Below are 115,343 nucleotides of genomic sequence, written 5' to 3'. Positions count from 1 at the left end.
TGGTATCCTTTAGAGAGAAAAAAGAAAAATCCATTTGCCTTTCTTTAGCGTATTGCAATAAATAAGCGTTCGCAAGCTCTTGAGAGGGCGTGTGGATGATAAAGGGCGGCCGGTAAGAAAAATCTTTAGGCAAGGGCAATTCCGCATGGATAAAGTCTAAGTAATTTTCATAAAATCCCAAGCGAGCGGTCATTTCTTGGTAGGCTTTGTGGTATTGGATCTTACGCAACAATTCATCCATTTTAAAAGGTTTTAGAATATAATCTCTTGCTCCCGCTTGAATGGGCTTATTCACGCCATCTTCATTGACATGCGAAGCCATCATGATAATGATTTGCTTGGAATTATAACGCACAAAGTGTTCGCAACGCCCTTGAGTGCAAACTTTAGAAGAAACCAAAATCACATCATAAGGCTCTTTATTTTCTTCTGAAATGCTAGAGATGATCTCGCAAAAATGCCCTAAATCATGCAAATTATGCGAAATACTCCTAGCTAGCGCTAAATCGTCTTCAATGATTAAGATTTTCATCAATTCTTCCTTACATTTAAAGTTTTTGTTTATAACGCACGCTCACATGCGCTTGGACTAACAGCCCTTCTTGTTTGCCAATGAACCCCATTTTTTCCATTGTGGTGGCTTTTAAGCTGATTTGAGATTTTTCTAAACCTAAAAGTTGGCTCAAATTCTCTAAAATCGCCGGTTTGTAAGGAGTGATTTTAGGGATTTCGCTAAAGATGGTCGCTCCCATTTCAAGCAATTCAAACCCAATGCTTTGTGAAAAATCCAACACGATTTTTAAAAGCTCTTTAGAAGAGGCGTTTTTGTATTTGGGGTCATTATCAGGGAACCATTCGCCAATATCCCCCCCTTTAATCGCCCCTAAAATCGCATCAATAATCGCATGCAACAAAGCATCGCCGTCGCTATGAGCCTTTAACCCAAACTCGCAATCCAAAACAACCCCCCCTAAAACCATAGGCTTATTTTTAATGAACGCATGCGTATCAAAGCCCATGCCTATAAAAGTGTCTTTTGCTGGGTTGAAAAAGAGAGCAAAATGTTTCAAATCATCGCTTGTGGTGAGTTTGTGCAAATTTTTACTGCCTTCAATATAACTCACACGATCAGGGAAAGCTTGTAAAATCGCGCTGCTTTCATCTTTAAAATCCCCTTGATTTAGGGCTGATTGGAGCGTTTTGGTGTGGCTTAATTGCGGGGTTTGAATGAGTTTGATCGCCTCTCTATCTAAAGCCTCGTTATAATAGATCGCTGTGTCATAGCAAGGCAAGTAAGGAGCGATGCAATAATGGCTCGTTTGTTGGAGGGTTAAAAACAAGCTTTTAAGCGCTTCCATATTCGCTAAACCCCTAGCCACATCGCTGGTGAGCGTGTAAGCGCTATCAATTACTTTCAAGGCGTTACGCACGGATTCTTGCCTTGATGCCCCGCCTTTTATAAGCTTGATTTTGGGGTAATGGCGTTGGATATAAATATAATCCAATCCGCTTACAACCAGAATGATTTCTTTAAAGTCTAGGGCTTCTTTAAAGCTCTCATAAACGCTGAGCCATAAGGGGGTATGATTAGAGCGCAACCATTGTTTTTTGATGGTTTGAGAAAAACGCCTAGACTCCCCAGCAGCTAATAAAACAACGCTCGTTTGTTTGATAAGCGTTTCTAGCGTTTCTTTAGTTTCAAAAGGATCTTCTTCTAAACTTTCTAAAGAGAGTTTAAAAGCTTCCCCATTCACTTTAATCAAGGACATGCGATTAACAACCCACCCCTATCATTTCACCAAAATGATCCTATAACCTTGGTTCAAGTCTAAAACTAAGAATCGTTTGGGTTTGCCTTTATACTTTTCTAAAGCATGGTTAAAATCCGCAACGCTTTTCACTTCAATCTCTTCAATTTTTGTGATGATGTTACCTTGCCTAAATCCGGCTTGCTCTGCTGGGGAATTTTCATTCACTTGAGAGACCAAAACCCCTTGAACGTCATCGCTCAAACGCATAGACCTTTTGGTTTTTTGGGTTAAATCTTCCACTTGAAGCCCGTTCAATTGGCCTTGCGTGCCGTTTTGAGCAGAAATGGTTTCTTTTTTGTTAGGGTTTTTCCTTTCGGCAAGAGTGAGGGTGAAGGTGCGTTCTTTTTTGTCTCTAATGACTTTTAAGGTTACTCTTTGATTGGGTAGCATAGAGCCGATTAGATTTCTCAATTCGTTCGTGTTTTTAACCTTTTTCCCATTGACTTCAGTGATCAAATCCCACACCAAAATCCCTGCTTTTTTAGCCGGAGAGTCTTTTTCTACGCTAATGACCACCGCCCCTTCTTTATTGTCATAAGAATTTTGCAAATCGCCACTCAAATCTTGCAAGCCCACGCCCAAGTAACCTCTTTCAATCTTACCGGTTTTGATGAGCTGGGTTACAATATCTTTAACCATGTTAGAAGGGATGGCAAAGCCAATGCCGTGGTTACCTCCGGTTTTAGAGATGATAGCGGTATTAATCCCCACTAACCCTCCACGGCTATCAATTAAAGCGCCGCCGGAATTTCCAGGATTGATAGAAGCGTCTGTTTGAATGAAATTTTCATAGCTGTTGATCCCAATCCCGCTTTTATTGAGCGCTGAAACAATGCCTTGAGTAACGCTTTCACCCACGCCAAAAGGGTTACCAATCGCAAAAACCAAATCGCCCACTAAAATATCATTAGAATCAGAGAATTTGATCGTGGGTAAATTGTCTTTAGTGATGCGAATCACCGCTAAATCGCTTTCAGAATCGGTGCCTACTAAAGTGGCGGAATATTCTTTATTGCTCCCTGGAATGGTCACTTTAATCTTATCCGCGCCATCAATCACATGGTTATTCGTAACGATATAACCATCTTTAGAAATGATGACACCGCTGCCTAAAGCCCTTTCCATTCTTTCTTTAGGGATCATGCCGCCCAAATCCCCAAAAAATTGTTGGAAAAAGGGGTCGTTAAACACACCGCCACCTATAAAATTGTTTTTAATCTTCTTTTCAGTGGAGATATTCACCACCGCTTTAATCGAATCCTTAATAGAATCGTGGTAAGAATAGATCGTATCCTCTTTAGAGGGGACGCTTATTCGCTCTTTAACTTTGGGCATGTTTTGGATTTGGATATTGCCCGCATTCAAGCTTAACGCTAAAGCCAAAGAGATAAAAAGGGTTTTTTTCATCATGGTTACTTCCTTAAAATTTGCTAAACTTCAAAATTAAAAAAAGATTATATCAAATCTTTTTTGTTATTTTCATTAGCTTTTTGTGTAAAATAGTATCCAATGTAACACACAACAGCAAAAACAATCGTTAAAATCATCCCAATGCGTTGATCCTTATCCATAGCCGAACCAATCACGCCGATAATACACCCAGTGATCCCTATGAGTTGCAAAAAGGGCAGGAAAGGGGCTTTATAAGGCAAATCCTCTAAAGAATGCCCGGCTTTTAAGTATTGCTTGCGGAAAGAATATTGCGAAATGGACACGCTAACCCACACAATAATCACCGTGAAACTGATCACATTAATCAAAGCTTCCACGACATTTTCTTTGGCATAAATTTGGACTAAAAGCCCTATGAGGGAAAAAGAAAGGGAAAAAAGCATCGCATAAGTGGGCGTGCCTTGTCGGTTGAGTTTGGAAAAAACCTTAAAAAACATCTTTTGTTTGGACAGCCCATAAATCATGCGGCTCGCTCCATAAAGCCCTGAATTAGCGGTAGAAAACATTGCTGTAATGATAACAGCGTTCATTATATCAGCCACATAAGGGATACCCATGCCAATAAAGGGCAAATTAATGCGTTCTAAAACGCTCACAAAAGGGCTTTGCGTGATAGAAGAATCATTCATGGGCAAAAAAACAGAAATGACAAACACAGAGCCTAAAAAGAAAAAGACAATCCGCCACAAAGTCGCTTTAATCGCTTTGGGCATCACTTCGCTAGCGTTTTTAGTCTCTCCTACAGCCACCCCAATCACCTCTGTGCCAGTGAATGCAAAAATAACAGCGAGCATCGCGCTAAAAACCGCCGCGCTCCCGTTAGGGAAAAACCCCTTATCGCCAAAATGGAAATTGTTAAAAATAGAACTAAACCCATGCGAATAGATTTGATAGAGGATCCCAATTACACCAATCCCTATAAAAGCGATCACCGCTAAAACTTTAATCAGGCTAAAGAAAAACTCGCCCTCGGCAAAAATTTTAACCGAAAAAAAGTTCAATAAAAAAACCAACGCAATGCATGAAATGACCCAATAATGGATAGGAATATTTACAAACCAGCGTTGCATGAGCATGCCTATAGCAATATATTCTAACGCAACCGTGATCACCCAGCCAAGCCAATACATCCAAAAAACCATATAGCCCGTGCCAGGGCCTATGAATTTAGCCGCATAATCCCCAAAACTGCCCGTAGTGGGATAAACGCTAGCCAACTCGCCTAAAGAGAGCATGATGCAATAGACCACAAGCCCTCCAAAACAATAAGCGATCAAGGTCCCTAAAGGGCCAGCGCTCGCAATATTACCCCCAGTGCCTACAAAAAGCCCTGTGCCGATCGCTCCCCCAAAGGCAATCATTAAGAGATGGCGCATTTTCATGTCTCTTTTAAGCTCGCCTTGTTTTTGCGTGGTATTTTGATGCGTTATCTTTTGATTGTCCATGCGACACCTCCTTAGATTGAAAATAAAAATAGCTTGAATTATAACAAAAATAAAATAAAATGATTTTTTTTAAATAAAAATAAGGATTTATTTTAATCAAATTGGATAAGCCTTATTAAATTTTAATATTTTTAATTTTTAAAAAATGGGATTTTGGTTACTTTATTAAACTCGTTTTCTTAAAAAGCTATCGCTTGACTGGCATCAATTCTTTTGTGTTTTATTATCAGTATTATAAAATCAATTTAAAACTTAAGATTTATAATATTTAATCGTGTAATCTATCCCCGAATAAAGGGTTAAAAAAACCGCTATGGCCACAAGCACATAGGAGTAAGTTAAATTGGCTAATAAAGCGCTAATCGCCACGACTTGAGACACGGTTTTATACTTGCCTAACGCATTGACAGGAATATCCTTTTTTTCATTAGCGGCTAAAACCCTAAGCCCTGAAATAAAAAATTCGCGCCCTAAAATCACAAACGGGATCCACGCATTCACACGATCCAAATAAACTAACCCTAAAAACGCGCTCAAAATAAGGATTTTATCCGCTAAAGGGTCAAAGATTTCCCCAAAGCGCGATTTGGCTTTATAGCTTCTAGCGATATAGCCGTCCAATAAATCCGTGAGCGCGGCAAACAAAAAAACCAATGAAGAAATCATGTTGATGTGAAAGGGGGTTAAAAAACTAAAATAAGTGCGTGTGTTTAACAATAAAAACAATAAAAATAAGGATAAGACAATGCGTAAAATCGTTAAAAAATTAGGCAGGAGTTTTAAAACTTTCATGCTTTCAAAAAGACTTGTGAAAAATTCAAAAACGCGCGCCCTAAAAAACTGAGCGCCACACACATTAAAATCACAGCGATCGTTAAAAAAATGATAACTAACGCTTGCACTAAAACCCCTAAAAGAGCGATCATGAAACTAAAAAGCAACAATCTAAAGCCGCTTAAAAAAAACCTTTCTTGCGTGTAAAGGCTCAATTCTCTATAGAGTTTATGCAGATAAAAAATAGAAACGCCATTACCGATTAATGAAAGGGCGTTATTGGCGTTAGGGATAAGATAGCCTAAAAGAGCGCATAAAATCACCGCCAAAAAACTGAAAGCAAAATTTTCAAAAAACCCTAAATGGCATGTGATTTTAGAAAGCCTATAAAAACCAACCGCCCCCACAATAAACCCAAGCGCGCATAAAAAAAGAGATAGTAAGACGATATAAGCCAATTGATTATTGAAGAGGTTAGAAATTTGAAACGATTTTGCCCCGCTTGAAACAAGGAAAAGCACCAACAAAATAGCCCCACACAAAGGGGCGAAAAAATAGCCCAACAAGCATTTTTTAATGAATTGCAACTCTTTATTTTGGTGGATATGGATAACGTTTTTCAAAAAAAAATCTTTATTTAAAAGTAGTCCCACCATCCACAACGATCGTTTGCCCCGTAAGCCAACCGCTTTGGGTCTCATCGCATAAAAAATAGGCCGCCCCGGCTAGATCGTTAGGATTGCCCATGCGTTTTAGGGGCGATTGCTCTTCTACTTTTTCTTTAATCTCCACATAATCAGGGAAGGCTTTCAAAGCGTCCGTATCAATAGGCCCGCCACTAACCGCATTCACTCTAATGTTAAACTCGCCTAAATCCACAGCAGCGTATTTGACCATGGTTTCTACGGCGTTTTTGGAATTGCCATGCCCGGCGTAATTAGGCATATAAACTAAATTCCCGGTAGAACTTAAGCTCACGATCGCCCCGCCGCCTATTTTTTGCATGCGTTTTGCCGCTTCTTGAGCCCCCACCACAAACGCTAACACGGTGGCTGTGTAAATGTTGTTTAACCCCTTAGGTTTTAATCGCATAAACGGCGCAAATCCCCCCACGACAGAGCGCCCATAAATAATGGCGTTAGAAATAAAAAAATCCACTCTGTCAAAATCAGCGTCAATTTGCTTAAAAAGCTCTGTGTATTGCTCAGGCTCTAAAACATTAAGGGGGTAGGCTTTGGCTTTAATGGAATATTTTTGCTCCACATCTTCTATAATTTTATTGGCTTCTTCAACATTTTTATTGTAAGTGAAAGCGATATTCACGCCGCTTTGAGCGAAGCGATACAATATCGCCTTGCCAATCCCTCTCGTCGCGCCGCTAATCACTAGGGTTTTATTTTTCATGTGATTGGAACCATTCATGCAATTACCTCATATTGTTGTAAAGTTTTTTCTAAAAGTTTGATCGTTTCTTTGCTTGGGGCTACTAAAGGCAGTCTGTAACTTGGGTTTTCAATCAAGCCGGCTAAATGCATGGCCATTTTAATAGGGATAGGGTTTGTTTCCACAAAAAGGGCTTGATGCAAATCAAAAAGCTTATTTTGGATTTCTAGGGCTTGTTGGTATTCAAATTTGAGCGCGCAATTGACCATTTGTGAAATCAAATTGGGCATTAAATTACCGGTCACTGAAATCACGCCGCACCCCCCTGAAAACATGATAGAGTGGTTGAGCGAATCTTCCCCACTAAAAATTTTAAAATCTTTTTCATAGTAATGCAATTCTGTTACTCTTTTCAAAGAGCCAGACGCTTCCTTAATGGCTTTAATGTTAGGGACTTCTCTAAAGAGTTTGAGAGCGGTTGGGACTTCAATAGACACGCCCGTTCGGCTTGGCACATCATAAAGCATGACAGGGATTTCCACCGATTGAGCGATAGTTTTATAATGTTCAAACAAGCCTTGTTGGGTGGGGCGGTTATAATAAGGGCTTACGCATAAAATCGCATCCGCACCGATTTTTTGAGCGAACTTTGCCAAAGAAAGGGACTCGCTCGTGGCATTACTGCCCACGCCGGCTAACACTTTCATGCGTGAATTGGAGGGCATTTTAGTGTTTTTGCAAGTCTCTATGGCGATTTCAATGCAACGCATATGCTCTTTGTGGGTGAGCGTGGCGGATTCTCCTGTCGTGCCAACAGGCACGCATGCGTCCATGCCCTGAAAAATTTGGCGCTTGATCAAGGTTTCATAAGCGGCCTCATCAACGCTCAAATCTTTTTTAAAAGGCGTAATTAACGCACTAGATGAATGAAATTGCATGCGATAAGGCTCTTTTAAGGTTTCAAAAACACGGTGGTTGATTGGGTGTCTTTAAAATATTCATTAGCCACACGCACCAAATCGCTCACTTTTAAATCCAAAAATTGTTGCTGATAATCCGTCAAGCCTTGAATATCGTTTTGCACTAAATAGTCCGCAAAAAGCCCCGCCACATCGCCAGAACTTTCTAAGTTAGAAATAAAGTCAGCTTTTTGATTGATTTTGAGCTTGTCTAACTCCGCTTGAGTGATTTCGCCTTTTTTCAGCTTTTCTAAAAGCACTACGATTTCTTTTTGCAAATCTTCGGCTTTGACATTAGGGTTACCCCCCGCAATGAATAAAAACACGCTTTCATCTTGCAATTGCATGTTGTGTGAGAAAGCTTGAGAAGCCAAGCGTTTTTTATCCACTAATTCGCTTTGCAACCACGAGCTTTTGCCTTCGCCTAAAAGCCTGCTTAGCGCGTCTAAGGCGACTTGATCTTTATGCTTGAAAGCAGGCACTTTATACCCTAACGCTACCCATTCTAAATGGACCCCATCTTTATGCACGACTGCCGTTCTCGCCCCATCTTGTTTAGGCTCTTTCATGTAAGGGGTGGGGATAGCTTTTTCATCAAGGTTTTTTAAGGATTCAAAATGCTTTTTACTCAATTCAAAAACCTTTTGGGAATTGACATCGCCCACCACTAAAATAATAGCGTTTTTAGGCTGATAATAGAGCGAATGGAATTTTTTAATGTCTTTTAAAGTCCAGTTTTGAATATCGTCCATAAAACCAATGGGCGTCCAATGGTAGGGGTGATAAACATAAGCGGTGTTAAAAAAGCGGAAATAAAGCATGCCGATAGGGGAATTATCGGTGCGCCATCGCCTTTCTTCAGCGACCACTTGACGCTCAGGCAAAAACTCATCTTCTTTTAAATTCAAAGAACCCATGGTTTCAGCGAACAATTCTAAAGACTTATCCAAATTAGCTTCACTGGTTTTAATGAAATAGCGCGTGATGTCAAAGCTCGTAGAAGCGTTACTCACGCCCCCAAAACGCTTAACGATCTTATCAAATTCGCCGGCTTTAAGGTTTTTGGTGCTTTTAAAATTCAAATGCTCCAACATGTGAGCGATCCCGCTCTTGCCCATGACTTCGTTTCTAGAGCCGACTTTATAAAGCACATCCACTTCTATAACCCCGGTTTTATTTTCTAGGGGGACGCTTACGACTTGCAACCCGTTTTTTAAGGTAACGCTCTCATGTTTGGGTAAGTAAGATTGTGCGTGCATGCTCGCTCCTAAAGTGACTAACAAGACAGAACTAAGCCCTAAAAGTCTTTTAACAGAAAAATGTTTCATCTTAAATCCGCTCCTATAGCCTCTTTAACGCTCAAAAATCCATCTTTTTGGAGTAATTTTACCAAATCTTTAAGAATATTTTGGCATAAATTTGGCCCTTTGTAAATAAAAGCGCTATAAATTTGTAACAGACTCGCTCCCATTTTAATCCTTTCATAAGCTTCTTTGGCATCGCTAATCCCTCCCACAGAAACAAGAATGCTTTGATTAAAAAAGGCTTTAGCCAATTCTTTAAAGATTTCACGGCTTTTTTTAGTCAAGCATTTCCCGCTCAAGCCCCCCATTTCTTTAGGAGCGAACACCAGGCTTTTATCAATGGTCGTGTTAGTCGCAATAATGCCATGCGCTCCGGCTCCAATAGCGCTATTGACGATTTCTAGCATGTCATCTGTTTCTAAATCCGGGGCGATCTTTAAAAATAAAGGTTTATGGGTCATTTCTTTAGCCATGCAAAAAAGCTCATTCACAAATACCTTATTTTGTAAATCCCTTAAATTAGGGGTGTTGGGCGAAGAAAGGTTGAAAGTGTAATAATCGCCAATGTTTAAACATTGACTTAAAACCGCCTTGTAATCTTCTAGGGCATGCGCTTGCTCTATGTGTTTGTTTTTGCCTAAATTGATGCCAATAGGGGTTTTATAAGGGGCGAAGCGCTTAAACGATCTCGCTCCTAAAATCGCCCCGTAATTATTAAACCCCATCGCATTTTGCAAGGACTCTTCTTCAATGTGCCTGAAAAGCCTTGGTCTTTCATTCCCGCTTTGAGCGGTATTAGTCAATGTGCCTGCTTCCAAATAGCCAAACCCAAAAGCGATTAACGCCCTGAGCATGGAAGCGTTTTTATCAAAGCCGGCGGCCAAGCCTAAGGGGTTAGGGAAATTTAAGCCTAAAATTTCGTTTTCAAGCTTTGGGTTTTTATAACCCCATTGAGAATGAATTAAACTACACAAAAAGGGCGATGAAGAAAGCGTTCTTAAAATTTGACAAACTTTTTCGTGCGCGTCTTCAGCGTCTAGGCTAAAAAGATATTTTTTTACTAATGAATAAAACATTTAAATCCTTGTCTTTTATGTCTTTTATGATTTGAATGATAACCCTTTAAAAGGTTTTAAGGGCTTGTTTTTCAAAATAATCCTGTGAATTTAAAGGATCGTTAGGGTTTGAAACTTTAGCGTAACGGCCTTTAGAATTTAACTCGTAGCGTTTCAAGGTGTCTTTTAATTGGATTTCTAAAATATGCAACAATTTATGAGCGATCTTTGGGTTTGTGGCGGGAATGAGCAATTCCACGCGCCTTTCTAAATTCCTAGGCATTAAATCCGCGCTAGAAAAATAAATATTTTCATGTTTAAAATAATAAATGCGTGCATGTTCTAAATATTTCCCCACGATAGAATACACCCTGATATTTTCGCTCAAGCCCTTGACTTGGGGTTTTAAACAGCAAATCCCCCTAATAATGAGATCGATTTTAACCCCTTTTTGGGAGGCTTGATAGAGCCATTCAATGATTTCGCTATCCACTAGGGCGTTGGCTTTTAAAATGATATAGCCTTCTTGTTTGTGATTCATTTCATTTTGAATGAGTTCAATGATTTTAGGCTTGATCTGTTTGGGCGCCATGAAAAGCGTTTCTAATGCGCTATTAGTCGCGCTGCTCGTAAGCAAGGAATGGAAAAGCTTGATAATGTCGTTAGCGATTTCATTTTTAGCGCTAAAAAAACTCACATCGGTATAGATTTTAGCGCTTAAAGGGTTGTAATTGCCCGTGCTTAAATGGGTGAAATGGCGTAACTGGTTGTCCGTTTTTTTAGTGATCACGAGCATTTTAGCATGCACTTTGAGTTTGAAAACGCCATAAACGACTAACGCGCCCGCCCTTTCTAAAGCTTTTGCCCAGTGCAGATTGCTTTCTTCATCAAAACGCGCTTTTAATTCCACTAAAACGCTCACTTGAATCTTGCTCGCCGCTTCAATCAAGGCTTTGACAATGGGGGAATGCTTGCCCACACGATAAAGCGTCATTTTGATAGAAAGGGTGGTCGGATCATTAGCGGCTTGCTCTATCAAGTCAATCACAGGCTCAAAACTTTCATAAGGGTGGAACAGCAACAGATCCTGTTTTTCTATGGATTTGAAAAGATCGTTTTCATTGAAATGAGGGTGGATCTTGGGCGTGAAATTGGGTGATTTGAGCACTTTAAAGTCGCTATGATTGACTAATTCCCACAAATCCCCTAAATTGAGCATGATCGCGCTTTTATAGACATGCATGCCGGTGAGTTTGTGCTTTTTGTAAGAGTGGGTTTGAAAGCTCCTTAAAGACGCTAAAAGGGTTTTTAAAAGCTCTTGACTCCCTTTTTGGGTTTGCAAGCGCACGATTTCGCCTTGATTCCGTTTCCTCAAACTCTTACTCATCAAATCCGCATAATCATGCGCTTCATCTTCAGTGATAGCAATATCCGCATCGCAAGTTACCCTAAACGCCATGCAATCTAAAATCTCATGCTCTAAAAACAATTCTTCTAAATGCGCTTCTACGATTTCTTCAGCCAGCGCAAACAAGCCTTTTTCTAGCTCTACAAAACGGAAGATAAAAGAGGGGAGTTTGATGAGCGCATAGGAGATGGTTTGGGTTTCTTTGTCTTTAATGCGGGCAAAAAGCGCGAAAGTCAAATTCGCTAAAGGAGGGAAAGTGTGCGAAGAATCCAACTTAAAAGGCAAAACTAACGCGTAAAGCTGCTCTTTAAAATAGGTTTTAGCCTTCGCTTTTTGCTCTAAATTCAATTCATTATAGGGGGTGATACAAAGCCCTTTTTTAAAGAGTAGAGCCTGGATTTTTTGAAATTCCAACTCCCTTTCTTCAATTTCATGCGCTAAATAATGCTTGATTTTTTCTAGTTGCTCTTCAGGGCTTGCGCCATCAATGCCTTTAGAGGCGATTTTATGCTCATAGAGTTGTTTAAGCCCTGCCACTCTTATCATGTAAAATTCGTCTAAATTCGTGTCATAAATGGCTAAAAATTTCAAGCGCTCTAATAAAGGCAAGCTCTCATCTTTGGCTTCGTTTAAAACCCTTGTGTTAAAAGCTAACCATGAAAGCTCTCGGTTAAAGAAACGATTCAATAGAAATCCTTTAAATCATCATGTTTAAAAATCAGTTTGTTTGGTATGATTATATAATGAAATGATAATAATTGAAGCTTTTTTAAAAAGTCATGGTCGGAGTAGCGGGATTCAAACCCACGACCTCACCCACCCCAAGGGTGCGCGCTAATCAGGCTGCGCCATACTCCGCAATCAAAAAGAGAGATTGTAGCGCGAGTTTGCTTAGTTGTTGTTTAAAAACTCTTTTTTGTAAAACTTCATTTTTTGAATAAAACTTCATTTAACCCTAAAAGATCGCTTAAAATTTTTTAGCGTTTTTTGGGTTGATTGTTTCTATAATAAACGAACGCAAGTAGTAATCTCTTGGTTTTCTCTTTGGTTGCGGTATTTGGAGTATGTTAGGGTTGGGGGTAACAGTGGGCGGTTACCTCAGAAAAGGAGATAACCTAACATGAGATTAGTAATCATAGTTTTAATGGTAGTCGCAACGCCATATTATACTAAAATTTTGGCTCTGGCGCAAGAGCGCTAGAGTCAAATCTTACTAGCGGATTTGACTCAAACTTTTAATTTTGTTTTAAAATTTTTCATTGGGGTTTAACTTGTTGTTTTAGGAGTAGGGGGAGTAGAAAATCTCTGAGCGCGGTTAGGGTTTGGGTTGCTTGCATGTTGGATACAAGTAATTTAATGATATTTTCGCATGTTTTTGAGTATTGCTTGATTATTTTATGGTTGAAAGGGATTTGAATTTTTAAGGTGTCAATAGGGCTTAAATTTTGTTGAGATGATCCTATAGCGTTTCTCTGCAGTATGGCTGAGAATAGGGGATTTCTTATCAAAGAATAATAAAAGGGGTTTAGCTCTTTTTCTTTTGGTAAAACTACGCCGACACGCTGATTTAAAATACAATTTTTTGAAAACACTAAGGCACAGCGTCCAATATGTCCTGTTAATGTGATTAAAATATTTGTTGGCTCTAATAGGCAATATTTGGGGAGTTTTTTCGGTAAAAATAAAAGATTAGTTGTAATACTTAAATCAACTAATGAATGTTGAACATTTTTATTTGTGATTAAAATATAATCATTTTTATTGTTGCTGTATGTATTTGATTGAAAAGAATAACCGCTGAAAATATCCACTAGTTCCCCTAGCGTTTTAACTTCAAAATCGTTGGGGATAAGGCGGTTTAATTCTTTAGAAAATTTCATTTTCCCACCGCTAGTTTGATAGGGTTTGTTGTTTTCATCTAAAAAATCAAAACGAACGAAGTATTGCTCATAAAGAAGTTCTAGGATTTTGTGTAAAAGCTCATTGATTTTGTGGTTGTTCTCTATTTTTTGATCCAGGATAGAAAGCGTGCGGGCAATTTTTTGTTGTTCGTAATAAGTAGGGGGTATCTTAACTTTAAACAGACCTAAAGTAGCCCCTGAAACTTCTTTAAAAGTAGTTCCGCCTCCTATGTTAGAGATATTATCCTTATGGTATTTGAGTAAGTAGTATAAAAATTCAAAATAAATTTTTTTGTTGGGGATAATGCTTTTAAAACCTTGATTGGTGCATAGCCTTTTTTTGGCAATAGCCACATAACCTATGGGAGCTCTTGAAGAAAATAAAATGGCATGTTTTGGTAATAAAAAAGTAGAGCATGATTTAAATCCTAAGCGTGAAATGCTGCGGCTGCCTTTTTTAATGTAACGCCCTTGTAAAGTGGATAAATCTTTAGGGGTAATCCAAGCAATTTTATTGCTATAGTTTTTGGGGTTATTGGTAGATGGGGTAGCGCCACCGACTATTTTTCCTAAATCTTTTAAACAAAATGTTTGCCACTCACTCAAACCTAACCCCTTTTAAAGTTTCTAAAATTTCTTGTTGCAAGCTCTGGCTTTCATCAAAAAGGCTTGTCAGTTCGCTTGAATATTGTTGCATCAAGTTTTCAAACTCTTCTTGGCTTATTTTCTCGCTTGTGTCTTCTATAGTGAAATACTGCCCGGGGTTTAGAGAATAATTTTTTTCTATGATTTCATCAAAAGAAACCAGAGCGCAAAAATCCGCTTTTTGGGTTTTATTTTGGAAAGTTTCTAAAATCAAATCCATATCGCTTGGTCTTAAGCGCGTTTTTTTGTTTTTGTTTTCGGTGTATTCTTCGCCGAGTTTGGAAGCGTCAATCAAAACCACTTCATTTGCGCTTGGCGTTTTTTTAAAAAAGATGATGCTCACGTTAGTGCCGGTGTTGGCAAAAACTTGACTGGGCATGCAAATCACCCCATAAACGAGCTTTTCATCCACTAAATGCCTGACAATCTTATTTTCTACCCCGCTTTTAGCGCTAATGAATCCGGTTGGCACGACTATAGCCCCCTTACCCTTATCGCTAAGCATGTTCAAGCAATGCTGGAAAAAGAGCGTGTAAATGGGCATTTTGCTTTTATCGTTTTTAGGGATATTAGGCACGCCTAAGAAAAAATCGTTTTTGTTTTGCGAAATTTCGGCATGCTCGTTGGAAAAATCCAGCTTGAAAGGGGGGTTACTCACGATGAAATCCATTTTCCCTTTAAGGTCTTTAGAATGGTAGGGGTTAGTCAAGGTGTTTCCCTCAATGGCGTATCTTAAAGAGTGGGTCAAGTCGTTTAAAATCAGGTTGAGTTTGAGCATTCTTAAGGATTTTTGCGAAATGTCTTGGGCATAAAGGGTGCAAGAATCGGTGCCTATTTGGTGGGCTAATGCCATTAAAAGCGTTCCTGTGCCAGTGCTTGGGTCATAGATTTTGACGCTTTGAGTGGGTTTAATCACTAAAAGCTTAGCGATGATGCTAGCGATGCTTAAAGGGGTGTAGTATTCGGCGTATTTCCCTCCGCCGGCGTTATTGTAATCTTTGAGCAAGTATTCAAAAATGGGGGCGAAAAAATCATAGCCTTGTTGGTTTTGTAAGTTTAAAAAAGCTTGTTTGAAATTAAAATTTTTGAGTTTGTCTAGTAAAACTCTGGTGAAATTAGCCCTTTTAGACTCTTCATTAATGTATTGTGAGATGCTTTCAAATAGGGCGATATTGGTTTCATCCGTGCTTTTGGTGTTGAAAAGCTCGGCATTATTGCTAGAAATACGATTAAAAATAGTGTCTAGCTTTAGGTGTAAATCGTTATCGTTAAAATGTTTTTCAAAAAGATAACTTAAAAGATCCTCATAGGCGAGTTTGGGGAGTCTTTTATCAATTAAGGTAATAAAAAAATCTTCTTTTTCTTCTTCGTTAAAATCTTTGTAATCTTGTATTGTTTGGTTAGGAAATTCTTGTTCAAAAAGGAATTCAAACTTATCGCATAAGAATTTATACAAAAAGCATTGCGTGATGATCTTGTATTCGTTGCCATCATTCCCTAAACCAAAACTCGCGCAAATGGCTTTTAAATCATCAATGAGGTTGAGGGTGTTTTGTTTGATTTGCAATAAAGCGTTATTAGGCATGTGAATTTCCTTGATGGTGGTTTTGTAGCTCGTTAAAAAGGGTTTGAATGATAAGTTCTTTTTCTTTTTCTAAATCTTTTAAGGAGGGGTTTTCTTTGAAAGCGTTCCTTAATTCTAGTTCTATGGCATTTTTTAGGTGATATTTGTCGTTTAAGAATTCTTGACGCTTAGAAATACGATCATCAATAGCGCTTTTTAAGGCGCTTAAAATCGTGAAAATTCCCACTTGGTCAGAAATGTTTTCTTCCATGAGGCGTTTGTGGAGGCGTTTGTGCGTGATCACATAAGCTAAAGCATTACCGTGTTTATTGTCGTATTTATTCAATAAGTGGGTGTTTTGTTGGTTGTGTTGTTTGAGTTGTGAAAGGATCGCGCTATAAGAATGAGAAATTTCCTCAAAATTCTGGCTTGTTGCGGGCGTTTGGAGCAGTTTTGAAAAGTCTTTATAGATCTTTTGGATTTCTTTATCTTTTTGATCCGGGATTTTTTCTAAAATCTCTTTAGCTTGCTTTTGTTTGGCACTAATTTCTTCGCTTTCTTTGAAGTGTAATTCTTTGCTTTCTTTATACGCTATTTTAAAGTCTAAAAGAGCGATGAGGTCTTCTAAAATGATTAAATCGTTTGGGTTTTTAGGCTCATTGATATTTTTTAACGCATGGAGTTGTTTGGCTTTTTTACCAAGCATTGAAGAGATTTTGCTGATCTTTTCAATATCCATTTTTTCTTTTAAGGAAAGGATTTTTTCATCGTTAGAAGTGCGGATTAAATTGTAGCACTCTTTAAGCGTGTTAATGGCGTGTGAGACTTTTAAAAGCTCACTCATTTCGCTGATACTAACAATGGCGCTAGTCATGGCCTCTATATCATCAATGGGGTAATTAAAAAGATCATCATAGGCGTTTTTAATGTCTTTTTCTAAAGTCTCACGATCCGCAAACATGTCTTTGAGATTATCTTTGATATTAGAATCGCCTTGATTGAATTGGTTTAACTCTTTCAAATAATCATCAGTCGTTTTGTCATAATTTTCTTTAATGCCTACAAAATCTATAAGGTAGCCAAAAGACATGTTTTTATAGGAGCGATTCACTCTGGCTAGGGCTTGGAGCAAATTGTGATCTTTTAATTCTCTGTGGATATAAAGGCGTTTGAGATTGGGTAAATCAAAGCCGGTTAAAAGCATGTTAAACACAAAAACTATATCCGTATTTTCATGTTTGAAAGAATAAATCTTTTCTTTGACTTCTTGTTCGTCATGCAAAATCAGGCTGGATTGGAGTTTGTTTAAAATCCTTAGGTTGGGGTTTTCTTGTAAGACTTTTTCTTGGGCTTCATTAAAAAGCCAATTGGCTAATCTGGCTTGCTTGCTTGAAAAACAAACCACCATAGCTTTTAAATGTTCGTTGTCATGCAGTTGTCTGAAATTCAATAAATCTCTAATGATATAAGAGAGCATGGCGTTAATGTATTTCTCATCATTAAAAATCGTTTCTTTTTTAACTTCTGTGCCTTCAATAATGATGCTTTCTTGTAAAAGGCGATAGATTTCTTGTAATTTTTCTTTGTAGCTCTTTTCAATGGTTTCTAACTGGAGTTTTAGGGTGTGTCTGTCTTTAATGGATTCTGCATAAGAATAGGTGTGCAAGTAGTTGCCAAAAGTTTTTTTAGTGGCTTTATCTTGCGCGTTGTCTTCTAATAGGGGCGTGCCTGTGAGGGCGATTTTGATTGCTGTCTTGTCGCATTCTATCAAATTAGCGTAAAAACAACCTTTAGGATCATAGCTCCTGTGGGCTTCATCTATGATAAACACCCTTTGTAAATCGTGGCTATCTTTTGCCGCTTCTTGTAATTCTGTTTTAGAAATAATTTCTTTAGGAGCGCTATCAGAGGGGTCTTCATTGGGGGCTTTGAATTTTTGGATATTCACAACGATAATTTCATCATTCCCTTGATAGCCTTCAAACACGCTAGAGTTTTTTAATTTTTGGCTCAAATCCTCTTTATTTTCTGCCTCATGCACACAAAGGCCTCTTTTTAAAAACTCGTTTTTGGCTTGCTCTAATAAATCCAACCTGTCCACAATAAAATAAAATTTAGTCTTTTTGTTTAGCGGGCTAAAAAAGTCTTTTATGAGTTTGGTTAAATGGTAGGTTAAGGCAGTTTTACCGCTGCCTTGCGTGTGCCAAATGATGCCTTTTAGAGGGTCTTTGGGGTTCGTTTCATAATGCTTTTGTAATTCTTTTAAAACATTCAAGCTCGCAAACATCTGCGCGTAACGCCAAAGGTGTTTTTTAAACTCTGATTTTTCTTTTAAGAAACTAATGCCGTATTTTAGGATAAAGCAAAGCCTTTTTTGAGAGCAAAACGAAGTTAAAAGGGAGTTTGTGGGGGTTTCTTTGGGGCTTTCTTGGTAGTCGGTATCTTTAAGGTTAAATTCGTTTAAGATGCGTTTTTGAATTTCTTCAAGCGATCGATGGTTTTGATGGTTTTGTTCATTTTGTTCATTTTGTTCATTTTCGGGGGGGGGGGGGGTAATATCTAGCTTATTGGCTTCAACAAAGCGCTGGAAAATGGGCGAATAAGAAGCGCTATAAAAGACGCCTTGATCGGGGTTTTCTTCATCATAGGGCAAGTTATCGCTAAAAAGCCAGATTTGCGCGAGGTTGTAAAAAACTTTGTTTTCGGGGTTTTTGTAGCGTTGGATGTGGCGATCTTTTTCTTCTTTAATGCCTTTTTTGGCAAAAGGCTGCTTAACTTCTATATTCACCAAAGGCAAGCCATTGATAAAAAGGGTGATGTCAGTTCTTAGGGATTTGTAGGGTAATTCAGCCATCATTTCATAAAGATTGTTGTTAGGGTTATCAAAGTCTATGATTTGATTCTCGCTTTTGAGCAAGTATTCATAAAAGCTTTTGCCTAAATCATCGTCATTCAAGCGTTTTTTCATTTCAGCAAGAACATCTTTTGCGTTTTTATTGGGGTTAGGGTTTAATCGCTCAAACGCTTGAGTGAAACTATCTATTAAAATATTGGTGGCGGTGTCTAATTTAGGCTTATTTTTAGCAGGGATAAAATCATAGCCCAACTCGGCTAAATGCATTAAGGCAGGGATTTGAACCCTTGTGATTTCGTTGTATGGCATGCACACCCCTTTGATTTAAGGTTGTTATTATAGTGTAAAAATAAAAATCATGGTTGTTTGAGCTGCCTTTGCAATAACAAACAAGCTTTTTTAAGGAATTGTTTTAAGGTGTTTTGAGAGTGGTTGATAAAATTTGTCAGCTCATTTTCTTTAAGATGCAATGAAACGATTAAGACGCTTTGTAAGATATGAGCCACACTCCCTTCAAATAAAATGCCTATAGTAGGGGTTTTAGCGCTGGCTGTTTGGCAAAACCCACTCAAGCTATCCACCCATTCAAATATTTCTTGCTTGGTTTTACAAGGCGTGTTTAAATATTTTAAAAAATCCTCTTTAAAACTCATCAGATTTTTTTGTAGATTTTTTAAATCCTTAGCATGGTTATTGGGAGGATTAAACATGCTTTTAATGCGAGCGGTAGCGTCTTGTTTGTTGATTGGTTTCAATTCCACTTGAGAGTAATTGAGGCTAACAGCGTGCTTGATTTTCGCCCCATAGCTTAAATTATAGACTTTTTTAGGCTGGTAATAATGAAGGGCTTCTTCAATCCTTTCTTTAGAGAGCAAAAAAAGCGAGTCGCTAAAAGTTTCATAACCTTTAAAATTGCCCTCTACGCTGATTAAAGATGAGGTGTCAATCTCTTTTTCATCTCCATAATAGGAATTTTGAGCGTGCTTTTTAAACCCTTTGATATAAGCGCAATCTAAAGCACACAAATAGATTTCATCGCTCATCAAACCCGCTAAAGCCACCCCGGCGTTGCCCACAAAAGGCGCTGCGTATTCTATACTTAAAGGGCTTATATACGCGCAAGCGCTCCCCCCACGCATAAACATCAACGCTTCTTTAGCTAAATTAAAAGCGTTAGGATTGAGCATGTTAGCCCCCATTAAGGGGGTGTCTTCTAGGGGGGCGTTTTTTAAAACCTCCTTAAGATAATCTATGCGCTCCACTTCTATTTGAAAATCCACTTTAACGCCATGCGCTTTTAAAGGCTTTAAAGCGGTTCCGCATGAAAAAATGATGAATTTTTCTTCATTTTCTTTTAAAAAATCTAGCAACAAATCCAGGCTTGGCCCATTACCCACTACGCAAATGGGGGCGTTAATCTTTTTGGGTTTGGTTTTTAGGGTTTGGTATAGGGGTAAGTTTTTAATCGTGTTCTTTAACCCTAGCAATTCATCTTCAAAACTCCCCCAACCCCTTAAGGCTTGTTTGTAATAGCTTTGAATGTTTTCTCGCATGCGCATATTGAAAGCGCTTTTATAGGGCATGATTTCTAGCTTTAAAAAAGAATGCGTGATAGGGCGTTTCAAAAAATCCATTTTCAATTCATTAGGGTTAAAAAACCCTTGAATAAAGAGTTTAGCCCCTTTTTTAATCAAATCTTCATAACGCGCAAAATAGCAACTGATTTTAAACAAATCTAAATTTTCTTCAAACAAATAGAGCGAATGGAAGCGGTAATTTTGAGCCTGTAAAATCGCTAAAAACAAGCCGTCTAAGACGCCATAAATCATGGTAGGGGGTAAGAATTTCTTTAAAGAGCAAGGCGTTTGATGATTGTCTAAAAAGTTTGAGATCGCATGCGTGGCCTTAAGGGTTAGGGGGAGTTTGGGGTTGTTTTGAGATTTTAAATAATGTAAAGAGAGATGGTTATTGTCTAATGACCATCTGGGGTTATTCAAGGGGTTAGAAGCCATGTTGAAAGCGGTTTCTATCATTTGATGTTTAGGGTAGCTTAAAGCGTTTGTAGGCGTGTGTAAGAGATTGAAATGGTTTGTTTCAAAAAGCAATTGGTAATTTTTAAAAGGCGTATTGAGAGCGTTAAACAGATTGGGGTGATAGGATTTGAAAAAAACTAAATTGTCCCTAAAGCGCTTTGAAATTTCTTTTTCTAAATAGGGCACATCAAAAGATTCTAGGGCTTTTAAAAAGGGCATGTAATAGCCTTTTTCATCACACCCCTATGAGTCTTTTAAATCTTTTTCTAAAAGTTGGGAAGCGAGGGCGATTTTTTTCAAAGAGATAAAATCTTGTTCGCTGTAGCGTTTGTTGTCATTCATTTTATGGTAATAGGGGACGCTTAAATCCAAAGCTTTTTTTTCTAAATCTTGCTTGGTGGTGTGAGTTTGGATTTCAAAAAGATTTTTTGCTTCTTCTAAAGACATAGGGATTTCTATTGAATTGAAGCGTTCAAAATTATCATAAAGCTCGTTAAAATCCTGATTGTCTATCTGCAAAAACGCCCCCACATCTAAAAACAATTCTTTTTCTTTGCTGTCTAAAATCCCATCAGCATAGGCCAATAACATAAGGAATTCCACTAATTTCAGGCGTTTGGCGTATTCCCCATGCGTGTGATCAGCGATTTCTTGGCATAAGGATTCAAAATTTTCTTTTTGATCCACAGGCTCATTGAGAAGCTCTTTGGCTAAATCTTGTTGCTCGCTGTTTAAGGGCTGCTCTAATTCATGGATAAAAAGCGCCCTTAAGGCGTTATCCAAAGCGTTTTTTTGAATGTCTAAACATTTTAAAAGACGCATATACGCGCCCGTTTGGGTTTGCTTGAATTTGTCTAGGGGGCTAGATTGCGCTAACAAATAGGGGTCATTTTTCAAGTCGTATTCTTCGGTTTTGGTTTTAGGGTTTAGGGGGTTTTTCAAATATTCTTTGAGGGTGTTGTAAAAATAAAACAACACAACCGCCGCAACAATTAATAAAATGATTTCCATTTTTTTCCTTTATGAGTATTTTTTCATCTGTTCTTTGAGGTCTTGTTTTTGCCTGCTCTCTCGCTCTTTTTTGGCTTGATAAAGGCGCATTTGCTCTTCTTTTTGCTTGTCTTGTAAGATCATTTTCCTCTCATGGTTTTTTTTAAGCCGTTCTATGTATTCTTCTCGTTTTTCTGGGTCTTGGAAACTCACAGGGCGGATGAAAAAGACAAACAAAATCAATAAAAAAATCCCTATGGCGACAACCTCAGAGCCTTCGCCATTGAAAGCATACCAAAGCCCTCCCATGAAAGAAGCAAAAGCGAGTTTTAAAAAAGCGTTCATTTTAAATGAAAGTAACTTTATGATAATGCGTATCAAGCCCTAGAGCTTGCTTATCTTTTTCCCCCATAGCCATTAGCGCGATTTGAGGTAAAAATAAAGTGGGGGTGTTGTCATTATCTCTTTTATAAACTTTTGAAGCCTTTAAGCTTAAATTTTCAAAAGCGTGAAAAAGCCCTAAAGAATGCGCGATTAAAAAATCCGCCCCTAAATCAATCCCCAAATAGCGTAAATGCGCGCACTGGAGTAAGCCATTTGTTTCATTGACTTCTAAAAGGGGGGCGTAATTTTGAAAAGACTCTAAAAAATTAGGGGCTTTTAAATGGATTTTATTGAAAAAATGATCGCTTGGTTTGATGCGAGAAAATTCAGCCCCTAAAAATTGATCAAACGGGCTTTTCAATTCCCATGCCAAAAACTCATTAACCCACTCATTGAGGTAGGCCATCTCAATATCTTTTTCATAAACGAGTTGGTATTTTTTCAATTTTTCATTGACAGAGTCGATGATTTCAGGGTTGTTGTCTAAAACTTCTTTAGCATGCAAGATATTCAAATACGAATCTTCTTCGCAAAAAATGAGCGAAACGCCATTGGCTTTAGCCAAAGCCAGATTATACGCGCAAGCCGTGAGAAAATCATGCGTGCTGATGATCTTCCCATAATAGCCTCCATCATAACAAAAAGGCAGATCAATGACTTTTTGCCCCATTTTTTCTAAATAGAGCTTAGCGCTTTTGAGAAGCGATTGCGCATCTAAATGCTTCGCATAAGCGTTAAAGAGCGCGCAAGTTTTAGGGGGGTTAGGCGTTTTAGGGGGGTTAGAATTGTATTGAAAAAGGCTTAAAAGGTTTTTAGAAAAATCTTTCCATGGCTTGATTTTGGAATTGGTTAGGATTTCTTGCAACTCATAGATTTCATGGTCAATATTGTCATCGTTTTTATAGAGGTAATGCGCCACGCTTAAAAAATTCATCACGCCGCTTTCAGGTTGAGAGATCATCTCTAATAACCGGTTGCGCTCTGTGGGGTAGCGCTTCATCAGCCATTTAACATACAAGAAAAAGCCATCGCCCAGATATTTAGGGTTGGTTTGGGGGTTGATAAAATTGATTTGGATAAACTTTTCTAATTCTTCTTTTTCGCCTTTAGTGATATAGGGGACTTGTTTGAAAAAATCTTCATAGTTTTTTAAAACCGCCTTTTCATCAATCATCAAGTCTTTTAAAGCGTATCGTTTGGATAGGGGATCTAGCACCCATTCTTTAGAAAAAAACGCCACTAAATCGCTCACTTTAGCGTCTTCAAACACCGCAATTTGGTTGATTTTAAGCGCGATATTTTCATTATAACTCACGCCTTTGAGTTGTTTTAAAAGATCCAAAAGGTATTGATCTTCTTGGTATTCTAAAAAATAAGACTCATAAGCAGGGTTATAGTCCTTGTTGGTTTCAAAACGAAAGACTTTTACATGCAATTTCAAAACGCTCATCAATTAGTCCTTTAGCTTTTGTGTAAATTTTCTAAAATCGCACGGTTTTTGGAATTGGAAAAAAGAGCCTCTTTAGAATCTAACCATTCTTTAGACTCTCGCTCGTCTTTTTTTGGCTCTTGAAGGGGTGGTTCTTCTTTGTGGAACACTTCAAGCGAATCGCAACGATTGAATAAAACGGCATTTTCATTTTTTTCTTTGATAAGGATTTGAATGATTCCAGGAAGTTTTACTTGAACCACGCTGCCAATATTGTTAGGGCCAAACCCGGCTTCAAACTGCACGCTTTGTGCGTCAATCATCAAGCTTTCTAAGGTGTATCCGGCTAAAACAAACAGCACTAACGCGCCGAATTTTTCATGGATTTCTTTAGGGAGCTTGGGGGAAAAATCAATCGCATCTCTTTCGCACAAAAGGTTAAAACTCAAATGGTTTTTGGACAGAAATTGCAAGTATTCAATGCAATGCTTATTGTTTAAAAGCCTTAATTCTCTTTGCATGCGAGCAACCTTTCAAATTCTTCTAACAAATGACGCACCTCTTGCATGCCAATTTCCCAAAATTCTTTGCTATCAATGTCAAAGCCAAACATGGACACTAATTCTTTAGGGCTTTTTGACCCTCCTAAACTCAAAAATTCCGTGTAAGTTTTAACAAACTCTTTAGCGTCGCTTTTTTTATAAAGCCCATAAAGCGCTAAAGTCAAAAGCTGCCCGTAACTATAAGCGTAGCAATAAAAAGGCGAATGGATAAAATGGGGGATATAGCTCCACCACAAATGGTAGTTTTTAGTGAGTTTCACGCTCTTTTCAAACATTCTTTGGTTTTCTTCAAACCAGATTCGATCAAAATCTTTGGTGTCTAATTCTTCATCTATTTCATGGATTCTTCTTTCAAAATTCGTCATCACCACTTGCCTAAAAAGCGTAGAAAAAATATCCTCTAATTTGCCTGCTAGCATGAAAAGGAGTTCATCTTGTTTTAACCCTTTTTTTAAATGCTCAAAAAACAGCATTTCAGAAAAGACAGAAGCGGTTTCTGCGGTGGTTAAGGGTGTATCCATGTTCAATACGCCTTGTTTTTTGGACAATTCTTGGTGGATCATATGCCCAAATTCATGAGCGATAGTGAAAGCGTCTCGGCGGTTTCCTGTGTAGTTTAATAACACATAAGGGTGAGCACTAGGCACCCCGCCATGGCTAAAAGCCCCACCTTGCTTAAAGTCTTTAGGGTGTGAATCCACCCAACCTTCTTTGATCGCTTTAGAAGCGATTTTATGAAATTCTGGGCTAAAGGCTTTGAGGGTTTTAAGCACTTCTTCTAAAGCTTGAGAGTAAGTCATGGTGGTGTTTTCATCGCTTAAAGGGGCGTAGCGATCGTAATCTTTGAGTTTATGCCCTAAAATTTGCGCTTTTTGATGGTAGTAACGATGCACTAAAGAAAAATTAGCGTTCACAATCTCTATCATGCTATCCACGCTCTCTTGGGAGATCTGATTGTCAATGTGGCGGAAACTCTCTTTTTTATCGTATTTTCTCAGCCTAGTTTCAATGAGCAAATCTTTACGCACCATGTTTAAAATATAAGTGAGTAAAGGGCGGGATTTTTCTAACGCTTTGCTGAAAGCTTTTTGAGATTTTTTACGGATCTTGCGTTTGGGGTTGTGCAAGAGGGCTAAAATTTCTTCTTCGCTTAAAGTTTTTTCTTCAAAAGGGATTTTCAAAGAAGAAAAATGCTCATCAAAAAGACGGCTAAACGCGCCCACTCCCACAGGCGAAAGGGCTAGGGCGATCTTTTCTTCATCTAAATTCAAAGTGTGCTTTTTCTTTTCTATGAGATTGTTTAGATAAAAAGCATGGTCTTTGCATTTTTTAATGAAAGCGAGTTGTTTTTTGGCGTCCAAATTCTTAAATTCAATTTCAAAGAATAAAAGGTGTTGTTGGATATTTGCGCAAGCCATTTCGCATTGCGAATAAAACTTCGATTCTTTAGTGTTCTTAGCAAAGAGTAATTGAGCGTAAGTCATCGCTCTAGAAATTTTTTCTAACAAATTTTCGTAATGTTTAAGAGCGTCGGCAAATTTTGCAGCGTCTAAATCCTTAAGGTTATTTTGATAAGCGCTCTCAAATTCTTGTGCTTCTGTTTGTAAGGTTTTTAAAAATTCTTCTGCGCTTTCTTTATTTTCAAATAAAGCACTTAAATCCCATTCTTGCTCTTTCATGAAATCCCCTTTTTATACCAATTTGAAGTTAAAATATGCTCGTATTTTAACATAACACTGACAATACAAGCAAACTTATCATTTGGTTTTTGCGCCATTATTTTTTAGCCGGCTTATTTTCTTGGCTCTTTTGGTGCAAAATAAATTGAGCGATAGATTCTAGGTATTTTAAAATAAAAGGGGTTGCCAACATAGAAAAGACCACCATGAGAATAAGGAGCTGGTGGATGTCATTTTGAGCGATACTTAAGATATTTTTTTGGTGTAAAAAACCAAGAATCCCTTTTTTTTCTTGCAAATTAAAGAGCTGGTGCGAGCCTGAATTTAAAAAGATAACAAAAGAAAACTCCCCGATTTGCGCTAAAGAAAGGGCGGTTTTTATGGCAGTTTTAGCGTCTCTAAAAAAACGCAAAAGCGCATAAATGATAGCAGTCTTAAACCCCATCACTAAAATGAGTAAGAAGATGACAACAAAGAACTTCTCCATGAAGAAACTCACATTAATTTGCATCCCTATCGTAATGAAAAAAAGGGCTAAGAATAGGTTTTTTAATTGCACGAATTCTTCTTGGACATTGATTTTATAGCGCGATTTAGAGATCGCCATACCCACAATGAACGCCCCTAAAGACATAGAAAACCCAAAAAAATGGCTCAACCCTGCTGCGCTGCAAACAATCACTAAAATCGTGCCTATAAAAATTTCAGGCAAGCGCGTGTCTTTTGCTTGCTCTAAGATGAGATTAGCCCCTTTTTTTCCAGGCAATAATAAAAGAACTAAAATAATCCCTGCTGAAATAAAGGTTTTAAGAATGAGTAAATTAACATTAGAATCTTTACTGCCTAGAATAGTGAGAATTAAAAGCATGGGAATGGCGGCAATATCTTGGAAAATCAAAATCCCCACTGCGCTCTTTCCCATGGGCGTGCTAAGCTGTTTGGAATCTTCAAAGAATTTCAGCACAATAGCGGTTGAAGAGAGCGAAAGCCCCATGCCTAAAACAAGGGAAAAAATGGGTGAAAGACCCAAAATAAAATACCCCACTAAAAAAGCGATTAAAGCACATAAAACCACTTGTAAAAGCCCAAAAACCAGCACTTCTTGTTTGATGGATTTGAGTTTGTCAAAATTAAACTCAATGCCTATCATAAACATTAAAAAGACGATACCAAATTCACCAATATCAGACAACAAATTAAAATCATTAATTTTAAAAAAAGCCGCTAAGACCGTTCCCGTGCAAATGTAACCAATGATAACCGGCATGTCTAATTTCTTTAAAAAGATTCCAAAGCCTACAGCAAGCCATAAGCCAGCAATAACAATATAAAGTGTGCTGTTTTCCATAAAAACCTTTCCCCGGTAGAATCGATTTGTTTTAAAGAAATAAAAGCGAAACTATCCTATTAAATTGAGCCATTAAATAACACTATTGAATAAAATAATATCTATCAAATATATATAAGTAATTTATTATTTAAATCTTACTAAACCCATATTCAAACGCAAACACTCTATTGAGTAAAATAAAAATTCAAACGCTAGGATTATACTGCGTTGAGACAAACTTTCTATTTATGAAAAAGATTTTTGAACCCCAACCTTTTAAGAGTCGGCTAGGGTTTGATTTGATGAAGAAGAGCGGATGAAAGAACGGATTAGAAAGTAAAGACATAATCCACATACCAAGAATAGTAGCGGATAAGCCCTACATCTTTACTGCCCTGATTAACCATAGGGAATTTCACGCCCGCTTCAAACGCACTGCGATCCCCAACGCGCATTCTTCCGCCTAAATTCCATAAGAACTGGAATCTCGTTTGATTGACATCATAAGGGAACATCCAAGTGTTTCCGGCTAATTGAACGCCACCGATGAGACCTAGAGCGAATTTATCCAAAGGAATGAGATTGACAATCAAATCGCCACCGCCACCATAGGTGAGCAAATTGGTTTTGGTGTGTTCAGTCCCTGAAGTGTTAAACCAATCTAAAAAGCCATACACCCTAGCCCCAAACCATTTATTGGCAAAGCCTACAAAACCTAATTTGAAATTCAAACCATAAAGATCATTGCCATGGCGCCAATCAGAGTAATTGCTGTTATAAGGGCCATAACGACCTTGCTGATAACCCGCACCCATAAAAAAGCCATTCACTTCGCCAGCAAGCGCTAAACTCGCACTCAAGCTTAAAATACAAGCAATTCTTTTAATCATAATAAATCCTTCTTGTTGAATTAAAGTTACACCCTAAAATCGGTTATTTTTCTAAAAGATTTAATTTTTTATCAAAGATTGAGGGTTTTAGAGTGAAAATATTGATTAAATCATGGATAAGCGGGATACACCTACAAAACCACCTCAAATGTTTAAAATGCAAATTTTTAAGATACAAATTAGGTATAATCACCAACTCCAATCATTTAATAAAAGGGAGTTCTATGAAAAATACTTTCAAAGCGTTTGCCTTTTTAATCGTATTTTTTTCAAGCGCTCTGTTGGCACAGGATTTAAAAATCGCTGCTGCTGCTAATCTCACGCACGCTTTAAAAGCCCTTATTAAAGAATTTCAAAAAGAACACCCCAAAGACGCTATTAATATTAGCTTTAATTCTTCAGGCAAACTCTACACTCAAATCGCTCAAAACGCCCCTTTTGATCTATTCATTTCAGCGGATATTACTAGACCTAAAAAGCTTTATGATGAAAAAATAACCCCTTTTAAAGAAGAAGTCTATGCTAAAGGCGTGTTGGTTTTGTGGAGCGAAAATCTAAAAATGGATTCTTTAGAAATTCTTAAAGACCCTAAAATTAAACATATCGCTATGGCTAATCCTAAACTAGCCCCCTATGGAAAAGCCAGTATGGAAGTCTTAGATCATTTAAAACTCACTTCTAGTCTTAAACCTAAAATCATTTATGGCGCTTCTATTTCTCAAGCCCATCAATTTGTCGCTACTAAAAACGCTCAAATAGGCTTTGGAGCGTTATCCTTGATGGATAAAAAAGATAAAAACCTCTCTTATTTCATCATTGATAAAGCCCTTTATAACCCTATTGAACAAGCCTTGATTATCACTAAAAATGGGGCTAATAACCCTTTAGCCAAAGTTTTTAAAGATTTTTTATTCAGCCCTAAAGCTAGAGCTGTCTTTAAAGAATACGGCTATATTGTGGATTGAAACGCATAAAAAAGGCGAACAATGGATCATGAGTTTTTGATTACCATGCGTTTGAGCTTTTCTTTAGCTTTGATTACCACCCTTATTTTACTCCCTATAGGGATCTTTTTAGGCTATTTTTTAAGCCTTAAACGCAATCTTTTAACGAGCTTAACAGAAACGCTTGTGTATATGCCTTTAGTTTTACCCCCAAGCGTGCTAGGGTTTTATCTCCTTTTAATCTTTTCGCCGTCTTCTTTTTTGGGAGCGTTTTTACAAGATGTGTTCAATGTGAAACTCGTTTTTAGTTTCCAAGGGCTTATTTTAGGGAGCGTGATTTTTTCCTTACCCTTTATGGTAAGCCCTATTAAAAGCGCGTTAATTTCCTTGCCCACTTCTTTAAAAGAAGCCAGTTATAGCTTGGGTAAGGGGGAATATTACACCCTTTTTTTTGTCCTGCTCCCTAACATCAAACCCAGTGTGTTGATGGCCATCATTACAACTTTTACGCACACTATAGGCGAATTTGGCGTGGTGATGATGCTTGGGGGTGATATATTAGGGGAAACAAGAGTGGCTAGCATTGCGATTTTTAACGAAGCTGAAGCGCTCAATTATTCTAAAGCCCACCAATACGCCTTAACGCTCACGATTATCAGTTTTAGCCTCTTATTTGTTACCCTATTTTTGAATAAAAAACAAAGCTCGTTTTTATGATAAAAGCGCGGTTTAAAAAACGCCTTTTAGGATCTAGGGGTGCGTTTGATTTGAATATAGACTTAGAAATTAAAGAAGCAGAAGTTGTCGCTTTATTAGGAGAATCGGGAGCGGGTAAAAGCACGATTTTACGCATTTTAGCGGGGCTTGAAGCGGTGAGTAGCGGCTATATTGAAGTCAATCGTTCAGTGTGGCTAGACACTCAAAAAAAGATTTTTTTAAAACCACAACAACGAAAAATCGGCTTTGTGTTTCAAGATTACGCTCTATTCCCTCATTTAAATGTGTATCAAAACATCGCCTTTGCTCACCCTAAAGATAAAAATAAAATCCACGAAGTGTTACGCTTAATGCGTTTAGAAAACCTAAGCCAGCAAAAAATTCTTCAACTCTCTGGCGGGCAAGCCCAACGAGTCGCTTTAGCAAGAGCTTTAATCGCAGCCAAGAATTTATTGCTTTTAGATGAGCCTTTAAACGCCCTAGATAACGCCTTAAAAAACGAAGTGCAACAAGGTTTGCTTGATTTTATCAAGCGTGAAAATTTAAGCGTGTTATTGGTGAGTCATGATCCAAACGAAATAATCAAACTCGCGCGAACTTTCCTCTTTTTAAACAATGGCGTTATCAATCCTAATCAAGAAAATCGGCTTTTTTCAAACCGCTTATTGGTAAAACCTCTCTTTGAAGATGAAAATTATTGCCATTATGAGGTCATTCCTCAAACGATTAGTTTGCCCAAAGATTGTCTGAACCCAACTTTTAAGCTTGATTTCAATCAAGGCAAAAAATTTTAGAAATATTTTTTTTATTTTCCTCTTAAAACCCTCTTATTTTTAAACTTTATACACCCGTTTTAGTGTTAGGAATAACGCTAAAGTTTTAGGGAGTCGCTCTCATAACAACCGCTAAAATCAAGCTCTTTTATTATCAGCGTTCCATGAAAACAGAGCCAATTTTTTAGCTTTTCAAAAATGCCTCTATCCTTTTGACGCTCTCTGTTTTGCCTAAAATAAAAAGCGCTTCTTTAAGGCCTATCCCGCCTCCCTTACCCAAAAGGGCTAATCTTAAAGGCTGCATAAAACTACCCGCTTTAATCTTTTCTTCTTCAATGATTTTGTGCATGGCGTTTTCTAGCGCGCTTTCATCGTTGAAATCAGTTTTATCTAACGCCAATTTAAATTTTTCTAACAAGGGCATGACGAGCGCTTGATTGAGTTTTTTAAAAACCTTTTCTTCATACTCTATAGGAGCGGTTAAAACCTCATCTATTTTAAGGGCTAATTCTTTTAAGGTTTGAGATCTTTCTTTGAGAGCGTCCAACAAGCGATCCAATTGAGCGGGGTTTAAATGAGAAAGATCGCTAAAACTAAAAGGCTTTAAAAGTTCTAACAATTCCTGCGCGCTTTGGTTTTTTAAATAATGAGCGTTGAGCCAATTAAGTTTGTGCCAGCTGAAGCAACTGGGCGAAGAATTTAAATCTTTAGGGTCAAAACATTCCAACAATTCTTGCATGCTAAAAACCTCTTTATCTTGATAGCTCCACCCCAAACGCGCTAAAAAATTCACTAAAGCTTCCTTAAGATAGCCCCTTTCTTGATAGTCCATCACATTAGTGGCCCCATGGCGTTTGCTTAATTTTTGCCCTTCTTCGTTCAAAATCATCGGCACATGGAAAAAATTAGGGATTTTAAAATTCAAAGCCTTATAGAGAACGATCTGTTTAGGGGCGTTAGAAAGGTGATCATCGCCTCTAATCACATCAGTAATCCCCATTAAAGCGTCATCAATGGTAACCACAAAGTTATAAGTGGGCGTCCCATCGCTCCTGGCGATAATAAAATCGTCTATTTCGTTAGTGTTCACTCTCACTTCGCCTTTAACCCCGTCATTAAAACTAATGATCTCATTTTGGGGGACTTTAATCCTTACCACAGGCTCTATGCCTTTAGGGGGTGTGCCTTTAAAATCACGATAGCGATTGTCATAGCGTGGGGTTTCTTTCCTAGCTTTTTGTTCTTCTCTCAAAGCGTCCAACTCTTCTTTACTCATGTAGCAATAATAGGCTTTGCCTTCATCTAAGAGTTTTTGGATGTATTCTTTATAAATTTCAAAGCGTTTGGATTGGTAGAGGATTTCTCCATCGTATTCTAGCCCCACCCATTTGAAAGCCTCTATAATGGCGTTAGCCGCTTCTATGGAGTTACGGCTCAAATCCGTGTCTTCAATGCGTAAAAAAAACTTTCCTTGATTGGCTCGTGCAAAAAGATAATTAAAAATGGCTGTCCTTAAGCCTCCTATGTGGAGATAGCCAGTGGGCGATGGAGCGAAGCGCGTAACGATCAAACTCATTATTCTAACCTTAAAAATAAAATGCTCTTATTGTATTCAAAAATGGCTTAAAAATGGTTTCACTTTTTTCTATTATAATTAGTGTATGATTGAGATTATTTTTGATTAGGATTACCCATGCAATTTCAAAAAACCTTATTTCCTTTACCTTTATTATTTTTATCTTGTTGTATCGCTGAAGAAAATGGGGCGTATGCGAGCGTGGGTTTTGAATATTCCATTAGTCATGCAATCCAGCACAATGACCCTTTTTTGAATCAAGAACGCATCCAAACGATCTCTAACGCTCAAAACAAAATCTATAAACTCAATCAAGTCAAAAATGAAATCACAAACATGCCCAACACCTTTGAATATATTAACAACGCTTTAAAAAACCATGCTGAATTAACCCCTACTGAAATGCAAGCCGAGCAATACTACCTCCAATCCACCCTTCAAAACATTGAAAAAATAGTCACACTTAGCGGTGGCGTTGCATCTCAACCTAAATTAGCCCAAGCGTTAGAAACAATGCAAGAACCCATTACTAACCCTTTAGAGTTTGAAGAAAACTTAAAAAATTTAGAATTACAATTCAATCAATCTCAAAACCGCATGCTTTCTTCTTTATCTTCTCAAATCGCTGCAATTTCAAATTCTTTGAACGCGCTTGATCCTAGCTCTTATTCTAAAAACATTTCAAGCATGTATGGGGTGAGTTTGAATGTGGGTTATAAGCATTTCTTTACCAAGAAAAAAAATCAAGGGTTTCGCTACTACTTGTTCTATGACTATGGTTACACCAACTTTGGTTTTGTGGGCAATGGCTTTGATGGTTTAGGCAAAATGAATAACCACCTCTATGGGCTTGGCATAGACTACCTTTTTAATTTCATTGATAATGCAAAAAAACATTCGAGCGTGGGGTTTTATCTGGGCTTTGCTTTAGCGGGGAGTTCGTGGGTAGGGAGTGGTTTAGGCATGTGGGTGAGTCAAATGGATTTTATCAACAATTATTTGATTAATTATCAAGCTAAAATGCACACGAGTTTTTTCCAAATCCCTTTGAATTTTGGGGTTCGTGTGAATGTCAATAGGCACAATGGCTTTGAAATGGGCTTGAAAATCCCTTTAGCGGTCAATTCCTTTTATGAAACGCATGGCAAAGGGCTAAACACCTCGCTCTTTTTCAAACGCCTTGTGGCGTTTAATGTGAGTTATGTTTATAGTTTTTAGGGGGGTAAATGCCTTCAAACGCTCTTTCTGTTGAAGAAATCGCTCATTTAATCAACGTTTCTCATAGCAGCGTGCGTAATTGGATCAAAACCAATCTTTTAGAAAAATTAGAGATTGATCATAAAATTTATGTGAAAACAAGCTCTTTTTTAGATTTTTGCCGCAACCATTTAGGGAAAAACAAGCTTAACAAATACGCTAACAAATCCTTAAAAAGCGTGCATAACCATCAAGAATTGATTTTAAAATACCTAGAAATGTTAGAAAATAGCTCTGATTTAGAAAATCTAGGCTCTTATTATGAAAAAGAGCTTTCCAATACCACCAGAAATTTAGAAGGCATTTACTACACCCCTAATAGGATAGTAGAACAACTTTTCACTCTCCCTAAAGATTTTGATACCTCCCAAGCGATTTTTTGCGATCCGGCTGTGGGGAGTGGGAATTTTGTCATGCATGCTTTAAAACTGGGGTTTAAGGTTGAAAATATCTATGGCTATGATACAGACGCCTTTGCTGTCGCTTTGACTAAAAAGCGTATTAAAGAGCGTTATCGTTTAGATTGCCCTAATATTGCGCAAAAAGATTTTTTAAATTTAAAACACACCCCGCAATTTGATTGCATTTTCACCAACCCGCCATGGGGTAAGAAATACAACCAAAACCAAAAAGAAAATTTCAAACAGCAATTCAACCTCTCTCAAAGCCTAGATAGTGCATCGCTCTTTTTTATAGCGAGTTTGAATTGTTTAAAAGAAAACGCTCATTTGGGGCTATTATTGCCCGAAAGTTGTTTGAATATTGATGCGTTTAGCAAAATGCGAGAAATGGCTTTAAAGTTTCAAATGAGAAGCCTGATTGATTTTGACAAACCCTTTAAAAATCTAATGACTAAGGCTGTGGGTTTGGCGCTTAAAAAAACCCCTAATAAGGATCAAAAAATCTCATGCTTTTATCAAAATAGTGAGTTCAAACGCTCGCCTTCTTCTTTTTTCAACAACCCTAAAAAGATTTTTAATATCCATTGCTCTCACCAAAAAAATAAAATTTTAGACCACCTTTTTTCCATTCCCCACACCACTTTAAAAAATAACGCTCATTTTGCTTTAGGGATTGTTACAGGTAACAATAAAGAAAAATTACACCCCAAACAAGAAAAAAATACCATTCCTATTTTTAGAGGTTCAGATATTTTAAAAGACGGATTAAAAGCCCCTAGCCAATTCATTAACGCTGATTTAAAAGACTGCCAGCAAGTCGCTCCCTTAAGCCTTTATCAGGCTAGAGAAAAAATCGTGTATAAATTCATTTCTTCAAAACTGGTCTTTTTTTATGACAATAAGCAACGCCTTTTTTTAAACAGCGCGAACATGTTTGTTTTAAAAGAAAATTTCCCTATCAACGCTCATGCGCTAAAAGAACTATTAAACAGCGATTTAATGCAATTCATTTTTGAATCGCTTTTTAAAACGCATAAAATTTTAAGAAAAGATTTGGAATGCTTGCCCCTATTTGCGCAATTTATTAACAATGGTTTTGATGAAAAATTTTATTTAAAAAATTTAGGGATAGAAAGAATAGAAAATGGAACTTTCAGAATTAGAAAATGAAATTTTAAAACGCTTGAAAAATACAATCTTAAAGAACTGGTATCCAATAAGAGGAATAGAGCCTTACAAAACAAACATAATAGCCAAAAAAGAAAAAGAATTCTTACAAGAAACAAAAGAAGAAAAAGAAGAATGGAATGCTTTTCCTTTTAATAAATATGAACATATGTTGGTTTTTTTGATAGCAAAAGGCTATCTAAATTATAAAGAATATAAAGAGATACGGAACAATTATTTAAAATCTAATCCTTATTTATATCTTTTTGAAAAGTCATCCTCTCAATTTGGCAAATTTGCCGAAAATTTCATTATAGAAAAGTGTCCTAAATTAAAAAAAGCTTCTAAAGAGTTAGACAATAATTATAGTAAACAATATGATTTATTTTTGGAAGGCATCACTATTGAAGTTAAAGCTTCTAAGGTCGCAAATAATGATAGTAATAAAACACCCTTATTCATGAGAGCACTACCCTATAATACTAATAAAAATTTTGAAATGAATTTCCAACAGTTAAAACCACAATGCGCAGAAATTTTTATTTTTCTAGCAGTCTTTCTTGATGAAATTATTTTATGGGTTTTAAATTCAAAAGAAGTTTTAAGTCATAAGGATTATTCTATAGGTCAGCATCGTGGCAATAAGGGAGAAGGGCAATTGCATATTACTCAAAAAAATATCCACACGCTAGACAAATACCAATTAAAAAATGATAATTTGGAACAAATGATTAGTGAAGCTAAAGAAAGATTGGAACTTAAACATTTATAATTCACAATTAGGAAAAACCATGCATGTTGCTTGTCTTTTGGCTTTAGGGGATAATCTCATCACGCTTAGCCTTTTAAAAGAAATCGCTTTCAAACAGCAACAGCCCCTTAAAATCCTAGGCACTCGTTTGACTTTAAAAATCGCCAAGCTTTTAGAATGCGAAAAACATTTTGAAATCATTCCTGTTTTTGAAAATGTCCCCGCTTTTTATGACCTTAAAAAACAAGGCGTTTTTGGGGCGATGAAGGATTTTTTATGGTTGTTGAAAACGCTTAAAAAGCACAAAATCAAACATTTGATTTTAGAAAAACAAGATTTTAGAAGCGCTCTTTTATCCAAATTCATTCCCATAACCACTCCAAATAAAGAAATTAAAAACGTTTATCAAAACCGCCAGGAGTTGTTTTCTCAAATTTATGGGCATGTTTTTGATAATAGTCAATATTCCATGAGTTTAAAAAACCCCAAGAAGATTTTGATCAACCCTTTCACAAGAGAAAATTATAGGAATATTTCTTTAGAACATTTAAAAATCGTTTTAAAACTCTTAAAACCCTTTTGTGTTACGCTTTTAGATTTTGAAGAACGATACGCTTTTTTAAAAGATGAAGTCGCTCACTATCGCGCTAAAACCAGTTTAGAAGAAGTTAAAAACCTGATTTTAGAAAGCGATTTGTATATAGGGGGGGATTCGTTTTTGATCCATTTGGCTTACTATTTAAAGAAAAATTATTTTATCTTTTTTTATAGGGATAATGACGATTTCATGCCGCCTAATGGCAAGAATGAAAATTTTCTAAAAGCCCACAAAAGCCATTCTATAGAACAGGATTTAGCCAAAAAATTCCGCCATTTGGGGCTATTATAATATTGTGTTATACTTCTAATTTCAATTTTGCTTGTTAGGACATTCATGAAAAATATTAGAAATATCGCTGTAATCGCGCATGTTGATCATGGGAAAACCACTTTAGTGGATGGCTTACTTTCTCAATCTGGCACATTTAGTGAGAGGGAAAAAGTGGATGAAAGGGTGATGGATAGCAATGATTTAGAAAGAGAAAGAGGGATCACTATCCTGTCTAAAAACACCGCTATTTATTACAAAGACACTAAAATCAATATCATTGACACTCCCGGGCATGCTGATTTTGGGGGCGAAGTGGAGCGCGTTTTAAAAATGGTGGATGGGGTGTTGCTTTTAGTGGACGCTCAAGAAGGGGTCATGCCTCAAACTAAATTCGTGGTTAAAAAGGCTTTGAGTTTTGGGATTTGCCCTATTGTGGTGGTGAATAAAATTGATAAGCCTGCCGCTGAACCGGACAGAGTGGTGGATGAAGTTTTTGACTTGTTCGTAGCGATGGGGGCTAGCGATAAACAATTGGATTTCCCTGTGGTGTATGCCGCCGCACGAGATGGCTATGCGATGAAAAGTTTAGACGATGAAAAGAAAAATTTAGAGCCTTTGTTTGAAACGATTTTAGAGCATGTGCCAAGCCCTAGCGGGAGCGTTGATGAGCCTTTGCAAATGCAAATTTTCACGCTTGATTATGACAATTATGTGGGCAAAATCGGTATCGCTAGGGTGTTTAATGGCTCGGTTAAAAAGAATGAAAGCGTGCTGTTGATGAAAAGCGATGGGAGTAAAGAAAATGGCCGTATCACTAAGCTTATAGGTTTTTTAGGGCTGGCTAGAACTGAGATTGAAAACGCTTATGCGGGCGATATTGTAGCGATTGCCGGGTTTAATGCGATGGATGTGGGCGATAGCGTCGTTGATCCTGCTAACCCCATGCCTTTAGACCCCATGCATTTAGAAGAGCCTACGATGAGCGTGTATTTCGCTGTCAATGATTCACCCTTAGCCGGATTAGAAGGAAAGCATGTTACTGCTAATAAATTGAAAGACAGGCTCTTAAAAGAAATGCAAACCAATATCGCTATGAAATGCGAAGAAATGGGCGAAGGCAAGTTTAAAGTGAGCGGGCGTGGGGAATTGCAGATCACTATTTTAGCTGAAAATTTACGCCGTGAAGGGTTTGAGTTTAGCATTTCACGCCCTGAAGTCATCATTAAAGAAGAAAATGGCGTTAAATGCGAGCCTTTTGAGCATTTAGTGATTGACACGCCCCAAGATTTTAGCGGGGCTATCATTGAGAGATTAGGCAAAAGAAAAGCCGAGATGAAAGCGATGAATCCCATGAGCGATGGCTATACAAGATTAGAATTTGAAATTCCTGCAAGGGGGCTTATCGGTTATAGGAGCGAGTTTTTAACCGACACTAAAGGCGAAGGCGTGATGAATCATAGCTTTTTGGAATTCCGCCCTTTTAGCGGGAGCGTGGAATCGCGCAAAAATGGGGCGCTCATTAGCATGGAAAATGGCGAAGCGACCGCTTTTTCCCTTTTCAATATCCAAGAAAGAGGCGCGCTTTTTATCAACCCCCAAACGAAGGTTTATGTGGGCATGGTCATTGGCGAACACAGCAGGGATAATGATTTAGATGTCAATCCTATCAAATCCAAGCATTTAACCAACATGAGAGCGAGCGGGAGCGATGATGCGATCAAACTCACCCCGCCTAGGACTATGGTGTTAGAAAGGGCGTTAGAATGGATTGAAGAAGATGAGATTTTAGAAGTTACCCCCTTGAATTTAAGGATCAGGAAAAAGATTTTAGACCCTAACATGAGGAAAAGGGCGAAAAAATAAATAGAATTTTTTGGAATGCATGCCAATTTATTCAACCAAAACGCTAGTAAAAAGATATTTTTTTGCACAATTTACGCTCCAATAATGGGCGTTACAAACGCTACATAAAAGCCCCTTTAAGATATGGTGGGGGCAAGTCTTTAGCTGTAGGGTTAATAGTGGAGTGTATACCTAATGGTGTGCGTAGGATGATTAGCCCTTTTATAGGTGGGGGGAGCGTAGAAATTGCATGCGCGACAGAGTTGGGTTTAGAAGTGCTAGGCTTTGATATTTTTGACATTTTAGTGAATTTTTATCAAGTGCTACTCAAAGACAAACAAGCTCTTTATAATAATTTGCTCTCTTTAGAACCTAATCAAGAAACTTACAACATTATCAAACAAGAGTTAAAAGCCCATTACAAAAAAGAATGCGTTTTAGACCCTTTGATTTTGGCTAGAGATTATTACTTTAACTTTAATTTAAGCTATGGGCCAGGATTTTTAGGGTGGATGAGTAAAATTTACACTGACAAACAACGCTATCTAAACGCTCTTTTAAAAATTAAAGGTTTTAACGCCCCTAGTTTAAAGGTGGAATGCTCTAGCTTTGAAGAAGTGTTGCTCGCTTATCCTAATGATTTTTTCTATCTTGACCCCCCTTATGTGTTAGAAAATTCTAAAATGTTTAAGGGGATTTATCCTATGCGTAATTTCCCTATCCACCATAATGGTTTTAAACATGAAGTATTGGCTCACATGCTAAAAAGGCATAAAGGACCATTTATTTTAAGCTATAATGACTGCGAATTGGTAAGGAATGCTTATAAGGATTTTAAAATTTTAGAACCATCTTGGCAATACACTATGGGACAAGGCGAAACCAGAATGGGTAAAAACCGCTTAGAAAGAGGCGATAATAATCATGTCAAACAATCTCATGAGCTATTGATTATCAAGGAGTAAAAATGCATATTAGCGGAGTCAAAACTGCCTTTAAAATCGCTGATGTAGAATATGTGAAAGACAGCACAAAGTTGAATTTCAACTATCTTAAGGATTTAAAAGATGAAAACAATCAATCTTTATCTCAAAATATTTTGACTCAAAATGTGGCTAGAGTGTATTTAATTGTGGTGAATGGCGAGATTAAAAAAATCGGTGGCTCTCAAGCAGATGGTGGGATTAAAAGCACGCTCAATATTTATAAAGATGGGGGAGTCAAAGGGAGGCCTAGTGTTAGAAGTTTTGGTGTGTGGTATTTTCTTTATCACACAATACTCACAGGGGCTAAAATAGAATTTTACATGATTTATCAGCCTAATTTTGAAACTCAAGTCAAAGGCTTGTTTGGTTTTCATGCAATCAAAGACGCAAGCATCAGCTATAAACTTTTAGAGCAAGCTTGCCTAACAGATTATAGAAACAATAACAATGACGCATTACCCGAATGGAATGAGCAAGAGCAAGGTAAAGATGAGCATGCCAATACCACTCAAAAAGCTCAAAACAGAGAAAAGGCCGTCCATAGAAAAGCGATTGACAAACCTAGCAAAACTTAAAAGATTGAATAAATGGTTTTAACCCAATTTCAAAAAAGGGCTTTAAGTTTTACTCCATTTAAAAAGTGTGGGTTTAGATGAAAGGAAAAAAGTAAACTTGTATAAAGTAGCAGATATTTTTTGTGGTGCTGGAGGATTGAGCTATGGCTTTTCTGTGCATCCTCATTTTGAATTAATATGGGCTAACGATATAGACAAGGACGCCATTTTAAGCTATCAAGCCAATCATAAAGAGACGCAAACCATTTTATGCGATATTATGCAACTTCATTGCCACAACTTGCCATGCGTTCCAATTGACATTCTACTAGGCGGACCACCATGCCAGAGCTACTCCACGCTTGGCAAAAGAAAAATGGATGAAAAAGCGAATCTGTTTAAAGAATATTTACGGATTTTAGATTTAGTGAAACCAAAAATATTTGTTTTTGAAAATGTGGTGGGTTTGATGTCTATGCAAAAAGGGCAATTGTTCCAACGAATTTGTAACGCTTTTAAAGAGAGAGGTTATATTTTAGAGCATGCCATTTTAAACGCTCTAGATTATGGTGTGCCTCAAGTAAGAGAGCGAGTGATTTTAGTGGGCGCGCTTAAAAGTTTTAAACAAAAATTTTACTTCCCTAAACCCATAAAAACGCATTTTTCTTTAAAAGACGCTTTAGGGGATCTACCGCCCATTCAAAGCGGTGAAAATGGCGATGCTTTAGGTTATCTTAAAAATGCGGATAACGTTTTTTTGGAATTTGTGCGAAATTCTAAAGAATTAAGCGAGCATAGCAGTCCTAAAAATAATGAAAAACTGATAAAAATCATGCAAACGCTAAAAGACGGACAGAGTAAAGACGATTTGCCAGAAAGTTTACGCCCCAAAAGCGGTTATATTAATACCTATGCCAAAATGTGGTGGGAAAAACCAGCCCCCACCATTACGAGAAATTTTTCTACCCCAAGCAGTTCCAGGTGCATCCATCCAAGAGACTCTAGAGCGTTAAGCATTAGAGAGGGGGCAAGATTGCAAAGCTTTCCTGATAATTATAAATTTTATGGGAGTGCTAGCGCTAAAAGATTGCAAATTGGCAATGCCGTGCCGCCCTTATTGAGTGCAGCGCTCGCTCATGCTGTCTTTGATTTTTTAAGGGGTAAAAATGTTTGATAATAACGATTTTAAAGGTTATAGAAATTTATTAGGCTTTAATTCTCAAAATGCGTTTAAGGAATTTTTAGGCGCTAAAGACATATAGCCTTGCGTTGATTTTAATTATTTAAATGCGCTCAAAAAAAGGCTTATTGAAATTTTTAGCGCTATCAATAGTATTTATTGTTTTAAATATAATGAGTATGAATTGGAATGCTTTTTTAAAAATTCCATAGAGCAAGTGTTTTCAAAGATAGCGGACACTCATATTATTTATAAACTGAATAATCAAGGCAGAAGAGTTGAAGAAGTTTGTTTTTCGTGGATGCGCGGGTTTTTGGTAGCGGAGTTTTTTAAGGATTTTATCGCTTGTCTTTTTAGCACGCAAAAAGAAACCATTAAATTTTTTGGTGGTGATAATTTTGAGAGCATAGAAAGCTTTAAAAGAAGTCCTAAAGCCGATTTTTTGTTAGACAATCATTTATTGCTAGAAGTTCAAAGCGGGTTTCAAGGGATCAATGATATTAAAGAACATAAAGTTTTAGAAGCTCAAAGGCGTTTGATAACGGATAAAATTCCTACTATTGTGGTGCATTTTGACCTGTTTAACGGGCAAGTGGCGTGCGTAGAAATTTCTAAAATCAAAGACAATGATCTGAATTGGATAACCCGCCAACAAATGGAAGGGCAGAGCGTTTTTAATATTTCGCAAAACTTTTTTGATTACAAAATTACAGAAATACCTAATAAGCCGCTTTCATAAAAACCAATAGCATAATACGGCCTAAATAAAATACAAGATAAGAGTATTAAAAATGTGGTAGGTGGATTGAATGTTTGTCATTTTTTGCCCAACATCCAGCATGAGTGTGTGTGCCTCAAATAAGAGAGCGAGTGATTTGAGTAGGCGCGCTTAAAAGTTTTAAACAAAAATTTTACTTCCCTAAACCCATAAAAACGCATTTTTCTCAACCAATTTATATTGATCCACCCTATCTTTTTTATTGCCTTCTGCCAAAAGTGATCCCATAAACTTCATTCCTGATTTGAAACAAGGGATCAGTAGGGGCTTCTACGCCTTTAGGGAGATCAGCTGGGAAATACACGTCTTTATTGCAACCCATTCCTTCGTATTTTTCAACTTTCAAGGTCCCCACCAATAATTCCTTATGCTTGCCTTTCCAAAGCGCGGTCGTGTCGTTGGTGGCATCATTTTTATTCGCAAACACCAGATACATTTGGTATTCTATGGGTTTATTTTTAAGGTGTTGTTGGAATGAAGAGAGCAAATAATTTGAATCTTTTTGCTTTAATTCTTGGGGGTTAAGATACTTAACGCCGTCTTTAGGCACAAATTTCCATCTCGCAGATAATAATTCCTCTTTCTTATCTTTAAACCTGAACGCATGCACGCTATAATAGGGCGTGTTAGCCACGCTTGAGCTGATCCCTATCGTTTTCATATAGGTGGCAAAATTCCTATAAGAGGGGACTTCTTCATAAAGCTTTTTGATTCTTGCTTCATCCACCTTGCCATTTTTAGGGATTCTCATCTCAAAAAATTGAGCGAATTCGTTAGGGTTTTTGGCAAAATTGATTTCTGTATTGAGCATCACCATTGTCCAGCTAGCGTTTTGGTTTTCTAATTTTAACGCCATGCCTCTAACTTTGCTTTTATCGTCCATCATCGCGCCTCCTAAAGAATACCTTACAGACGCAGGGATTTCTTTTTCACTGAGTAATGGCACCTCTAAATCCTCTCTTGCTTGCAAGTTAGGCAGGAACACGCCTTTAGCGCAAAACCCCTTCGTGTGGTTGATTTTCATTTTAGGCTCTTTGGCGTTGAGTTTGTAGAAAATATCCGCAATCTCTTCAGCGCTCACTTCATGGGCTTTTAAAAAACCCAAACTCAAAACCAAACACAAGCTCAAACCAATTTTTTTCATTTTTGCTCCTTATTGTCATTTTTTTAATCTATGTATTGGTGTGAAAACCATTTTTAGCTTTAAAATATTATCATATTATTATATACTATCAATGCAGATAGTTTTTAAAGCGACTGTGTAAAACTATGTAAAATAGAAGCTTTTTCACTAGCAAACTGGCGTTTGAAAATTTAGATTTTGTAAATTTTGAGAAAAACTAGCTTGATTTTAAACTAAATCTATATTCTTTTATGCTAGAATTATTTTTACAGAGTAATTTATCTATTCTCAGGTAAAGTAAGGAAGAGGAATGAAATTAAAGAAACGAAAAGTTGCGGCTGCATTGCTAAAGCGTTTGACCTTGCCACTATTGTTCACTACGGGTTCATTAGGGGCGGTTACTTATGAGGTGCATGGGGATTTTATCAACTTCTCCAAAGTGGGTTTTAACCGTTCGCCCATTAACCCTGTTAAAGGTATCTATCCTACAGAGACTTTTGTTAATCTTACGGGTAAGCTAGAGGGGTCTGTGCATTTAGGTAGGGGATGGACCGTGAATGTAGGCGGTGTTTTGGGCGGACAGGTTTATGATAACACTAGGTATGATAGGTGGGCAAAGGATTTTACTCCCCCAAGCTATTGGGATAAAACTTCTTGCGGCACGGATTCTTTGAGTCTTTGTATGAATGCGACTAAAATGTGGCAACAGCAAGGGCCAGGTGGTATTATTGACCCTAGGGGTATTGGCTATATGTATATGGGTGAGTGGAACGGTTTGTTCCCTAACTACTACCCGGCTAACGCCTACTTGCCCGGGCATTCAAGGCGCTATGAAGTTTATAAAGCGAATCTCACCTATGACAGCGACAGAGTCCATATGGTAATGGGGCGCTTTGATGTTACTGAGCAGGAGCAAATGGATTGGGTTTACCAATTGTTCCAAGGTTTTTATGGGACTTTCAAGCTCACGAATAAGATGAAGTTCTTGCTCTTTAGCTCTTGGGGTCGTGGTATCGCTGATGGTCAGTGGTTGTTCCCTATCTATCGTGAAAAGCCTTGGGGTATTCATAAAGCCGGTATTATTTATCGCCCTACAAAGAATTTAATGATCCACCCTTATGTGTATCTTATCCCGCAAGTAGAAACAAATCCCGGTGTTAAAATAGAGTATGATACCAATCCGGGGTTTAGTGGTAGGGGCATTAGGAATAGAACGACTTTCTATGCGTTATACAGCTATCGTTGGAATAACGCTGAATACGGTCGTTACGCGCCCGCTCGTTATAACACTTGGGATCCGTTCTTGGATAATGGTAAGTGGCGTGGCTTGCAAGGTCCTGGTGGTGCGACGCTCTATCTGCACCACCACATAGACATTAACAACTACTTTGTGGTTGGTGGTGCTTACCTCAACATCGGTAACCCTAACATGAACTTAGGTACTTGGGGTAACCCTGTGGCTCTTGATGGTATCGAACAATGGGTCGGTGGCATCTACAGCTTAGGGTTTGCGGGGATTGACAACATTACCGATGCTGACGCGTTCACCGAGTATGTTAAAAGTGGAGGCAAGCATGGTAAGTTCAGTTGGAGCGTTTATCAACGCTTCACTACTGCTCCAAGGGCTTTGGAATATGGTATCGGTATGTATCTAGACTATCAGTTCAGCAAGCATGTTAAAGCGGGTCTCAAACTCGTATGGTTAGAGTTCCAAATCCGTGCGGGTTACAACCCTGGAACCGGTTTCCTTGGGCCAAACGGTCAGCCACTCAACTTGAATAATGGTTTGTTTGAATCTTCGGCGTTTGCGCAAGGCCCTCAAAACATAGGTGGTATCGCAAAAAGCATTACTCAAGACAGAAGCCATTTGATGACACACATCAGTTATAGTTTCTAAGGGAGTTTCCCTATCTCTCAGATATGCCTTTTTTGTATTTTTATTTTAATATCTTTGGGAGTTAGGGTTTTGGAAATTAAGAAATATTTTTCTTACTCTCTATTTTTTTTGCTTTTTTCTAGTCTCTTTTTGTCCAAACTTCAAGCTTATAAATTCAACATGAGCATTGTTGGAAAGGTGAGCAGCTATACCAAGTTTGGCTTTAACAACCAAAGATACCAGCCTTCTAAAGACATTTATCCTACAGGTAGCTACACTTCTTTACTCGGCGAATTGAATTTGAGCATGGGGTTATACAAGGGCTTGAGGGCAGAAGTGGGGGCTATGATGGCAGCACTCCCCTATGACTCTACCGCCTATCAAGGCAACAATATCCCTAATGGCCAGCCCGGCTCTAGGACCGATCCTTTTGGGGCGGGTATCTTTTGGCAATACATTGGCTGGTATGCAGGGCATAGCGGTTTAAACGTGCAAAAACCTCGTTTGGCTATGGTGCATAACGCTTTTTTGAGCTACAACTACAAAAAAGACAAATTCAGTTTTGGCGTGAAAGGGGGGCGCTATGATGCTGAAGAGTATGATTGGTTCACTTCTTACACTCAAGGGGTTGAAGGCTTTGTCAAATACAAAGACACCAGGTTAAGGGTGATGTATTCAGACGCTAGGGCTTCAGCGTCAAGCGACTGGTTTTGGTATTTTGGGCGTTACTATACAAGCGGTAAGGCTTTAATGGTGGCTGATTTGAAATACGAAAAAGACAACCTAAAAATCAACCCTTATTTTTATGCGATCTTTCAAAGAATGTATGCGCCAGGCATTAATATCACTTACGACACCAACCCTAATTTTAACAATAAAGGTTTTCGTTTTGTAGGCACTTTCGTGGGGTTTTTCCCCATTTTTGCCACTCCAGCTAATCAAAACGATATTATTCTCTTCCAACAAGTGCCGTTAGGAAAGAGCGGGCAAACTTATTTTTTCCGCACTCGTTTTTATTATAACAAGTGGCAATTTGGGGGCAGTGTCTATAAAAATATCGGTAATGCTAATGGTGATATAGGTATTTATGGCGACCCTCTAGGGTATAACATTTGGACGAATAGTATTTATGATGCAGAAATTAACAATATTGTTGGCGCTGATGTTATTAACGGGTTTTTGTATGTAGGCTCGCAATATAGAGGGTTTAGTTGGAAAATTTTAGGCCGTTGGACGGATAGCCCAAGGGCTGATGAAAGGAGTCTCGCGCTCTTTTTGAGCTATTTTTCTAATAAGTATAATATTAGAATGGATTTGAAACTAGAATATTATGGCAATATCACCAAAAAAGGCTATTGTATTGGGTATTGTGGCATGTATGTTCCAGTCGATCCTAATGGGCCTGGGACACAGCCCTTAACGCACAATGTGTATTCTGACAGGAGCCATATCATGTTTAACATCACTTATGGTTTTAGGATTTACTAGCCTTTTATCCTTATATTTTTGATTGGCCTTTTTAAAATATTGAAAGGCTTCGCTCCAATCAAATACTAATACTCAAAAAGTTTTATTTAACTTTATTATTAAATATTTAATATACTAGAACACCACAGCACACCCTACGCAGTTTTTCAACAAACTAAACGAGTTTAAAAGCGATGTTTTTACGACCCCAAAGGCTAAAGAATACATTGACATAGCGAGCGGTTTTCATAAGCTTTTTAAAAACGACGCTAAGATTGCCGAGAGTCTAAAGCCAGCCACCACCAAGAACTTAAGCCAAGGTTTAGCCACCACTCTAAGCGGAGCGTTAAAATATCAATGGACTAAATTCACGCTAGGGACACTATACCGAAACGCACCCGATCGCATTTTAGGGATTAAACTACCGAAAGCCTTGAACGAAGCCACCGCAGGAGCCGCTCTAAAGTATCACATTAAACGAGCGCTAGAAAGAAGCCACACGATAAGCGATTTTAGTAAGAATTTAGACTTGAGCGCTAAAAACGCTAAATTTAGCAACAACACGCTTAAAATCATTGAAGAGCTTAATAACGGCGTTAAACAAGCAAGTGAAGAACTCAGCAAGAAAGCGAGCGATTTAGAACACGCTATAACACCCCTTAAAGAATTTGGCAAGAATTACCCCGAGTTTGCCCTAAAGCCTAAGGAAGCGTTAGAGAAACTATTACAAGAGGAAAACGGACAAGTCGCAGGCGCAGCGTATAGGGACGATTTAGGAGGGATTGATTTTGTTTGGGGAACGCCAAAGACTAAAGATAGCAACGGCTATGGGTTAGCGCATGTATTAGAACGAAGAGAACAGCAAGCGCTTGCCGATGGCTTAAATGAAGCAGAAGCTAAAGAATACGCCTTAAATATAGCTAAATCAATCCCTGAGATTATAGAAAAAGGCATTAAAGGAACGGATCATTTGGCGTGTGTTTGTAGATTATGGAAATAAGAGAGTAGGTTTAAATAACACATGGAATAACAAAGATTTAGAAAACCATTGGGTGATAAGCAGTTATGAATTACGAGATACAACAGAGAAGCCCGCGCATTTTCCGACCTCGCAAGCAATCACTAAAGAAAAGGACATTCATTCTTTAAACTCCGTGGAACCTAATTCTACTAAAAACCCGCTAAAAAATCAAGATTTAAGCCCATTAGAACAAGCCAGAGCCGAAAAGCTTGCCAAATTAGAAAGCGAGCAATTAGAGAGCGAAAAAGAATTTTTGAAAGCTAAAGAGCAAACAAGCGCGCGCAAAGCCGCTTTAAAAAAGAAATTAGAACACGAGCGAGGCAATGCAGGCAATATTGAAAGCCAGACTAAAATAGAAGTAGGAGAGGATATCCCCACGCAAGCACAAACGCAAATCCCAAAAAGCCGAGTAAGGCTAAATGAAAGAGAGATCTATGATCTAGATTATGCGATAGTGAAAGCAAAAGATTTAAGGCCAAGCTTTACCACAGGCGGAACGCAAAAACGCACCGACATGAACGAAGAACAGATTAAAAGCATTTCAGAGAATTTTGATCCTAAAAAGATATTTGGGAGCGGAGGCTTTGAAGATTTACCGATCATTTTAAACGACGGACAAGTGATCGCAGGAAACCACCGAGTCCAAGGCATGCTAAACTTCACGCCAAAAAGCCGTTACATCTACAATAAAGCGATCAAGGAATACTATCACATAGATCTAAAACCGGACGAGTTGTTAGTGAGAGTGCCACACAACCGACTAAACAACACCGAGATCAACAATTTAGCGGCTTCAAGCAATCAAGGACGCTTTAATAGCGAGAGCGATCACGCGATAGCGGTGTTAAGCCATTACGAAGCGAAATTGAAAGAATTAGAGAAAAAATTAGACGCTGATAGCATTTACTCCTTAAAAAACATTGTGGCTAAAAACCTTAATTTTGATAAAGCCACGCACCCTAATGTAACCGATAGCAACTTAGCCCTTTTGATGTTCAACATGCCAAGGACTAAAACGCAAGGGATAGAATTACTCAACCGCTGGCAGAAAGAATTTTCTAACGACATTAAAAGCTATGAAAAAGTAAAAAAAATGTTTGTAGATAACGCCGGAAGCTTTCACAATCTAATCCATGACATGAGCTTTCCTAATGTGAGTTTAAACGCTTATTTAAGCGATATTATGGATCGCAGTTTTGCTAACTTAAAGAACTATCAAAGCACGAGCGAGAGCCTTAAAAGTTTGAGCGAAAAATTCTATAAAACGAATAGTTTAGAAATGTTTGAAAAGAGCGATCAAAATACAAGCGATATAAGCGAGATTTTAGGAGCAAGCGTAGCCAGGTTTGCGAGGTTTGATGATCCTTCTAAAGCGTTATTTGAAGCCCTAAAGAGCGATAATATTAAAAAAGGTTTGAAAGAATTTAAGATCGCAGACGTTACTAAGGACATGTTTGATCCTAATAGTAAGGAATTTAAGGATATTGATATTTACGATTTCACGCATTACCTTTTAATGGTCAATAGAGAGCCAAACGAAAACAATCCCGTATTAAACCGCTTGATACAAGCCGTTAAGGACATGCAAAAAGAGAGCGAGAAAGGGATAAAACAAAAACTTGAAAAAGTCAAGGAGTAAAAAATGAATTACCCTAATTTGCCTAACAGCGTTTTAGAAATTACCGAGCAGCCAGAAGTGAAAGAAATCACTAACGAGCTATTAAAACAACTACAGAACGCTTTAAATTCTAATAGTCTTTTTACTGAGCAAGTGGAATTAAGCCTTAAAGGGATCGTTAGGATTTTAGAGGTGCTTTTGAGTTTGGATTTTTTTAAGAATGCGAACGAAATTGATAGCAGTTTAAGAAATTCCATTGAATGGCTGAGTAACGCCGGCGAGAGCTTAAAAAATAAAATGAAAGAATACGAGGGCTTTTTTAGCGAGTTTAATACGAGCATGCATGCTAATGAGCAAGAAGTAACGAACACCTTAAACGCTAACACGCAAAACATCAAAAGCGAGATTAAAAAGCTAGAAAATCAAATTATAGAAGAGGCGAGAATGCTTTTAAAACAAGAAACTCAAAAAAGCGTTAAGGCTTACAATGCAATGATTAGGAAACCAACCACAGGACAAATTAAAACATGGTTTAAAAATCCTTTTAACAAAGAGAGCTTTAAAAGGGTTGTAACATTAACTCTCATTGAGCGTATGGGTGTGAGAAAAATAAGCCTCAAATCCGTTTAAATCTTGGATCGGTTCTCATCAAACATGAATAGCTAAAACTTTTTGACTAACGCCAAGCTCTTTGCTATGGATTGTAAAAAATGTTTTTAGCATTTTAGATTTTATTATCCATATTTGATGAGAGCTAAGCCTTTTCTATTTAAAAAGGGCTGTATCAATCACAAGGAAATGTAATCCACTTCTTTTGGTTTTTGGTGGCTAGTAATGAGTTGCTTACAGGTTGCAACGCCTTCTGAAGTGCCAACCATTAATAGTTTGGATTCGCTCGCAATAATCGTTTCCCCGTCAGGCATGGGGATGTATTTGCCATCTTTTTGAGTGATACCAATCACAAACGCTTTAGCGATCTCTCTAAAATGGGCTTCTTTTAATTTCCTTAACACAAGCCAGCTGGTTTTGGGGACAATCACTTCTTCTAAGTCTAAAAGCGTGTCTTTTTTATTGATAAAACGCTCTAAGATATTTTCCATATCCGGACGCACCGCCATCGCGCTCACCCTTTGAGCCATGAGCTTTGTGGGGGAAACCACCATATCAGCCCCTAATTTTTTTAATTTTTCTAAGCCTTCATCGCTGTGCGCGCTCGCAATGATGTAGTAAGGTTTGCGTTTTAATTCCTTTTCAAACAAGCGCACGCTCACCATTAACGCCACATTCACCGGTAAAATCTTAGACAACGCCACAACGCCCCTAGCGCTGCTTAAGTGGGTTTTTAGCATGGCTAAATTGGTGTGCGGATCGCCTATGATGTAGTAGGGGTATTTGTGCTTAATGGCTTCTTCTTCAAAACTAGGGTCATTATCCACAACCACAAAAGGGATTTGAGCGGAGCGGAACTGCTTGCTCAATTCAATGGTGTATTCGTTGTGGTAACAAATCACATAATGATCCTTAAGGCGCGCGATTTTATAAATCATACCTTTCTCCTTAATCAATCTGGTAAGCGTGCCTTTATTGACCACGCTAACTAAAATAGCCACGCTAAAGGCAATAATTCCTGCCCCAAAAAACATTAAAATGGAAGTTAAAAAAATACTTATAGGCCCAAACTGGCTTTCATTTAAAGCGCCAAACCCTGTAGCTGTCATGGTGTAAGTCGTTTGAAAGAAAGCTTGCATAAGGCTATAATTTTCTAGGGCGAAGTATCCCAGAGTGCCTAAAAGCACAAGCAATTGGATTAAAATAAGCGGGAGTCTAAAGACCTTAAATTGCTCATAGATTTCAGAATTTAAATTGACTTGTGGCTGATTTTCATCGTCTTTTTTGATTTTAAAAAATTTCAACTTTTCAAACAAAACCAATTCCTAGATCAAAATAAATTCTTTTGAAAGCGTTTACTTCTAAATTTAATCAAAACGCTAAACCTAAGCTGTGTTTTAATCTCAAAAAGAAGTTTAGTTTTAAGGGGAGTTTTAAAAAGGTTATCAAAAACATCAAAACCACCCCTACAATCAAAAATGGACAGAAATTCTAAAAACTAAGCCCCTTTACGCATGGTTCTTAAAGTGGAAGCAGCCACCTTAATGCGTTTAGTCGTGCCATCGTCTAATTGGATCTTAATGGATCGCAAGTTAGGGAGTAAGCGGCGTTTGTTTTTGTTGTTTGCATGACTGACATGATTGCCTATCATAGGCCCTTTGAAAGTTAAAGCGCATCTTCTTGCCATTGTGTATCCTTAATTATTGAAATAAACTTTGCATTATACTTAAAATAGCCTTTAAAAAGACTAATTTTAAGGCTAATTTTTAAATGGTTCGTTTAAGAACTACTTTTTTTGAGGCATAGAACTTTTAAAACCTTTCATTCTATCAATAGCGTCTCTGTATTTGGCGATATTTTCTTCTGTAAGTTCTGTTACAGCTTTTCTCATGACAACCGCATACATTCTGTTTAAGATCTTATGTATCGCGTCTTCTTTATTCTTTTCTAAATCTTCATGGATAATGCTGTTTGAAGAATTAAGCCCTCCAGAATTACTGTGTTTGTAAGTATAGGTCATTGCCTGAAAAGTTCCTACTTCCACAGCAAAATCATGGACTACACGATTGCTTTCCGGCTCATAAAAATTAAACCATACAGAGCCTGAGCTTTGATCCACTAGCGTGTCTAAATTAGGATTATTGGGGTCTTTTAAGTTCATTTTCAAATCTTCTAAGATTCCTACCCACCCTTTCAAATCCAAAACGGAAAAAATCTTTCTCTTATCTTGCGCATTCAAAGCTTTTTCATCTTGAAAACGCAACACTTGATAGCCTCTTTTTTCAAAAATAGTTTGGATTTGATTGGCTAAAGCGTCTTGAAACTTATCAATATAGGGTTTTAGATTATCGCTCACTTGAATGCGTGGCGCTAAAATACCTACAATATGGTGGTTTTGTGGGGCTTGAGCAATATGTATCGGATAATTAAAATCTAGCGGCGTAACATGTTCAGAGCTTGTTTGTATTCTTTCATGAGTTTGAACTTGATTTTTGGCGTTATTTGGTGTTTTTGTCTCAGCGCTTGGATTCATCGCACAACCGATCAACACGCCTGAAAGCCCTAAAGCCACTAACATTTTAGAATAAACTCTAACTTTTTTAAAAATAAGCGAACGCTCCACAAAAGACTCCTAAAAAATTAAAACAGACTTCTATTCTACCCTATTCATGCTATTTTTAAGTAAACCAATTTGCGCTACAATTTTCTTTTTCTAATTTCAAGCATGGCGATTTTAGGGGATTTTATGCTCTATTCTTTATTATATGGCTATTTCAATATCAATCTTTTCCAGTATTTGACCTTTAGAGCAGGGTTAGGGTTTTTCATAGCTTTTTTTCTCACGCTTTTTTTAATGCCTAGATTCATTCTATGGGCCAAGGCTAAAAAGGCTAACCAGCCCATTTCTAGCTTCGTGCCAAGCCACCAGAATAAAAAAGATACCCCTACAATGGGGGGGATTGTGTTTGTTTTTGCAACTATTGTTGCGAGCGTGTTGTGCGCGTCTTTGGGTAATCTTTATGTGTTGTTAGGGATAATCGTGTTAGTGGGCTTTAGTTTTGTGGGTTTTAGAGACGATTACACTAAAATCAACCAACAAAGTAATGCCGGTATGAGCGCGAAAATGAAATTTGGCATGCTTTTTATCCTTTCGCTTGTGGTGTCTGTTTTATTGAGTCTTAAGGGGTTGGACACTTTTTTATACGCGCCGTTTTTGAAAAACCCCTTGTTTAAAATGCCCACGATGTTAGCGGTTGGTTTTTGGGTGTTGGTTTTTTTATCCACGAGCAATGCAGTGAATTTAACCGACGGCTTAGACGGCTTAGCGAGCGTGCCTAGCATTTTCACCCTCTTAAGCCTTTCTATCTTTGTGTATGTGGCAGGGAATGCGGAATTTTCTAAATACTTGCTTTATCCTAAAGTCATAGATGTGGGGGAATTGTTTGTGATTTCGTTAGCGTTAGTGGGATCGCTCTTTGGCTTTTTGTGGTATAACTGCAACCCGGCAAGCGTGTTTATGGGTGATAGCGGGAGTTTGGCAATAGGGGGGTTTATCGCTTATAACGCTATTGTTTCGCACAATGAAATCTTACTCGTTTTAATGGGGTCTATTTTTGTAATAGAAACTTTGTCTGTGATCTTGCAAGTAGGGAGCTATAAAACCCGTAAAAAACGCCTTTTTTTAATGGCGCCAATCCATCATCATTTTGAGCAAAAGGGTTGGGCAGAAAATAAGGTGATCGTGCGTTTTTGGATCATTTCTATGCTGAGTAATTTAGTCGCTCTTTTAAGCTTGAAGGTGCGTTAAAATGAAAATCTCTTTATTGGGGCATGGCAAAACCACTCTAGCTTTGGGGCGTTTTTTTAAAAAAAACCATAATGAAGTCAAATTTTTTGATGATAAATTCACTGCATTTTTTAAGGATAGCGAGGGTTTTCTTTGCTATCCCAGTAAGGATTTTAACCCTAATGATTCCCAACTAGAAGTAGTCAGCCCTGGCATTAGTTTCACGCACCCTTTAGTCATGAAAGCCAAGCATTTAGTGAGCGAATACGATTATATTGACAGCTTGTTTGATCATTCTTTCACGCCTACGATGATAAGTATTAGCGGCACTAACGGGAAAACCACCACGACAGAAATGCTCACTATGCTTTTAGAAGATTTTAAGGCTGTGAGTGGGGGGAATATCGGCACGCCCTTGATTGAATTGTTTGAAAAGCAATCGCCCTTGTGGGTGTTAGAAACAAGCTCTTTTTCTTTGCATTACACGAACAAGGCTTACCCTTTAATCTACTTGCTCATCAATGTGGAAGCTGATCACTTGACTTGGCATTGCAATTTTGAAAATTATTTGAACGCTAAACTCAAGGTTTTATCGTTGATGCCTAAAACTTCGCTCGCTATCCTCCCTTTAAAATTCAAAGAACATTCAAGCGTTCAAAACTCGCAAGCGCAAAAAATCTTTTTTGACACAAGCGAAGAGGTTTTAGAGCGTTTAGAAATCCCTTCTAACGCCCTTTTTTTTAAGGGAGCGTTTTTATTAGACGCTGCCTTAGCCCTTTTAGTTTATGAGCAATTTTTAAAAATGAAGAATTTAAAATGGCAAGACTATAGAGAAAACGCCCTTAAAAGACTGAACGCTTTTAAAATTGGCTCGCATAAAATGGAAGAATTTAAGGATAAAGAAGGGCGTTTGTGGGTAGATGACAGCAAGGCCACGAACATTGATGCCACCTTGCAAGCCTTAAAAACCTTTAAGAACCAAAAAATCCATTTGATTGTAGGGGGCGATATTAAAGGGGTCAATTTAACCCCCCTTTTTGAAGAATTTAAACATTATGAAATAAGCCTTTATGCCATAGGTTCAAGTGCTTTTATCATCCAAGCTTTAGCGTTAGAATTTAATGTTTCTTGTCAGGTTTGTTTAAAGTTAGAAAAAGCGGTTCAAGAAATTAAAAGCGTTTTATTACAAAATGAAGTTGCTTTGCTTTCACCCAGCGCGGCCAGTTTGGATCAATTTTCTTCGTATAAAGAAAGGGGTGAAAAATTCAAGGCGTTTGTTTTAAAGGATTAAAGCGTTTGAACCACTCCGTCCAATTGTGAAATTTTTTGAAAAATCTCGTTCCGTTCTGATTCGTTTGAAACTTCCATAGAAACATTGAAGCTATAAAATTTAGCGTTTTTAGAAGTGTTTTTAAATTCCAATTTAAAGGGGCGTTGGTAGGTTTCTAAAAGCTCTTTTAACGCACTCGTATCTTTAGTGGTCATAATCACCCTATAATCCCAAAGGCAAGGGTAAATAATAGTGGGTTTTTCTAAATCAGACGGCATTGAACAGCTCCTTAAATAATTTAGGAATGGCAATAGGGCTGTATGTAGAGCGGTTGACAAAGCCAAACTTGATTTCTGAAGCAAAGACTTTGAAAGGCTTCATAGGCTCTAAAGAAGCGTTTTGGATGCAATAAATTTCTTGAAAAAGCACCACAAAAACCTTTCTTAATTCTTTAATTTGCGTTCTTATCTCTAAGACTTGTCCAAGGCTTGCGGGGGTGAAAAAATCCGCTTTGATAGAGCGGATGACAAACACGCCTTCTTCATTTTCTGGCAAGACATTTTGTTTAAAAAAAAACTCGCTCCTAGCCCTTTCGCAATATTTCAAATAATTCGCATGATAGACCACGCCTTCAGAGTCGGTATCTTCGTAATATACCCTACAGCGCATTAATTCCCCTTACTTAAATAATGAAATTTTCTTAAAATTATACAATATGTAACTTAACTATAGTATAATCTAGGGGCGTTGCTTTATATTTTTTAGGTATTTGTGAAGTGGGTTTTTTCCTTAAATTTTAGGGTTTTTAAAGCTTTCAAAAAAATACAGCAATAGTTGGACGATTAAGGACATCGCTCTTTAATTTTAATCATTTACAAGGAGTTTGGTAGTTAAGATATGGGTAATCATTTTTCTAAATTAGGATTTGTTTTAGCGGCCTTAGGGAGTGCGATTGGTTTAGGGCATATTTGGCGTTTCCCCTATATGACTGGGGTGAGTGGTGGGGGTGCTTTTGTCTTATTGTTTTTATTTTTATCTTTAAGCGTTGGCGCGGCGATGTTTATCGCTGAAATGTTATTAGGACAAAGCACGCAAAAAAATGTAATAGAAGCTTTTAAAGAGCTTGACATTAACCCTAAAAAACGCTGGAAATACGCAGGGCTTTTGCTTGTTTCTGGGCCATTAATACTGACTTTTTATGGCACCATTTTAGGCTGGGTGCTTTATTATTTGGTGAGTGTTAGTTTTAATTTGCCTAACAATATCCAAGAATCTGAACAAATTTTTACTCAAACTTTGCAGTCTATAGGGTTACAATCCATAGGGCTTTTTAGCGTTTTATTCATAACCGGATGGATTGTTTCTAGGGGGATTAAAGAAGGGATTGAAAAACTCAATTTGGTTTTAATGCCCTTACTCTTTGCCACTTTTTTTGGTTTGCTTTTCTATGCGATGAGCATGGATTCTTTTTCTAAAGCTTTTCATTTCATGTTTGATTTCAAGCCAAAAGATTTGACCTCTCAAGTGTTCACTTATTCCTTGGGGCAGGTTTTCTTTTCTTTAAGCATCGGTTTAGGGATTAATATCACTTATGCTGCGGTTACGGATAAAACGCAGAATTTGCTTAAAAGCACTATTTGGGTGGTTTTATCAGGGATTTTAATTTCTCTTGTGGCAGGGCTTATGATTTTCACTTTTGTGTTTGAATATGGGGCTAATGTCTCACAAGGCACAGGGTTAATCTTCACTTCTTTACCGGTGGTTTTTGGTCAAATGGGAGCGATAGGCATTCTTGTTTCAATTCTTTTCTTGCTCGCGCTCGCTTTTGCTGGCATCACTTCTACGGTGGCTTTATTAGAACCAAGCGTGATGTATCTTACCGAAAAGTATCAATACTCTCGTTTTAAGGTTACCTGGGGTCTTGTAGCGCTAATTTTTGTGGTAGGCGTGGTGTTGATTTTCTCGCTCCATAAGGATTATAAAGATTATCTCACTTTCTTTGAAAAAAGTCTTTTTGATTGGTTGGATTTTGCCTCAAGCACCATTATCATGCCTTTAGGCGGGATGGCAACCTTTATTTTTATGGGCTGGGTTTTGAAAAAAGAAAAATTGCGTCTTTTAAGCACGCACTTTTTAGGCCCTAAATTGTTTGCAACTTGGTATTTCTTGCTTAAATATATCACCCCTTTAATTGTGTTTTCTATTTGGTTGAGCAAGATTTATTAAAATATTTAGCATGGGAAAATTTTCTAAATTAGGCTTTATTTTAGCCACTTTGGGTAGCTCTATCGGTTTAGGGCATATTTGGCGCTTTCCTTACATGGTAGGCCATAATGGGGGGAGTGCGTTTGTGCTTTTATATCTGGTGCTAACCTTGAGTTTAGGCATTGCTATGCTTTTAGTAGAAATGCTGATTGGGAATTTGGGTAAAAAAGATGTTGTTTCTAATTATCAAATCTTAGATCCTAAAAGGAAAAAATACTACCCTTTCACTTCTTTTTTTATTTTAGGCGGCCCTCTCATTTTATCTTTTTATGCGGTGGTGTTAGGCTGGGTGCTTTATTATCTTTTTGTAGTAACTTTTGATTTGCCTAAAGATTTAGAGCAAGCCAAAATGCAATTTAGCATGCTCCAAAATGGCAGTTTAATCTGGCCTGTTATTGGCTTTAGCGCATGCTTATTGCCGACAATATGGTTTGTTTCTAGGGGGATTGAAGAAGGGATTGAAAAATTAAATGTCGTGCTGATGCCGTTATTGTTTGTGATTTTCATAGGGCTTTTAATCTATGCGATGACTTTAGAAAGCATGCCTAAGGCTTTGCACTTTTTATTTAATTTTGAGATTCAAAAGATTGATTTTAAGGTTGTTATGGACGCTTTAGGGCAGATGTTCTTTTCTTTGAGTTTGGGGGTAGGCACGATTATTACTTATTCAGCTTTCACGCCCAAAAGAGAAAACCTATTCAAAAGCTCTCTATTTATTGTATTACCGGGTATTTTAATCTCTCTCATTGCCGGGGTGATGATTTTTACCTTTGTGTTTGAATACCATGCAGATGTGTCTCAAGGGCCAGGGCTTGTTTTTATTTCCTTGCCTTTGACTTTCGCTAAAATGGGCATGAGCGGGCAGATTGTCTCGCTTTTTTTCTTTATGGCGCTTATTTTTGCTGGGATCACTTCCACGGTTTCTTTGATAGAGCCTTTAGCGCTTTATCTCATCAATCGTTTTAATTTCTCGCGCACTCAAGCGTCGCTATGGATAGGGATCGTTGTGTATGTTTTAGGCGTTTTAGTCATTCTTTCCATGAATGAACGATACGCTAAGTTTTTGAGCTTCGCTCATAAGAGCGTGTTTGGATGGCTAGATTTCATCACTTCTTCGTTTTTAATGCCCTTGGGAGGCTTGTTTTCAGTCTTATTTGTGGGGTGGGTTTTAAATAAAAAGCGCTCTTTTTTAGCCACGAAGCATTTCTTTAATACAAACGCTTTTAAAGCGTGGCATTTTAGCGTTCGTTTTATCGCACCTGTAGTGATTTTAGCGATTTTCATCTTGCAATTTAAGTGAAATAAGGATGCTTGATGAAAAGCATTTTGCTCTTTATGATTTTTGCAGTTTGTCAGTTAGAAAGCAAAAAATTTTCACAAGATAATTTTAAGGTGGATTATAATTACTATTTGCGCAAACAGGATTTGCACATCGTTAAAACGCAAAACGATTTATCTAATGCCTGGTATCTCCCTCCACAAAAAGCCCCCAAAGAACATTCTTGGGTGGATTTTGCTAAAAAATATTTAAACATGATGGATTATCTAGGCACTTATTTTTTGCCTTTTTATCATAGTTTCACCCCCATTTTTCAATGGTACCACCCCAATATCAACCCCTATCAACGCAATGAGTTTAAGTTCCAAATTAGTTTTAGAGTGCCTGTATTTAGGCATATTCTTTGGACTAAAGGCACGCTTTATTTAGCTTATACCCAAACTGACTGGTTTCAAATTTACAATAATCCCCAATCCGCTCCCATGCGAATGATCAATTTCATGCCTGAACTCATTTATGTTTATCCTATTAATTTTAAACCTTTTGGGGGTAAAATAGGGAATTTTTCTGAAATTTGGATAGGTTGGCAGCACATTTCTAATGGCGTGGGAGGCGCACAATGTTACCAGCCTTTTAATAAAGAAGGCAATCCTGAAAACCAGTTTCCAGGACAACCTGTAATCGTTAAAGATTATAACGGGCAAAAAGACGTGCGCTGGGGGGGGTGTCGCTCGGTGAGCGCGGGGCAACGCCCTGTGTTTCGTTTGGTGTGGGAAAAGGGAGGCTTGAAAATCATGGTCGCTTATTGGCCCTATGTCCCTTATGATCAATCCAACCCTAATTTGATTGATTACATGGGGTATGGTAACGCTAAAATTGATTACAGGAGAGGGCGCCATCATTTTGAATTGCAACTTTATGATATTTTCACGCAATACTGGCGTTATGATCGCTGGCATGGAGCTTTCCGCTTAGGCTATACCTACCGCATTAACCCTTTTGTGGGGATTTATGCACAGTGGTTTAACGGCTATGGCGATGGCTTGTATGAATACGATGTTTTTTCCAATCGTATAGGGGTAGGAATACGCTTAAACCCTTAAAAAAGCGTTCTTTTATGCTATAATTAAGACCAAAAATTCAAGGGGATTATTCAGCTATGAAAATCAGTGTTAGTAAAAACGATTTAGAAAATGCTTTGCGCTACTTGCAAGCTTTTTTGGATAAAAAGGACGCTTCTTCTATCGCTTCACACATCCATTTAGAAGTCATTAAAGAAAAGCTTTTTTTAAAGGCTAGCGATTCCGATATTGGGCTAAAAAGCTATATTTCTACGCAATCCACCGATAAAGAGGGCGTAGGCACGATCAACGGGAAAAAGTTTTTGGATATTATCTCATGTTTAAAAGACTCTAATATTATTTTAGAGACTAAAGATGATAGCTTGGTGATCAAACAAAATAAAAGCTCTTTCAAACTCCCCATGTTTGACGCTGATGAGTTCCCTGAATTCCCTGTTATTGAGCCAAAAGTGAGTTTAGAAATCAATGCCCCCTTTTTAGTAGATGCGTTTAAAAAGATCGCTCCTGTGATTGAGCAAACCAGCCATAAAAGGGAATTAGCCGGTATTTTAATGCAATTTGATCAAAAACATCAAACCCTTTCGGTGGTAGGCACGGATACCAAACGGCTTTCTTACACGCAGTTAGAAAAAATCTCTATCCATTCCACTGAAGAAGATATTTCTTGCATTTTACCTAAAAGGGCTTTATTAGAAATCCTTAAGCTTTTTTATGAAAATTTCAGTTTTAAAAGCGATGGCATGCTAGCGGTGGTTGAAAACGAAACGCACGCTTTTTTCACCAAGCTCATTGATGGGAATTACCCTGATTATCAAAAAATCCTCCCTAAAGAATACACTTCTTCTTTCACTTTAGGCAAGGAAGAATTTAAAGAGAGCATTAAGTTATGCAGTTCTTTAAGCTCCACCATTAAACTCACTTTAGAAAAAAACAACGCTTTGTTTGAATCTTTGGATTCTGAGCATAGCGAAACGGCTAAAACCTCTGTTGAGATTGAAAAAGGTTTGGATATTGAAAAAGCCTTTCATTTGGGCGTGAACGCTAAATTTTTCCTTGAAGCCTTAAACGCTTTAGGGACAACGCAATTCGTTTTAAAATGCAATGAGCCTTCTTCGCCTTTTTTGATCCAAGAGTCTCTTGATGAAAAGCAAAGCCACTTGAGTGCTAAAATTTCCACTTTGATGATGCCAATCACATTATAAAGGCTTGATTGAATGCAAAATTACCAGAGCCATAGTATTAAGGTTTTAAAAGGCTTAGAGGGGGTCAGGAAACGCCCTGGAATGTATATTGGCGATACCAATATAGGCGGGTTGCACCACATGGTGTATGAAGTCGTGGATAACGCTGTAGATGAGAGCATGGCGGGCTTTTGTGATACGATTAACATCACTTTGACTGAGGAGGGGTCATGCATTGTAGAAGATAACGGGCGAGGCATTCCTGTAGATATTCACCCCACGGAAAAAATCCCCGCTTGCACCGTGGTTTTAACGATTTTGCATGCGGGGGGCAAGTTTGATAATGATACTTATAAAGTTTCAGGCGGTTTGCATGGCGTGGGCGTTTCGGTTGTGAACGCTTTGAGCAAACGCTTGATCATGACCATTAAAAAAGAGGGTCAAATCTATCGCCAAGAGTTTGAAAAGGGTATCCCCATTAGCGAGCTTGAAGTCATTGGCAAAACCAAAAGCGCTAAAGAAAGCGGCACGACTATTGAATTTTTCCCTGATGAAAGCGTGATGGAAGTCGTTGAATTTCAAGCGGGTATTTTGCAAAAACGCTTCAAAGAAATGGCGTATCTTAACGACGGCTTAAAAATTTCTTTCAAAGAAGAAAAAACCCAACTGCAAGAGACTTATTTCTATAAAGATGGCTTGAAACAATTCGTGAAAGACAGTGCCAAAAAAGAATTGCTCACCCCCGTTATTTCGTTTAAAAGCATGGATGAAGAAACGCGCACTTCTATAGAGGTCGCTTTAGCGTATGCTGACGATTACAATGAAAACACTTTAAGCTTTGTGAATAACATTAAAACTTCTGAGGGCGGCACGCATGAGGCGGGCTTTAAAATGGGCTTGTCTAAGGCGATTTTACAATACATTGACAATAACATTAAAACCAAAGAGTCGCGCCCCATTTCTGAAGACATTAAAGAGGGCTTGATCGCTGTTGTGAGCTTGAAAATGAGCGAGCCTTTGTTTGAAGGGCAGACTAAATCCAAACTCGGCAGTTCGTATGCGCGCACATTGGTTTCAAAATTAGTCTATGATAAAATCCATCAGTTTTTAGAAGAAAACCCTAACGAAGCCAAAATCATTGCCAATAAAGCCCTACTAGCCGCAAAAGCCAGAGAAGCCAGCAAGAAAGCCAGAGAGCTTACAAGGAAAAAAGATAATTTGAGTGTCGGCACTTTGCCTGGAAAATTAGCCGATTGCCAGAGCAAAGACCCTTTAGAGAGTGAAATCTTTTTAGTGGAGGGCGATAGCGCGGGAGGGAGCGCTAAACAAGGGCGCGATAGGGTTTTTCAAGCGATTTTGCCCTTAAAGGGTAAGATTTTAAATGTGGAAAAAAGCCATTTGTCAAAAATCCTAAAATCAGAAGAAATTAAAAACATGATCACGGCTTTTGGGTGTGGCATTCAAGAGAGTTTTGATATAGAAAGATTGCGCTATCATAAAATCATTATCATGACCGATGCTGATGTGGATGGGAGCCATATCCAAACCTTGCTGATGACTTTTTTCTATCGTTATTTACGCCCATTGATTGAACAAGGGCATGTTTATATCGCTCAAGCCCCTCTTTATAAATACAAGAAAGGCAAGACAGAAATTTATCTTAAAGACAGCGTCGCTTTGGATCATTTTTTAATTGAGCATGGCATCAATTCGGTGGATATTGAAGGGATTGGCAAGAACGATTTGATGAATTTGTTAAAAGTGGCGCACCATTACCGCTACGCGCTTTTGGAATTAGAAAAACGCTACAATTTGCTAGAAATTTTACGCTTTCTCATTGAAACTAAGGACGCTTTAAGCCTTGATATGAAAGTTTTAGAAAAAAGCATTTTAGAAAAATTAGAGGGCTTGAATTATCAGATCTTACGCTCTTTTGCCACTGAAGAAAGCTTGCATTTGCATGTGCAAACCCCTAAGGGCTTGGTGGAATTTAATTTAGATGACAACCTCTTTAAAGAAGTGTTGTTTGAAGAAGCGCATTACACTTATCAAAAGCTTATGGAATACAATTTGGATTTCCTAGAAAATAAGGATATTTTGGCGTTTTTAGAAGAAGTGGAAAATTACGCTAAAAAGGGAGCGAATATCCAGCGCTATAAGGGGCTAGGCGAGATGAACCCTAATGATTTGTGGGAAACGACCATGCATAAAGAAAACCGCAGTCTCATCAAACTCAAAATTGAAGATTTGGAAAAAACCGATGCGATCTTTTCGCTTTGCATGGGCGATGAAGTAGAGCCTAGAAGAGCCTTTATCCAAGCGCATGCTAAAGATGTGAAACAACTGGATGTGTAAGGGGTTTTGATTAGAACCCCCAAACATTTAACCAAGCAAGAGAGCGTGAATTTAGGGGCTTATTACACGCCCCCTTATTTAGTGGATTGCGCTTACAGGCTTTTAAAAAAGCATGTTGGTATTGAAGACTACACGCTTTTAGACACCGCATGTGGCAATAAAGAGTTTTTAAAACTCCAACACCCTAAAAAAATAGGAGCGGATATTGACCCTAAGTGTGGTGCTTTAATAATAAACGCTCTAGTTAATCCTAAAAGAGAAAATTATGGCATTAGCCAAGATGAACCTTTAATCATCGTGGGCAATCCCCCCTATAACGATAGAACTTCCTTTATCAAACAAGATATTAAAAATAAAGATTTTATTTTTGAGATAGACAACGATTTGAAATCCAGGGATTTAGGGATAAGTTTTTTAAAATCTTTTGCAATTTTAAAGCCGGCGTTTATTTGCGTGTTACACCCTTTATCTTACCTCATCAAAGAAGCTAATTTTAAGCAATTAAAGCTATTTAAGGATCATTACAGGCTTTTAGACGCTTTTGTTGTTTCTTCTAAATCTTTCACCAAAAGTAACGAATTTCCTATTGTGATAGCTTTATATGAGCGAGGACGAATGGACTATGCAGATATTAGGCGTTTTGTTTTTCCAACTGATTGCGATACAACGCTATGCTTAAACGATTTTGACTATATAGCCAACTATGTGGATAAATACCCTAACGCTAAAAAGGTTGGGGCATGCGTGGGCTATTTTTTCCCTATGCGAGACATCAACGCTCTTAAACGCAACAAAACTTTTTTAAACGCACCAAGCGAAAATGCGGTGCGTATCAGTCAAGACAAATTGATTTATTACCAATATATCCATTATTTTAAGGAAATCGCCCCTAAAATCCCTTATTATTTTGGTAATTTGGATATTATCATTGATCATTTCGCTTTTTTAGAAATTAAAGACGCTTTTTTAAAAGATAAACGAGCGCGTTTAGAATATTTTAAAAAATTGTTTCAAGGACACCCTTGTGAATTTGATTAAGATTGATAATAATAAAAAAGTGATTGAGGTTTCTATTCCTTTAACTTCAATTTCAGGCAAAGTGCGTGTGAAAATCAGGCATGCCTTTAGCGATTATGGCATTTCAACAGCGACCAGAAAAATCCCTTTTAGTTTAAAACATTATGTAGAGTGGCAAATCGGTTATGATGTCCCCATTAAAGATAAAGAAAAATTTAAACTCACTACTTTAAAAGATGAAAAATATCATTTTTTAGGGGCTAATAATAAAGTAAAGACTCTTTATGGATTGAGTGAGATAATCTATTACGCTAAGCAATTAAATTTAATCAGTTTAGAAAATTTAGAAAATACTTTAAAATATTTAGAAAAACAAAAACAATTTATAGAAGATAATTTTATGATTACAAGAGAAAGATTTAGATTACATCAATTTAGTGGCATGGATTTTGAACTTTCACGCATTTCTTACCCTTTACTCATTCATTCTTTCAACGATAATCAGTTGAGCGAAATTGTTATTAGGGAACAACAATATGGCTCTAAAACCCAAGCCATGCTGTATTTTTGCTTTTCTATTTTGGAATTAAAAACCGCTACTCCCTTATTAAATAGAACGGCTGCACTCAAAGAACATGCTCTTTTAACCATCCATAAAACCAACGCTCTCATGTTTTTAGAAATGCTTAAAATTTTTGGACTTTTAAGCCAAGCGCACCATAGCGATGTGTTAAAGATTTTAGAAAAAATACTTCAAAATTAACTAACGATACAAATTGTTAAAAAGAGAATGAATATCTAACGCTACAAGATCTAGGCGAGATAAACCCGTTTATGGGGAATAACCATGCATCAATAAAACGCGCTTCATAAAGCTATAAAAACAGGGCTAGGCTTTAAACTTGTATCGTTTTTCTTTAATGGCTTATGTTATACTAATAAAATACAGATTTGATTGAAGGCATTAAACGACTGCATGGTATTTTTTCATAAGAAAATTATTTTAAATTTTATCTATTCTTTAATGGTTGCTTTTTTATTCCCTTTATCCTATGGGGTTCTTTTAAAAGCCGATGAAATGGCTAAAGAGCAAACTTTATTGGTGGGTGAAAGGCTTGTGTGGGATAAGCTCACGCTGTTAGGGTTTTTAGAAAAAAACCATATCCCTCAAAAACTCTACTACAACCTAAGCTCTCAAGATAAAGAATTGAGCGCTGAAATCCAAAGCAATGTTACCTACTACACCTTAAGAGATGCTAACAACACGCTCATTCAAGCCCTTATCCCTATAAGCCAGGATTTGCAAATCCATATTTACAAAAAAGGGGAGGATTATTTTTTAGACTTTATCCCCATTGTTCTCACTCGTAAAGAAAGAACCCTCCTTCTTTCCTTACAAACTTCGCCCTATCAAGATATTGTCAAAGCCACCAATGACCCCCTTTTGGCCAACCAATTGATGAACGCGTATAAAAAAAGCGTGCCTTTTAAACGCCTGGCAAAAAACGATAAAATCGCTATCGTTTATACAAGAGATTATCGTGTGGGGCAAGCGTTTGGCCAACCGACCATTAAAATAGCCATGATTAGCTCTCGCTCTAACCAATACTATCTCTTTTCCCATTCAAACGGGCGTTATTACGATTCAAAAGCGCAAGAAGTGGCAGGGTTTTTACTAGAAACCCCGGTGAAATACACCCGCATTTCTTCGCCTTTTTCTTATGGGAGATTCCATCCTGTCTTAAAAGTCAGACGGCCTCATTACGGCGTGGATTATGCGGCTAAACATGGCAGTTTGATCCATTCTGCTTCAGATGGCCGTGTGGGTTTTATAGGGGTTAAGGTGGGGTATGGGAATGTGGTTGAAATCCATTTGAATGAATTGCGTTTGGTGTATGCTCACATGAGCATGTTTGCTAAGGGGTTGAAAAAAGGCTCGTTTGTTAGAAAAGGGCAAATTATAGGAAGAGTGGGGAGCACCGGTTTAAGCACCGGGCCGCATTTGCATTTTGGCGTGTATAAAAACTCCCGCCCGATTAATCCTTTAGGCTATATCCGCACCGCTAAAAGCAAATTACACGGCAAGCAAAGAGAGGTTTTTTTAGAAAAAGCTCAGCATTCTAAGCAAAAATTAGAAGAACTTCTTAAAACCCATTCTTTTGAAAAAAATTCATTTTATCTTTTAGAGGGTTTTTAATGTCTTATTTTAAGAATGCTTTCAATCAAAAATCTTTAATAGATGATTCTAGTGTGTATTTAGAGCCTTGTTCTAGCTCTAATTTCATAGAATTAAAACGCATGCATTATAATGAAGAGAATACTAAGAAAACATGGGATATTATTAAGTCTTTAGACAGCGTGGCGGTTTTACTCTATGAAAAAGAATCCGATTGTTTTGTGATTGTGAAACAATTCCGTCCAGCCATTTATGCGCGCCATTTTCATTTTAAGCGCGATCAAGATCAAAATATTGACGGATACACTTATGAATTGTGTGCAGGGCTTGTGGATAAAACTAATAAGAGTTTAGAAGAAATCGCTTGCGAAGAAGCGCTAGAAGAATGCGGTTATCAGATCAGCCCTAAAAATTTAGAAACCATAGGCCAATTTTATAGCGCGACCGGGTTGAGCGGGAGTTTGCAAACGCTCTATTACGCTGAAGTGCATAAGAATTTGAGGGTTTCAAAGGGTGGGGGGATTGATGCCGAAAAGATTGAAGTGCTGTTTTTAGAGCGATCAAAAGCTCTTGATTTTATAATGGATTTTCAATACGCTAAAACCACCGGATTGTCTTTAGCCATTTTATGGCATTTAAAAAAGTTTAAAAATGTTTAAAAGGAATTTTATGTTAAGGCTTTTGATAGGACTTCTTCTAATGAGTTTTATAAGCTTGCAATCAGCCTCTTGGCAAGAACCCTTAAGAGTGAGTATAGAATTTGTGGATTTGCCTAAAAAAATCATCCGTTTTCCGGCTCATGATTTGCAAGTGGGGGAGTTTGGTTTTGTGGTTACTAAACTTTCAGATTATGAAATCGTTAATTCTGAAGTGGTCATTATTGCCGTTGAAAATGGAGTCGCAACGGCTAAATTCAGAGCGTTTGAGTCGATGAAACAAATCCATTTACCCACTCCAAGAATGGTCGCTAGAAAGGGGGATTTAGTCTATTTTAGGCAATTCAACAACCAAGCGTTTTTAATCGCTCCTAATGATGAACTCTATGAGCAAATCAGAGCGACTAACACTGATATTAATTTTATTAGTTCTGATTTGTTGGTTACTTTTTTGAACGGGTTTGACCCAAAAATCGCTAATTTAAGAAAAGCGTGCAACGTTTATAGCGTGGGGGTGATTTATATTGTAACCACGAACACGCTCAATATTTTAAGCTGTGAGAGTTTTGAAATTTTAGAAAAAAGAGAGTTGGATACAAGCGGCGTTACTAAAACTTCTACGCCGTTTTTTTCTAGGGTTGAGGGCATTGATGCAGGCACGCTAGGGAAACTTTTTTCAGGCAGTCAATCTAAAAATTACTTCGCTTACTATGACGCTTTAGTCAAAAAAGAAAAACGAAAAGAAGTAAGGATTGAAAAGAAAGAAGAAAGGATTGATGCTAGAGAAAATAAACGAGAAATCAAGCAAGAAGCCATTAAAGAGCCTAAAAAAGCCAATCAAGGCACAGAAAACGCTCCCACTTTAGAAGAGAAAAACTACCAAAAAGCAGAGCGAAAACTTGACACTAAAGAAGAAAGGCGTCGTTCAAGAGATGAAAGGAAAAAAACTAAAGCCACCAAAAAGGCTATGGAATTTGAAGAAAGAGAAAAAGAGCATGATGAAAGAGATGAAAAAGAGACTGAAGAAAGAAGAAAAGCTTTAGAAATGGATAAAGGCAATAAAAAAGTCAATGCCAAAGAAAACGAGCGAGAAATCAAGCAAGAAGCCATTAAAGAGCCTAAAAAAGCCAATCAAGGTGCAGAAAACGCTCCTAAAGAGAACAACGCTTCTAAAGAAGAGAAAAAACCAAATTCTAAAGAAGAAAAACGCCGCTTGAAAGAAGAAAAGAAAAAAGCCAAAGCCGAACAAAGAGCGAGAGAATTTGAACAAAGAGCGAGAGAGCATCAAGAAAGAGATGAAAAAGAGCTTGAAGAGCGAAGAAAGGCGCTAGAAGCGGGTAAAAAATAACATGTTAGACCAACAACACATTAAATATTTTAAAAACCTAGTAGGGGGAGAGGATTTTTTCACTGATTTAGCGCATTTGAACGCTTATTGCTATGACGCTACCAAAGAAAGGCATTTGCCTAGTGGTGTGATTTTCCCTAAAAATGAGCAAGAAATCAGCCAGATTTTAAAATATTGCAACGAGCACCGCCTTATCGTTGTGCCTAGGGGGGCTGGGAGCGGTTTTACAGGGGGGGCGTTGAGCGTGAGTGGGGGGCTAGTTTTAAGCGTAGAAAAGCATTTGGATAAGATTTTAGAGATTGACACTAAAAATTTGATCGCTAGAGTAGAACCGGGCGTGATTAACAAGCATTTCCAAAACGAAGTGGAAAAATTGGATTTATTCTACCCTCCAGACCCAGCGAGTGAGAGTCAAAGCACTTTAGGGGGGAATGTCGCCGAAAATGCCGGTGGCATGCGCGCGGCTAAATACGGGATCACTAAAGATTATGTCATGGCTTTAAGGGTGGTTTTAGCGAATGGCGAAATCATAAGGGCGGGCAAAAAAACGATCAAAGATGTCGCCGGCTTTAATATCGCAGGGCTGATGATCGCTAGTGAGGGGTGTTTGGGTGTGATTTCTGAAATCACTTTAAAGCTTTTAGCCAAACCGCCCCTAAAACAGAGCGCGATGGGGGTTTTTAACCATATTGAAGACGCCATGAACGCCGTTTATAAGACGATGAGCAGTGGCGTTACGCCTGTAGCGATGGAATTTTTGGATAATTTGAGTATAAGGGCTGTGGAAGAACGATTTTCTAAAGGCTTACCCAAAGACGCTGGAGCGATACTCATCACTCAAGTGGATGGCGTGGTGAAAGAGCAGATTGCATGGCAACTCAATGAAATAGAAAAGCATTTTAAAGCCAATGGTTGCGTGGGTTTTAAGATCGCTCAAAACGAACAAGAAGAGCAGGATTTATGGTTTTCAAGGCGTAACGCTTCTCAAAGTATTAGCGTTTATGGTAAAAAGAAATTGAATGAAGACGTGACCGTTCCTAGGGCGAGTTTGCCGAGTTTGTTGCAAGAAGTCGCCAAAATCAGCCAGAAATACGGCTTTAAAATCCCTTGCTTTGGGCATACGGGCGATGGCAATGTGCATGTGAATATCATGCTAGAAGATCCTAAAAGGGATTTAGAAAAAGGCCATAAGGCTATGGAAGAGATTTTTCAGGCCGCTATTAGTTTGGAGGGGACTTTAAGCGGGGAGCATGGCATAGGCTTGTCTAAAGCCAAATTCATGCCTTTAGCGTTTAATCATGGTGAAATGGAGCTTTTTAGGAATATTAAAAAAGCTCTTGATCCTAATAATATTTTAAACCCTTTTAAAATGGGATTGTAAGATTTAAAGCAAGGAAAGCACATGAAAATTGGTGTTTATGGAGCGAGCGGTCGTATAGGGAAATTACTTTTAGAAGAATTAAAAGGGGGGTATAAGGGATTAGTGCTATCTAGCGTGTTTGTCAGGCAAAAATGCGAAACGGATTTTAGCCATTTTTCGCACCCCCCTTTAGTAACCAACGATTTAAAAGCGTTTGTGAGGGCATGCGAATGCGTGATTGATTTTTCTTTACCTAAAGGCCTGGATCATTTGCTAGAGGCTCTTTTAGAATGCCCTAAAATTTTAGTTTCTGGCACAACCGGTTTAGAAAAAGAAACGCTAGAAAAAATGCAACAATTAGCCTTAAAAGCGCCGCTTTTGCACGCGCATAACATGTCTATAGGGATTATGATGCTCAACCAATTAGCCTTTTTAGCTTCTTTGAAATTAAAAGATGCGGATATTGAAATTATAGAAACGCACCACAATCTCAAAAAAGATGCCCCGAGCGGCACGGCGTTGAGTTTGTATGAAACTTGCGCTAAGGCTAGGGGGTATGATGAAAAAAACGCCCTCACCACTCACAGAGAAGGTTTGCGCTCTAAAGAAAGCATTGGCATAGCCGCTTTAAGGGGGGGCGATGTCGCTGGGAAGCACACGATAGGGTTTTATTTAGAGGGCGAATACATAGAGCTTAGCCATACGGCGACTAACCGATCTATTTTTGCTAAAGGGGCTTTAGAAGTGGCTCTGTGGCTTAAGGATAAAGACGCTAAAAAATATGAAATCAACGAGATGTTTGGTTGAATGTTTTAATTCTTTTTGTATAAATAATTCACGCTTTTACGATGAAATATTTCCCCTTGTTAGCCTTACTAAAGGGCTTTTACTGCTATAAGGGATATTGCTGACAATCAAGCTGTATTGGAAGGGTTTGTTTTTTTTAAGAATTGATCTTGTCTTGTGCGGTTAATAACACAAGGTGGGTGCAACAAGACCTACTATAATTTTAATTCAAGGAGCCTAACCAAAATAAAAGGAGAAATTTTAGTTAGGGCTTTATTATAGCAAAAATTATTAAGGATTTACAAAGGGTAGCGTTTCTGGTTGGGATTTAGAGCGTTATTTTGATTGTTTTGAGTTCCATTTACTTTTTGTTTCATAATAAATCTTAACTATCATAGACGCATGATTAAAGTATTTGAGTTATTAAAAATTTTAAAACAAAAGGATATAAAATGAAAACCATTAGAAATAGCGTATTCATTGGATCTTCTTTACTCGGCGGTTGTGCGAGCGTTGAGACTCGCTTTGACGCTCTGCGTGTCGCTTGCATTAAAGATGCTTTTATAGAAAAAGAATTATGCTACACGCCTAAGGACTTTGGAAACCCTTATTTTAACTAATCAAACCGATACCAGGCTCTAAGGGTTTCTTCTTAAAAAATATTTTGGCTCTTTTGGCTCATGTTGGTTGAGCCAAGCGTTTCAAAAATTTCAAAACTTCAAAAATTTCAAAACACAGAAAACACAGGATTAAAACAAATTTTTTGCTTTTTCAAGAATAGTGAAGTGCCCAAACGCTAAAGACATGGGTTTTTTAGGCTGATGTTGGGGGAGAGTTTGGCTTTCACTCTGTGTCCCTATGATTAGGGATTTTACAGAGCTTGAGCGTCCCAAGCGCGTTCGATTTCCCACGCATCACATCTTTAAAGGCGTAACTCCCAACACTTCTTGCCGTAGATACGAATGCATGGGGATATTATAAATGAGTAGCATTCATTCCAAACGCTAAAAATGTTGGGGGATTTCTGCTAAGTTGTTTTAAAACTTTATTTTATGGTTTTAGGTTTTATTTTATTGTAAAATTCTTAAGGAGATAGGGGGTATTTTGAAGTCATTCTCCACCCTTTTAACCCCCAAAAACTAAACCCCCTAACCCCAAAAGACCGCATCATAAGAAATCATCGCTCGCTTTTCGCAAGCTCTTTTAACATTTATCTTAAAAAATGCCTTTAAGCTATTTTTTAAATTTCACGATCAATACCCTATTAGAACAAAACTAAAAAGCAAAGAAAATCAATTTTTCCAACCACTCTTTTTAAAAATAAGGTATTTTTTCCTTATTCTAAACTTTTAGAGTGGGATTATTAACCCACTCATTGTTTTAGCATGAATAAGTGGTGATAAATTCAAAAGGATGGGGTTTGCTCTCCCATGGGAACACTTCAGCGTTGAATTTAAGAGACTGATAAGCTTGAATAAATTCTTCGCTAAAGACATGACCTTCTTTTAAATACTGCTTATCGGCTAGCATTTCTTCTAACGATCGCCTTAAAGTGTGGGGCATTTGTTTGATACCCTTTTCTCTGATTTCGTCCAAAGTTAGCTTGAAAAGGTTAATGTCCATCGCTTCGCCGGGATCCATTTTATTTTTAATGCCATCAATGCCCGCCATTAAAATAGCCCCAAAAGCCAAGTAGGGGTTTGATGAGCTGTCAGGAAACCTGAATTCAAACCTCGCGCTGTTTTTAGAAATCCCATAAGGGATACGCACGCTAGCGCTCCTATTGCTGGCTGAATAAGTTAAAATGGATGGGGCTTCATATCCCGGAATCAGGCGTTTGTAAGAATTAGTGGAAGCGTTAGTGAAAGCGGCTAACCCTCTAGCGTGGCGCAACACGCCCCCTAAAAAATGCAACGCAAACTCGCTCAAGCCCTTGTAAGTTTCGCCACCAAAAAGGTTTTCGTTATTTTTCCAAACGCTCACATGGGTGTGCATCCCGCTCCCATTATCCCCATATAGGGGTTTTGGCATGAAAGTAGCCGTTTTCCCGTTTAAATGAGCGACCATTTTAACCACATATTTGAGTTTTTGGACATTGTCAGCGGCTTCCACTAAATCCCCAAATTTCACGCCCACCTCGCCTTGCGCTTGCGCGACTTCATGATGGACGACAAAAGTTTCTAGCCCCACTTGGTTTAAGACTTTCACGATTTCTGTGCGAATATCCATCATCGTATCCGTTGGAGGCACAGGCATATAACCTCCTTGCTTGCCCGGTCTATGCCCAAAATTGACGCCATTTTCAAAGCTTTTATCCCTATTCCATTCGCCCTCTTCGCTATCCACTTCGTAGTATTGGGAATTGGAAGCGTCTTTAATCTTAATGGAATCAAAGATAAAAAATTCATTCTCCGCGCCAAAATAAGCCACATCGCCTAAGCCCAAATCTCTTAAATGTTTTAGGGCTTTTTTAGCGATACTTCTAGGGCATTTTTCATAAGGCTGGTTTTTATACACATCATACACATCGCAAAACACGACCGCGCTCACATCCGCGCTAAAAGGGTCAATGAAGTAACGCACTAAATCGGGGGTTAAAATCATATCCGAGTGTTCAATGCCTTGCCAGCCTTTAAAAGAGCTCGCATCAAAAGGAATCCCTTCTTTAAACATGCCATGCGTTAAAGCCCCAAAAGAATAAGCGATATGATTCCAAGTGCCTTTAATATCGCTGAATCTAAAATCCACAAATTCCACTTCATTTTCTTTGCAAAATTCAAAAAATTCTTTGATCTTGCTTTCGCTATTTTGAGTTCTTACTACCATTAACCACCTTTAATTGTTATGAATTGAGTTTGATTGATAGGGGTGATTATAGCATTTATGGGGTAAAAAAGTAGAATCTGTATCAAGTTTTATTAAGATGCATGCGGTAAAATCCGCTAAATCAAGGAGTGTATTATGGACGCAAAAGCCACCACACTATTAAATTTTTTTGAAGAAAATCAAAACAATCAATTTGTCATCCCCATCTATCAGAGGTTGTATAGTTGGAAAAAGGAACAATGCGAACAATTATGGGATGATATTATCAAAACGGGTGGAAACGATCAAATAAAAGGGCATTTTATCGGTTCTATTTTGTATGTGCGAGATGATGATACGCACTCTAGCCCATTACTCATCATTGACGGCCAACAAAGGCTCACCACTATCACGCTTTTATTTATCGCTTTGAGGGATCATTTAAACGATGAAGATGAATTTTTAGAAAAATTTTCGCGTGAAAAAATAGAGAGCTATCTTATCAACAGTGATAAGGACGGCGATAAGAAATTCAGACTCATCTTATCAGAGTCTGATAAAGACACCTTGCTGTCTTTGATTGATGAAAACAAAAGAAAACCGAGCGAGCTTTCGTTAAAAATAATGGAAAATTTTAAATTATTTGAAGAATGGATCCGTAAAAACACCGACAAACTAGAAACGATTTGTAAAGGATTAGAAAAACTCATGATAGTTTGGATTGCTTTAGAAAAAGGGAAAGATGATCCTCAACTTATCTTTGAGAGCATGAACTCAAAAGGTATGGAACTTGCGCAAACGGATTTGATTAGAAACTATATCGTAATGGAAACAGAGATTAAAAAGCAAGAAGGCTTTTATAATAAATACTGGAGGGCTATGGAGGAGGAATTTAAACAAAATGAAAAATTGTTTAATCAGTTTGTCCGGCATTACCTTACGATTAAAATAGGAAAAACTCCCAATGAGAAAAGAATTTATGAAGCTTTCAAGGATTACCGGCAAAAAAAGGGGATAGAAATAGAGGATTTATTAAAAGATTTACAAAAATATTGCGGATTCTTTTGTCAGATCGTATTCAAAAAAGAAGCCGATAAAGATTTAAACAAGGCTTTAAGTTTTTTGGTAGATTTAGAGATGGATGTGATCTATCCGCTATTACTAGAGCTTTATAGTGATTATAAGGATGGTGTTTTATCCAAGCAGGATTTTATCCCTATTATCGCTTTAACAGAGAGTTATCTTTGCAGAAGGGCAGTGTATAGGCCTGGATCAGGTGGTCTCAATAAAGTCTTTGCCTCTTTTACAAAAAAGATCAATAAAGATCAATATCGTGAAAGTATAAAAGCGCATTTTTTATCATTGGAAAAGACGACAGGAAAATTTCCTAAAGATTCTGAATTTAAAGATTCTTTTATTACGATAGATTTTTATCATTTTAAAAAAACTAAATACTTTCTTGAAAGGCTAGAAAATTTTGAAACAAATGAGCCGGTCAATACTCAAGAATGCAGCATAGAACATATAATGCCTCAAACCCTTACTCCAGAATGGCAAAGGGATTTGGGTGAAAATTTTCAAGCAATACACGATAAATACCTCCACACAATAGACAATCTCACTCTAACCGGTTATAACAAGGAGTATAGTAACAATTCTTTCCAAAAAAAAAAGAGATATGGAGAAGGGCTTCAAACAAAGCCCGTTGAGACTCAATCAAAGTTTAAAAGATTTGGAACCTTTTGGCGAAAAAGAGATTGAAGAAAGAGCTAATGATTTGGCGGATTGGGCTTTAGAGATTTGGACTTACCCCAAGCTAGACCTTGAAACATTAGAGGAATATAAATCTAAGAAAGCAAAAAAGGTTTATGATTTAAGCTCTTATAAGTTTAGCCCCCATTCAAGGGAATTATTTGATATTTTAAGAAAAGAGATTAAAGCCCTTGATGAAAGGGTAACTGAAAAATTTAATCAAAAATATATAGCTTATAAGTTTTGTAAAATAAGTTTTGTGGATATTGTTGTGCAAGAAAAAGGCTTAAAATTGTATTTAAAAATGAACTTGAATGAATTGCAAGATGAAATAAAGGAAAAACTAAAAAGTAGAGATGTTTCTAATATCGGTCGTCCATGCGTTGGAAACATGGAAGTAGAGCTAGAAACAAAAGAAAATATCCCTTATTGTTTGGGATTGATCAAACAGGCTTTAGAAAAACAGATGGGTGGTAGGAATAAGCAATAAAAACCCAACTTATTAAAATAAAGAGTATAATTACAAATTACTTACAACTTAAAGGGGATATGATGAAAGTTCTGTTATTAGAAGACGTGAAAAATTTAGGCAAAGCGGGTGAAGTGTGCGAAGTTAAAGATGGCTATGGGAATAACTTTTTAATCGCTAACCAAAAAGCCAAACTCGCCACTAACGAAGTGATCAACAAATACAAAGCCGAAGTCAAAAAGAAAGCGGAAAAAGAAGCCCTAGAAAAGGCGCAAAAATTGCAAATGGTAGAAACCTTACAAACCATCACGCTGACTATCCATAAAAAAGTCGGCACGAACGGCTCTTTATTTGGAGCGATCACTAAAGAAGAGATCACGGAGCGCTTGAAAGAACAGCATGCGAGTTTAAATTTAGATAAAAAAGACATTGATCTCAAACACCCGATTAAAAGCACAGGGATTTATGAGATTGAAGTCAAGCTTGGATCGGGGATTGTGGGTGCGTTTAAAATTGATGTGGTGGCTGAGTAGAAAATGTTTGAAGCGACAACGATTTTGGGCTATAGAGGGGAATTTGATAACAAAAAGTTCGCACTCATTGGAGGCGATGGGCAGGTAACTTTGGGCAATTGCGTAGTCAAAGCCAATGCAACAAAAATCAGGAGCTTGTATCACAACCAGGTTTTAAGCGGGTTTGCCGGAAGCACTGCGGACGCTTTTAGTTTGTTTGATATGTTTGAACGCATTTTAGAGAGCAAAAAAGGGGATTTGTTTAAAAGCGTGGTGGATTTCAGCAAAGAATGGCGCAAGGATAAGTATTTACGCCGATTGGAAGCGATGATGATCGTTTTAAACTTCGATCATGTTTTTATCTTGAGCGGCACGGGCGATGTTTTAGAAGCTGAAGACAATAAGATCGCCGCTATTGGGAGTGGGGGGAATTTTGCTTTGAGCGCAGCTAGGGCTTTGGATCATTTCGCTCATTTAGAGCCTAGAAAACTCGTAGAAGAGTCCTTAAAAATCGCAGGGGATCTTTGCATTTACACCAACACGAATATTAAAATTTTGGAGCTTTAATGTCTAAATTGAATATGACCCCAAGAGAAATTGTCGCTTATTTAGATGAATACATCATTGAGCAAAAGGAGGCTAAAAAGTTTATCGCTATCGCTTTAAGGAATCGTTACAGGCGTTTGCAACTGGAAAAATCCTTACAAGAAGAAATCACGCCTAAAAACATTTTAATGATTGGCTCTACTGGCGTGGGTAAAACTGAAATCGCAAGAAGAATGGCAAAAATCATGAAACTCCCCTTTGTGAAAGTGGAAGCGAGCAAATACACAGAAGTGGGTTTTGTGGGGCGCGATGTGGAGTCTATGGTAAGGGATTTAGTCAATAACAGCGTGCTTTTAGTGGAAAATGAGCATAAGGAAAAATTAAAAGACAAGATTGAAGAGGCGGTTATAGAAAAAATCGCTAAAAAACTCTTACCCCCCTTGCCTAGTGGCGTGAGCGAAGAAAAAAAACAAGAATACGCTAACAGCCTTTTAAAGATGCAACAAAGAATCGCGCAAGGCGAGTTGGATAGTAGAGAAATTGAAATTGAAGTGCGTAAAAAAAGCATAGAGATTGATTCCAATGTGCCGCCTGAAATTTTAAGGGTTCAAGAAAATTTGATTAAGGTTTTCCATAAAGAACAGGATAAAGTCAAAAAAACTTTAAGCGTTAAAGAGGCTAAAGAAGCCCTAAAAGCAGAAATCAGCGACACGCTTTTAGATGGCGAAGCCATTAAAATGGAGGGTTTGAAGCGCGCGGAAAGTTCAGGGGTGATTTTTATTGATGAAATTGATAAGATCGCTGTCAGCTCTAAAGAAGGAAGCCGTCAAGATCCCAGTAAAGAGGGGGTTCAAAGGGATTTGTTGCCGATTGTAGAGGGGAGTGTGGTGAATACGAAGTATGGTTCTATTAAAACAGAGCATATTTTATTCATTGCAGCAGGGGCGTTTCATCTTTCTAAACCAAGCGATCTCATCCCTGAATTGCAGGGGCGTTTCCCTTTAAGGGTGGAGTTAGAAAATTTAACCGAAGAAATCATGTATATGATTTTAACCCAAACTAAAACCTCTATCATCAAGCAATACCAAGCCCTTTTAAAAGTGGAGGGCGTAGAAATTGCGTTTGAAGACGATGCGATCAAAGAGTTAGCCAAACTTTCTTATAACGCCAATCAAAAAAGCGAAGATATAGGCGCTAGAAGGTTACACACCACCATTGAAAAAGTGCTAGAAGACATTAGTTTTGAAGCGGAGGATTATTCTGGGCAAAGCGTTACTATCACTAAAGAATTGGTTCAATCAAAGCTAGAGGATTTAGTGGCTGATGAAAATTTAGTGAAGTATATTTTATAATGAAAACTAAGGCGGGCTTTGTAGCTCTTATAGGCAAACCAAACGCTGGAAAAAGCACTCTTTTAAACACTCTCTTAAACGCTCATTTAGCCCTTGTCTCGCATAAGGCTAACGCGACCAGAAAATTGATGAAATGCATCGTGCCTTTTAAAGACAAAGAAGGGTATGAGAGCCAAATCATTTTTTTAGACACACCAGGGCTCCATCATCAAGAAAAATTACTCAACCAGTGCATGCTCTCACAGGCTTTAAAAGCGATGGGCGATGCTGAATTGCGCGTTTTTTTAGCTTCTGTGCATGATGATTTGAAAGGGTATGAAGAGTTTTTGAGTTTGTGCCAAAAACCCCATATCTTGGCTTTGAGTAAGATTGACACAGCCACGCACAAGCAGGTTTTACAAAAATTACAAGAGTATCAAAAATATTCATCGCAATTTTTAGCTCTAGTGCCTTTGAGCGCGAAAAAATCTCAAAACTTAAACGCGCTTTTAGAATGCATCAGTAAGCATTTAAGCCCTAGCGCATGGCTTTTTGAAAAGGATTTAATGAGCGATGAAAAAATGTGCGATATTTATAAGGAAATCATTAGGGAGAGTTTGTTTGATTTTTTGAGCGATGAAATCCCTTATGAAAGCGATGTGATGATTGATAAATTTATAGAAGAAGAACGCATAGATAAGGTGTATGCACGCATTATCGTAGAAAAAGAAAGCCAAAAAAAAATCGTGATAGGCAAAAACGGGGTGAATATCAAACGCATCGGGACTAACGCGCGATTAAAAATGCAAGAAGTGGGCGAAAAAAAGGTTTTTTTAAACTTGCAAGTCATCGCTCAAAAATCATGGAGTAAGGAAGAAAAGAGCTTGCAAAAACTGGGCTATATCTATCAAAGGAATAGGGATTGAAAAAAATATTACCGGCTCTGTTAATGGGGTTTGTGGGATTGAACGCTGATGAGCGTTTGTTAGAAATCATGCGCCTTTATCAAAAACAAGGCTTAGAAGTGGTGGGTCAAAAAATGGATTCTTATTTAGCAGATAAGTCTTTTTGGGCAGAAGAGCTTCAAAACAAGGACACGGATTTTGGCTATTATCAAAACAAGCAGTTTTTATTTGTGGCGGATAAATCCAAGCCCAGTTTGGAGTTTTATGAAATAGAAAATAACATGCTTAAAAAAATCAACAGCTCTAAAGCCCTTGTAGGCTCTAAAAAGGGCGATAAAACTTTAGAGGGCGATTTAGCCACGCCTATTGGAGTGTATCGTATCACGCAGAAATTAGAGCGCTTAGATCAATATTATGGCGTTTTGGCTTTTGTAACGAATTACCCTAATTTGTATGACACCTTGAAAAAACGCACCGGGCATGGCATTTGGGTGCATGGAATGCCTTTAAATGGCGATCGGAATGAATTGAACACTAAGGGCTGTATTGCGATTGAAAACCCGCTTTTAAGCTCTTATGATAAAATATTAAAAGGCGAAAAAGCGTTCCTCATCACCTATGAAGACAAGTTTTCCCCCAGCACTAAAGAGGAATTGAGCATGATTTTAAGTTCCCTTTTCCAATGGAAAGAAGCCTGGGCTAGGGGCGATTTTGAACGCTACATGCGTTTTTATAACCCCGATTTCACTCGCTATGACGGCATGAAATTCAACGCTTTTAAAGAGTATAAAAAAAGGGTGTTTGCAAAAAACGAAAAAAAGAATATCGCTTTTTCTTCTATCAATGTGATCCCTTACCCCAACTCTCAAAACAAACGCTTGTTTTATGTGGTGTTTGACCAAGATTACAAAGCCTACCAGCAAAACAAGCTCTCTTATAGCTCCAATTCTCAAAAAGAACTCTATATAGAGATTGAAAACAATCAAGTGTCTATTATAATGGAAAAATAAGAAAAATAAGGCTCTGTTTTAATTAGGGTAATCTAAGCGGATTTTTCTAACCCATTCAAAGTCAAGCCTAATACAAGTTTGATTAAAACTACAGAGCTTCCATGGCTTTTTCATAGCCAAATTCTGCGGATTTTTGCAAGAATTTTTTAGCCCTGTTCTTTTTCTTTCTAGTGCCAAGCCCTTCTTTATAAGCGATCCCAATCCTATAAAGGATCTCCCCCATTTGTTGTTTGAGTAAAATAATATTGCTTGAAATTTCAGCAATGTCTTCCCAAAGAAGTGTCTTATCTTTGATTTGAGTGGATTTCTTAACAAGTATTCCAAACTTCTTTCCAAATTTTATAGGATTCGCGCTCAAACCTGAAAGATCAATGAATCGCGATCCAATAAGCATACTAGTGAATGCAAGGTTTGGTAATCTAAAATTGTTAGCAAAATAATTTGTGCTTTTATTAGAAAATATGCGAACCACATGCCTGTAAGTCTTAAGCGCTTGTTTCAAATCCTTTTTCATCCCTAAGCCTTGCGCTTGCATGCGTCCTAAAATTAAAGCGCCCCCTAACAACCCGCTCCCATACCCTTTGATAGCGTTTTGTGCATAGAATTGCGCTTTTTTGTAATCCACTTTCACGCCCTTTCCCTCCAAATACATTTTGGCTAAATAAACGCTGCCAAGCCCAATGCTGTATTCTTGCGCCAATTTAAAATCTTTAAAGGCTTGTTTGTATTGGCCTTGATTAAAATGGTCTAAACCATTTTCAAAATAATATGTCTTATGATTTCGCGCAATTTCATCCCACTGATTTCGTGCCCTTTCATCCCAATCATCACTGATGCTAATATATTCATCAGCTATACAAAGTGAAAACGGCAACAATAAAACTAGTAAAAGCAATAAAGGCTTTAAAAAAGAGAGGGTGGTGCGATAAAAATCTTTAAACATGTCAAGTCCTTTTACAATTTGAGCCATTCTTTAGCCTGTTTTTCTAGCCAGATCACAAGCGAACTTTCAAAGCAATTTGAATGGATAGCAGTTGAAGACTTGCAAACAAAGAACATGACTAAAAGAGCTAAACTCAAAGCTAAACTTAAAAATGTCAAACAAAAGAGTGGGCTTAACCGATCTAACTTAAACGCTTCATTCTATCAAATCATCTCTTTTTAGACTACAAACAACAGCATAATGGCGACAAGCAATAGGGAGATGGTTTCATATTTTTTGCTATAATAACATGAATTTGTTTCATAGTAACAAATTGAGAATATATCTTATGGAGGTAACACTATGGCTGACACAATCAATACAACTGAAACAACCCATGAAACAAAGAAGCCAAACGCTTTTGTAAATTTTTTCAAAAACAATTTGACTGATAAGCGTTATGATTCATTAGGTCTCATTGGAGCGGGGGTTTTATGTTGTGTCTTGAGCGGTGCTATGGGGATTGTTGGGATAATCTTTGTCGCAATAGGAATCTTTTTGTCTTTTTCTAATATCAACTTAGTGAAATTGGTTGAAAAATTGTCCAAAAAACAACCTAAAGCGGTCGCAACTGTCAATAACGAAACCCAAAAATCTCGAGCAACAAGCGTTACCAACGAACCAACTGAAGCTAAAGAGACTAAAGATTGAGGTAAAACAACGATTTTGACTGAAGAAAGAATAAGGGAAAATTTCACAAGTTTAGGTGTTTTGGTGGTTTGTTACTCACTGCATGACTTACACAAGCAACCTATAAATTCTTTTTTTAGATTTAAGAGTAGTTGTTTGCGATATGAGTCTAGCTACGAGTTACAATGTGAGTAATAATTTTTCTAAGTTTAATATTAAGAGAGTCAGAGGATATTTGATTTGTCTTGTTTGTAACACACCTAAAATGATACAAAGAGGATTGAATGGTGTCTCATTTTATGGTTGCTCTGATTATGTAAATAAAGGCGACTGTAAGGGCGTTTTACGAGAAATAAATGGCTCAATGAAAATGGTCTGCTTGCATTGTGAAAACACGCCCATAATGGAAAAAGTAGAAAGTGGTAGGGGAGGAGCTTACGCTTGTAAGAATTGCAATAGGAAGTTTTACTTTATCGATCTTGCAAAACAAAACGAACGAAAAAAAGATTTAGAAAAAGAAAAAAAAGAATTGCTTAATAAGACTGAAAAGCAAAAAATCAAACGCCTTGAGCGTTTCATTTTGGTTGGTGTAAAAGCTAATATTAAAGAAAATTCTTTTTTCTTAGGATGTAAAAATTATCCTAAGTGCGAATGGACTGCTAGTATGGATTCACAAGATCTTAAATGTCTCAAATGCAACAGATTAATGAAAAGAAAAAAGAATTTCAAAAACAATGAGTTTTTTACAGCTACATCGCTTACCTTAAATGCAATAGAATTTTGTCTCCATATTAATCTGAAAAAAAAGGAAACCAATGTTTAGAAAACTAGCAACCTCTGTATCGCTCATGGGCTTACTAATCTCCAACGCTCTTTATGCTAAAGAAATAAGTGAAGCCGATAAGGTCATTAAGGCCACTAAAGAAACTAAAGAGACCAAGAAAGAGGCTAAACGCCTCAAAAAAGAAGCTAAACAGCGCCAACAGATCCCTGATCATAAGAAACCTCAATATGCCTCTGTTGATGACACAAAAACTCAAGCGCTTTTTGATATATACGACACCTTGAACGTGAATGACAAAAGCTTTGGGGATTGGTTTGGTAATAGCGCTTTGAAAGACAAAACCTATCTCTACGCTATGGATCTATTGGATTATAACAACTACTTATCCATAGAAAACCCTATTATCAAAACAAGAGCGATGGGGACTTATGCGGATCTCATTATCATCACAGGTTCGTTAGAACAAGTCAATGGGTATTACAATATTCTAAAAGCGCTCAACAAACGCAACGCCAAGTTTGTCCTAAAAATCAATGAGAACATGCCTTATGCCCAAGCGACTTTTTTAAGAGTGCCAAAAAGAAGCGATCCCAATGCCCACACGCTTGATAAGGGAGCGTCAATTGATGAGAATAAGCTTTTTGAACAACAAAAGAAAATGTATTTTAACTACGCCAACGATGTGATCTGCAGACCTAATGATGAAGTGTGTTCGCCCCTAAGAGATGAGATGGTAGCTATGCCTAGTAACGATAGCGTTATTCAAAAACCCAATATCGTTGCTCCTTATAGCTTGTATAGACTAAAAGAGGCAAATAACGCCAATGAAGCCCAACCATCACCTTATGCCACTCAAACCGCTCCTGAAAACAGCAAAGAGAAGCTCATAGAAGAGCTAATCGCCAACTCCCAACTCATAGCCAATGAAGAAGAGAGGGAAAAGAAACTCTTAGCAGAAAAAGAAAAACAAGAGACTGAATTGGCTAAATACAAGCTCAAAGACTTAGAAAATCAAAAGAAACTAAAAGCTTTAGAAGCAGAGTTGAAAAAGAAAAACGCTAAGAAACCTAGAGTAGTGGAAGTGCCTATTCCTCCTAAAACAAGTGATTCTGATGAAACAATGAGAGTTATCAAAGAAAAAGAAAACTATAATGGGTTATTAGTGGATAAAGAGACCACGATCAAAAGAAGCTATGAGGGGACTTTGATCAGTGAAAATTCTTACAGCAAAAAAACACCCATCAACCTTGAGGACTTGAGAAACTTAGAAGAAGAAATTAAGAGCTACTATATCAAGTCTAATGGCTTGTGTTACGCTAATGGCATTAGCCTCTATGCAAAAATCAAAAATGATCCCTATAAAGAGGGAATGCTGTGTGGTTATGAGAGCGTTCAAAATCTGCTCTCACCTCTAAAGGACAAGCTCAAATACGACAAGCAGAAGTTACAAAAAGCGTTACTGAAAGATTCAAAGTAAGTTAAAGTTTTGTTTGAGAAATGGATTGGTCTGACTTTGCTTCTTAATTCCTTAGCCTATCCATGCCAAAAGGTAACCATTAGTTTCAAGCAGTACGAAAATCTTATCCATATCCATCAAAAAGGTTGCAACAATGAAGTGGTGTGCAGAACGCTTATTTCTATCGCTTTGTTAGAAAGCTCTCTAGGGTTGAACAACAAGCGCGAAATTTCCACAAAAGACACTTCTTATTCCATGTTTCATATCACTTTAAACACCGCTAAAAAATTCTACCCTACCTACTCTAAAACGCTCCTCAAAACCAAATTGTTAAACGATGTGGATTTTGCGATCCAATTAGCCAAACAAATTTTAAAAGAAAATTTTGATTATTACCGCCAAAAACACCCCAACAAAAGCGTGTACCAATTAGTAGAAATGGCCATAGGCGCTTACAATGGGGGAATGAAACACAACCCTAATGGCGCTTATGTGAAGAAGTTTCGTTGCATTTATTCTCAAGTGCGTTACAACGAGTAGAGCATACTAACTATTTTTGAATCTTTGTAATTTTTACAAGCAATCTTGGTGGTATACTCCTACTATCTTATGAATTTATAATAATATCATTTACATCATTATCTTTTAATTTTTCTAAAATATATTTTGCTTCTTTTTGTTAAGATATTTTGTCTTTTTATTTTTTGGAATAGGCTTTTGCTTTCCTTATAAAGACATATAGCGTAAGAATTCTTCCAATTCGCACCATTTTCTTTGAGCATGGGTGCTGTAAGAATGGCTTGATGAATTTTAACCTAGCGCATGCAACAATCACTAGAGCGATGGTTGGCAAAACAAAGAACACACAAGCTTTTGGTGAGTGAAAATTCCATTAAAGATATAGGAAAACCCAAACGCTTCATGCAAGACAAAGATCATATTTTTTAGCAAAGATTAGCAAAGAAGCGCCTGATCTGATCTTGAAAGATTTCCAAAACGAAACTAATGATTAGAAATTAAAATCACAGTTCGCTTGAGCCCACAGGCACTAAAGATTTATCATAGCTCAATTCGCCTTTGGTTTTAGCGGCTTGCAAATCATCATAAAATGTTGCTTGATTAGGCACTTTCCCCAATTTGTATTTTTTGCTCAAACTCGGACTCACCTTAATGAGCTCATCGGTGAAGAAGGGATCATCATAGTAAAGCGCCTTGTGGCATTTGATGGGTTTGAGCGTATTTTCTAAAATGATAAGCTCATCGCCCATAGTCATCAATTCATCAGGGGTCATCAAAAACCGCTCCTTGTTGCTGATAGAAGTGTTGGTCTTACCCGTATTATCATCAATGCTTCGGCTCACATCTTGCCTTGTGTATTTCCCTAACACTTTAGAAAGCTTTTCAAAATGTTCATAGTAATTATCGTTGTTGATCCCATAATACATATTCAAAGAAAGGTTGTCTAAAATAGTCTTAGCGCCATTCCTACCATAACCAAGTGGGGGATCATTTTCTAATTGTGCCTTACTTTGAAACACAAAAGCAGGGCGCATGTTGTATTCTGCCATAATCCCTACCGCTTTAACAAAGGTCTCTAAATAGCCACACAAAGTGAATTCGTCCATGAGCATCAAGCAACTTCTTTTGCATTGTGGATCATGGATTGGCAGAATCAAATTGCTATAAATCATCACGTTGAAAAACAGCTCTAATATCGGTCCAACAATAGTGCTTTCTTTAGGATTAGCGATCACACCAATACTCACTGCATCGATCCTTAAACGCCTGAAATCAAAATCATTAGCGCTCGTGAAATTCCTGATCATGGCGTTATTATAAGGTGCAAAGGCTGAAGTATATACCCCTTGAACCGAGCTATAAGTTTCTCTAGCACCGCCCATTGTCTTGAAGCTATTCCACATGTTTCTAGTAGCAGGACTAAGCGCTCTTAGATTATCGCCACTCTTATCTTCTTCACCTCCAAAAAATTCCATTAAAGACACGACTTTTTCCATGTTTGTGTCTTCATCAATCAAGTTGATACCGCTTGCCATAGAACCTATGAAAAACATCGTAGGGGTTTCAGGCATGATGATTTTTTTTCTTTTGACAAACTCAAGCCCCTTTTTAGTCCACATGAGATCCCTATAAATATTGCAATTGATGACAAAAAGATTTCGCGCCTGATTGCTAAAAAAAGGATCTTTTTCATTAGGTCTTTCAGGGAACACGAGCTTTGCCAATCCAAAGATTTGAGTGGAAAAATCCCCTCCACTAGCCACCATGCCATGCCCTTTTAGGCGTGTGTCAATTTGAGAGAGTATGTCTTCGGTCAAAACCACATCATTACCAAAATCCACATAAGCGAAAGGATTAAATCGGTGTGTTTTTAAGGAGAAAGGTTCATAGATGAACACTTTTTGGTTGAAGCGTTTCTCTCTGATTTTCCCGCAAGTTTCCATAGTGTCAGCTTTAGGATCAAACACAACGATATTTTGAGGATAATTGATCATATTGGGCATGATGAAACCCACACCTTTACCGCTTCTAGTAGGGGCAATCAAGCCAATGAACGCCTGTCCTGCATAAGCGATAAAATCCCCCAAGCCACGCCTGCCTACAATAACCTCTCGTTTGTCAAAGGCGCGTTTTTTGTTGTTGGGCGTGATGAGCTTAGCTTTGATCATTTTCTCTTCAGTTTCCCAACTCGCGCTACCAAAGAGATCATCAACTTTTTTATTCGCTCCTATATCTCTAGTCCGAGTTAAGTATTTTAAGAACCACACAAAAAAGGTAATGAAGATATAAGAGCATAAAATAGAACTATATACGACTAAGGATATATTGAACCCATAAATCTTGAGTGAGCTAAAAGTGAGCGCCTTAAAATAGTAATTAGGAAAATCTTGTATCGCATAGACCCATATATCAAAAAGATCATCATCGCTCTCAGGCGATCGATTATCATCATAAAAATTACCTAAGAGAATCAAGAAAAATAACCCTGATGTGATAAAAGAATAGGATAGTAAGAGTATCGCTTGCAACCAAAAGCCAAAGGTTTTAACCCTTTCTTTCAGCCCATCTATAATGATTTCTTTAAAGCTTTTTTTCTTTTGAGGTTGGTTAGCTTTATCTTTAAAAGCCTTTTTTTGAGCTTTTATGAATTTGTAAAGAAAAAATAACGCTATTAACCCTATGAAACTGAAAATAACAACCAACTTATAATCCTCTATGAAGTATAAGGCGTTATACAAAAAGTCTTCCATTGTGCCTACTACCTATGTTTGATATAAAACTCATCACACTGTTTGTGGTGGTTGATATGAACGATTATATCAATCAAATCTTTAAAGCCTTCAATGAGACTTTCAAACTTGATATTCCTTGCTGCGCTATTAGATGAACTCATGTTAGCTAAACGAATAAACGCTTCTTCACTGCTCCCTGCATGCAGAGTGGTTAGCGTGCCTTTATGGCCGCTACAAAGCACATTATAAAAATCGTATGCCTCACTGCTTCTGAGTTCCCCTAAAATGATTCTATCAGGCCGCATTCTCAAACATGACTTTAAGCAATCAGCAGAGGTGATATTCCCACCAAAAAAAAGCTGTGTGTAGTTCTTGTGGTGTTTGAATACGATCTCTTCGGTGTCTTCAATGGATATGATCCTTTCTTCTTTGGGGATAAACTCCATGATGCTTTTGATATAAGTCGTTTTACCGCTTCCTGTGCCACCACAAACAATCACATTCTTACCAACAGCAATACCATCTTTAATCGCGCTGATCGCTTGTTCTTTGTTGTCTAGTAGATTATAAAAACCTTGTTCTTCAAAAAAGCTATGAGGATAGGTTGTTTTGCTAGGTATCCTTATGGATATGGAAATGGTTTCATCATTAACTGTAACAGGGGAAAGGACAATCTGCACCCTTTCACCATTCGCTAAATTGCTACTCAAAATAGGATTTTCATAGTTGTCTATTGTTTTTTTCTTGAAACTTGCACAACATCGAGCGAAGTGCATTAAACGAGATAAGCTAAAGGCTTTCTTGTTTCTCACATCAAACGGTTGCCATTCGCCATTATTTTTTAAAACCCATACAACCTTGTCCCCATTGTAACAAATCTCAGTGATATTTTCCATTTTTAAAAAATCACCAAAAAGTTCTTCAGTAGCATGCCTTAGAGGATTTAATGCCGCTTCTTTTAAAGCTCTTTCTACTTCTAAAAATTTTTTATCTTCTGCACTCAATCTGTCTTCAGTCATGTTCTTATTCCAAATTTAATTTTAACTGGGTTATCAATTTAGCCCTTTCTAAAGAAGTGAGATAAGTCTTATTTTTGCTCAAAATAATATATTTAGTCCCTATATCTTGGACAATCTCATTGAGCTTTCTCCCAAAATCATCTATCCCTAGAATCTGAAACGCCACGCCCATCATATTGCCATCTATGAATGGCGGTAAATACTCTCTTGGCAGATAAGAAGCCACTAGGTCTGAAATTCTTGCCACTTCATCACACATGAAATTATTGAAGTTGTCAGAAATTTCTGCAACAAACTCTCCAAGCGTTAGTTCATTTTTGATCGTGCTTTCTGCAAAAGTCTTTTCTTGTTTGCAACGATTGTAACTGGCTAACACAAGGTTGTTTAAATAGTTGTAATAAGTATCAAAACTAATAAAATTCTTTTGCATATTGATTCTTAACTCTTGAACTCTTCTCAAAAAATCTTGTGGATCGTTGCTATCTTTTAAAGAAATGGCGTAATTTTGAATAAACTTATCCCTTACTTCATTCGCATTTCTCATAAGAGAGCTGTTGCTGTCTAAGATCTTTTGTCTTTCTGCTTCATTGAAACCTAGTTCCATTGCTGTTTCCTTTCATTGTTTTTGCTTGGTTTTTTCCACCACTATATCCTCTAGAAGAGCCTAGTTGGTTTTGTCTTTTATTTTGTAAAGAACCGAGTTTAATAACATGAATACATTTTATCCTTTCTCTTGAATCAATTGCCACCTTTGGGGCTTGTGGTGATTTCTTCATGTTCTCTAGACAAAGTTTTGGTGCTTTGTTTGATGATTTCATCTACCACAGATTTGTTGGTAATTTTAACATCATACACGCCACTAAAATCAATATCGTCCATTGTGAGAATCTTAATACTATCGCCCTCATTTTTGTAAAAACTTGGGGGGATATTCATCAGTTGCCCTAGAATTTGATTAGACATCTGAGCTGAACTTTGCATACTGCCATTGATAGCTTGACCCAAAGCGTAATTAAATTCAGGTGTCCTTTCACTTCTGCCTTTGCCAAGGCCTATGAGTTTATCTAGGGCTATGATAGGCGCGGTTTGCAAGAAGCTATTAACCACGCTTGCTATCACAGCAAAGCCTATGCGCTTCATGAAGTGATTATTCACATAGCCATCTACCCCTGCTTCACCCAGCATGCCTGCTGCTTGAGCGTTTGCTAGAGGTATAATCACCCCATCAGGCGTAATGGCTTTAGTAAAGACTATCATTAAGCGTGTCATAATGGGTGTGCCACCTTTCACGCTTTGATAATTCCCATACACCTTAGTGCCTTTGTCTAATAAGATCATAGTGCCGTTCATGTTCCATACATCTTTGGCTACAACCCCACTCACTATACCCGTGAGGGTGGCATCTACTTTAGAAGTCAGAGTGATTTCAATGGGGGTGTATTGCGCTAAAACAAATGTGGGATCACTCTTGCCTATAAAGGCCTGTTTGACAGGGCTTGTTTCATCTTGTTTTTCTTCTTTCTTTTTATCGTCAATGGGATTACCATTTTCATCTACAAAATCCCCACTCTTTTCTTTTTTGTTCTTAAGAGCGATTTCGCTGATATTTTTAGCGGTTTCTGCGACATCTTTGTCTATCTTATTGCTTTCTGCTTTAGTTTCTGCTGTGGGTTTTTTACTTTTTTCTTTATCGTCATCTTTCTTATCGCCACCTAAAGCCTTAGCTAATTTAGCTTCTAAACTCTTATCCTTAATGGTTTTTTCTGTTTCGTATTGCTTGGTAATATCAGGCTCTATGGAAGCATAAATAGGATTATCGCTAGCTATTTTGTCCGCATCAACATTAGTGGCGTTAATAGTGGCAATATCGCCGCCATTTTTGAAATCCATTGGTAACAATGGATAACCTTTAGCCGCCATGTTATCAAAGGTTTTGCGGTTTCTTAGTTCGCTATAAATCCGATCCACTTCATCAGCTTGTCGTTTGATTCCTAGAATTAGTGCCCTTTCACTATCGCTCAAGCCTTCTAAACATTGCTCTATGGCCTCTTGATCAGTAGGGTCATCTAAGTTATCCAAGCACTCGCTTGCTTGATGCAACCTTTCTGTTTTACTCAATTGATTTTGTTTGTTCTGTGTCCTTTTATTTTGGATTTCTTGGATCAAATCGCTATAAAGGTTTTGGCATTTCCTTTTTTCTTCATCGGTCCTAGCCGTTTTCAAACAATCCAAGACAGCCTTTTCTCTGGCTTCTTGCAGGTATTTGAGCTTCTCTTCATCGCTCAAACCATCCAAACACTTCATGATAGCCGCTCTGTCGTTAGGATTGGCGTTTTTCAAGCAATCTTTTATCGCTTTATCTTTTTGTTGATGCTGTTTCTCTAAAAATTTTCTCGCTTCAGGGGTGAGTAATTTCTCGCATTCTTGTTTCTCTTTTTCATTCCTAGCTCTTGAAACGCAATCCAAATAAGCCTTAACGCTCTTTTTAACTTCTTGCTCTAATAGTTTTCTCGCTTCAGGCGTGAGCAATTTCTCGCAGGCTCTCCTTTCAGTTTCATTTCTAGCTTGAGAGAGGCAATCTTTATAAGCTTTAAGGCTCTCTTTAGCTTCTTCTAATAGCTTTCTCGCTTCAGGGGTGAGTAATTTCTCACATTCTTGTTTCTCTTTTTCATTCCTAGCTCTTGAAACGCAATCCAAATAAGCCTTAACGCTTTTTTTAGCTTCTTCTAATAGTTTCCTCGCTTCAGGGGTGAGTAATTTCTCGCATTCTTTTCTTTCAGCTTCGTTTTTGGCTTTTGATACGCAATCCAAATAAACCCTAACACTCTCTTTGGCTAAAACCTTTTTCTGCAAGTCTTTAGGGAGATCTTTGACACACCTTTTTTTCTCAGCTTCGGTTTTAGCGTTTTTCAAACAATCTAGCGCTTGATTCTCTAAAAATTTCCTCGCTTCAGGGGTGAGTAATTTCTCGCATTCTTGTTTCTCTTTTTCATTCCTAGCTCTTGATACACAGTCTAAATAAGCCTTAACACTCTTTTTAACTTCTTGCTCTAAAAGTTTTCTCGCTTCGGGCGTGAGCAATTTCTCGCATTCTTGTTTCTCTTTTTCATTCCTAGCTCTTGATACGCAGTCTTTGTAAGCCTTAACACTCTCTTTAGCTTCTTCTAATAGTTTTCTCGCTTCAGGCGTGAGTAATTTCTCACACTCTTTTTTCTCAGCTTCAGTTTTGGCTTTTGAAACGCAATCCAAATAAACCCTAACACTCTCTTTGGCTAAAACCTTTTTCTGCAAGTCTTTAGGGAGATCTTTGACACACCTTTTTTTCTCAGCTTCGGTTTTAGCGTTTTTCAAACAATCTAGCGCTTGATTCTCTAAAAGTTTCCTCGCTTCAGGGGTGAGTAATTTCTCGCATTCTTTTTTCTCATCTTCAGTTTTGGCTTGAGATACGCAATCCAAATAAGCCTTAACGCTTTTTTTAGCTTCTTCTAACTTTTTTTTCGCTTCAGGGGTGAGTAATTTCTCGCATTCTTTTCTTTCAGCTTCGTTTTTGGCTTTTGATACGCAATCCAAATAAGCCTTAACGCTTTTTTTAGATTCTTCTAAAAGTTTTCTCGCTTCAGGCGTGAGCAATTTCTCGCATTCTTGTTTCTCTTTTTCATTCCTAGCTCTTGAAACGCAGTCTTTGTAAGCCTTAACGCTCTCTTTAGCTTCTTCTAATAGTTTTCTCGCTTCGGGCGTGAGTAATTTCTCGCATTCTTTTCTTTCAGCTTCGTTTTTGGCTTTTGATACGCAATCCAAATAAGCTTTAACGCTTTTTTTAGCTTCTTCTAATAGTTTTCTCGCTTCAGGGGTGAGTAATTTCTCGCATTCTTTTTTCTCTTTTTCATTCCTGGCTCTTGATACGCAGTCTTTATAAGCTTTAACGCTTTTTTTAGCTTCTTCTAATAGCTTTCTCGCTTCAGGCGTGAGTAATTTCTCGCATTCTTTTCTTTCAGCTTCGTTTTTAGCTTGAGATACACAATCCAAGTAAGCCTTAACGCTTTCTTTAGCTAAAACCTTTTTCTGCAAGTCTTTAGGGAGATCTTTGATACACCTTTTTTTCTCAGCTTCGGTTTTAGCGTTTTTCAAACAATCTAGTGCTTGATTCTCTAAAAGTTTCCTCGCTTCAGGGGTGAGTAATTTCTCGCAAGCTCTCCTTTCTTCTTCATTTCTAGCTTGAGAGAGGCAGTCTTTATAAGCCTTAACGCTCTCTTTGGCTTCTTCTAAGAGTTTCCTCGCTTCAGGCGTGAGTAATTTCTCGCATTCTTTTCTTTCAGCTTCAGTTTTGGCTTGAGATACGCAATCCAAATAAGCCTTAACGCTCTCTTTGGCTTCTTCTTCTAAAAGTTTTTTCGCTTCAGGGGTGAGTAATTTCTCACACTCTTTTTTCTCAGCTTCAGTTTTAGCTTGAGATGCGCAGTCTTTATAAGCTTTCAGGCTCTCTTTAGCTAAAATATCGCTTTGTAAGTCTTTAGGGAGATCTTTCAAACACTTTTTTCGTTCTTCATCGGTTTTAGCGTTTTTCAAACAATCTAGAACCTGTTGTTCTAACTTTTTTTTCGCTTCAGGCGTGAGTAATTTCTCGCATTCTTTTTTCTCTTTTTCATTCCTAGCTCTTGAAACGCAGTCCTTGTAAGCCTTGACGCTCATATCAGCTAGTAGTTCTTTTTGCAAGTCTTGGGAAATATTTTTCAAGCACTCGTTTCGTTCTTCATCGGTTTTAGCGTTTTTCAAACAATCTAGCGCTTGTTGTTTCAATCTTTCTATAGCTTCTTTAGACAAGCCTTTCAAGCATTCGTTTTTCTCAGCCTCTGTTTTGGCGTTTTTGATACAATCCTTATACTCTTGAAGCTCTTTTTGAAGCTCTAATTCCTTACGGAATTTCTCTCTAATCTCAGGGTCATTTATGAGTTTTAGGCACTCTTTCCGTTCTTCATCGGTTTTAGCGTTTTTCAAACAATCTAGAGCCACTTGAACTTTTTGTTGGTTCAGTAAGCTTTTTTTCAGGTTTTCATCTTTGATTAAATCTAAACACTTGATTCTTTCTTCTTCAGTTTTGGCATTTTTGATGCAGTCGTTATAAGCCTCTAGAGTCTTTTTCATTTGATCTTGAAGTTTTTTGTCTTTGATAAGCTTCAAACATTCTTCATAGTTGCCACCATTACTAATACACTCATAAAAGGCTCTCAATGGGTTTTTGTCCTCAATTTCTGCAATATTCAAATAGTTGTATAAGGTTCTATTGGGATCGTCATTGAAGAAAAGATTCTTATCGATCATATTGCCTTTTTCATTCCGTTCTTTCAGCAATCGGTTATACTCTTGCCTTATTTGGATTTCATCATTGACATAAAGATTCCTGTCTTTGCTAAAACGAGAGCTTTTATCTTCCAAAGGTACAAAGTAGTGAAAAATGCTTCTAGAAAATAAAATAATCACGATAAGAACAGCGACTACAATGCCGCCAATAATGTATTTCTTTTTGCTTCCTTTGATAATCTCTTGATCGTTAGAGTCGTCAGTTATTTCTTCTAGCTTGTCTTCATCAAAATGGGTTTTAGTTTCTTGGGTTTTAGTTTCTGTGGGGTTGTTAAGATGATTGTCTGAGTTTTCTGTGGGGTTGTCAAGATGATTGTCTGAGCTTTCTGTGGGGTTGTCAAGATGATTGTCTGAGCTTTCTGTGGGGTTGTCAAGATGATTGTCTGAGCTTTCTGTGGGGTTGTCAAGATGATTGTCTGAGCTTTCTTTGGATTCTTTTAAAAGATCTTCAAAATGATTGGCTTCTGTTGCTTCTTCATTAGATAGATCTTGGGGTGAATCTTGTTGGGTTTTTTCAGAAGTTTCATCATCAATCAAGTCCGTTTGAGTTTCTTCTTGATGCTCATTATTTTCTTGATCGTCTTCTTCGTTCAGTTTTTGGGCTTCTTCATCTAAACTCTTTTGCTGAGTGAAAGGTCTTTTATCATCAACTAATTTTCTGGCTTTCTTGAATAACTTGTCTGCCAGACTGCCATTGCTAGATTCTGAAGTTTCATTACCTCCAGAATCCATTTGAGTTTGGGTTTCTTCTGGCTTGTCTTCATCAAAATGGGTTTTAGTTTCTGTGGAATTGTCAAGATGATTGTCTGAGCTTTCTTCTTTTAAAAGATCTTCAAAATGATTGGCTTCTGTTGCTTCTTCATTAGATAGATCTTGGGGTGAATCTTGTTGGGTTTTTTTAGAAGTTTCAAGTTTATCGTTTTCTTCATTCATGTCTTAACGCCTTTTTATTTATCTCTGACAAGAGGGAGCTTTTTGATCACACGCTCCAATTCACCATAATTTTTGATATTGTAATTTTTTGTCAATGGATTTTTCCCGTATCCTTTATTTATTACTGTTACAAGGGCTTTGTCTTTAATGAGCTTAAACTTTTCTGCAATTTCATTAACTCTATACCATCTCAATCCTGAATTGGTCATGTTAGGATCAATGGCAGCATCAGTCATGCTTAATTTCCCATCAGGTTGAACCACAAAAATAGCAGGTTGGAGAGTGATGTTTTTGAAACCAAAATAAGTGAATGTGCCATCATCAAAAATTTCAGAGGGCATAATATGTTTAGAGCGTTTTTCAGGCGCTTGGTAGTAATTGTAGTTTCTAGGCACAGGGTTTCTTTTTAACGCATTATGCACATATTGGGTCTCTAGCGCCTTTGCTTGATCTAAGATAATTTTTTGTTTTTCTTCTCTTATTTTTTCTTTGTTGATAATCTGTTCATTGCTCGCCATCATTACTCTATTGATGTAGGCTGTGGTGTTAAGATTTTCTTGCTTAATCAATTCTCTCTGCCTCTTTGCTTCTTCTCTCTTTTTTAATTCCTCTTCAATAACGCTAGAAACTTCGTGTCTTTGTGGGTATTCCAATTTGACTGTTAGATACGCTGAAGCAAAATTATCTTTTTGAGCTATTCTCAAAATGAATTGATACAAGGCTTTATTGGTCCGCACAACAAGATTAGTCCTCCAAGCGCTATCGCTAGGAGATAATTCTATGGAGTTATCCTCAGGGCTTTTTTGAGATTTATCTGTCTTAATACTGATTTTATCTTTGGCTCTTTGCTTGATTGTCTCTTCAGCTTGTTTCTTGTTGAGTTCTTCAATTTGTTTGAGCGCATTAGCTTGAGCCTGCTCTTGCATGTCCTCTAGTCGTTCCATTTGGTCTAATTCATTTTCTCTCTGTTGCTTGATCAATTCGCTAAGATTTTTGTTATTGCTCAAATTTTGTGGGTTACTCATAGCGTTAGTGAGATTTTCTAAATTGGCTCTATTTTTTGCACGCTCTTCTTTTCTTTTTTCTCTTTTATCTTTTTGCGCTTTTTGCGCCTGTTCTTTAGCTTCTTTTTCTTTTTCTAGAGCTTTTTTTTGTTCTTCTAATTCTTTAGGGTCAGGCGTATCTACGATAAGTTTTTTTGTTTTTAAAAATTCTTGGTAATCTCTTGTCATTAGGGCAAAATTCACTGCTTCTTTTTCAAACATGAGATTACTTTTTACCGATTTAGGTTGAATGAATATATGATTAGAATTAGGCACAATATTCCAACCTTTATTGAAACCTGTTGTGATGTAAGAAATAGTTTCATCTTTTTCAAGTTGGATCACAGTAACATTGTCTAATGAAGTCCAAATCGTGATGGGTTTTTCATCTCCCAAATAAGCAATCTTCTTATTCACCACTTTCACCCTGCCACGATTAAAATTTTTAATGTCAGGTGCTGCTGCTTCTATTGTGCTAGATAAAAATAAATAACCAAGACAGAAACAGCCAACAATTTTTTTAAAAAATGCCTGCCCCATCAACAATTCCTCTTAAAAAATATTTGTAATTTTAACACAAGAATATAGCGGCTAGCCTTTAAACATAGATCCACCAACTCTTCCCACTATTAAGGCATCTCTTTCTCTATCCATCCTGCTACCATCCATAGAAACAGAGCTGAAAATGGTATTAACGATCGCATTGACACTCTCAATAATCGTCTCTATGAAACCTTTTAAAATAAATAAAGTGATAAGACTCGCAATAGTTGAATCGATACCTAGTCCCCCTTGATTGATGTTCTGTATAGCAACAGAGGGCGTTATGGTCAAATTGAAAGCCAATAATGCCAAAACACCAAAGAGCAAAATAGGAATAGCTAGAACTAGGATAAACAAATTATTAATAAACCATATCAATATGTTTTTCATAGAATCTTTGAACCAATCTAGCACGATCAAACATACCGCAATAGGGAACACAATACCGCTAAAAGCCCCAGCTATCAAAGGTTTCACAACCACGGTGCTTATTCTCATAATGATAGTTACTTGCATAAAAATAGCAAATAAAGAAATACCTGCCACTTGCAAGCCTTGTAACAAACTAGGAGCGTTGTTGCCAACATTAGAAAAAACAGCTCTTACCGCAGGTAAAATTGAATTAACAGTGTAATTCAGCACTAAATCTAAAGCCCAAAAAAGAACTTGATTCAGCCCAAAAGCGCCTGCTAAACCAAAATAAATAGAATAAGAGATTTTATAAAGATAACCAAAACCTGCATAGGCGATAAAAGAGACCATCGCCATTTTGAATAATGTCCCCCCAACAAATCGCATGTATTCAAAACCTATGTTAATCTGAATGTTACTTGAAATATCTCTCAATTTCATAAAAGAAATAAAAACAAAAATCCCAAAAACAATATAAATCAGGTAAGAAACAAAATCAAGATATGACCCTTGCCCTATGATAATATCAGGCAGATTGACTACACCATATGCAGGAAGAACAGCAGCGTCCGCTCCTTTGACAACAGATTCTAATGCGGCAAAAGCAAGCATGGCTGTAGTGTTGTTTTGCAGTTTATTTGCAGTGAATTCTTTACCAATCAGCCAAATTAAACCATCAGCTGTAATATTCGTAGAAGCTTGAGCGGTTATTGAGCCAATTATTTGCAAAAGAATATTGCCTTTCACATTGTCCTCAACACCGCCTTTGGTAAAATTCTGAATCTTGTTGCTCAAATTGTCTAGCACGCTATCCATGGATACATCTATGTTTTTATTTATCAATGCGTTCCAACCAAAATTACAGCCACTTGATGGCGTTAGAGCAAAGCCTTGTATAGCTGTAGCAACACTTGCCCACGCCGATCCCCATAAAGGACCTAAAGTGTTCAAATATTTCACCAGATTGCTAGCGGCTAAACTTGTGGCTAATGGTGTGCTAAGCGCTTCGATCACACCCTGTCCTGAACTCTTTCCACTCCCTGATTGGCCAATAGATGTATAGCCTGTTAAAATATCTGCAAAACTCTTGTTGGTTAAAACATAACTCGGTATCAGCATGCAATAAACTGTTTGGTAAATTTTGAGATTTGAAACAATGGGCAAATCAATAGCTTTCAACCAATTGGGAACAATGAGAAAAAAACTCATGATCGTTATTAAAAAAGTCCTTTTAAGATTAAACATGCTCTTATTTCTCTAATGTCTTATTTTTCGCTTCCACTTCTTTAATCTTTCTCAAAATTTCGCTTACTGTCTGTTCGTTTTGTAAATCCGTGATTTGAATGTCAAACACTTTGAAGCCAAAAGGATTGATGATAAGATTTTCTTGAGAAGAGTTACCTCTAGCAAAATCATAATAAATAGTTACTTGTTTTTTAGTAATATATTCATAATTTTCCATCGTATCAGGTGTGATTTTGATGGTAATGAAAAATGTTAATCTCGTTAAGGGACTATTTTTGACTTTTTCTCTTTGTATGTTAGAGCTAATGATAGCTTCTGCTCGGACTTTATCCACGAATTGTCTGATATTTTCATTGAACATCCTCATTGCTTGGGTTTGGAAACTCACATCGCAATATTGCATCAGTTGATCCTTGCGATCTCTTAAAGAATTTTTACTATAACCAAACAGCAATGAGACAAATTTTGAAGTTGCGCTATCCACAACAGCTTCAGAATTGACAATTTGCCTAGCATCGGAGCGTTTGACAATTTTAAATTCTCCTGTGTATCGATCAATGCCATAAACAAATATATCCGTTTTCTTCAAAGGCATCATCATCACAATACTCGTTACAGCGGCGACATTGAGTGCCATAGAGAGATAAAAAGCCCTTTTGAAAGTCCTATTGGCCTTATTGAGTTTTGCCAATCTATCAAGGGCTATCACACCCCCAACCAAATTTTCATCAATCAAGACTTCTTCGTTTTTTTTCCCTAACATGCGACAGCTTTATTGTTTAATTATTGGTTTGTTGGTTGTAAAACTTGAGAGATTTTTCATTAAAAACTCCTTAAAATAACCCTAATTATAGCAAAATTTCTGTAAAAACTATGTATTTGAAAAACCTTTAACAAAAACCTTTTTGGATAAGGCATTAAACAAAGATACTTTGATAATTAATGTAAGCAGCGAATTGCTTCAAATAAGAAGCAAGATAAAACACGATGCAACTCAAAAAGTAAGAACGATGAGCAAGCAGTCGTAACTCAATAATGAAATTTTAGAAGCACCTAATTCAAAGAGATGAGACAATCACAACGTCATAGAGAGAATGGTATAATATCAAAATAATTTCTCAATTTAATTCTTGAAAGGAGTTTCATGAACGATACAACAGAGCATCATGGATCCAATCCGCTAAACGCCCCACCACCTAGCAACTCACAGAGCAACGATCTCTTAAATTTGCTAGACTCGTTATATCCTAAAGGGAGTTTAGGGGAACAAAGATTTCACGAAGCTTTAAAGAATCAAGAAGAGTTGAAAAATATCCTAATAGAAATAGAAAAGCTACCGCAAGAAAAAAGGTATGAACTTCTGATGCAGATAGGACAAGCCAAACAGAGAATAATGGAAGCATACGCTCATTCATTCTTAGGGTATATAGGGGGACTAGAGTATCTGTTAGGATTGTGTATGGGTGGGATATTTGTTTTGTTTGCAGTCTATTTTGTCTTTTTAAGAACTAGCAAAAACACAGAGCTAGTGGAAAGTCTAAAAACAAAACTAAAACTTCAGTATTTTTACTATGCCTTTGGCGTGGGTGCGGTTTTGTTTTTTGGATTAGAGACAATTAGATCTATTTATGAACTGTATATATTAGGAATTGGTAGCACTAACGACAAGGTGCTCTTTGTTTTGAAAAACATTTGCTTCATAGGTATGGGCTATTTGATTTGTAAAGTTATTAAGGTTATTGGTATAAAAAATTTTATCAATGGTCTTTTCACTTCAAAGAAACAAGGCGGTGCAGAATGAAACTAATGAAACGAGAGCAATAAGGAGAAACAATAATGAAACTGAGAGCAAGTGTTTTAATCGGTGCGACAATTCTGTGCTTAACTTTAAGCGCGTGCAGTAATTATGCGAAAAAAGTGGTGAAACAAAAGAACCATGTTTATACGCCTGTGTATAATGAATTGATAGAGAAGTATAGTGAGATACCCTTAAATGACAAGCTCAAAGACACACCATTCATGGTGCAAGTGAAGTTGCCAAATTACAAGGATTATTTGTTGGATAATAAACAAGTTGTACTAACTTTCAAACTTGTTCACCATTCTAAAAAGATTACGCTCATAGGCGATGCCAATAAGATCCTTCAATACAAGAATTACTTCCAAGCTAACGGGGCAAGATCTGACATTGATTTTTACTTGCAGCCTACTTTGAATCAAAAGGGTGTGGTGATGATAGCGAGTAACTACAATGATAATCCTAACAACAAAGAAAAACCGCAGACCTTTGATGTGTTGCAAGGGAGTCAGCCAATGCTAGGAGCTAACACAAAAAACTTGCATGGCTATGATGTGAGTGGAGCAAACAACAAGCAAGTGATCAATGAAGTGGCAAGAGAAAAAGCCCAGCTGGAAAAAATCAATCAGTATTACAAAACTCTCTTGCAAGACAAGGAACAAGAATATACCACTAGGAAAAATAACCAACGAGAAATTTTAGAAACCTTGAGTAATCGTGCAGGTTATCAAATGAGGCAGAATGTGATTAGTTCTGAGATTTTTAAGAATGGCAACTTGAACATGCAAGCCAGAGAGGAAGAGGTTAGGGAGAAGTTGCAAGAAGAAAGAGAGAATGAATACTTACGCAATCAAATCAGAAGTTTGCTCAGTGGTAAGTGATTGAAAGAAAAGGAGAGAATAGATTTTTCTAAGAGTAGAGAGCAACGCCAACGGGCGTTAGCTTTACTTGATAGGTAAGGCGATCAGGTAGGTAATCTTTTTAAAGCACTCATCATTTTTTAATTCTGTCTCTGCCCAAGACGAATATTTTTCAAACTGAATTTTGTTAGTTACACCGAGATTTTTTGTTCGTTTTCCACATCAAGCATTTTGCACTCCTTTTTCTTCCATGTATTTTTCAAGATCAAATTTCATCAGCAAATCCCTAACATAGTCGTTATATTGTTCAATGGTTTTTAGATTAGCGTAGAAATTCACTTCTTCATCTGTCATCACAAACAATTTCAATAGTGGGAGCTTAGTATCATACAATTCTATTTGCGAGTCCATTTCTCTAATACTCATCTTGAACATGATGGGCTTACTGAAGAAAGGCAGAAATATTCCAAGAATTGATCGATCAAATTTAGAGAATAAGAAATTAGGATTCTCTGCAATCGCATGCAACAGCTCCATAGTCTCACTCTCAAGCAATCGATAAACCTTTTTAAACTTATCAACACCAATGCTTTTGATAACAGCGCGATAATCTTTCATGTAATTTCTTAGAACCTTATCTAACGCTCCCTTGTTTGTATGCATCTGCTTGAAAAAATCATGCATGGTTTTTATTTGATCTATGATTTTCTTTTTTTCATCAGTGTTTAAAAGTTCGTTCTCCTGCAAACTCTCAATAAGTTTTTCTTTCTTATCTTTTGAGTTGGCAATCATTAAGAAGAGTTTTCGCATGTTATTACTCATATCGTTCTTGATCCCTTCAATGGATTTTGTTTCTCTTTAGATTGTTCAAATCGTAAAGTTTTATATTAAAATTATACAATATCTGTTGTGTGAAAATTTCAGAGCGGTCATAATTCAAAGAGCAAAAAACTATTTTTTAACCATAAAATATTGTTTCAATCACTCTTATATCTATTTTTCAAAACCTACAAAAAACGCTTTCACAAATAGCCCTAAAAACCGATTTAAAAAGTTTTAATATTATATATTATTTTTAAAAAGCAAGATCGGTCGTAAAAATGCGTTACAACTAAAATAAAGGGTCAAGATAACTCATTTTCAAAAAGGAGTCTTAAGTAATAAAATCATAATATTCAGCTAGTAATCTATTGCCTTGTTGATCAAACAAAGCTCTGCATGAAAGATGAAAAAAATTCATCTTTAGATAGTTAATACACCACTAGAATCTTACTTGAGAGACACTCATTTTATTAGCGGTTTTGTCTGATTTGTTGCTACCAAAACCATTACTAACCAAAGCAGATCCCATGTTTTTGATACTATCGAATCCATTCTTCAGCACTTCTGCCATAAAATTCTTGATATTGTCCATAGGCAAGTTAAATTTTTTCCCTAATGCTTCATTAAGTCCCATCATTAACATCAGGAAGAACAAAAAATTTAATATCATAGAAAACAAATCACTGGATAAACCTGTAAAAAGATTTGTTCCGCCACCCAACAAAGAAGCTAAAATTTTTCCCATGATCAGTCCTTTTATTTTTGGTTGTGTAAGTTCTTGCTTGTTCGGATCTCTAATGCGTGTTTTAGTAGGAAGCATTTCACAATAGCATACCTAAAGCTACTAAGAAAATTCTTGAATCTAAGATTACTCATGAAATCAAGCGGTAAGCAACCACCAATCGCAAAAAAATCAAATATTTTGCCACCAAACAAGCCATATCCTTTTTATTTTTATCTCCTAATTATAGCAAATTTTTCTCAATATTAATTTGGAAAACCACCACCATATCAAAAACAAATTACTAACACACTAGATGCAGAATTATTTTTAAAAAACGCTCCTTTAAATTTAAAATCATGGGGTTTTAGGATTTGAATACCAAAAATAGATTGGTTTTTTCAAATAAGCTAGCTTTGGGTATGCACTTAAAAAGATTTTAGTTTTTAGTCAGTAAGGTTTTATGCTAATGTTTGGAAATAAAGAAATTTCTCTAAATCAAGTCTTGAGAAATTTTTGAACGAATCATAAGAACCAATTTTGCCATTGAGTCATAAGTATGATTAGCTTCATTGTGAAATTCGCGTGGCTTAAGAGATAGTATTTGCTTATTATGCTGAGAGAAACGAGTAGCAAAAGATAAGTAGTGTAATAAAAAAAGCTAGGTTTTATTATAAGAGCAAACAAGAATAATATTGGATAAACTAAAATCACCCCTGCCCCATAAGAAAAAAGCGCTATTAAAAAACCTATAACGATAGAGCTGATATTGAACAGCCTATAATAAAGGCTGTACTTATCTAAATGTTTGTTGAAAGAATGTTTGAATTGTAAAAAGTTTTGTTTTAATTTGCTAATCGGTCGTTTCATTTTGGTTTTGAAAGAACTAGTTCAAGGCGGTGAACCTATAAAGGAGCAAAGGAGCATAGGAAATAATAAGTATTTTACAAAACCACCTTAATCTAGCTCAAAATCCCAAAGAATACCCTACTATGCTGATACTAACATGTGATATAACACAAACCAACGATTTGTTTGTTTATGTCAAACAAAGAATAGAAAACACCTATCAAGGAATAAAGGAGTTTCTATCCAAAAAACACCAATCCATTGTATAAAAATAACCTTAAGAGAAACTTAAAAAATACCAACAAGTCGCATACAAGCAAGAAAAACATAACATTATATTAAGAAAGGTAATGTTATTGTTATACCAAAAAATGGAAAAAAGCCCTTTTGAATTTTTATGATTCCAATAATCCCTAATCTGATCCAATCAAAAACTTTTTTGAATACTAGCTAAACACGCTCAGATGTGATCTATTATTTTTCAAAAATGAGCTATTATTTTATTAACTTGATACTCAAAGACCTAGACTTTACTTACCTTTTGAATATGGAAAAGTTTTGATCCATAGTTTTGTGGAAATTGTGGTAAAATGTGTTGGTATTTTTTGAAAATTTAAGGTTACAAAAACTATAAGATGCTTGCAAAAATCGTTTTTAGCTCATTGGTTGCGTTTGGAGTTTTGTCGGCTAATGTGGAGCAGTTTGGTTCATTTTTCAACGAGATTAAAAAAGAACAAGAAGAAGTGGCTGCAAAAGAAGACGCTCTTAAAGCTCGCAAGAAGCTCTTAAACAATACGCATGATTTCTTAGAAGACTTGGTTTTTAGAAAACAAAAAATCAAAGAGCTTGTGGATTACAGAGCTAAAGTCCTTTTAGATTTAGAAAACAAATACAAAAAAGAAAAAGAGGCTCTAGAGAAAGAGACAAGAGGTAAAATCCTTACTGCTAAGTCAAAGGCTTATGGTGATCTAGAGCAAGCCTTAAAAGATAACCCTCTTTATAAGAAACTTCTTCCTAACCCTTATGCCTATGTTTTAAACCAAGAAACATTCACCAAAGAAGATAAGGAGCGTTTGAGTTATTACTACCCCCAAGTCAAAAACAGCAGCATTTTTAAAAAAACTACCGCTACCACTAAAGATAAGGCTCAGGCTTTGCTTCAAATGGGTGTGTTTTCTTTAGATGAAGAGCAAAACAAAAAAGCGAGCCGATTAGCTTTATCTTACAAGCAAGCGATTGAAGAATATTCCAATAACATTTCTAATTTATTGAGCAGAAAAGAATTGGATAATATAGATTATTACTTGCAGCTTGAAAGAAACAAATTTGACTCCAAAGCAAAAGATATTGCTCAAAAAGCCACCAACACGCTTATTTTTAACTCGGAACGCTTGGCGTTTAGCATGGCGATTGATAAGATCAATGAGAAATACTTAAGGGGCTATGAAGCTTTTTCTAACTTGTTGAAAAATGTCAAAGATGATGTGGAATTGAATACTTTGACTAAAAACTTCACCAACCAAAAATTGAGTTTCGCTCAAAAACAAAAATTGTGTTTGTTGGTTTTAGACAGCTTCAATTTTGACACCCAATCCAAAAAATCTATATTAAAAAAGACTAATGAATACAATATCTTCGTAGATAGCGATCCTATGATGAGCGACAAAACAACTATGCAAAAAGAACACTACAAGATATTTAATTTCTTCAAAACAGTGGTTTCTGCATACCGGAACAATGTTGCCAAGAATAACCCCTTTGAATAGGAAAGGAGACGCTCTTGAAAAGTATCTTCAAAAAATTAGGTTCTGTCGCTCTTTATTCTTTAGTTATTTATGGGGGCTTAAACGCTATCAATACAGCATTATTACCGAGTGAATACAAAGAATTGGTGGCTTTAGGCTTTAAAAAAATCAAAACACTCTATCAAAGACATGACGACAAAGAAATTACAAAAGAGGAAAAAGAATTCGCCACTAACGCTTTGAGAGAAAAATTACGGAATGATAGGGCGAGAGCAGAGCAAATTCAAAAGAATATTGAAGCGTTTGAAAAAAAGAACAACTCTTCTGTTCAAAAAAAAGCGGCTAAGCACAGAGGATTGCAAGAATTAAACGAAATTAACGCTAACCCTTTGAATGACAACCCTAATGGCAATTCTTCCACTGAAACCAAATCTAATAAAGATGATAACTTTGATGAGATGATCAATAAGGTGAATGAAGCTTTTGTGAAACCTGCTGCTCCGCTTGTGCCTGATGAGTGGAGAACGCCTGAAATTGAAATCGTTATCAATAAGTGTATTATTTCAAGCAACGATTATGATGGGTTAAGAAAGTGTTTGATCAAAGGAATCAAGGATCAAAAAATTCTTGCCCCCTTATTAGAAAAAATTCAAGAAATAGAGACAGAAAATAACAAGTTTTCTAGACAACACCTGAGTGGTTTAAAACTCGCTCTTAATAACAGCGACAATAGAACCTTTCTTATAGCTTCGTGCGCTATTTGTGAGAAGAGAAAAAAAGAAATGGAGCAAGAAAATAACTACCAAGATACTACAAATGCAAGCGAGTTTGGAGCTACTGATACAAAAGAAAATGAAGCAAAAGATGCAACATCCTCAAACAATCGCTCTAAATCCGAACTGCCCAATAGCGTCATTAATCAAATAGAACAAAGCATCGCTCATGGAAAAAAATAGCGATCCAAATTATTAGCTCAAAAAACAACTAGAGAAACAAATCCCAAAAATGAGAAATCATAGCTTGTCATCTCAGAAAATCATTTGACAATGATCTTACTTGATTGCCTTTCTTGTAGGTATTGTCGCTTACTTTGTTCTAGGGATCTTTCTAATGCGTCCAACTCCTCTAAATAATTTAAAAAGACCTTGTTTTGAGCTAACATAAGCTTTCTGATTCCTTTGATGAAATTTTTATTTTTTAGGCTTTCTACAAGCGTCTGTGAAGCAGTGATTAAAGAAGCTGTACCTCCAATGTTGCTCTGATACGCCTTTAGGGAAGTTTCTAAACGCTCTCTTATATTTTGTTTTTCTTGCTCGATTTTCAGCTTCCCCTCACAATAAAGAACTAAAATTTTATCGGATATTCCGCATTGCTGTTCAGCAGTCTTTTGGTCTAAGGGATTGATTTTCATATAGGTTAATAAAAGTTCAGGGCTAGACATATAAGTCTTAAAAATCACATCTTCTGAGATGAAAAATAACTCATTCGCTTCAAAATTGGCTTTCAACAACGCTAAATCTCCTCTCAAAGCCATGGCCGCTTTTTTGATGTTTAGAGCATCTTCTTCACCCATTTTATCATTAGCACTAGGGCTAGTGGTTGAAAAAATCTCATCTAAGTTTTTGAGTGCTTGTTGGTTGGTCTCTTGGTAGGTGCTATCCAGTTGCTTTAAGCCGCTTGTTATATCTTCTGCCATCAAAACAGACAATAGCAAAAAAGAAAATAGGGTATTTTTCACGAGTGTTTTCATTTGACAATAACTTTAGAGTTAGCAATGTTTCTTGCTGTCGTTTCTCTCTCTAATTTCAATTGTTCTTCCCAAAGGTCGGCTTTTTTTTCAAGATTTTCTATATAGTTTAAATGATTTTCTGCGTTTAAGATAGCAGCTTCTATGAGCGCGTTCAAATCTACTGATCCTTTTAAGGTTTTGATTTCTCCATTGATCCCATTCAAATAAGCGATATTTTGAAAATCTGCATCACTCAGTTTATTTTGAATAAGGGCTACGATCATTCTGTAATTCTGAATAACCTGTTCCATAAGGCATGCTGAAATTTTTAGCCCATCAAGATAGGGGCATTTTGTGGGTGCTAGAGTGAATGTTTCAATGATTCCAAATGGTGTGCCCATGCTTGAAAAAAAACTAAGAGCAGGCGCATAGATGGCGCTTTGAAACAAAGCCTGACCTGTTAGGGAATTATAGTCAATAAGGGTCGCTTTTTTCATAGCCTCTTTCAACCATGTTTCAAAACCTTCTAAGGCTTCTTCAAACGCCTTGATGCCGATCGTATTGTAAGCGATGTATTTAGCGTTATCAGAAGAACTTCCTAGAGCTTGAGAAAGCATTTCCATTTGTGTTTTTAGAGTAACGCTCGGTTCAAAGCTGTTTTTTAACGCTTCTAAGAGAGCGTTTTGCTGATTCATTTTGAGCTTGATTATTTCGTTATTTTTTTGGAGTGCGATTTGCATGTTTTGGATTTCTGTTTGGGTGTTAATTTTTTGTTTTTCCACGATTATTTTGACATTCCCCCCCAATGCGCTAAGCGCACTTGAATACCCTTCCATGACGCCAAGCAAGATGTCTGAACCTGCAAAAAACCCCCCTGTCATGCCATTGACACCATTAATAACGCCATTAGCCCCTTTTAACATAGCGCTCATGGTTGCAAGCTGGGTTCTCAATTCTCCCTCTATTTGCGCTTGAATGGCTTTTTCTTTGGTACTAGATTGAGCTTCTATGGCTTTTAATTCGGCTTGAGCGGTTTTTTGTTTGGCTTGTGCGTCCGCCTGAATGGCTTTTAAGGCAGGTTCAAGCGTCATTACTACCTCTGCACCATTCAAGGACAAGCCACAAAAAGTCAAGAAAGAAAGTATGCTTAAAAAACACTTCACATCTCTTTCCTCACTTCACGATTATTTTAGTTTGCACCCTTTCTGTTAAGTAGCTATCTTTTTGCCCCTTAAGCTTGTCTTTGATGTAATCAAGGTAAGTCAAATGCGATTTCAAAAAAGATTTATTCGCTACTATATTGTAATTATATAGCGAGCTTATGTTAGAAATCGCTTGAGTGTCATAGGTGCTAGTAGCTAATCCTGATTGACCGAGTATCATTTGAGAAGCGTTCTGCAACAAATTGGTATTGTTTTTCACAAATTCTATATAGTATTCTCTCAAAATTTCTGCTACTTTTTCAGCATAGCAATAAACGGCAAGAACTTTGTCCCCAATAGGGCATGCAGGGGTGGTCATAGGATTAACGCCTGAAGTTAGGGCATTAGTGGCTAACGCTTGGTATTTAGCATAAACAGTGGGCATAGAAACGCTCATAGGAGTCATAGAAATTTGCATGCAACTGAAAAACACTTTTGATGAGCCAACAAGTGCGCCTAAAGCGGTACAGCTATCAAGGGAATCGGCTGTATCATTCATTGAGCTGTTGCTTGCTTGAGAACGCAGTTGCTCTTGTAGAGCTAGGGCGTATTTTGGTGCTGCACTTGTAATATTGCCTAAGATGCCGCTCATCATTTCAACTGTTGTTGGCACGCTAGGAACAGCGATTTGATTCGTCGCATAAGCTTCAATAGCGCTAGGATTTTTAGGGGTAGTGTTACTCGCTAAAATGCTTGCAATCTGACTATTGACAGCACTAATTTGCGCGCTTTGCGTGCTACCTTGCGCGTTAAATTCCCCTGTTAATTTGCTGATATTTAAGATATTGTTCCCTACAGCCATGCTTTGATCGTTAAAACCTTGATACAATTGGTTGTATTGTTGGTTAGCGGCTTTCATAGGCATGCTTACGGCTTCAGCGATGCTTTGATTGTATTGGGTCATGATAGCGGTCATTTGCGGGTTAGTAAATCCCACAACAATAGGAATAATCGCTGCTGACATAGCGCCCGCTACTATTCCTGCAAATGGCCCTGCGACACCACTTGTGCTTGAGATGATTGAGGAAATTTCCGATAAGAAGCCTGCAGAAGATGATTCATATATAGCTTGTGTGCCTGCCATGTTAATACCCTCCTAGTTAATACCCTAATATCGGTGGTAAAAACGATGAATCTGAGTATGTTGGTGCATAACCATACATGAAAGGATTGTTTGGACCGTAATCGCCCATCATTTGGCTCATGAGAAGATTTTGAATGCCCCACATCGCATTGATACCTAGATTATCATTAGGTTGAAAACTCCCTAAACTTATGTCGTCAAACTTGATATTAACATTCTTATCATTATAGTCATTGAGTATGGCCACTTTTTGCTCTAGGGTTTCTTTAGGGATCTCTATTTTTAGCTGATCTCTAGAAACAAGCCCCACGCTATTTAGCGCCATATCTTCAGGACTAATATCTTTTATATCCGTGTTTTGGTCAGCGTTAAGCGGAGCGTTAAACATGCCAATGATAAGACACCAAGCAAATAGTAATTTAATTTTATAAAAGTTCGTTTTCATACTTTTGACTCCTTTATTCTTATTTTTAGCATTATTCTAGCGCATTAACACCACTCAATCGCTGTTTTTGTTTTGATTTTCTTGATCGAGCATTTTGTTTGTTACTTCATCAATGTTTTGAAAATATTTTTCAAAAAGCTCTTTCTTTTTAGCTTCAACGCTCATATCAGTTTGAATCCAATTAGGAATAATGGAGTCCATGATCAAATGCGTGAAGTCATAGGCATGATTGGTTGGGTATATTTTGTTCTGAACATAGTATTCTAAAAAATTTGCTTGAACAAAAAAATTCTCTATATCGTTCTGCATATCCTCGCTTATGTTGTTATTGATAGGTTTTTCTAGTAATCTGAGAATCCTATACGACTGCCTGATAGTTTCTAGCATGAAGTAAGCATAAACATAAACTAATGAAACAAAAGAATTATTGGCTTTAAACGAGCTTGCATCATTTTTCCCACTTTGAAGAGGAATCAATCTTGATAATGTTTTTTGGGGATCTTGCCCATCGTTTATTTCTTTAAAAAAGCGGAAGTCTAAATCCTGATTACTGAGAAATGACTTGACAAAGTGAAGATTAGCGTTAAGACTATCTATGAGACCTGAATAAAGGTGTTCTGTTTTGACATCATCTATATTCAAAACATTCTCATAAAATACATTGACATGGTCTTCTAAGAAATTAGAAAAATCATAAAGAGCGGTAAGGTTTTGTTCAGTGATTTCACCTTCCATTTCTTCTTCTATGAAGTCCAATTCCTCTCTCAGTTCAAAAAGGTAATTAGAAAAACTATCCAAAATCGTCAAGACATCATTTTCCAAAATTTTCAATAATTTTTGTTCGCGCAAACTTTGTTTCATTTTAATACTCCTTTATTTGTTGATACATTTGCCTCAAGGCCTGATATTTATCTATGATACTATGGTTTTGGATAATCTTGTCAATTTCTTTGACAAATACAGTATCTGTGGATAAAATTTTCAAATATTCTTTAGGAATGCCTCTCAAATTAAAACTAGCGATAACGCTAGGGCTTCCATCCTGTTTGTAGAGGATTTTCCTATCCAGCCCCTTAGTGATGATTTCAAATTCTTTTTCTGTAACATTAGCTAATCTTTGGTAATCAGAAAGATTACCCCCATCGTTTCTCAAAAAAATCTTTGTAGGGCATTGTTCTCTAATCGTATCAGCAATAGGGCAAGCCAAAAGATCAGTGATGCTTTGAGTCGCAAGCCTGACAATAGCGTTTCTTTTCCTTGCAGTTTTTAGCATGTCTCTTACAAAATAAGCGACCTTTGGATCGCCTAAATATTTCCAAGCTTCATCAATATCTAAGACAAATCTACGCCCATCCATTGCCTCTTGGATACGAGCGAAAAGGTAAAAACAAATAAAGGGCGAAACATCATTGTTGTCTAAGAAACTTGACCCATCAACGCCAATAATCGTTTTTGAAAAATCTAAGCGATCCGTTGCTTTATTATCAAAAAGCCATTGAAATTCACCATTGGTTGATTTGCAAAAAGGCGCTAATCGCGCGACAAGCCCATTAGGATCATTGTGGTCTTTTCCGAAAGCATTAATAAGTTGAGTGATAGGATAATCTAGGTTCATATCTCCTGTGATAAGGTTGGTTACTGCCGCTGCAAGCGTATTAGAATCTGCTAGGCTAAAAGAGATGCTGTTGCCATTTTCATCTTTTTCATCGCTTTTGGTCGCTAGGTTTTTCACAAGCTCTTTGACAACAGAAATAGCTGTTTGTTTTTGCTCCATTGTTGCATTTGTTTTTTGCACACAAGCCGCCCAAGCAAAAGGATTTAATCCTGTATCTGTCCCTAGTTCAATCTTGACATACTCCCCACCCATTGCGACAATATTCCCATAAGCGCCATAATCTTTATCCATATAGACCATAGTGAGCTTTTGCTTGTCTTTGCTGACATTAGCAGGAAAATTGTGAACAAATTGTCCCATAGCGTTCAAGGTCATTGACATAAACACTGTCTTACCTGAACCGGTTGAGCCAAGTATCAAAGTGTGTCCTGCTGAAGCTGAACCAAAATCAGTGGGCATGTGGAAGTTCAGATAAAAAGGCGAATTGATCTCGCTTTTTAGCGTCATCACGCTATTACCCCAAGCGTTATTATGTTGATTGCCATCAAAACTCATCGCTCTCATCGCTATGAAATCAGCAAAATTGTTAGAAGTTACGTCAAAAATAAAAGGAAGCGTGATAAAAGAGCAATGTTTGGCAAAAAAGTAATTTTCCATAGAGAAAGTCGCTGCGTTGGCTAAAAAACCTTTAGCGTTAAGACTAGAGACGCATTCCTTAACGCTTTGTTTCATTTTTTCAAAGCTATCAGCAAACAGCACTAAAGAATTACCATAACTGCCTAGCGTAATATCACCATTACCCACCAATTCGCTCAAGCAACCCAAAGTCATGCCTTGCTCTTTGGAGCCTCCACTAATAATAATCCTTCTAGAGGTGAAAGCTAGTTTGTCCTTTAAAACTTGTGAGTTTTTAGGCGAATAAGCATGCATAAAGATAAATTCGCTGTCTAGAGCGTTGATTTTATCAAACAAATCGCTCTGTGATTTAGGGGCGTATTCACTGATCTCAATAGCGCTAAAATATTTTTCACTCAAGTCATCATTCAAGATTTTTCCATGCTTATTAGCAAAATAAACTTCTTTCACCCCACCATGCATTTTTTCTTTGAGATACAAGTCTTTTCGGTTGCAAATAAAAGGGGCTTCATTCATTCCCACCAAAAAATTATAAAACTCGCATTGTTTGGAGTAAATAATGCCATCTTTGGTGTATTCTTTTAATCTAATGGGGTGGTATTTACTCAGTAGCTCTTCTATGAGCTCTATCCTATCCTTGAAGTTTTCAAGCTTGGCTCTAATAATCCTTTGAAACTCTTCAAAATTATTGTCTGCAAAATGCTTTTTATTCATAACGGGTTCATTGAGAGTGTCTAATAAATCTTGCTCTATGGTGAGATAAAAACTAATATCATAAAAACTTTCTCTCTTTTGCTTCTCATTATAGGCTCGCATGAAATCATTAGAAAAAGCAAGACTATAATCCCTATTGGTTTCATCAATAACGATTTTCTTTTTAATAGTGTGAAAATAAAATTTGAATTCAGGGGTAACAAAATTCCTAAAAACGCTATAAATAGAAGCGTGTAACTCTATGAGATCTTTTTTGGAAGTGGTTAAAAAATCAATGCCCCCCAATTTGATTGTGCCTAAAAGAGAATAGTTGTTAGTAAGGATCACCCCATCATCTAAAAAACATTCATAGTTATTCGCTAGATAGGAATTTGCAGCGCTCACAAGTCTGTCTTCTCTGTTTGGATTTAAGTGGATGTCATTAGCCATTTCTTTACTAGGCTTCATGGAAAAAATGCTCATGAACGCTTTGTTTTTCACGCCCTTAAACAAAAAAGGTTTTTTAAATTTCATCGCTCGCTCCATTCTTTGATAAAGCCTGTAATCTTTCTTGAATCCAAGAGCTACAAGCACAATAACAATCGCTACAATCAAAACAGGTTCATAGGCTTGAAAAAGAATAACAGATAATACAATTGTTACAAACAATATAAATATGGAGGAATAAATAAAAGTTTCAGGGAAACCAAACAACCTATTCCCCCCATCAAACAAGACTTTAAAAAAAGGATTGACACCCTTTTGCATGTCTGCTTTAAGCTCTTCTATTTTTTGAAACTGCCGCTTTTGAACCTCTTGCTCTATGATTAGCTTTTTTTGTTCGTCAGCCTGCTTGCTTGCCACAAACACCTCTCTCTTTATAGATATACCGCTTCACATGTAATCGTATAAAAGATTTTTTTGAGAGACTCTACGGTGCTAATATGTTTCAAAAGATCATTAGGATCATAAGAATTGAATACGGCCAATAAAACATTATACAGCTTATCATCGCATAAAATTTCTCTTGTTTCCCCACGCAATGACAGAAAGCAGCGTTGTTTGTTGGTCGTGCTGATGCTTTTGAAAGTAAAAAAGTCTTTCACTTCAGGATTGATCTGTAATTCTACATTCAGTCCCATTTCTTTACCCTTTTCATCAAAGATTTTTTCAATAATGGGATCGTAATGCTTCAAATCCTTTATTTTTTTAAGGACTCTATTGACAATCACGAAATCAAAAACTTCATCTTTGATAATATCGGGATTGACTTCTTTGAAAGTTACTTTCTTGTCTTTCAAATTTTTGATAGTCGCCTTGAAACTATCAAAATCTAAATTCGTATAAACAAGCCCATTAGGAGTGTTTTTTTCTTTTTCTAGCGCTTCTTTTTTGGCTTGATTATCGTCATTTGCTGACCCATACGAACTGAAAACAACGAAACTTAAGAGAACTTTCAAAAAAAAGCCTCTCAGTTTTTTATTACTATTATTGTTGATCAATTTAGCTAGCTCCTCCACTTTCGCTAATATTGAAGCCAAACTTAGTGCTCAAATAGATAATACCGCCTGCCACCGCTAACATAGCTATGGGCTGCACGTAAGCAAAAACAGTCGCCTGACCTCTTTTGATGTCATCAGAGATTTTCCAAATATCCGCTATGCCTTTGACCCCTAGAGCGCAACCACCTACGATCGCTAGAACAGAAATGATCTGAATAACCAAAGTTTTAGTCTCAGTAACGCCTGTTGCAGGACTGTCAACCGCCATTAAAGGATTGGTTGTCATCACTAGCCCTAAAGTTACTACAACTTTCTTGTAGCTGTCAGTGATTCTTGTAAAAAATTTCATGCGTTTCCTTTCAAATTGAAATCAATCGTTTGAGTATATCAAAAAAAAGTATTTTTACACTATTCATACAAGCGCTACTTCATAATTTAAATCAAAACCGACGCTTTTGTTTGGCAATTGACTCAATTTAGAAACAATAAACCTACTTGTCCCAACCATTTTTCTTTCTCAAGTCGTTGTAGAATTGTAGATCTTTAGGATCTTTGATGTATTTTTTAATCGTCTCAGGTTGAAACCTAAAAACAAGCAGAAACAAACCCAAGCTGATCAGAGTGAGGATAAAGCTCCATTTTAAGCAACTCCATAGACCACTAAAGAAACTTTTTTTGAAGCTGTCTTTGAAAATCTGTCCTATTGATTTGTTTTCCATTTTGTTTCCCAATGTGGATCTGTGGATCACAAACGCTTAATTATACATGCTATAGTAAGTATGACACACACAAACCAAACTATTTTTAGAACGCTTCATGCACTCACCTTGCTTCCAACCATAACTTTAAGCATTGCATTTGAATTTCTTCTTGAAGGTTCATTTCTTATTTCTTGTTCTTATTAAAATTTGTCTATTTTAGCAAATTTTTGTTAATTATGGGTAAAAATGTGAATCGTCCCTAGCCTTTAGACGCCTGCAACGATCGGGCTTTTTTCAATATTAATGAAAAAATGCCAAATATTCTAAATATTGTGGTATAGTGATAATGTTCAAAGGCATGAACTGACCACTCAAAGGGTGTAGCGGTTTTTAGCAGTCTTTGATACCATACCGATAGGTATGAAACTAGGTATAGCAAGGAGAAACAATGACTAACGAAACTATTGACCAACAACCACAAACCGAAGCGGCTTTTAACCCGCAGCAATTTATCAATAATCTTCAAGTGGCTTTTCTTAAGCTTGATAACGCTGTCGCTTCATTTGATCCTGATCAAAAACCAATCGTTGATAAGAACGATAGGGATAACAGGCAAGCTTTTGATGGAATCTCGCAATTAAGGGAAGAATACTCCAATAAAGCGATCAAAAATCCTACCAAAAAGAATCAGTATTTTTCAGACTTTATCAATAAGAGCAATGATTTAATCAACAAAGACAATCTCATTGATGTAGAATCTTCCACAAAGAGCTTTCAGAAATTTGGGGATCAGCGTTACCGAATTTTCACAAGTTGGGTGTCCCATCAAAACGATCCGTCTAAAATCAACACCCGATCGATCCGAAATTTTATGGAAAATATCATACAACCCCCTATCTCTGATGACAAAGAAAAAGCAGAGTTTTTGAAATCTGCCAAACAATCTTTTGCAGGAATCATTATAGGGAATCAAATCCGAACGGATCAAAAGTTCATGGGCGTGTTTGATGAATCTTTGAAAGAAAGGCAAGAAGCAGAAAAAAATGGAGAGCCTACTGGTGGGGATTGGTTGGATATTTTTTTATCATTTGTATTTAACAAAAAACAATCTTCTGATGTCAAAGAAGCAATCAATCAAGAACCAGTTCCCCATGTCCAACCAGATATAGCCACTACCACCACCGACATACAAGGCTTACCGCCTGAATCTAGGGATTTGCTTGATGAAAGGGGTAATTTTTCTAAATTCACTCTTGGCGATATGGAAATGTTAGATGTTGAGGGCGTCGCCGACATTGATCCTAATTACAAGTTCAATCAATTATTGATTCACAATAACGCTCTGTCTTCTGTGTTAATGGGGAGTCATAATGGCATAGAACCTGAAAAAGTTTCATTATTGTATGCGGGCAATGGTGGTTTTGGAGCCAAGCACGATTGGAACGCCACCGTTGGTTATAAAGACCAACAAGGTAACAATGTGGCTACAATAATTAATGTGCATATGAAAAACGGCAGTGGCTTGGTCATAGCAGGTGGTGAGAAAGGGATTAATAACCCTAGTTTTTATCTCTACAAAGAAGACCAACTCACAGGCTCACAACGAGCATTGAGTCAAGAAGAGATCCGAAACAAAATAGATTTCATGGAATTTCTTGCACAAAATAATGCTAAATTAGACAACTTGAGCGAGAAAGAGAAGGAAAAATTCCGAACTGAGATTAAAGATTTCCAAAAAGACTCTAAGGCTTATTTAGACGCCCTAGGGAATGATCGTATTGCTTTTGTTTCTAAAAAAGACCCAAAACATTCAGCTTTAATTACTGAGTTTGGTAAGGGGGATTTGAGCTACACTCTCAAAGATTATGGGAAAAAAGCAGATAAAGCTTTAGATAGGGAGAAAAATGTCACTCTTCAAGGTAACCTAAAACATGATGGCGTGATGTTTGTTGATTATTCTAATTTCAAATACACCAACGCCTCCAAGAATCCCAATAAGGGTGTAGGCGTTACGAATGGCGTTTCCCATT

97 protein-coding genes, 1 tRNA gene and 7 pseudogenes (2 of these 105 running past the window's edge) are annotated in these 115,343 nt (G+C 37.2%); 51 read left to right on the top strand and 54 right to left on the bottom strand.

Annotation, left to right across the window (positions count from 1 at the left end):
• The 24 genes from H7N69_RS02980 to H7N69_RS08065 form a co-directional block, all read right to left on the bottom strand.
• Positions 1 to 532 carry the 5' portion of an OriC activity response regulator gene (locus H7N69_RS02980; protein WP_187884758.1) on the bottom strand. It extends 365 nt beyond the left edge of the window, so the window shows 532 of its 897 coding nt (coding positions 1-532); its start codon is at positions 530 to 532; its stop codon lies off the left edge, out of view.
• Positions 533 to 548: 16 nt separating this feature from the next.
• A complete protein-coding gene (locus H7N69_RS02975) occupies positions 549 to 1,769 on the bottom strand; it encodes a bifunctional 2-C-methyl-D-erythritol 4-phosphate cytidylyltransferase/2-C-methyl-D-erythritol 2,4-cyclodiphosphate synthase (protein ID WP_187884757.1) in 1,221 nt (406 codons plus the stop codon).
• A 21-nt stretch (positions 1,770 to 1,790) separates the two neighbouring features.
• Positions 1,791 to 3,221 carry a Do family serine endopeptidase gene (locus H7N69_RS02970; protein ID WP_001948967.1) on the bottom strand — a complete coding sequence of 477 codons (1,431 nt, stop codon included), beginning with the start codon at positions 3,219 to 3,221 and terminating at the stop codon, positions 1,791 to 1,793.
• Positions 3,222 to 3,265: 44 nt separating this feature from the next.
• Complete coding sequence (locus tag H7N69_RS02965) at positions 3,266 to 4,708, bottom strand: amino acid permease (protein WP_187884756.1); 1,443 nt, start codon at positions 4,706 to 4,708, stop codon at positions 3,266 to 3,268.
• A 252-nt stretch (positions 4,709 to 4,960) separates the two neighbouring features.
• Positions 4,961 to 5,500 (bottom strand): CDP-diacylglycerol--glycerol-3-phosphate 3-phosphatidyltransferase, encoded by a 540-nt coding sequence (gene pgsA, locus H7N69_RS02960; protein WP_025448810.1) that lies wholly within the window; start codon positions 5,498 to 5,500, stop codon positions 4,961 to 4,963.
• On the bottom strand, positions 5,497 to 6,105 hold the full coding sequence (locus H7N69_RS02955) for a hypothetical protein (protein ID WP_187884755.1): 609 nt from the start codon (positions 6,103 to 6,105) through the stop codon (positions 5,497 to 5,499). The genes pgsA and H7N69_RS02955 overlap by 4 nt, the downstream gene beginning before the upstream one ends.
• A gap of 10 nt (positions 6,106 to 6,115) precedes the next feature.
• A complete protein-coding gene (locus H7N69_RS02950; protein ID WP_001014507.1) occupies positions 6,116 to 6,904 on the bottom strand; it encodes an enoyl-ACP reductase in 789 nt (262 codons plus the stop codon).
• On the bottom strand, positions 6,901 to 7,803 hold the full coding sequence (dapA, locus tag H7N69_RS02945; protein WP_187884754.1) for a 4-hydroxy-tetrahydrodipicolinate synthase: 903 nt from the start codon (positions 7,801 to 7,803) through the stop codon (positions 6,901 to 6,903). Before dapA ends, H7N69_RS02950 begins: the two co-directional genes overlap by 4 nt.
• Before the next feature lie 14 nt (positions 7,804 to 7,817).
• A complete protein-coding gene (gene pqqE / locus H7N69_RS02940) occupies positions 7,818 to 9,152 on the bottom strand; it encodes a zinc protease PqqE (protein WP_187884753.1) in 1,335 nt (444 codons plus the stop codon).
• Positions 9,149 to 10,204: a quinone-dependent dihydroorotate dehydrogenase gene (locus H7N69_RS02935; protein ID WP_187884752.1), complete on the bottom strand. Its 1,056-nt coding sequence runs from the start codon at positions 10,202 to 10,204 to the stop codon at positions 9,149 to 9,151. Before H7N69_RS02935 ends, pqqE begins: the two co-directional genes overlap by 4 nt.
• Before the next feature lie 46 nt (positions 10,205 to 10,250).
• Positions 10,251 to 12,278, bottom strand: coding sequence for an RNA degradosome polyphosphate kinase (locus tag H7N69_RS02930; protein WP_187884751.1), 2,028 nt, complete (start codon positions 12,276 to 12,278; stop codon positions 10,251 to 10,253).
• A 93-nt stretch (positions 12,279 to 12,371) separates the two neighbouring features.
• A tRNA-Pro gene (locus tag H7N69_RS02925) sits at positions 12,372 to 12,449 on the bottom strand.
• Between the two features lie 398 nt (positions 12,450 to 12,847).
• The gene (locus tag H7N69_RS02920) at positions 12,848 to 14,098 is read right to left on the bottom strand and encodes a restriction endonuclease subunit S (protein WP_187884750.1); all 1,251 of its coding nucleotides are present in this window, start codon (positions 14,096 to 14,098) and stop codon (positions 12,848 to 12,850) included.
• Positions 14,091 to 15,722, bottom strand: coding sequence for an N-6 DNA methylase (locus H7N69_RS02915; protein ID WP_187884749.1), 1,632 nt, complete (start codon positions 15,720 to 15,722; stop codon positions 14,091 to 14,093). The genes H7N69_RS02920 and H7N69_RS02915 overlap by 8 nt, the downstream gene beginning before the upstream one ends.
• Positions 15,715 to 18,864, bottom strand: a complete 3,150-nt coding sequence (locus H7N69_RS02910; RefSeq protein WP_187884748.1) for a type I restriction endonuclease — start codon at positions 18,862 to 18,864, stop codon at positions 15,715 to 15,717. Before H7N69_RS02910 ends, H7N69_RS02915 begins: the two co-directional genes overlap by 8 nt.
• Positions 18,865 to 18,911: 47 nt before the next feature.
• Positions 18,912 to 20,807: a motility associated factor glycosyltransferase family protein gene (locus tag H7N69_RS02905; RefSeq protein ID WP_187884747.1), complete on the bottom strand. Its 1,896-nt coding sequence runs from the start codon at positions 20,805 to 20,807 to the stop codon at positions 18,912 to 18,914.
• Between the two features lie 24 nt (positions 20,808 to 20,831).
• The gene (locus H7N69_RS02900) at positions 20,832 to 21,599 is read right to left on the bottom strand and encodes a TerB family tellurite resistance protein (RefSeq protein ID WP_187884746.1); all 768 of its coding nucleotides are present in this window, start codon (positions 21,597 to 21,599) and stop codon (positions 20,832 to 20,834) included.
• 9 nt (positions 21,600 to 21,608) lie between these two features.
• Positions 21,609 to 21,923: a hypothetical protein gene (locus tag H7N69_RS02895; RefSeq protein ID WP_001876488.1), complete on the bottom strand. Its 315-nt coding sequence runs from the start codon at positions 21,921 to 21,923 to the stop codon at positions 21,609 to 21,611.
• A gap of 1 nt (position 21,924) precedes the next feature.
• Positions 21,925 to 23,412: a DUF5644 domain-containing protein gene (locus H7N69_RS02890; protein ID WP_187884745.1), complete on the bottom strand. Its 1,488-nt coding sequence runs from the start codon at positions 23,410 to 23,412 to the stop codon at positions 21,925 to 21,927.
• Positions 23,413 to 23,423: 11 nt separating this feature from the next.
• Positions 23,424 to 23,912, bottom strand: a complete 489-nt coding sequence (locus H7N69_RS02885) for a hypothetical protein (protein ID WP_079357287.1) — start codon at positions 23,910 to 23,912, stop codon at positions 23,424 to 23,426.
• Positions 23,897 to 25,633 (bottom strand): M3 family oligoendopeptidase, encoded by a 1,737-nt coding sequence (locus tag H7N69_RS02880; RefSeq protein ID WP_000662772.1) that lies wholly within the window; start codon positions 25,631 to 25,633, stop codon positions 23,897 to 23,899. The genes H7N69_RS02885 and H7N69_RS02880 overlap by 16 nt, the downstream gene beginning before the upstream one ends.
• 97 nt (positions 25,634 to 25,730) lie before the next feature.
• Positions 25,731 to 26,981: a cation:proton antiporter gene (locus H7N69_RS02875; protein WP_187884744.1), complete on the bottom strand. Its 1,251-nt coding sequence runs from the start codon at positions 26,979 to 26,981 to the stop codon at positions 25,731 to 25,733.
• A 311-nt stretch (positions 26,982 to 27,292) separates the two neighbouring features.
• Entirely contained in the window at positions 27,293 to 27,853 is a 561-nt protein-coding gene (locus tag H7N69_RS02870) for an outer membrane beta-barrel protein (protein ID WP_000595776.1), read from the bottom strand.
• A 43-nt stretch (positions 27,854 to 27,896) separates the two neighbouring features.
• Positions 27,897 to 28,049 carry an orotate phosphoribosyltransferase gene (locus tag H7N69_RS08065; RefSeq protein WP_332246421.1) on the bottom strand — a complete coding sequence of 51 codons (153 nt, stop codon included), beginning with the start codon at positions 28,047 to 28,049 and terminating at the stop codon, positions 27,897 to 27,899.
• 28 nt (positions 28,050 to 28,077) lie between these two features.
• Here H7N69_RS08065 and modA point away from each other — a divergent pair, with 28 nt between their 5' ends.
• Genes modA through H7N69_RS02855 form a run of 3 tightly spaced genes read left to right on the top strand, consistent with a single transcriptional unit; the run spans position 28,078 to position 30,308 of the window.
• Entirely contained in the window at positions 28,078 to 28,818 is a 741-nt protein-coding gene (modA, locus tag H7N69_RS02865) for a molybdate ABC transporter substrate-binding protein (protein WP_187884743.1), read from the top strand.
• Between the two features lie 21 nt (positions 28,819 to 28,839).
• Complete coding sequence (gene modB / locus H7N69_RS02860) at positions 28,840 to 29,514, top strand: molybdate ABC transporter permease subunit (RefSeq protein ID WP_187884742.1); 675 nt, start codon at positions 28,840 to 28,842, stop codon at positions 29,512 to 29,514.
• Positions 29,511 to 30,308 (top strand): ATP-binding cassette domain-containing protein, encoded by a 798-nt coding sequence (locus H7N69_RS02855; protein ID WP_033584827.1) that lies wholly within the window; start codon positions 29,511 to 29,513, stop codon positions 30,306 to 30,308. The genes modB and H7N69_RS02855 overlap by 4 nt, the downstream gene beginning before the upstream one ends.
• A gap of 163 nt (positions 30,309 to 30,471) precedes the next feature.
• Here the strand turns inward: H7N69_RS02855 and gltX are convergent, their stop codons facing one another.
• Positions 30,472 to 31,863, bottom strand: a complete 1,392-nt coding sequence (gene gltX / locus H7N69_RS02845; RefSeq protein ID WP_187884741.1) for a glutamate--tRNA ligase — start codon at positions 31,861 to 31,863, stop codon at positions 30,472 to 30,474.
• Positions 31,864 to 31,980: 117 nt separating this feature from the next.
• On the opposite strand from gltX, the gene hopJ reads away from it, so the two are divergent.
• The 9 genes and pseudogenes from hopJ to H7N69_RS02800 all read left to right on the top strand — a co-directional run bounded on the left by hopJ (position 31,981) and on the right by H7N69_RS02800 (position 41,611).
• Entirely contained in the window at positions 31,981 to 33,081 is a 1,101-nt protein-coding gene (hopJ, locus tag H7N69_RS02840; protein ID WP_187884740.1) for a Hop family outer membrane protein HopJ/HopK, read from the top strand.
• Between the two features lie 8 nt (positions 33,082 to 33,089).
• Entirely contained in the window at positions 33,090 to 34,691 is a 1,602-nt protein-coding gene (locus tag H7N69_RS02835; RefSeq protein ID WP_187884739.1) for a class I SAM-dependent methyltransferase, read from the top strand.
• On the top strand, positions 34,666 to 35,460 hold the full coding sequence (locus H7N69_RS02830) for a hypothetical protein (protein ID WP_000423515.1): 795 nt from the start codon (positions 34,666 to 34,668) through the stop codon (positions 35,458 to 35,460). The genes H7N69_RS02835 and H7N69_RS02830 overlap by 26 nt, the downstream gene beginning before the upstream one ends.
• 19 nt (positions 35,461 to 35,479) lie before the next feature.
• Positions 35,480 to 36,328, top strand: coding sequence for a glycosyltransferase family 9 protein (locus H7N69_RS02825; protein WP_187884738.1), 849 nt, complete (start codon positions 35,480 to 35,482; stop codon positions 36,326 to 36,328).
• A gap of 45 nt (positions 36,329 to 36,373) precedes the next feature.
• Positions 36,374 to 38,173 carry a translational GTPase TypA gene (typA, locus tag H7N69_RS02820; RefSeq protein ID WP_000790220.1) on the top strand — a complete coding sequence of 600 codons (1,800 nt, stop codon included), beginning with the start codon at positions 36,374 to 36,376 and terminating at the stop codon, positions 38,171 to 38,173.
• A 15-nt stretch (positions 38,174 to 38,188) separates the two neighbouring features.
• Positions 38,189 to 39,117 (top strand): annotated as a pseudogene (locus H7N69_RS02815) (DNA adenine methylase).
• Between the two features lie 2 nt (positions 39,118 to 39,119).
• Positions 39,120 to 39,713, top strand: a complete 594-nt coding sequence (locus tag H7N69_RS02810) for a GIY-YIG nuclease family protein (protein ID WP_187884737.1) — start codon at positions 39,120 to 39,122, stop codon at positions 39,711 to 39,713.
• Positions 39,714 to 39,810: 97 nt separating this feature from the next.
• Positions 39,811 to 40,866, top strand: coding sequence for a DNA cytosine methyltransferase (locus tag H7N69_RS02805; protein WP_000278710.1), 1,056 nt, complete (start codon positions 39,811 to 39,813; stop codon positions 40,864 to 40,866).
• Positions 40,859 to 41,611: pseudogene (locus H7N69_RS02800) on the top strand (restriction endonuclease). Before H7N69_RS02805 ends, H7N69_RS02800 begins: the two are co-directional and overlap by 8 nt.
• A gap of 238 nt (positions 41,612 to 41,849) precedes the next feature.
• On the opposite strand, the gene H7N69_RS02795 reads toward H7N69_RS02800, so the two are convergent.
• The gene (locus tag H7N69_RS02795; RefSeq protein ID WP_187884735.1) at positions 41,850 to 42,794 is read right to left on the bottom strand and encodes a catalase family peroxidase; all 945 of its coding nucleotides are present in this window, start codon (positions 42,792 to 42,794) and stop codon (positions 41,850 to 41,852) included.
• 289 nt (positions 42,795 to 43,083) lie between these two features.
• On the opposite strand from H7N69_RS02795, the gene H7N69_RS02790 reads away from it, so the two are divergent.
• Entirely contained in the window at positions 43,084 to 44,670 is a 1,587-nt protein-coding gene (locus H7N69_RS02790) for an outer membrane family protein (RefSeq protein WP_187884734.1), read from the top strand.
• A gap of 69 nt (positions 44,671 to 44,739) precedes the next feature.
• Complete coding sequence (hofD, locus tag H7N69_RS02785) at positions 44,740 to 46,137, top strand: outer membrane beta-barrel protein HofD (RefSeq protein WP_001911476.1); 1,398 nt, start codon at positions 44,740 to 44,742, stop codon at positions 46,135 to 46,137.
• A 225-nt stretch (positions 46,138 to 46,362) separates the two neighbouring features.
• On the opposite strand, the pseudogene H7N69_RS08060 reads toward hofD, so the two are convergent.
• Positions 46,363 to 46,563, bottom strand: a pseudogene (locus tag H7N69_RS08060) (hypothetical protein).
• Between H7N69_RS08060 and H7N69_RS08155 the strand changes: the two are divergent.
• From H7N69_RS08155 to H7N69_RS02775, 3 genes and pseudogenes are all read left to right on the top strand, one after another.
• On the top strand, positions 46,550 to 47,116 hold the full coding sequence (locus tag H7N69_RS08155) for a putative barnase/colicin E5 family endoribonuclease (protein WP_415751415.1): 567 nt from the start codon (positions 46,550 to 46,552) through the stop codon (positions 47,114 to 47,116). The pseudogene H7N69_RS08060 and the gene H7N69_RS08155 sit on opposite strands and share 14 nt — an antisense overlap.
• Positions 47,094 to 48,776, top strand: a complete 1,683-nt coding sequence (locus H7N69_RS02780) for a DUF3519 domain-containing protein (RefSeq protein ID WP_415751414.1) — start codon at positions 47,094 to 47,096, stop codon at positions 48,774 to 48,776. The genes H7N69_RS08155 and H7N69_RS02780 overlap by 23 nt, the downstream gene beginning before the upstream one ends.
• A 3-nt stretch (positions 48,777 to 48,779) precedes the next feature.
• A pseudogene (locus tag H7N69_RS02775) lies at positions 48,780 to 49,329 on the top strand (hypothetical protein).
• Between the two features lie 214 nt (positions 49,330 to 49,543).
• On the opposite strand, the gene H7N69_RS02770 reads toward H7N69_RS02775, so the two are convergent.
• From H7N69_RS02770 to H7N69_RS02760, 3 genes are all read right to left on the bottom strand, one after another.
• Entirely contained in the window at positions 49,544 to 50,680 is a 1,137-nt protein-coding gene (locus tag H7N69_RS02770; protein WP_187884733.1) for a potassium channel family protein, read from the bottom strand.
• A gap of 182 nt (positions 50,681 to 50,862) precedes the next feature.
• The gene (gene rpmB / locus H7N69_RS02765; RefSeq protein WP_000113833.1) at positions 50,863 to 51,051 is read right to left on the bottom strand and encodes a 50S ribosomal protein L28; all 189 of its coding nucleotides are present in this window, start codon (positions 51,049 to 51,051) and stop codon (positions 50,863 to 50,865) included.
• A gap of 99 nt (positions 51,052 to 51,150) precedes the next feature.
• Positions 51,151 to 51,987: an HpaA family protein gene (locus H7N69_RS02760; RefSeq protein WP_187884732.1), complete on the bottom strand. Its 837-nt coding sequence runs from the start codon at positions 51,985 to 51,987 to the stop codon at positions 51,151 to 51,153.
• 123 nt (positions 51,988 to 52,110) lie between these two features.
• On the opposite strand from H7N69_RS02760, the gene mraY reads away from it, so the two are divergent.
• Both mraY and murD read left to right on the top strand, forming a co-directional pair.
• On the top strand, positions 52,111 to 53,172 hold the full coding sequence (mraY, locus tag H7N69_RS02755; protein ID WP_187884731.1) for a phospho-N-acetylmuramoyl-pentapeptide-transferase: 1,062 nt from the start codon (positions 52,111 to 52,113) through the stop codon (positions 53,170 to 53,172).
• 1 nt (position 53,173) lies between these two features.
• A complete protein-coding gene (murD, locus tag H7N69_RS02750; protein ID WP_187884730.1) occupies positions 53,174 to 54,442 on the top strand; it encodes a UDP-N-acetylmuramoyl-L-alanine--D-glutamate ligase in 1,269 nt (422 codons plus the stop codon).
• Here the strand turns inward: murD and H7N69_RS02745 are convergent.
• Together H7N69_RS02745 and ybgC are read right to left on the bottom strand one after the other, a co-directional pair.
• Positions 54,439 to 54,699 (bottom strand): HP0495 family protein, encoded by a 261-nt coding sequence (locus H7N69_RS02745; protein WP_187850666.1) that lies wholly within the window; start codon positions 54,697 to 54,699, stop codon positions 54,439 to 54,441. The genes murD and H7N69_RS02745 overlap by 4 nt on opposite strands.
• Positions 54,689 to 55,090, bottom strand: coding sequence for an acyl-CoA thioesterase YbgC (ybgC, locus tag H7N69_RS02740; RefSeq protein ID WP_001203796.1), 402 nt, complete (start codon positions 55,088 to 55,090; stop codon positions 54,689 to 54,691). The genes H7N69_RS02745 and ybgC overlap by 11 nt, the downstream gene beginning before the upstream one ends.
• Positions 55,091 to 55,318: 228 nt before the next feature.
• On the opposite strand from ybgC, the gene H7N69_RS02735 reads away from it, so the two are divergent.
• From H7N69_RS02735 to H7N69_RS02675, 13 genes and pseudogenes are all read left to right on the top strand, one after another.
• A complete protein-coding gene (locus H7N69_RS02735) occupies positions 55,319 to 56,647 on the top strand; it encodes a sodium-dependent transporter (protein WP_097679683.1) in 1,329 nt (442 codons plus the stop codon).
• A gap of 10 nt (positions 56,648 to 56,657) precedes the next feature.
• Positions 56,658 to 57,986, top strand: a complete 1,329-nt coding sequence (locus H7N69_RS02730; protein WP_187884729.1) for a sodium-dependent transporter — start codon at positions 56,658 to 56,660, stop codon at positions 57,984 to 57,986.
• A 14-nt stretch (positions 57,987 to 58,000) separates the two neighbouring features.
• Entirely contained in the window at positions 58,001 to 59,068 is a 1,068-nt protein-coding gene (locus H7N69_RS02725; RefSeq protein WP_187884728.1) for a phospholipase A, read from the top strand.
• Between the two features lie 56 nt (positions 59,069 to 59,124).
• Positions 59,125 to 60,249, top strand: a complete 1,125-nt coding sequence (dnaN, locus tag H7N69_RS02720) for a DNA polymerase III subunit beta (RefSeq protein ID WP_187884727.1) — start codon at positions 59,125 to 59,127, stop codon at positions 60,247 to 60,249.
• A gap of 12 nt (positions 60,250 to 60,261) precedes the next feature.
• Entirely contained in the window at positions 60,262 to 62,583 is a 2,322-nt protein-coding gene (gyrB, locus tag H7N69_RS02715; protein ID WP_187884726.1) for a DNA topoisomerase (ATP-hydrolyzing) subunit B, read from the top strand.
• Positions 62,584 to 62,628: 45 nt separating this feature from the next.
• On the top strand, positions 62,629 to 63,621 hold the full coding sequence (locus H7N69_RS02710; protein WP_187884816.1) for an adenine methyltransferase: 993 nt from the start codon (positions 62,629 to 62,631) through the stop codon (positions 63,619 to 63,621).
• On the top strand, positions 63,608 to 64,363 hold the full coding sequence (locus H7N69_RS02705; RefSeq protein WP_187884725.1) for a R.Pab1 family restriction endonuclease: 756 nt from the start codon (positions 63,608 to 63,610) through the stop codon (positions 64,361 to 64,363). The genes H7N69_RS02710 and H7N69_RS02705 overlap by 14 nt, the downstream gene beginning before the upstream one ends.
• Positions 64,364 to 64,576: 213 nt before the next feature.
• Entirely contained in the window at positions 64,577 to 65,797 is a 1,221-nt protein-coding gene (csd3, locus tag H7N69_RS02700) for a peptidoglycan DD-metalloendopeptidase Csd3 (protein WP_187884724.1), read from the top strand.
• Positions 65,797 to 66,435 carry an NUDIX hydrolase gene (locus H7N69_RS02695; protein ID WP_187884723.1) on the top strand — a complete coding sequence of 213 codons (639 nt, stop codon included), beginning with the start codon at positions 65,797 to 65,799 and terminating at the stop codon, positions 66,433 to 66,435. The genes csd3 and H7N69_RS02695 overlap by 1 nt, the downstream gene beginning before the upstream one ends.
• Before the next feature lie 10 nt (positions 66,436 to 66,445).
• Complete coding sequence (gene pgbA / locus H7N69_RS02690) at positions 66,446 to 67,780, top strand: plasminogen-binding protein PgbA (protein WP_187884722.1); 1,335 nt, start codon at positions 66,446 to 66,448, stop codon at positions 67,778 to 67,780.
• 1 nt (position 67,781) lies between these two features.
• A complete protein-coding gene (gene glcD / locus H7N69_RS02685; RefSeq protein WP_187884721.1) occupies positions 67,782 to 69,161 on the top strand; it encodes a glycolate oxidase subunit GlcD in 1,380 nt (459 codons plus the stop codon).
• Positions 69,162 to 69,182: 21 nt separating this feature from the next.
• Positions 69,183 to 69,947, top strand: a complete 765-nt coding sequence (dapB, locus tag H7N69_RS02680) for a 4-hydroxy-tetrahydrodipicolinate reductase (RefSeq protein WP_187884720.1) — start codon at positions 69,183 to 69,185, stop codon at positions 69,945 to 69,947.
• A 431-nt stretch (positions 69,948 to 70,378) separates the two neighbouring features.
• Positions 70,379 to 70,568 (top strand): annotated as a pseudogene (locus tag H7N69_RS02675) (urease-enhancing factor).
• 738 nt (positions 70,569 to 71,306) lie between these two features.
• Here the strand turns inward: H7N69_RS02675 and glnA are convergent.
• Entirely contained in the window at positions 71,307 to 72,752 is a 1,446-nt protein-coding gene (gene glnA, locus H7N69_RS02670; protein ID WP_187884718.1) for a type I glutamate--ammonia ligase, read from the bottom strand.
• 135 nt (positions 72,753 to 72,887) lie between these two features.
• Here glnA and H7N69_RS02665 point away from each other — a divergent pair.
• The 6 genes and pseudogenes from H7N69_RS02665 (at position 72,888) to csd6 (ending at position 79,256) form a co-directional block, all read left to right on the top strand.
• Positions 72,888 to 74,973: pseudogene (locus tag H7N69_RS02665) on the top strand (GmrSD restriction endonuclease domain-containing protein).
• A 62-nt stretch (positions 74,974 to 75,035) separates the two neighbouring features.
• A complete protein-coding gene (gene rplI / locus H7N69_RS02660) occupies positions 75,036 to 75,485 on the top strand; it encodes a 50S ribosomal protein L9 (protein ID WP_187884717.1) in 450 nt (149 codons plus the stop codon).
• A 3-nt stretch (positions 75,486 to 75,488) separates the two neighbouring features.
• Entirely contained in the window at positions 75,489 to 76,031 is a 543-nt protein-coding gene (hslV, locus tag H7N69_RS02655) for an ATP-dependent protease subunit HslV (protein ID WP_000461011.1), read from the top strand.
• On the top strand, positions 76,031 to 77,362 hold the full coding sequence (gene hslU / locus H7N69_RS02650; RefSeq protein ID WP_187884716.1) for an HslU--HslV peptidase ATPase subunit: 1,332 nt from the start codon (positions 76,031 to 76,033) through the stop codon (positions 77,360 to 77,362). The genes hslV and hslU overlap by 1 nt, the downstream gene beginning before the upstream one ends.
• Complete coding sequence (gene era, locus H7N69_RS02645; RefSeq protein WP_165525766.1) at positions 77,362 to 78,267, top strand: GTPase Era; 906 nt, start codon at positions 77,362 to 77,364, stop codon at positions 78,265 to 78,267. Before hslU ends, era begins: the two co-directional genes overlap by 1 nt.
• Complete coding sequence (gene csd6 / locus H7N69_RS02640; protein WP_187884715.1) at positions 78,264 to 79,256, top strand: cell shape-determining L,D-carboxypeptidase Csd6; 993 nt, start codon at positions 78,264 to 78,266, stop codon at positions 79,254 to 79,256. The genes era and csd6 overlap by 4 nt, the downstream gene beginning before the upstream one ends.
• A gap of 88 nt (positions 79,257 to 79,344) precedes the next feature.
• Here the strand turns inward: csd6 and H7N69_RS02635 are convergent, their stop codons facing one another.
• Positions 79,345 to 80,199 carry an SEL1-like repeat protein gene (locus H7N69_RS02635; protein ID WP_187884714.1) on the bottom strand — a complete coding sequence of 285 codons (855 nt, stop codon included), beginning with the start codon at positions 80,197 to 80,199 and terminating at the stop codon, positions 79,345 to 79,347.
• A 48-nt stretch (positions 80,200 to 80,247) separates the two neighbouring features.
• On the opposite strand from H7N69_RS02635, the pseudogene H7N69_RS08150 reads away from it, so the two are divergent.
• The 7 genes and pseudogenes from H7N69_RS08150 to H7N69_RS08000 form a co-directional block, all read left to right on the top strand.
• Positions 80,248 to 80,444 (top strand): annotated as a pseudogene (locus tag H7N69_RS08150) (transposase); the annotation flags it as partial.
• A gap of 97 nt (positions 80,445 to 80,541) precedes the next feature.
• Positions 80,542 to 80,889: a cag pathogenicity island protein Cag1 gene (gene cag1, locus H7N69_RS02625; protein WP_187884713.1), complete on the top strand. Its 348-nt coding sequence runs from the start codon at positions 80,542 to 80,544 to the stop codon at positions 80,887 to 80,889.
• A gap of 15 nt (positions 80,890 to 80,904) precedes the next feature.
• Positions 80,905 to 81,063 (top strand): cag pathogenicity island protein, encoded by a 159-nt coding sequence (locus tag H7N69_RS08055; protein ID WP_332246415.1) that lies wholly within the window; start codon positions 80,905 to 80,907, stop codon positions 81,061 to 81,063.
• Positions 81,032 to 81,691 (top strand): topoisomerase DNA-binding C4 zinc finger domain-containing protein, encoded by a 660-nt coding sequence (locus H7N69_RS02620; RefSeq protein ID WP_187884712.1) that lies wholly within the window; start codon positions 81,032 to 81,034, stop codon positions 81,689 to 81,691. The genes H7N69_RS08055 and H7N69_RS02620 overlap by 32 nt, the downstream gene beginning before the upstream one ends.
• Positions 81,684 to 83,129: a type IV secretion system outer membrane cap subunit Cag3 gene (gene cag3, locus H7N69_RS02615; RefSeq protein WP_187884711.1), complete on the top strand. Its 1,446-nt coding sequence runs from the start codon at positions 81,684 to 81,686 to the stop codon at positions 83,127 to 83,129. Before H7N69_RS02620 ends, cag3 begins: the two co-directional genes overlap by 8 nt.
• Positions 83,130 to 83,138: 9 nt before the next feature.
• Entirely contained in the window at positions 83,139 to 83,648 is a 510-nt protein-coding gene (gene cag4 / locus H7N69_RS02610; RefSeq protein ID WP_108327318.1) for a VirB1 family T4SS lytic transglycosylase Cag4, read from the top strand.
• Between the two features lie 282 nt (positions 83,649 to 83,930).
• A complete protein-coding gene (locus tag H7N69_RS08000; protein WP_001902723.1) occupies positions 83,931 to 84,056 on the top strand; it encodes a hypothetical protein in 126 nt (41 codons plus the stop codon).
• A gap of 74 nt (positions 84,057 to 84,130) precedes the next feature.
• Here the strand turns inward: H7N69_RS08000 and cag5 are convergent, their stop codons facing one another.
• From cag5 to cagV, 7 genes are all read right to left on the bottom strand, one after another.
• Positions 84,131 to 86,377 carry a VirD4 family type IV secretion system ATPase Cag5 gene (gene cag5 / locus H7N69_RS02605; RefSeq protein WP_187884710.1) on the bottom strand — a complete coding sequence of 749 codons (2,247 nt, stop codon included), beginning with the start codon at positions 86,375 to 86,377 and terminating at the stop codon, positions 84,131 to 84,133.
• Between the two features lie 8 nt (positions 86,378 to 86,385).
• Positions 86,386 to 87,378 carry a cag pathogenicity island type IV secretion system ATPase VirB11 gene (virB11, locus tag H7N69_RS02600; RefSeq protein WP_187884709.1) on the bottom strand — a complete coding sequence of 331 codons (993 nt, stop codon included), beginning with the start codon at positions 87,376 to 87,378 and terminating at the stop codon, positions 86,386 to 86,388.
• Between the two features lie 4 nt (positions 87,379 to 87,382).
• On the bottom strand, positions 87,383 to 87,982 hold the full coding sequence (gene cagZ / locus H7N69_RS02595; protein WP_000418815.1) for a cag pathogenicity island translocation protein CagZ: 600 nt from the start codon (positions 87,980 to 87,982) through the stop codon (positions 87,383 to 87,385).
• 134 nt (positions 87,983 to 88,116) lie between these two features.
• Positions 88,117 to 93,669: a CagY family CD-EC repeat-containing protein gene (locus H7N69_RS02590; protein WP_187884708.1), complete on the bottom strand. Its 5,553-nt coding sequence runs from the start codon at positions 93,667 to 93,669 to the stop codon at positions 88,117 to 88,119.
• Between the two features lie 14 nt (positions 93,670 to 93,683).
• Entirely contained in the window at positions 93,684 to 95,252 is a 1,569-nt protein-coding gene (gene cagX, locus H7N69_RS02585) for a type IV secretion system apparatus protein CagX (protein ID WP_187884707.1), read from the bottom strand.
• A gap of 51 nt (positions 95,253 to 95,303) precedes the next feature.
• Entirely contained in the window at positions 95,304 to 96,911 is a 1,608-nt protein-coding gene (gene cagW, locus H7N69_RS02580; protein WP_078261631.1) for a cag pathogenicity island VirB6 family T4SS protein CagW, read from the bottom strand.
• Between the two features lie 4 nt (positions 96,912 to 96,915).
• The gene (gene cagV, locus H7N69_RS02575; protein ID WP_000900781.1) at positions 96,916 to 97,674 is read right to left on the bottom strand and encodes a cag pathogenicity island type IV secretion system protein CagV; all 759 of its coding nucleotides are present in this window, start codon (positions 97,672 to 97,674) and stop codon (positions 96,916 to 96,918) included.
• A 381-nt stretch (positions 97,675 to 98,055) separates the two neighbouring features.
• Here cagV and cagU point away from each other — a divergent pair, with 381 nt between their 5' ends.
• Entirely contained in the window at positions 98,056 to 98,712 is a 657-nt protein-coding gene (gene cagU / locus H7N69_RS02570; RefSeq protein WP_187884706.1) for a cag pathogenicity island translocation protein CagU, read from the top strand.
• A 35-nt stretch (positions 98,713 to 98,747) separates the two neighbouring features.
• Positions 98,748 to 99,590, top strand: coding sequence for a type IV secretion system apparatus protein CagT (gene cagT / locus H7N69_RS02565; protein WP_000776468.1), 843 nt, complete (start codon positions 98,748 to 98,750; stop codon positions 99,588 to 99,590).
• A 201-nt stretch (positions 99,591 to 99,791) separates the two neighbouring features.
• Here the strand turns inward: cagT and cagS are convergent, their stop codons facing one another.
• The 4 genes from cagS to cagP form a co-directional block, all read right to left on the bottom strand.
• Entirely contained in the window at positions 99,792 to 100,391 is a 600-nt protein-coding gene (cagS, locus tag H7N69_RS02560) for a cag pathogenicity island protein CagS (protein WP_000069539.1), read from the bottom strand.
• A 439-nt stretch (positions 100,392 to 100,830) separates the two neighbouring features.
• Positions 100,831 to 101,211, bottom strand: a complete 381-nt coding sequence (gene cagQ, locus H7N69_RS02555; protein WP_187884705.1) for a cag pathogenicity island type IV secretion system protein CagQ — start codon at positions 101,209 to 101,211, stop codon at positions 100,831 to 100,833.
• Positions 101,148 to 101,327: a hypothetical protein gene (locus tag H7N69_RS07865; RefSeq protein ID WP_078266900.1), complete on the bottom strand. Its 180-nt coding sequence runs from the start codon at positions 101,325 to 101,327 to the stop codon at positions 101,148 to 101,150. The genes cagQ and H7N69_RS07865 overlap by 64 nt, the downstream gene beginning before the upstream one ends.
• A 310-nt stretch (positions 101,328 to 101,637) precedes the next feature.
• Positions 101,638 to 101,982 (bottom strand): cag pathogenicity island protein CagP, encoded by a 345-nt coding sequence (cagP, locus tag H7N69_RS02550; RefSeq protein ID WP_001958601.1) that lies wholly within the window; start codon positions 101,980 to 101,982, stop codon positions 101,638 to 101,640.
• 614 nt (positions 101,983 to 102,596) lie between these two features.
• Here cagP and cagM point away from each other — a divergent pair.
• Both cagM and cagN read left to right on the top strand, forming a co-directional pair.
• A complete protein-coding gene (cagM, locus tag H7N69_RS02545; protein WP_187884704.1) occupies positions 102,597 to 103,727 on the top strand; it encodes a type IV secretion system apparatus protein CagM in 1,131 nt (376 codons plus the stop codon).
• A gap of 14 nt (positions 103,728 to 103,741) precedes the next feature.
• Positions 103,742 to 104,662 carry a cag pathogenicity island type IV secretion system protein CagN gene (gene cagN / locus H7N69_RS02540; protein WP_187884703.1) on the top strand — a complete coding sequence of 307 codons (921 nt, stop codon included), beginning with the start codon at positions 103,742 to 103,744 and terminating at the stop codon, positions 104,660 to 104,662.
• An 80-nt stretch (positions 104,663 to 104,742) separates the two neighbouring features.
• On the opposite strand, the gene cagL is transcribed toward cagN, so the two are convergent.
• Genes cagL through H7N69_RS02525 form a run of 3 tightly spaced genes read right to left on the bottom strand, consistent with a single transcriptional unit; the run spans position 104,743 to position 107,553 of the window.
• A complete protein-coding gene (gene cagL / locus H7N69_RS02535) occupies positions 104,743 to 105,456 on the bottom strand; it encodes a cag pathogenicity island VirB5 family T4SS-associated adhesin CagL (RefSeq protein ID WP_078243582.1) in 714 nt (237 codons plus the stop codon).
• Positions 105,453 to 106,598, bottom strand: coding sequence for a cag pathogenicity island type IV secretion system translocation protein CagI (cagI, locus tag H7N69_RS02530; RefSeq protein ID WP_187884702.1), 1,146 nt, complete (start codon positions 106,596 to 106,598; stop codon positions 105,453 to 105,455). Before cagI ends, cagL begins: the two co-directional genes overlap by 4 nt.
• A 10-nt stretch (positions 106,599 to 106,608) precedes the next feature.
• Complete coding sequence (locus H7N69_RS02525) at positions 106,609 to 107,553, bottom strand: sodium:calcium antiporter (RefSeq protein ID WP_232260174.1); 945 nt, start codon at positions 107,551 to 107,553, stop codon at positions 106,609 to 106,611.
• On the opposite strand from H7N69_RS02525, the gene H7N69_RS07860 reads away from it, so the two are divergent.
• Complete coding sequence (locus tag H7N69_RS07860; RefSeq protein ID WP_000562353.1) at positions 107,540 to 107,737, top strand: hypothetical protein; 198 nt, start codon at positions 107,540 to 107,542, stop codon at positions 107,735 to 107,737. The two genes, H7N69_RS02525 and H7N69_RS07860, sit on opposite strands and share 14 nt — an antisense overlap.
• Here H7N69_RS07860 and cagG read toward each other — a convergent pair whose 3' ends face one another.
• From cagG to cagB, 6 genes are all read right to left on the bottom strand, one after another.
• Positions 107,738 to 108,166, bottom strand: a complete 429-nt coding sequence (cagG, locus tag H7N69_RS02520) for a cag pathogenicity island type IV secretion system translocation protein CagG (protein WP_000855883.1) — start codon at positions 108,164 to 108,166, stop codon at positions 107,738 to 107,740.
• Between the two features lie 54 nt (positions 108,167 to 108,220).
• Complete coding sequence (gene cagF / locus H7N69_RS02515) at positions 108,221 to 109,027, bottom strand: type IV secretion system chaperone CagF (RefSeq protein ID WP_079375799.1); 807 nt, start codon at positions 109,025 to 109,027, stop codon at positions 108,221 to 108,223.
• Position 109,028: 1 nt separating this feature from the next.
• Complete coding sequence (cagE, locus tag H7N69_RS02510; RefSeq protein WP_187884700.1) at positions 109,029 to 111,980, bottom strand: cag pathogenicity island type IV secretion system ATPase CagE; 2,952 nt, start codon at positions 111,978 to 111,980, stop codon at positions 109,029 to 109,031.
• An 8-nt stretch (positions 111,981 to 111,988) separates the two neighbouring features.
• Positions 111,989 to 112,612, bottom strand: coding sequence for a cag pathogenicity island type IV secretion system protein CagD (gene cagD, locus H7N69_RS02505; protein WP_187884699.1), 624 nt, complete (start codon positions 112,610 to 112,612; stop codon positions 111,989 to 111,991).
• A gap of 1 nt (position 112,613) precedes the next feature.
• The gene (cagC, locus tag H7N69_RS02500) at positions 112,614 to 112,961 is read right to left on the bottom strand and encodes a cag pathogenicity island type IV secretion system protein CagC (RefSeq protein WP_187884698.1); all 348 of its coding nucleotides are present in this window, start codon (positions 112,959 to 112,961) and stop codon (positions 112,614 to 112,616) included.
• A 142-nt stretch (positions 112,962 to 113,103) separates the two neighbouring features.
• A complete protein-coding gene (gene cagB, locus H7N69_RS02495; RefSeq protein WP_000428886.1) occupies positions 113,104 to 113,331 on the bottom strand; it encodes a cag pathogenicity island protein B in 228 nt (75 codons plus the stop codon).
• 430 nt (positions 113,332 to 113,761) lie between these two features.
• On the opposite strand from cagB, the gene cagA reads away from it, so the two are divergent.
• Positions 113,762 to 115,343: the beginning of a type IV secretion system oncogenic effector CagA gene (cagA, locus tag H7N69_RS02490; protein ID WP_187884697.1), read on the top strand. It continues 1,967 nt past the right edge of the window; only the first 1,582 of its 3,549 coding nucleotides appear in the window; its start codon is at positions 113,762 to 113,764; its stop codon lies off the right edge, out of view.

The sequence above is a fragment of the Helicobacter pylori genome, assembly GCF_014497725.1.
GTDB lineage: Bacteria > Campylobacterota > Campylobacteria > Campylobacterales > Helicobacteraceae > Helicobacter > Helicobacter pylori_DE.
This window is presented reverse-complemented; position numbering and strand designations above follow the sequence as displayed.

Excerpts from the sequence above, each read along its gene's own strand:
- cagX (WP_187884707.1), bottom strand. The coding sequence starts at position 95,252 with ATGGGGCAGGCATTTTTTAAAAAAATTGTTGGCTGTTTCTGTCTTGGT.
- hslV (WP_000461011.1), top strand. The coding sequence starts at position 75,489 with ATGTTTGAAGCGACAACGATTTTGGGCTATAGAGGGGAATTTGATAAC.
- H7N69_RS02825 (WP_187884738.1), top strand. The coding sequence starts at position 35,480 with ATGCATGTTGCTTGTCTTTTGGCTTTAGGGGATAATCTCATCACGCTT.
- glnA (WP_187884718.1), bottom strand. The coding sequence starts at position 72,752 with ATGGTAGTAAGAACTCAAAATAGCGAAAGCAAGATCAAAGAATTTTTT.
- H7N69_RS02790 (WP_187884734.1), top strand. The coding sequence starts at position 43,084 with ATGAAATTAAAGAAACGAAAAGTTGCGGCTGCATTGCTAAAGCGTTTG.
- H7N69_RS02895 (WP_001876488.1), bottom strand. The coding sequence starts at position 21,923 with ATGAACGCTTTTTTAAAACTCGCTTTTGCTTCTTTCATGGGAGGGCTT.
- H7N69_RS02835 (WP_187884739.1), top strand. The coding sequence starts at position 33,090 with ATGCCTTCAAACGCTCTTTCTGTTGAAGAAATCGCTCATTTAATCAAC.
- modA (WP_187884743.1), top strand. The coding sequence starts at position 28,078 with ATGAAAAATACTTTCAAAGCGTTTGCCTTTTTAATCGTATTTTTTTCA.
- H7N69_RS02590 (WP_187884708.1), bottom strand. The coding sequence starts at position 93,669 with ATGAATGAAGAAAACGATAAACTTGAAACTTCTAAAAAAACCCAACAA.
- cag5 (WP_187884710.1), bottom strand. The coding sequence starts at position 86,377 with ATGGAAGACTTTTTGTATAACGCCTTATACTTCATAGAGGATTATAAG.
- murD (WP_187884730.1), top strand. The coding sequence starts at position 53,174 with ATGAAAATCTCTTTATTGGGGCATGGCAAAACCACTCTAGCTTTGGGG.
- cagM (WP_187884704.1), top strand. The coding sequence starts at position 102,597 with ATGCTTGCAAAAATCGTTTTTAGCTCATTGGTTGCGTTTGGAGTTTTG.
- H7N69_RS02880 (WP_000662772.1), bottom strand. The coding sequence starts at position 25,633 with ATGAAAGAGCAAGAATGGGATTTAAGTGCTTTATTTGAAAATAAAGAA.
- csd3 (WP_187884724.1), top strand. The coding sequence starts at position 64,577 with ATGGTATTTTTTCATAAGAAAATTATTTTAAATTTTATCTATTCTTTA.
- modB (WP_187884742.1), top strand. The coding sequence starts at position 28,840 with ATGGATCATGAGTTTTTGATTACCATGCGTTTGAGCTTTTCTTTAGCT.
- cagP (WP_001958601.1), bottom strand. The coding sequence starts at position 101,982 with ATGAAACGACCGATTAGCAAATTAAAACAAAACTTTTTACAATTCAAA.
- H7N69_RS02885 (WP_079357287.1), bottom strand. The coding sequence starts at position 23,912 with ATGCAAAGAGAATTAAGGCTTTTAAACAATAAGCATTGCATTGAATAC.
- pqqE (WP_187884753.1), bottom strand. The coding sequence starts at position 9,152 with ATGAAACATTTTTCTGTTAAAAGACTTTTAGGGCTTAGTTCTGTCTTG.
- H7N69_RS02915 (WP_187884749.1), bottom strand. The coding sequence starts at position 15,722 with ATGCCTAATAACGCTTTATTGCAAATCAAACAAAACACCCTCAACCTC.
- dnaN (WP_187884727.1), top strand. The coding sequence starts at position 59,125 with ATGAAAATCAGTGTTAGTAAAAACGATTTAGAAAATGCTTTGCGCTAC.
- gyrB (WP_187884726.1), top strand. The coding sequence starts at position 60,262 with ATGCAAAATTACCAGAGCCATAGTATTAAGGTTTTAAAAGGCTTAGAG.
- H7N69_RS02935 (WP_187884752.1), bottom strand. The coding sequence starts at position 10,204 with ATGTTTTATTCATTAGTAAAAAAATATCTTTTTAGCCTAGACGCTGAA.
- mraY (WP_187884731.1), top strand. The coding sequence starts at position 52,111 with ATGCTCTATTCTTTATTATATGGCTATTTCAATATCAATCTTTTCCAG.
- H7N69_RS02795 (WP_187884735.1), bottom strand. The coding sequence starts at position 42,794 with ATGAAAAAAATTGGTTTGAGCTTGTGTTTGGTTTTGAGTTTGGGTTTT.
- glcD (WP_187884721.1), top strand. The coding sequence starts at position 67,782 with ATGTTAGACCAACAACACATTAAATATTTTAAAAACCTAGTAGGGGGA.
- cagT (WP_000776468.1), top strand. The coding sequence starts at position 98,748 with ATGAAACTGAGAGCAAGTGTTTTAATCGGTGCGACAATTCTGTGCTTA.
- H7N69_RS02965 (WP_187884756.1), bottom strand. The coding sequence starts at position 4,708 with ATGGACAATCAAAAGATAACGCATCAAAATACCACGCAAAAACAAGGC.
- cagU (WP_187884706.1), top strand. The coding sequence starts at position 98,056 with ATGAACGATACAACAGAGCATCATGGATCCAATCCGCTAAACGCCCCA.
- hslU (WP_187884716.1), top strand. The coding sequence starts at position 76,031 with ATGTCTAAATTGAATATGACCCCAAGAGAAATTGTCGCTTATTTAGAT.
- cagZ (WP_000418815.1), bottom strand. The coding sequence starts at position 87,982 with ATGGAACTAGGTTTCAATGAAGCAGAAAGACAAAAGATCTTAGACAGC.
- H7N69_RS02525 (WP_232260174.1), bottom strand. The coding sequence starts at position 107,553 with ATGACCGCTATCATGACCCAATACAATCAAAGCATCGCTGAAGCCGTA.
- H7N69_RS02875 (WP_187884744.1), bottom strand. The coding sequence starts at position 26,981 with ATGGAAAACAGCACACTTTATATTGTTATTGCTGGCTTATGGCTTGCT.
- H7N69_RS02725 (WP_187884728.1), top strand. The coding sequence starts at position 58,001 with ATGAAAAGCATTTTGCTCTTTATGATTTTTGCAGTTTGTCAGTTAGAA.
- cagV (WP_000900781.1), bottom strand. The coding sequence starts at position 97,674 with ATGTTAGGGAAAAAAAACGAAGAAGTCTTGATTGATGAAAATTTGGTT.
- cagQ (WP_187884705.1), bottom strand. The coding sequence starts at position 101,211 with ATGCTTCCTACTAAAACACGCATTAGAGATCCGAACAAGCAAGAACTT.
- hopJ (WP_187884740.1), top strand. The coding sequence starts at position 31,981 with ATGCAATTTCAAAAAACCTTATTTCCTTTACCTTTATTATTTTTATCT.
- pgbA (WP_187884722.1), top strand. The coding sequence starts at position 66,446 with ATGTTAAGGCTTTTGATAGGACTTCTTCTAATGAGTTTTATAAGCTTG.
- cagS (WP_000069539.1), bottom strand. The coding sequence starts at position 100,391 with ATGAGTAATAACATGCGAAAACTCTTCTTAATGATTGCCAACTCAAAA.
- H7N69_RS02620 (WP_187884712.1), top strand. The coding sequence starts at position 81,032 with ATGAGTCTAGCTACGAGTTACAATGTGAGTAATAATTTTTCTAAGTTT.
- H7N69_RS02900 (WP_187884746.1), bottom strand. The coding sequence starts at position 21,599 with ATGGAAATCATTTTATTAATTGTTGCGGCGGTTGTGTTGTTTTATTTT.
- H7N69_RS02695 (WP_187884723.1), top strand. The coding sequence starts at position 65,797 with ATGTCTTATTTTAAGAATGCTTTCAATCAAAAATCTTTAATAGATGAT.
- H7N69_RS02735 (WP_097679683.1), top strand. The coding sequence starts at position 55,319 with ATGGGTAATCATTTTTCTAAATTAGGATTTGTTTTAGCGGCCTTAGGG.
- typA (WP_000790220.1), top strand. The coding sequence starts at position 36,374 with ATGAAAAATATTAGAAATATCGCTGTAATCGCGCATGTTGATCATGGG.
- dapA (WP_187884754.1), bottom strand. The coding sequence starts at position 7,803 with ATGCAATTTCATTCATCTAGTGCGTTAATTACGCCTTTTAAAAAAGAT.
- H7N69_RS02830 (WP_000423515.1), top strand. The coding sequence starts at position 34,666 with ATGGAACTTTCAGAATTAGAAAATGAAATTTTAAAACGCTTGAAAAAT.
- cagB (WP_000428886.1), bottom strand. The coding sequence starts at position 113,331 with ATGGAAAACAAATCAATAGGACAGATTTTCAAAGACAGCTTCAAAAAA.
- H7N69_RS02950 (WP_001014507.1), bottom strand. The coding sequence starts at position 6,904 with ATGAATGGTTCCAATCACATGAAAAATAAAACCCTAGTGATTAGCGGC.
- H7N69_RS07860 (WP_000562353.1), top strand. The coding sequence starts at position 107,540 with ATGATAGCGGTCATTTGCGGGTTAGTAAATCCCACAACAATAGGAATA.
- pgsA (WP_025448810.1), bottom strand. The coding sequence starts at position 5,500 with ATGAAAGTTTTAAAACTCCTGCCTAATTTTTTAACGATTTTACGCATT.
- H7N69_RS02970 (WP_001948967.1), bottom strand. The coding sequence starts at position 3,221 with ATGATGAAAAAAACCCTTTTTATCTCTTTGGCTTTAGCGTTAAGCTTG.
- H7N69_RS02905 (WP_187884747.1), bottom strand. The coding sequence starts at position 20,807 with ATGCCCTTTTTAAAAGCCCTAGAATCTTTTGATGTGCCCTATTTAGAA.
- cagL (WP_078243582.1), bottom strand. The coding sequence starts at position 105,456 with ATGAAAACACTCGTGAAAAATACCCTATTTTCTTTTTTGCTATTGTCT.
- cagG (WP_000855883.1), bottom strand. The coding sequence starts at position 108,166 with ATGAAAACGAACTTTTATAAAATTAAATTACTATTTGCTTGGTGTCTT.
- rpmB (WP_000113833.1), bottom strand. The coding sequence starts at position 51,051 with ATGGCAAGAAGATGCGCTTTAACTTTCAAAGGGCCTATGATAGGCAAT.
- H7N69_RS08000 (WP_001902723.1), top strand. The coding sequence starts at position 83,931 with ATGCAACAATCACTAGAGCGATGGTTGGCAAAACAAAGAACACACAAG.
- H7N69_RS02730 (WP_187884729.1), top strand. The coding sequence starts at position 56,658 with ATGGGAAAATTTTCTAAATTAGGCTTTATTTTAGCCACTTTGGGTAGC.
- H7N69_RS02910 (WP_187884748.1), bottom strand. The coding sequence starts at position 18,864 with ATGCCATACAACGAAATCACAAGGGTTCAAATCCCTGCCTTAATGCAT.
- rplI (WP_187884717.1), top strand. The coding sequence starts at position 75,036 with ATGAAAGTTCTGTTATTAGAAGACGTGAAAAATTTAGGCAAAGCGGGT.
- era (WP_165525766.1), top strand. The coding sequence starts at position 77,362 with ATGAAAACTAAGGCGGGCTTTGTAGCTCTTATAGGCAAACCAAACGCT.
- ybgC (WP_001203796.1), bottom strand. The coding sequence starts at position 55,090 with ATGCGCTGTAGGGTATATTACGAAGATACCGACTCTGAAGGCGTGGTC.
- cag1 (WP_187884713.1), top strand. The coding sequence starts at position 80,542 with ATGGCTGACACAATCAATACAACTGAAACAACCCATGAAACAAAGAAG.
- cagF (WP_079375799.1), bottom strand. The coding sequence starts at position 109,027 with ATGAAACAAAGTTTGCGCGAACAAAAATTATTGAAAATTTTGGAAAAT.
- cagC (WP_187884698.1), bottom strand. The coding sequence starts at position 112,961 with ATGAAATTTTTTACAAGAATCACTGACAGCTACAAGAAAGTTGTAGTA.
- gltX (WP_187884741.1), bottom strand. The coding sequence starts at position 31,863 with ATGAGTTTGATCGTTACGCGCTTCGCTCCATCGCCCACTGGCTATCTC.
- cagW (WP_078261631.1), bottom strand. The coding sequence starts at position 96,911 with ATGTTTAATCTTAAAAGGACTTTTTTAATAACGATCATGAGTTTTTTT.
- H7N69_RS02745 (WP_187850666.1), bottom strand. The coding sequence starts at position 54,699 with ATGCCGTCTGATTTAGAAAAACCCACTATTATTTACCCTTGCCTTTGG.
- H7N69_RS02855 (WP_033584827.1), top strand. The coding sequence starts at position 29,511 with ATGATAAAAGCGCGGTTTAAAAAACGCCTTTTAGGATCTAGGGGTGCG.
- cag3 (WP_187884711.1), top strand. The coding sequence starts at position 81,684 with ATGTTTAGAAAACTAGCAACCTCTGTATCGCTCATGGGCTTACTAATC.
- H7N69_RS02975 (WP_187884757.1), bottom strand. The coding sequence starts at position 1,769 with ATGTCCTTGATTAAAGTGAATGGGGAAGCTTTTAAACTCTCTTTAGAA.
- H7N69_RS02870 (WP_000595776.1), bottom strand. The coding sequence starts at position 27,853 with ATGATTAAAAGAATTGCTTGTATTTTAAGCTTGAGTGCGAGTTTAGCG.
- virB11 (WP_187884709.1), bottom strand. The coding sequence starts at position 87,378 with ATGACTGAAGACAGATTGAGTGCAGAAGATAAAAAATTTTTAGAAGTA.
- H7N69_RS02635 (WP_187884714.1), bottom strand. The coding sequence starts at position 80,199 with ATGTTTAAAGATTTTTATCGCACCACCCTCTCTTTTTTAAAGCCTTTA.
- H7N69_RS02810 (WP_187884737.1), top strand. The coding sequence starts at position 39,120 with ATGCATATTAGCGGAGTCAAAACTGCCTTTAAAATCGCTGATGTAGAA.
- dapB (WP_187884720.1), top strand. The coding sequence starts at position 69,183 with ATGAAAATTGGTGTTTATGGAGCGAGCGGTCGTATAGGGAAATTACTT.
- H7N69_RS02890 (WP_187884745.1), bottom strand. The coding sequence starts at position 23,412 with ATGAGCGTTTTGAAATTGCATGTAAAAGTCTTTCGTTTTGAAACCAAC.